The 115,343-nt window shown below is 38.0% G+C and carries 109 protein-coding genes and 3 tRNA genes (2 of these 112 only partly in view); 61 read left to right on the plus strand and 51 right to left on the minus strand.

Annotation, left to right across the window (positions count from 1 at the left end; translation table 11 throughout):
• The 12 genes from recC to ACOB80_RS06210 all read left to right on the plus strand — a co-directional run.
• A protein-coding gene (gene recC, locus ACOB80_RS06155) for an exodeoxyribonuclease V subunit gamma (protein ID WP_473164940.1) crosses the window boundary here: on the plus strand, positions 1-2,725 show its 3' portion. The gene continues 644 nt to the left of window position 1, outside the view; the window shows 2,725 of its 3,369 coding nt (coding positions 645-3,369); its start codon lies off the left edge, out of view; its stop codon occupies positions 2,723-2,725.
• Complete coding sequence (recB, locus tag ACOB80_RS06160) at positions 2,722-6,378, plus strand: exodeoxyribonuclease V subunit beta (protein ID WP_473164941.1); 3,657 nt, start codon at positions 2,722-2,724, stop codon at positions 6,376-6,378. The genes recC and recB overlap by 4 nt, the downstream gene beginning before the upstream one ends.
• A complete protein-coding gene (gene recD / locus ACOB80_RS06165; RefSeq protein ID WP_473164942.1) occupies positions 6,365-8,296 on the plus strand; it encodes an exodeoxyribonuclease V subunit alpha in 1,932 nt (643 codons plus the stop codon). The genes recB and recD overlap by 14 nt, the downstream gene beginning before the upstream one ends.
• Complete coding sequence (locus ACOB80_RS06170) at positions 8,296-8,835, plus strand: DUF3087 family protein (RefSeq protein WP_473164943.1); 540 nt, start codon at positions 8,296-8,298, stop codon at positions 8,833-8,835. Before recD ends, ACOB80_RS06170 begins: the two co-directional genes overlap by 1 nt.
• Positions 8,836-8,869: 34 nt before the next feature.
• Positions 8,870-9,256: a VOC family protein gene (locus tag ACOB80_RS06175; protein ID WP_473164944.1), complete on the plus strand. Its 387-nt coding sequence runs from the start codon at positions 8,870-8,872 to the stop codon at positions 9,254-9,256.
• Between the two features lie 70 nt (positions 9,257-9,326).
• Complete coding sequence (locus ACOB80_RS06180; protein WP_473164945.1) at positions 9,327-9,587, plus strand: DUF5062 family protein; 261 nt, start codon at positions 9,327-9,329, stop codon at positions 9,585-9,587.
• 19 nt (positions 9,588-9,606) lie between these two features.
• Complete coding sequence (locus tag ACOB80_RS06185; protein WP_473164946.1) at positions 9,607-10,644, plus strand: isoaspartyl peptidase/L-asparaginase family protein; 1,038 nt, start codon at positions 9,607-9,609, stop codon at positions 10,642-10,644.
• On the plus strand, positions 10,637-11,122 hold the full coding sequence (locus ACOB80_RS06190) for a CreA family protein (protein WP_473164947.1): 486 nt from the start codon (positions 10,637-10,639) through the stop codon (positions 11,120-11,122). Before ACOB80_RS06185 ends, ACOB80_RS06190 begins: the two co-directional genes overlap by 8 nt.
• A 21-nt stretch (positions 11,123-11,143) precedes the next feature.
• Positions 11,144-11,938 (plus strand): hypothetical protein, encoded by a 795-nt coding sequence (locus ACOB80_RS06195; RefSeq protein ID WP_473164948.1) that lies wholly within the window; start codon positions 11,144-11,146, stop codon positions 11,936-11,938.
• 122 nt (positions 11,939-12,060) lie between these two features.
• Positions 12,061-12,480 carry a CBS domain-containing protein gene (locus ACOB80_RS06200; protein WP_473164949.1) on the plus strand — a complete coding sequence of 140 codons (420 nt, stop codon included), beginning with the start codon at positions 12,061-12,063 and terminating at the stop codon, positions 12,478-12,480.
• 93 nt (positions 12,481-12,573) lie between these two features.
• The gene (gene hrpA, locus ACOB80_RS06205; protein ID WP_502321923.1) at positions 12,574-16,530 is read left to right on the plus strand and encodes an ATP-dependent RNA helicase HrpA; all 3,957 of its coding nucleotides are present in this window, start codon (positions 12,574-12,576) and stop codon (positions 16,528-16,530) included.
• Positions 16,531-16,607: 77 nt separating this feature from the next.
• Positions 16,608-16,910: a PilZ domain-containing protein gene (locus ACOB80_RS06210; RefSeq protein ID WP_473164950.1), complete on the plus strand. Its 303-nt coding sequence runs from the start codon at positions 16,608-16,610 to the stop codon at positions 16,908-16,910.
• Positions 16,911-17,006: 96 nt separating this feature from the next.
• Here the strand turns inward: ACOB80_RS06210 and ACOB80_RS06215 are convergent, their stop codons facing one another.
• Positions 17,007-18,197 carry a class I SAM-dependent methyltransferase gene (locus ACOB80_RS06215; RefSeq protein ID WP_473164951.1) on the minus strand — a complete coding sequence of 397 codons (1,191 nt, stop codon included), beginning with the start codon at positions 18,195-18,197 and terminating at the stop codon, positions 17,007-17,009.
• Positions 18,198-18,302: 105 nt separating this feature from the next.
• Here ACOB80_RS06215 and ACOB80_RS06220 point away from each other — a divergent pair, with 105 nt between their 5' ends.
• Positions 18,303-18,572, plus strand: coding sequence for an acylphosphatase (locus ACOB80_RS06220; protein ID WP_473164952.1), 270 nt, complete (start codon positions 18,303-18,305; stop codon positions 18,570-18,572).
• A gap of 74 nt (positions 18,573-18,646) precedes the next feature.
• Here the strand turns inward: ACOB80_RS06220 and ACOB80_RS06225 are convergent, their stop codons facing one another.
• Both ACOB80_RS06225 and ACOB80_RS06230 read right to left on the minus strand, forming a co-directional pair.
• Entirely contained in the window at positions 18,647-18,856 is a 210-nt protein-coding gene (locus ACOB80_RS06225) for a DUF1653 domain-containing protein (protein WP_473164953.1), read from the minus strand.
• A gap of 121 nt (positions 18,857-18,977) precedes the next feature.
• Positions 18,978-19,054: transfer RNA gene (locus tag ACOB80_RS06230), tRNA-Met, on the minus strand.
• Between the two features lie 219 nt (positions 19,055-19,273).
• Between ACOB80_RS06230 and rlmKL the strand changes: the two genes are divergently transcribed.
• The 10 genes from rlmKL (at position 19,274) to ACOB80_RS06280 (ending at position 30,744) form a co-directional block, all read left to right on the plus strand.
• A complete protein-coding gene (rlmKL, locus tag ACOB80_RS06235) occupies positions 19,274-21,442 on the plus strand; it encodes a bifunctional 23S rRNA (guanine(2069)-N(7))-methyltransferase RlmK/23S rRNA (guanine(2445)-N(2))-methyltransferase RlmL (protein ID WP_473165336.1) in 2,169 nt (722 codons plus the stop codon).
• A 1-nt stretch (position 21,443) separates the two neighbouring features.
• Positions 21,444-21,689 carry a glutaredoxin family protein gene (locus ACOB80_RS06240; protein WP_473164954.1) on the plus strand — a complete coding sequence of 82 codons (246 nt, stop codon included), beginning with the start codon at positions 21,444-21,446 and terminating at the stop codon, positions 21,687-21,689.
• Positions 21,676-23,586 (plus strand): ATP-binding cassette ATPase Uup, encoded by a 1,911-nt coding sequence (gene uup / locus ACOB80_RS06245; RefSeq protein ID WP_473164955.1) that lies wholly within the window; start codon positions 21,676-21,678, stop codon positions 23,584-23,586. The genes ACOB80_RS06240 and uup overlap by 14 nt, the downstream gene beginning before the upstream one ends.
• Positions 23,587-23,610: 24 nt before the next feature.
• Positions 23,611-25,359, plus strand: coding sequence for a DUF3466 family protein (locus ACOB80_RS06250; protein ID WP_473164956.1), 1,749 nt, complete (start codon positions 23,611-23,613; stop codon positions 25,357-25,359).
• Between the two features lie 92 nt (positions 25,360-25,451).
• Complete coding sequence (locus tag ACOB80_RS06255) at positions 25,452-25,850, plus strand: hypothetical protein (RefSeq protein WP_473164957.1); 399 nt, start codon at positions 25,452-25,454, stop codon at positions 25,848-25,850.
• 28 nt (positions 25,851-25,878) lie between these two features.
• Complete coding sequence (locus ACOB80_RS06260) at positions 25,879-26,286, plus strand: GFA family protein (protein ID WP_473165337.1); 408 nt, start codon at positions 25,879-25,881, stop codon at positions 26,284-26,286.
• 236 nt (positions 26,287-26,522) lie between these two features.
• The gene (locus ACOB80_RS06265) at positions 26,523-27,434 is read left to right on the plus strand and encodes a lipase family protein (protein WP_473164958.1); all 912 of its coding nucleotides are present in this window, start codon (positions 26,523-26,525) and stop codon (positions 27,432-27,434) included.
• Between the two features lie 128 nt (positions 27,435-27,562).
• A complete protein-coding gene (locus ACOB80_RS06270; RefSeq protein WP_473164959.1) occupies positions 27,563-29,824 on the plus strand; it encodes an alpha-N-acetylglucosaminidase in 2,262 nt (753 codons plus the stop codon).
• 80 nt (positions 29,825-29,904) lie between these two features.
• Complete coding sequence (locus ACOB80_RS06275; protein WP_473164960.1) at positions 29,905-30,159, plus strand: hypothetical protein; 255 nt, start codon at positions 29,905-29,907, stop codon at positions 30,157-30,159.
• 78 nt (positions 30,160-30,237) lie between these two features.
• Positions 30,238-30,744, plus strand: a complete 507-nt coding sequence (locus ACOB80_RS06280) for a GNAT family N-acetyltransferase (RefSeq protein ID WP_473164961.1) — start codon at positions 30,238-30,240, stop codon at positions 30,742-30,744.
• 58 nt (positions 30,745-30,802) lie between these two features.
• Here the strand turns inward: ACOB80_RS06280 and gap are convergent, their stop codons facing one another.
• Positions 30,803-31,798: a type I glyceraldehyde-3-phosphate dehydrogenase gene (gap, locus tag ACOB80_RS06285; protein ID WP_473164962.1), complete on the minus strand. Its 996-nt coding sequence runs from the start codon at positions 31,796-31,798 to the stop codon at positions 30,803-30,805.
• A 248-nt stretch (positions 31,799-32,046) separates the two neighbouring features.
• Here gap and gnd point away from each other — a divergent pair, with 248 nt between their 5' ends.
• Complete coding sequence (gene gnd, locus ACOB80_RS06290; RefSeq protein WP_473164963.1) at positions 32,047-33,567, plus strand: NADP-dependent phosphogluconate dehydrogenase; 1,521 nt, start codon at positions 32,047-32,049, stop codon at positions 33,565-33,567.
• A 1-nt stretch (position 33,568) separates the two neighbouring features.
• Entirely contained in the window at positions 33,569-33,949 is a 381-nt protein-coding gene (gene msrB / locus ACOB80_RS06295; protein WP_473164964.1) for a peptide-methionine (R)-S-oxide reductase MsrB, read from the plus strand.
• Between the two features lie 34 nt (positions 33,950-33,983).
• Here the strand turns inward: msrB and ACOB80_RS06300 are convergent, their stop codons facing one another.
• Entirely contained in the window at positions 33,984-34,808 is an 825-nt protein-coding gene (locus ACOB80_RS06300; RefSeq protein ID WP_473164965.1) for a DUF2989 domain-containing protein, read from the minus strand.
• Between the two features lie 137 nt (positions 34,809-34,945).
• On the opposite strand from ACOB80_RS06300, the gene ACOB80_RS06305 reads away from it, so the two are divergent.
• The gene (locus ACOB80_RS06305; RefSeq protein ID WP_473164966.1) at positions 34,946-36,394 is read left to right on the plus strand and encodes a glyceraldehyde-3-phosphate dehydrogenase; all 1,449 of its coding nucleotides are present in this window, start codon (positions 34,946-34,948) and stop codon (positions 36,392-36,394) included.
• Positions 36,395-36,513: 119 nt separating this feature from the next.
• Positions 36,514-36,711, plus strand: a complete 198-nt coding sequence (locus ACOB80_RS06310) for a cytoplasmic protein (RefSeq protein ID WP_473164967.1) — start codon at positions 36,514-36,516, stop codon at positions 36,709-36,711.
• A 10-nt stretch (positions 36,712-36,721) separates the two neighbouring features.
• On the opposite strand, the gene ACOB80_RS06315 is transcribed toward ACOB80_RS06310, so the two are convergent.
• The 6 genes from ACOB80_RS06315 to ACOB80_RS06340 all read right to left on the minus strand — a co-directional run bounded on the left by ACOB80_RS06315 (position 36,722) and on the right by ACOB80_RS06340 (position 39,591).
• On the minus strand, positions 36,722-37,057 hold the full coding sequence (locus ACOB80_RS06315) for a TusE/DsrC/DsvC family sulfur relay protein (RefSeq protein ID WP_473164968.1): 336 nt from the start codon (positions 37,055-37,057) through the stop codon (positions 36,722-36,724).
• Entirely contained in the window at positions 37,057-37,353 is a 297-nt protein-coding gene (locus ACOB80_RS06320; RefSeq protein ID WP_473164969.1) for a hypothetical protein, read from the minus strand. The genes ACOB80_RS06315 and ACOB80_RS06320 overlap by 1 nt, the downstream gene beginning before the upstream one ends.
• Before the next feature lie 2 nt (positions 37,354-37,355).
• On the minus strand, positions 37,356-37,715 hold the full coding sequence (gene tusC, locus ACOB80_RS06325) for a sulfurtransferase complex subunit TusC (RefSeq protein WP_473164970.1): 360 nt from the start codon (positions 37,713-37,715) through the stop codon (positions 37,356-37,358).
• On the minus strand, positions 37,712-38,080 hold the full coding sequence (tusD, locus tag ACOB80_RS06330) for a sulfurtransferase complex subunit TusD (RefSeq protein ID WP_473164971.1): 369 nt from the start codon (positions 38,078-38,080) through the stop codon (positions 37,712-37,714). The genes tusC and tusD overlap by 4 nt, the downstream gene beginning before the upstream one ends.
• Before the next feature lie 68 nt (positions 38,081-38,148).
• The gene (locus ACOB80_RS06335; protein ID WP_473164972.1) at positions 38,149-38,817 is read right to left on the minus strand and encodes a Bax inhibitor-1/YccA family protein; all 669 of its coding nucleotides are present in this window, start codon (positions 38,815-38,817) and stop codon (positions 38,149-38,151) included.
• 153 nt (positions 38,818-38,970) lie between these two features.
• Positions 38,971-39,591: a DNA-3-methyladenine glycosylase I gene (locus ACOB80_RS06340; RefSeq protein WP_473164973.1), complete on the minus strand. Its 621-nt coding sequence runs from the start codon at positions 39,589-39,591 to the stop codon at positions 38,971-38,973.
• A 190-nt stretch (positions 39,592-39,781) separates the two neighbouring features.
• Here ACOB80_RS06340 and ACOB80_RS06345 point away from each other — a divergent pair.
• The 5 genes from ACOB80_RS06345 (at position 39,782) to ACOB80_RS06365 (ending at position 46,595) form a co-directional block, all read left to right on the plus strand.
• Positions 39,782-39,872, plus strand: a tRNA-Ser gene (locus ACOB80_RS06345).
• 532 nt (positions 39,873-40,404) lie between these two features.
• Positions 40,405-43,431, plus strand: a complete 3,027-nt coding sequence (locus ACOB80_RS06350) for a YncE family protein (protein WP_473164974.1) — start codon at positions 40,405-40,407, stop codon at positions 43,429-43,431.
• A gap of 596 nt (positions 43,432-44,027) precedes the next feature.
• Complete coding sequence (locus ACOB80_RS06355; protein WP_473164975.1) at positions 44,028-44,504, plus strand: RNA polymerase sigma factor; 477 nt, start codon at positions 44,028-44,030, stop codon at positions 44,502-44,504.
• A 1-nt stretch (position 44,505) separates the two neighbouring features.
• Positions 44,506-45,105 carry a hypothetical protein gene (locus ACOB80_RS06360; protein WP_473164976.1) on the plus strand — a complete coding sequence of 200 codons (600 nt, stop codon included), beginning with the start codon at positions 44,506-44,508 and terminating at the stop codon, positions 45,103-45,105.
• A gap of 104 nt (positions 45,106-45,209) precedes the next feature.
• Complete coding sequence (locus ACOB80_RS06365; protein WP_473164977.1) at positions 45,210-46,595, plus strand: serine hydrolase; 1,386 nt, start codon at positions 45,210-45,212, stop codon at positions 46,593-46,595.
• A 161-nt stretch (positions 46,596-46,756) separates the two neighbouring features.
• Here ACOB80_RS06365 and ACOB80_RS06370 read toward each other — a convergent pair whose 3' ends face one another.
• A complete protein-coding gene (locus ACOB80_RS06370) occupies positions 46,757-47,329 on the minus strand; it encodes a type II secretion system protein (RefSeq protein ID WP_473164978.1) in 573 nt (190 codons plus the stop codon).
• 79 nt (positions 47,330-47,408) lie between these two features.
• Positions 47,409-48,911, minus strand: coding sequence for a DUF3612 domain-containing protein (locus tag ACOB80_RS06375; protein ID WP_473164979.1), 1,503 nt, complete (start codon positions 48,909-48,911; stop codon positions 47,409-47,411).
• Positions 48,912-49,080: 169 nt separating this feature from the next.
• Between ACOB80_RS06375 and ACOB80_RS06380 the strand changes: the two genes are divergently transcribed.
• From ACOB80_RS06380 to ACOB80_RS06405, 6 genes are all read left to right on the plus strand, one after another.
• Positions 49,081-49,638, plus strand: a complete 558-nt coding sequence (locus tag ACOB80_RS06380; protein WP_473164980.1) for an aldolase/citrate lyase/malate synthase family protein — start codon at positions 49,081-49,083, stop codon at positions 49,636-49,638.
• 172 nt (positions 49,639-49,810) lie between these two features.
• Entirely contained in the window at positions 49,811-50,986 is a 1,176-nt protein-coding gene (locus ACOB80_RS06385; RefSeq protein WP_473164981.1) for a tetratricopeptide repeat protein, read from the plus strand.
• 1 nt (position 50,987) lies between these two features.
• Positions 50,988-51,944, plus strand: a complete 957-nt coding sequence (locus tag ACOB80_RS06390) for a M20/M25/M40 family metallo-hydrolase (RefSeq protein ID WP_473164982.1) — start codon at positions 50,988-50,990, stop codon at positions 51,942-51,944.
• Between the two features lie 46 nt (positions 51,945-51,990).
• Positions 51,991-52,548 carry a phosphoribosyltransferase gene (locus tag ACOB80_RS06395; RefSeq protein ID WP_473164983.1) on the plus strand — a complete coding sequence of 186 codons (558 nt, stop codon included), beginning with the start codon at positions 51,991-51,993 and terminating at the stop codon, positions 52,546-52,548.
• A gap of 69 nt (positions 52,549-52,617) precedes the next feature.
• Entirely contained in the window at positions 52,618-53,817 is a 1,200-nt protein-coding gene (locus tag ACOB80_RS06400) for an alkaline phosphatase family protein (protein WP_473164984.1), read from the plus strand.
• 108 nt (positions 53,818-53,925) lie between these two features.
• Positions 53,926-55,137, plus strand: a complete 1,212-nt coding sequence (locus ACOB80_RS06405) for an EAL and HDOD domain-containing protein (RefSeq protein WP_473164985.1) — start codon at positions 53,926-53,928, stop codon at positions 55,135-55,137.
• A gap of 85 nt (positions 55,138-55,222) precedes the next feature.
• Here ACOB80_RS06405 and ACOB80_RS06410 read toward each other — a convergent pair whose 3' ends face one another.
• The 3 genes from ACOB80_RS06410 to ACOB80_RS06420 are packed head-to-tail and all read right to left on the minus strand — an operon-like array spanning position 55,223 to position 58,526.
• Entirely contained in the window at positions 55,223-55,978 is a 756-nt protein-coding gene (locus ACOB80_RS06410; RefSeq protein ID WP_473164986.1) for a substrate-binding periplasmic protein, read from the minus strand.
• A 23-nt stretch (positions 55,979-56,001) separates the two neighbouring features.
• Entirely contained in the window at positions 56,002-57,903 is a 1,902-nt protein-coding gene (locus ACOB80_RS06415; protein ID WP_473164987.1) for a monovalent cation:proton antiporter-2 (CPA2) family protein, read from the minus strand.
• Positions 57,903-58,526 carry an NAD(P)H-dependent oxidoreductase gene (locus tag ACOB80_RS06420; protein WP_473164988.1) on the minus strand — a complete coding sequence of 208 codons (624 nt, stop codon included), beginning with the start codon at positions 58,524-58,526 and terminating at the stop codon, positions 57,903-57,905. Before ACOB80_RS06420 ends, ACOB80_RS06415 begins: the two co-directional genes overlap by 1 nt.
• 148 nt (positions 58,527-58,674) lie before the next feature.
• On the opposite strand from ACOB80_RS06420, the gene ACOB80_RS06425 reads away from it, so the two are divergent.
• The 3 genes from ACOB80_RS06425 (at position 58,675) to ACOB80_RS06435 (ending at position 61,128) form a co-directional block, all read left to right on the plus strand.
• A complete protein-coding gene (locus tag ACOB80_RS06425) occupies positions 58,675-58,920 on the plus strand; it encodes an HP1242/YdcH family protein (RefSeq protein WP_473164989.1) in 246 nt (81 codons plus the stop codon).
• Positions 58,921-59,066: 146 nt separating this feature from the next.
• Positions 59,067-60,236, plus strand: a complete 1,170-nt coding sequence (locus ACOB80_RS06430) for a DUF547 domain-containing protein (RefSeq protein ID WP_473164990.1) — start codon at positions 59,067-59,069, stop codon at positions 60,234-60,236.
• A gap of 157 nt (positions 60,237-60,393) precedes the next feature.
• Positions 60,394-61,128: a hypothetical protein gene (locus tag ACOB80_RS06435; protein WP_473164991.1), complete on the plus strand. Its 735-nt coding sequence runs from the start codon at positions 60,394-60,396 to the stop codon at positions 61,126-61,128.
• Positions 61,129-61,157: 29 nt separating this feature from the next.
• On the opposite strand, the gene ACOB80_RS06440 is transcribed toward ACOB80_RS06435, so the two are convergent.
• Together ACOB80_RS06440 and ACOB80_RS06445 are read right to left on the minus strand one after the other, a co-directional pair.
• Positions 61,158-61,595, minus strand: a complete 438-nt coding sequence (locus ACOB80_RS06440; protein ID WP_473164992.1) for an anthrone oxygenase family protein — start codon at positions 61,593-61,595, stop codon at positions 61,158-61,160.
• 176 nt (positions 61,596-61,771) lie between these two features.
• On the minus strand, positions 61,772-62,734 hold the full coding sequence (locus ACOB80_RS06445; RefSeq protein ID WP_473164993.1) for an AraC family transcriptional regulator: 963 nt from the start codon (positions 62,732-62,734) through the stop codon (positions 61,772-61,774).
• Between the two features lie 212 nt (positions 62,735-62,946).
• Here ACOB80_RS06445 and ACOB80_RS06450 point away from each other — a divergent pair, with 212 nt between their 5' ends.
• Entirely contained in the window at positions 62,947-63,201 is a 255-nt protein-coding gene (locus tag ACOB80_RS06450) for a hypothetical protein (RefSeq protein WP_473164994.1), read from the plus strand.
• Positions 63,202-63,335: 134 nt separating this feature from the next.
• On the opposite strand, the gene ACOB80_RS06455 is transcribed toward ACOB80_RS06450, so the two are convergent.
• Positions 63,336-65,078, minus strand: a complete 1,743-nt coding sequence (locus ACOB80_RS06455) for a DUF885 domain-containing protein (protein ID WP_473165338.1) — start codon at positions 65,076-65,078, stop codon at positions 63,336-63,338.
• Positions 65,079-65,326: 248 nt separating this feature from the next.
• Between ACOB80_RS06455 and ACOB80_RS06460 the strand changes: the two genes are divergently transcribed.
• From ACOB80_RS06460 to ACOB80_RS06470, 3 genes are all read left to right on the plus strand, one after another.
• A complete protein-coding gene (locus tag ACOB80_RS06460) occupies positions 65,327-65,947 on the plus strand; it encodes a hypothetical protein (RefSeq protein WP_473164995.1) in 621 nt (206 codons plus the stop codon).
• A 619-nt stretch (positions 65,948-66,566) separates the two neighbouring features.
• On the plus strand, positions 66,567-67,112 hold the full coding sequence (locus tag ACOB80_RS06465) for a hypothetical protein (protein WP_473164996.1): 546 nt from the start codon (positions 66,567-66,569) through the stop codon (positions 67,110-67,112).
• A gap of 384 nt (positions 67,113-67,496) precedes the next feature.
• The gene (locus tag ACOB80_RS06470; protein ID WP_473164997.1) at positions 67,497-67,724 is read left to right on the plus strand and encodes a DUF3892 domain-containing protein; all 228 of its coding nucleotides are present in this window, start codon (positions 67,497-67,499) and stop codon (positions 67,722-67,724) included.
• Between the two features lie 16 nt (positions 67,725-67,740).
• Here the strand turns inward: ACOB80_RS06470 and ACOB80_RS06475 are convergent, their stop codons facing one another.
• Positions 67,741-68,007, minus strand: a complete 267-nt coding sequence (locus ACOB80_RS06475) for a DUF3653 domain-containing protein (RefSeq protein WP_473164998.1) — start codon at positions 68,005-68,007, stop codon at positions 67,741-67,743.
• A gap of 461 nt (positions 68,008-68,468) precedes the next feature.
• On the opposite strand from ACOB80_RS06475, the gene ACOB80_RS06480 reads away from it, so the two are divergent.
• The gene (locus ACOB80_RS06480; protein ID WP_473164999.1) at positions 68,469-69,365 is read left to right on the plus strand and encodes a tyrosine-type recombinase/integrase; all 897 of its coding nucleotides are present in this window, start codon (positions 68,469-68,471) and stop codon (positions 69,363-69,365) included.
• A 9-nt stretch (positions 69,366-69,374) separates the two neighbouring features.
• Here ACOB80_RS06480 and ACOB80_RS06485 read toward each other — a convergent pair whose 3' ends face one another.
• The 5 genes from ACOB80_RS06485 to yejK are packed head-to-tail and all read right to left on the minus strand — an operon-like array spanning position 69,375 to position 73,980.
• Positions 69,375-70,145: a substrate-binding periplasmic protein gene (locus ACOB80_RS06485; RefSeq protein WP_473165000.1), complete on the minus strand. Its 771-nt coding sequence runs from the start codon at positions 70,143-70,145 to the stop codon at positions 69,375-69,377.
• Between the two features lie 20 nt (positions 70,146-70,165).
• Positions 70,166-70,984 (minus strand): M23 family metallopeptidase, encoded by an 819-nt coding sequence (locus tag ACOB80_RS06490; RefSeq protein WP_473165001.1) that lies wholly within the window; start codon positions 70,982-70,984, stop codon positions 70,166-70,168.
• On the minus strand, positions 70,977-71,858 hold the full coding sequence (locus ACOB80_RS06495) for a 6-carboxytetrahydropterin synthase (RefSeq protein ID WP_473165002.1): 882 nt from the start codon (positions 71,856-71,858) through the stop codon (positions 70,977-70,979). Before ACOB80_RS06495 ends, ACOB80_RS06490 begins: the two co-directional genes overlap by 8 nt.
• 8 nt (positions 71,859-71,866) lie before the next feature.
• On the minus strand, positions 71,867-72,898 hold the full coding sequence (gene pyrC, locus ACOB80_RS06500) for a dihydroorotase (protein WP_473165003.1): 1,032 nt from the start codon (positions 72,896-72,898) through the stop codon (positions 71,867-71,869).
• A gap of 23 nt (positions 72,899-72,921) precedes the next feature.
• Positions 72,922-73,980, minus strand: coding sequence for a nucleoid-associated protein YejK (gene yejK, locus ACOB80_RS06505; RefSeq protein ID WP_473165004.1), 1,059 nt, complete (start codon positions 73,978-73,980; stop codon positions 72,922-72,924).
• Positions 73,981-74,058: 78 nt separating this feature from the next.
• On the opposite strand from yejK, the gene ACOB80_RS06510 reads away from it, so the two are divergent.
• The 3 genes from ACOB80_RS06510 (at position 74,059) to ACOB80_RS06520 (ending at position 76,134) form a co-directional block, all read left to right on the plus strand.
• A complete protein-coding gene (locus tag ACOB80_RS06510) occupies positions 74,059-74,274 on the plus strand; it encodes a YejL family protein (RefSeq protein ID WP_473165005.1) in 216 nt (71 codons plus the stop codon).
• Between the two features lie 36 nt (positions 74,275-74,310).
• Positions 74,311-75,981, plus strand: coding sequence for a DUF3413 domain-containing protein (locus tag ACOB80_RS06515; RefSeq protein WP_473165006.1), 1,671 nt, complete (start codon positions 74,311-74,313; stop codon positions 75,979-75,981).
• A 76-nt stretch (positions 75,982-76,057) separates the two neighbouring features.
• Positions 76,058-76,134 (plus strand) — tRNA-Pro (locus tag ACOB80_RS06520).
• On the opposite strand, the gene ACOB80_RS06525 is transcribed toward ACOB80_RS06520, so the two are convergent.
• The 4 genes from ACOB80_RS06525 to ACOB80_RS06540 form a co-directional block, all read right to left on the minus strand.
• Entirely contained in the window at positions 76,113-77,276 is a 1,164-nt protein-coding gene (locus tag ACOB80_RS06525) for an NAD(P)/FAD-dependent oxidoreductase (RefSeq protein WP_473165007.1), read from the minus strand. The genes ACOB80_RS06520 and ACOB80_RS06525 overlap by 22 nt on opposite strands.
• A gap of 88 nt (positions 77,277-77,364) precedes the next feature.
• Positions 77,365-79,440 (minus strand): LodA/GoxA family CTQ-dependent oxidase, encoded by a 2,076-nt coding sequence (locus tag ACOB80_RS06530; protein ID WP_473165008.1) that lies wholly within the window; start codon positions 79,438-79,440, stop codon positions 77,365-77,367.
• Positions 79,433-80,422, minus strand: a complete 990-nt coding sequence (locus ACOB80_RS06535) for a ferritin-like domain-containing protein (protein WP_473165009.1) — start codon at positions 80,420-80,422, stop codon at positions 79,433-79,435. Before ACOB80_RS06535 ends, ACOB80_RS06530 begins: the two co-directional genes overlap by 8 nt.
• A 189-nt stretch (positions 80,423-80,611) precedes the next feature.
• On the minus strand, positions 80,612-81,604 hold the full coding sequence (locus tag ACOB80_RS06540; RefSeq protein WP_473165010.1) for a zinc-dependent alcohol dehydrogenase family protein: 993 nt from the start codon (positions 81,602-81,604) through the stop codon (positions 80,612-80,614).
• A 100-nt stretch (positions 81,605-81,704) separates the two neighbouring features.
• Here ACOB80_RS06540 and ACOB80_RS06545 point away from each other — a divergent pair, with 100 nt between their 5' ends.
• The gene (locus ACOB80_RS06545) at positions 81,705-82,616 is read left to right on the plus strand and encodes a LysR family transcriptional regulator (RefSeq protein ID WP_473165011.1); all 912 of its coding nucleotides are present in this window, start codon (positions 81,705-81,707) and stop codon (positions 82,614-82,616) included.
• Here ACOB80_RS06545 and ACOB80_RS06550 read toward each other — a convergent pair.
• Entirely contained in the window at positions 82,613-84,493 is a 1,881-nt protein-coding gene (locus ACOB80_RS06550) for a methyl-accepting chemotaxis protein (protein WP_473165012.1), read from the minus strand. The genes ACOB80_RS06545 and ACOB80_RS06550 overlap by 4 nt on opposite strands.
• Before the next feature lie 78 nt (positions 84,494-84,571).
• Here ACOB80_RS06550 and ACOB80_RS06555 point away from each other — a divergent pair, with 78 nt between their 5' ends.
• A complete protein-coding gene (locus ACOB80_RS06555) occupies positions 84,572-85,732 on the plus strand; it encodes a porin (RefSeq protein ID WP_473165013.1) in 1,161 nt (386 codons plus the stop codon).
• Entirely contained in the window at positions 85,733-86,506 is a 774-nt protein-coding gene (locus ACOB80_RS06560; protein WP_473165014.1) for a substrate-binding periplasmic protein, read from the plus strand.
• Positions 86,507-86,528: 22 nt separating this feature from the next.
• On the opposite strand, the gene ACOB80_RS06565 is transcribed toward ACOB80_RS06560, so the two are convergent.
• Positions 86,529-88,790: a TonB-dependent receptor gene (locus ACOB80_RS06565; RefSeq protein ID WP_473165015.1), complete on the minus strand. Its 2,262-nt coding sequence runs from the start codon at positions 88,788-88,790 to the stop codon at positions 86,529-86,531.
• A 471-nt stretch (positions 88,791-89,261) separates the two neighbouring features.
• Between ACOB80_RS06565 and ACOB80_RS06570 the strand changes: the two genes are divergently transcribed.
• Positions 89,262-89,666 (plus strand): type II toxin-antitoxin system HicB family antitoxin, encoded by a 405-nt coding sequence (locus ACOB80_RS06570; protein WP_473165016.1) that lies wholly within the window; start codon positions 89,262-89,264, stop codon positions 89,664-89,666.
• Positions 89,667-89,668: 2 nt separating this feature from the next.
• Positions 89,669-90,382: a dipeptidase PepE gene (pepE, locus tag ACOB80_RS06575; RefSeq protein WP_473165017.1), complete on the plus strand. Its 714-nt coding sequence runs from the start codon at positions 89,669-89,671 to the stop codon at positions 90,380-90,382.
• A gap of 62 nt (positions 90,383-90,444) precedes the next feature.
• Here pepE and ACOB80_RS06580 read toward each other — a convergent pair whose 3' ends face one another.
• The 7 genes from ACOB80_RS06580 to bioB all read right to left on the minus strand — a co-directional run bounded on the left by ACOB80_RS06580 (position 90,445) and on the right by bioB (position 97,821).
• On the minus strand, positions 90,445-90,975 hold the full coding sequence (locus tag ACOB80_RS06580) for a GNAT family N-acetyltransferase (protein ID WP_473165018.1): 531 nt from the start codon (positions 90,973-90,975) through the stop codon (positions 90,445-90,447).
• 138 nt (positions 90,976-91,113) lie between these two features.
• Positions 91,114-91,992 carry a collagenase gene (locus ACOB80_RS06585; protein ID WP_473165019.1) on the minus strand — a complete coding sequence of 293 codons (879 nt, stop codon included), beginning with the start codon at positions 91,990-91,992 and terminating at the stop codon, positions 91,114-91,116.
• A gap of 34 nt (positions 91,993-92,026) precedes the next feature.
• A complete protein-coding gene (locus ACOB80_RS06590; protein WP_473165020.1) occupies positions 92,027-94,009 on the minus strand; it encodes a methyl-accepting chemotaxis protein in 1,983 nt (660 codons plus the stop codon).
• Positions 94,010-94,106: 97 nt separating this feature from the next.
• Positions 94,107-94,775 (minus strand): dethiobiotin synthase, encoded by a 669-nt coding sequence (gene bioD / locus ACOB80_RS06595; protein WP_473165021.1) that lies wholly within the window; start codon positions 94,773-94,775, stop codon positions 94,107-94,109.
• Positions 94,776-94,810: 35 nt separating this feature from the next.
• On the minus strand, positions 94,811-95,596 hold the full coding sequence (gene bioC, locus ACOB80_RS06600; protein ID WP_473165022.1) for a malonyl-ACP O-methyltransferase BioC: 786 nt from the start codon (positions 95,594-95,596) through the stop codon (positions 94,811-94,813).
• Positions 95,597-96,739: an aminotransferase class I/II-fold pyridoxal phosphate-dependent enzyme gene (locus ACOB80_RS06605; RefSeq protein ID WP_473165023.1), complete on the minus strand. Its 1,143-nt coding sequence runs from the start codon at positions 96,737-96,739 to the stop codon at positions 95,597-95,599.
• A gap of 5 nt (positions 96,740-96,744) precedes the next feature.
• The gene (gene bioB / locus ACOB80_RS06610; RefSeq protein ID WP_473165024.1) at positions 96,745-97,821 is read right to left on the minus strand and encodes a biotin synthase BioB; all 1,077 of its coding nucleotides are present in this window, start codon (positions 97,819-97,821) and stop codon (positions 96,745-96,747) included.
• Positions 97,822-97,921: 100 nt separating this feature from the next.
• Here bioB and bioA point away from each other — a divergent pair, with 100 nt between their 5' ends.
• Entirely contained in the window at positions 97,922-99,229 is a 1,308-nt protein-coding gene (bioA, locus tag ACOB80_RS06615) for an adenosylmethionine--8-amino-7-oxononanoate transaminase (RefSeq protein WP_473165025.1), read from the plus strand.
• Here the strand turns inward: bioA and ACOB80_RS06620 are convergent.
• Positions 99,213-99,581, minus strand: coding sequence for a hypothetical protein (locus tag ACOB80_RS06620; RefSeq protein ID WP_473165026.1), 369 nt, complete (start codon positions 99,579-99,581; stop codon positions 99,213-99,215). The two genes, bioA and ACOB80_RS06620, sit on opposite strands and share 17 nt — an antisense overlap.
• Before the next feature lie 151 nt (positions 99,582-99,732).
• Here ACOB80_RS06620 and asnS point away from each other — a divergent pair, with 151 nt between their 5' ends.
• Entirely contained in the window at positions 99,733-101,133 is a 1,401-nt protein-coding gene (gene asnS / locus ACOB80_RS06625; protein WP_473165027.1) for an asparagine--tRNA ligase, read from the plus strand.
• A 68-nt stretch (positions 101,134-101,201) separates the two neighbouring features.
• On the opposite strand, the gene ACOB80_RS06630 is transcribed toward asnS, so the two are convergent.
• Positions 101,202-101,750, minus strand: a complete 549-nt coding sequence (locus ACOB80_RS06630; RefSeq protein ID WP_473165028.1) for an NAD(P)H nitroreductase — start codon at positions 101,748-101,750, stop codon at positions 101,202-101,204.
• Positions 101,747-102,451, minus strand: a complete 705-nt coding sequence (locus tag ACOB80_RS06635) for an HvfX family Cu-binding RiPP maturation protein (RefSeq protein ID WP_473165029.1) — start codon at positions 102,449-102,451, stop codon at positions 101,747-101,749. Before ACOB80_RS06635 ends, ACOB80_RS06630 begins: the two co-directional genes overlap by 4 nt.
• 162 nt (positions 102,452-102,613) lie before the next feature.
• Between ACOB80_RS06635 and sppA the strand changes: the two genes are divergently transcribed.
• Both sppA and ansA read left to right on the plus strand, forming a co-directional pair.
• Positions 102,614-104,470, plus strand: a complete 1,857-nt coding sequence (gene sppA / locus ACOB80_RS06640) for a signal peptide peptidase SppA (RefSeq protein ID WP_473165030.1) — start codon at positions 102,614-102,616, stop codon at positions 104,468-104,470.
• Positions 104,471-104,542: 72 nt separating this feature from the next.
• Positions 104,543-105,559 (plus strand): asparaginase, encoded by a 1,017-nt coding sequence (gene ansA / locus ACOB80_RS06645; protein WP_473165031.1) that lies wholly within the window; start codon positions 104,543-104,545, stop codon positions 105,557-105,559.
• A 78-nt stretch (positions 105,560-105,637) separates the two neighbouring features.
• Here ansA and ACOB80_RS06650 read toward each other — a convergent pair whose 3' ends face one another.
• From ACOB80_RS06650 to ACOB80_RS06665, 4 genes are all read right to left on the minus strand, one after another.
• Entirely contained in the window at positions 105,638-105,970 is a 333-nt protein-coding gene (locus ACOB80_RS06650; protein WP_473165032.1) for a hypothetical protein, read from the minus strand.
• Positions 105,971-106,071: 101 nt separating this feature from the next.
• Complete coding sequence (locus ACOB80_RS06655) at positions 106,072-106,479, minus strand: SHOCT domain-containing protein (protein ID WP_473165033.1); 408 nt, start codon at positions 106,477-106,479, stop codon at positions 106,072-106,074.
• 108 nt (positions 106,480-106,587) lie between these two features.
• Entirely contained in the window at positions 106,588-106,899 is a 312-nt protein-coding gene (locus ACOB80_RS06660; protein WP_473165034.1) for a hypothetical protein, read from the minus strand.
• Positions 106,900-107,129: 230 nt separating this feature from the next.
• Positions 107,130-107,978 (minus strand): LytTR family DNA-binding domain-containing protein, encoded by an 849-nt coding sequence (locus tag ACOB80_RS06665; protein ID WP_473165035.1) that lies wholly within the window; start codon positions 107,976-107,978, stop codon positions 107,130-107,132.
• Positions 107,979-108,124: 146 nt separating this feature from the next.
• Between ACOB80_RS06665 and ACOB80_RS06670 the strand changes: the two genes are divergently transcribed.
• Together ACOB80_RS06670 and ACOB80_RS06675 are read left to right on the plus strand one after the other, a co-directional pair.
• Positions 108,125-108,544 carry a DUF2141 domain-containing protein gene (locus ACOB80_RS06670; RefSeq protein ID WP_473165036.1) on the plus strand — a complete coding sequence of 140 codons (420 nt, stop codon included), beginning with the start codon at positions 108,125-108,127 and terminating at the stop codon, positions 108,542-108,544.
• 11 nt (positions 108,545-108,555) lie between these two features.
• Complete coding sequence (locus tag ACOB80_RS06675) at positions 108,556-110,079, plus strand: carotenoid oxygenase family protein (protein WP_473165037.1); 1,524 nt, start codon at positions 108,556-108,558, stop codon at positions 110,077-110,079.
• Positions 110,080-110,205: 126 nt separating this feature from the next.
• On the opposite strand, the gene ACOB80_RS06680 is transcribed toward ACOB80_RS06675, so the two are convergent.
• Complete coding sequence (locus ACOB80_RS06680; RefSeq protein WP_473165038.1) at positions 110,206-111,117, minus strand: LysR family transcriptional regulator; 912 nt, start codon at positions 111,115-111,117, stop codon at positions 110,206-110,208.
• Positions 111,118-111,217: 100 nt separating this feature from the next.
• Between ACOB80_RS06680 and ACOB80_RS06685 the strand changes: the two genes are divergently transcribed.
• Positions 111,218-111,589, plus strand: coding sequence for a DoxX family protein (locus ACOB80_RS06685; RefSeq protein WP_473165039.1), 372 nt, complete (start codon positions 111,218-111,220; stop codon positions 111,587-111,589).
• Between the two features lie 167 nt (positions 111,590-111,756).
• On the opposite strand, the gene ACOB80_RS06690 is transcribed toward ACOB80_RS06685, so the two are convergent.
• From ACOB80_RS06690 to ACOB80_RS06710, 5 genes are all read right to left on the minus strand, one after another.
• Positions 111,757-112,041 (minus strand): YciI family protein, encoded by a 285-nt coding sequence (locus ACOB80_RS06690; protein WP_473165040.1) that lies wholly within the window; start codon positions 112,039-112,041, stop codon positions 111,757-111,759.
• A 210-nt stretch (positions 112,042-112,251) separates the two neighbouring features.
• Entirely contained in the window at positions 112,252-112,683 is a 432-nt protein-coding gene (locus tag ACOB80_RS06695) for a GNAT family N-acetyltransferase (protein WP_473165041.1), read from the minus strand.
• A 132-nt stretch (positions 112,684-112,815) separates the two neighbouring features.
• The gene (locus ACOB80_RS06700; protein WP_473165042.1) at positions 112,816-113,442 is read right to left on the minus strand and encodes a LysE family translocator; all 627 of its coding nucleotides are present in this window, start codon (positions 113,440-113,442) and stop codon (positions 112,816-112,818) included.
• Positions 113,443-113,541: 99 nt separating this feature from the next.
• The gene (locus tag ACOB80_RS06705; RefSeq protein WP_473165043.1) at positions 113,542-114,279 is read right to left on the minus strand and encodes an SDR family oxidoreductase; all 738 of its coding nucleotides are present in this window, start codon (positions 114,277-114,279) and stop codon (positions 113,542-113,544) included.
• A gap of 25 nt (positions 114,280-114,304) precedes the next feature.
• On the minus strand, positions 114,305-115,343 hold the 3' end of the coding sequence (locus ACOB80_RS06710; RefSeq protein ID WP_473165044.1) for a DUF349 domain-containing protein. The gene runs 1,748 nt beyond the window's last position; 1,039 of the gene's 2,787 nt are visible here — the last part of the coding sequence; its start codon lies beyond the right edge, outside the window — the gene reads right to left on this strand; its stop codon occupies positions 114,305-114,307.

Raw genomic sequence — 115,343 nt, forward strand, 5'->3', positions numbered from 1 at the left:
TTTTTTTGGCATTAATTCTTTAGCACCAATGTGGCTTAATTTTATTCATGAACTTAGTGAATATACCCAAGTACATTTTTTCCATTTAAATCCTTGTGCAGATTATTGGGGAGATATTCAAACAGAAAAGCAGGCAATGGCGCAATTATCAAAATGGTCTGCAGGTGACGACGATGAAATAGGCCATATAGGAAACCCTTTATTAGCTAATCTAGGCCAACAAGGTCGTGAGTTTTTATCGTTACTTCAGCAATATAGCACGATAGACATTGAAGCTTTTAGTGAAGACTTCTTTTCAAAGAACGATGAACTCTCTACATTAGGCAATATACAGCAAGATATATTGCACCTAGCAGATCGCCGACTAGAGCCTATTGAAACGAAAGATGATTCTATCGTTATTACTAGTGCTCACTCGGCGCTACGTGAAATTCAAGGATTACACGACTGGTTATTGCATCAGTTTAATCAGGATGGCGAATTAACCCCTAAAGACGTGCTGGTAATGTGTCCTCAGGTGGAAGATTATGCGCCTTATATTAATTCGGTGTTTATTCGTGGCTGGCAGGGCTTAGATAGCAACATTCCTCCTTTGCCATGTTCGATATCAGACAGAATTAGTAAAGATGCTGATCCGTTGGTAAACGCGTTTAGTGAACTTTTGTCTTTGCCAGACAGCCGATTCGAAGTGTCTAAAATAATAGGTTGGTTACAAATCCCCTTAGTTCAAAACAAATTTTCTTTTGATGTAAATGATCTAAGTAAAATTACTCTTTGGTTAGAAAGAGCAGCCGTGCATTGGGGTTTAAACAGCGATCATAAAAATCAGTTGCTTGCATCAAAAGAACAAACTGCGCTCTTTACATGGCAACATGGATTTGAGCGGTTAATGCGTGGTTTTGCGTATGGCGAACACCAAGTATTTTATCAAGAAGCATTGCTTTTACCAGATGTAGAAGGGAGCGACGCTGAGACACTCGGCAAATTAATGTTATTTATTGAGCAGTTACAGTGGCACAGCGTAGAGTTACAACAGCAAAGGTCTGCGCAAGGCTGGCATCAGTTTCTGAACGACATGGTCACTACTTTCTATGATGTTGAACAAGGTGATGTCACCACTATTACTAACGGTATCGAACAACTCGTTGAATTTACCGAGCACGCAAAGTACGACGAACAAATAGAATTAGAAGTGGTTCGAGATTTCCTTTTACATCACTTTAGCCAGCCTGAGCCAGGACGACAATTCATGATAGGACAGGTGACATTTTGTTCTATGTTACCGATGAGAAGTATTCCTTTTAAAATTATTGCTATCTTAGGTTTAAATGATGGCGACTACCCAAGAACTCGTCTAGCCTTTAACTTTGATTTAATGTCGGCAAGCCCAGCCCGAATCGGTGATCGTTCAAGGCGAGGAGATGACAGGTATTTATTCCTCGAAGCAATTCTTTCGGCTCGAAAGCACCTATATTTGAGCTATCTAGGTAAAAATATACGCAATAACAAAGATAAGCAGCCTTCCGTTGTTTTGAATGAATTATTAGAGTATTTACATTTAGGCTATGGTTGGCGCTGTTTTGGTAATGAAAGTCGTGATGTTCGACAGTTACCTATGCAGGCGTTTAGTCGACAAAATTACTCAACTGATTTAGCCAGTTTCGATACTAAATGGTTGGCGTTGTCCAACCTTTACATAAATGAGACGGAAAATATAAAAACAGTGACAGAGTTAGTCAACTCGGAAGTGGTACCTGTTGAAAAACTTGATTCTCGTGGTGAAACTACTGTACAAGATACCCCTAGAGAAGTTGAACTAGACTTGGCTACTCTAGTGTCGTTCTTTCAACATCCTAGTAGAGCATTTGGCAGAAATACGCTGTCGCTTCATTTAAATGCGCGAGAACACACACTCATTGATAGCGAGCCTTTCGCATCTGATATGGGTGATGTGTACTTCTTTAAAGAGCAATTGATCCAGTCATATATAACGGCAGACGACACGCCACTAGAAGATGTAGAGCAAATATTAAAAAGGGATGCTCTTTATGGTGGAAGTTTCCCCGTGCTACCTAATACTGAGCTTGTTTTAGATAAACTCGTTAAAGACAGCCGCGTTTTTTATGACTATATGCTTGAGCAAGGTTTATCGCTTAAAAGTATTAGCAGTAACACCAACATTCATCAGATTAAAGTTTCAACAGCTCAAAGTAAGCTCATTCAATGTAAGTGTTTTATATCGGTTCAACAAACAGACTCAGGTCTAGTACATTATAGAAGTACGCGACCCAAAGCGCGCGATTTCTTAACCATGTATTTGCAAATGTTGTCCTACCAGCTAGCTAACAGTAACATAAACTCGTTTGACTCTTGCCATGGCTTTTTCTTTGATAGCAAGAAACAACAAGTGGTGCATTACAGGTTAGGGAAAATTCCTGAACCCGATAAGGCGTTGGAAAAACTCGTTGCAACTTATTTCCAAGGTCAAGAGGAGCCATTACTCTTGAATGCAGACTTTGCCCTTAAAATTCAATCGGCAAAGAAATTTGATGAAGTTGATTGGCAAAAACATTGGCATGATTGTCAATTTGATTACTCGGTAGGAAATGATCCATATCTCCATTATTTCTGGCCGGAGTGTCCGGAATTCGAAGAAAGCAAACAATTGTTCGCTGATATGTACCAAGATATATTCAGCCTGTTTGAAGAGGTTACCGTATCGTGAATAATACCGATTCAAAACCAGCACAACCCTTAAATGTCAATACCATGCCGTTACACGGCGTTCATCTGATTGAAGCAAGCGCAGGTACGGGAAAGACCTTTAATATTACGCGTATATACTTAAGGTTATTGCTCGAGAAAAAGTTGACGGTAGATCAAATTCTCGTGATGACATTCACCAAAGATGCAACAGAAGAAATACGCGGGCGAATTGATGAGTTCCTTAGAACATCATTAAACAACTGGAGTGAATTGGTCATTTCAGATCCTTATTTTGAAGCCTTGTCAGCAAATGTACCTGAAGAAGAAGCCAAACTGTTGATCAGAAAAGCTTTGTTATTTATTGATGAGGCGTCAATTTTTACAATTCATGGTTTTTGCCAGCAAGTGCTGAGTCAACACGCTTTTGCTAGTGGTATTGCTTTTAATGCAACTTTAGAAGGTGAGCAGAGCGAACTATTATTGCAATCTTCACGGGATTGGTACCGCAAATTGGCAAAAAATTCGGTAGAAGCCTTCAATTCGATAGTTGAATTTTGGCCAACACCTGAAGTATTTAATCGCCAGTTTTATCGAGCGTTTTCCCATCAAGGAACATTGCATGTTGATTTGCCAAACAGTATTTCCGATCAGTTTAAACAGTTAGCTGCAAGTGCCAGAGCGCAATTAGACCAGGATAGATCGTTTTTATTTTCGCTATTAGTAGAAAACAAAAAAGGTGACGAAAAAGAAAAGCGTATTCAAGAATTTGAACAATTAACACTATGGTTGCAAGACATCTCAGAATCGTCAGTAGAACAGTTAACTGAACTGCACGCTAAATCAATGCCAGATAAATTCTTAGATGGTAAAAGATATTCAAGATCAAAAGAAAAAGACGCTATTAACGAATCATTTGCGCATGCAAAGAAAGTCAAAGATGAATTAAAGTATCTTGCAACAAAAATTGCGAAAGCTAGTGCCTTAGCTGTGGCTAAACAGGGCATTGAATTTATAGCAGCTGATACGGAAGATAAGAAAAGTAAACTGAATTCACTTAGTTTCGACGATCTTATCGTTAAGTTAAGTCATTGCTTGCAAGGCGAAGACAGTAATGAAGAGAGCAAGTCGCTGCTTAAACACTTGTTGCGAGAACAGTTTCCATTTGCGTTAATCGATGAGTTCCAAGATACAGATCAACATCAGTACGCTATCGTCAAAGCCTTATATGGTAAAGAACAACAAGAAGAAATGATAACCCGTCAAATTGGGTTAGTGATGATTGGTGACCCTAAGCAAGCAATTTATGGTTTTCGAGGTGGTGATATCTTTACCTATCTTCAAGCTCGTCAATCCGCTGAACATTTATGGGTAATGGACACAAACTGGCGCTCTAGTGCGAGTATGATCCAAGGGTATAACCGATTATTTTACGGTAATGATTTAACCCAAGAATCAACAAATGTATTTGGTTATGGGATTGACTATTTGCCTGTAAATCCGTCGCCCAAAGCACTAGCACAAGTAACTGAAGAGCCATACGCGCCGGCAATATCGTTAGTGCACTTTCCAACAGAAGAGAAAAAGTTAACACAATCATTTCGTGGAGAAATGGCGAAGTGGTGTGCCCATGAAATTATCTCTTTATTTCAAAGGGGCGAGGCTCAGTCGCAAGATATCGCACTTCTTGTTAGAGACGGTGTGGAAGCAGCTGAATTAAAGGCCGCATTGTTAATGGCGGGTCTAGATTCTGTCTATCTGAGTGATAGAACAAATTTATGGCATAGCGATCAGACTCAAGAATTAATCTCTGTGTTAAATGGTGTATTGTTTTTAGAAGACGATCGAAAATTTAACGCAAGCTTAGCGACTAGTCTAATGGGGTATTCTGCGAATGAGCTTTTCGACATCCAGCAAAATGACCTTCAATGGCAAGATAAAAAGCAAGCGTTTGCCGATTTACGTGCTGATTGGCATCGTAAAGGCTTTATTTCAATGGCCTTAAAATTATTACATGAACACTTTGATTTTGCTCATGATACATTTGAACGAAGCCTAACTAATCTATTGCACCTGTTTGAATTGCTGCAAGCGAAAAGCCAAAAGCTACTAAATCCACAAGAACTTGTTCATTGGTTTGAAAGCCAAGCTACGGCAGACTTTCCTGAGCAAGAAACGGAAACACGACTCGCTAGCGAAGAAAACTTAATCAAAATAATTACTCAGCATGGCTCGAAAGGCTTGGAATACCCAATTGTATTTGTTCCATTTGCCACTCGGTATAAAAACCCACTTCGATTTGGAAGTCGAAGTTTAGATTTATATGATTACCACAACGAGAGTGGCCAGCATATTATAAGTTTGTCAGGTAATATTGAAGCACTCTCTGGCGTTGAAAAAGAAGCACATGCTGAATCTATTAGGTTATTTTACGTTGCTATTACTCGAGCCGAGCAAAAGTGTTACTTATTAGTGGCACCTTTTGACAATTTTCATTTGTCACCAATGGGCCTAACGTTTAAATGGCAGAAAGATACAGATATTGGTTCATCTTTATCAGCGTTAGTATCTGAGCAAGCAAATGACTTTTCTTTAGAAACCGTAACCGAGATAGTATCGCCAGAGCGCACACAAATTGGGGAAAATAAGCTACAAGAAATAAGTGCTGCTGCATTTAACGGTAAAATAGAAAGAGATTGGTGGCTTAGCTCTTTTACCTCTTTGAGTCGTAACCTCATAAACAATGGCCGTATGTCTCGTGAAAGTGAAATTGACGATACACACTCAACGGCGTTAACTCATTTGATCTCGAGCGATGCACCTCAGCACATTCGCTATGTTATAGAAAAGGGCGCACGCACCGGTAATTTTCTGCATGATATATTCGAAAATGTCAGGTTTAAAAACCCAGATTGGCATTCAGCTAGCTTGTGGCCTTTAAAACGTTTTGGTGAACTACCAAGTCATTACTCATTTGATGATTTAGTGGCGTGGTTAAACTCTGTATTGTCAGCGAGTTTAATGACTAAGGCAAACCAAGAGATGTTAAATGAAACGGACTTATCGCTTAGTATTATTGAAGACGAACAGTGTTTAAAAGAAGTTGAGTTTTATTTTCCTATCCATGAAGTAGATACTAGTCAGTTGTCTAAAGTGCTTCTGTCTCATCGACAACGAGTAACGTCCAATAATTTGCAGCCTTATGGCTCAGTGTTACCTAGCTTTCCTAGTTTAGGTAAACTAAAAGGCATGATGCACGGTTATATAGATTTAGTGTTTGAGTATAATGGTAAATTCTATGTTGCCGATTACAAATCGAATTTCTTGGGCGATAGCGCCCTTTATTACCAGCATGAATATCTCGTGAAAGATGTTCAGTCTCACCATTACGATTTGCAATATTTAATCTATAGTTTAGCGCTTCATCGATACTTAAAAAACGTCATCCCTAATTACAATATTAAGGAGCATTTTGGCGGCGTGTTTTACTTATACCTTCGAGGAATGGGCAGTGAAAGTGAATATGAGTCTGGCGTATATTTCAGTGACATTGAGGAAAGTGAACTAGTGCAACTAGACGAACTGTTTGCTAATGCGAACCAACCAGAGCCGCTATTAACTAACACAGCTCATACAGAGAACATAAAAGGAGGCGTTAATCATGACGGCTCTTGAAAGTAGCACATTGAAAACTCCATCAATAACTCAATCAACAAAGATCGATAAAGCCTTGCCTTATCGTTATTTTCGACATGCTAGCCTACAACTAAACGATATCGCCCCCGTCGATTTCTTTCTAGCGAAAGAGTTAATTCATGTTTTTGTTGAAAGCGATAAAGAACTTGACGGACATCAAATTGAACAAGCTTTTCATGTTGTTATGAAGCTCAGTGAGTTTCTCAGACAAGGGCATAGTTGTGTACCCTTATCGCAAATAGCGAATAAGACGCTATGGGGAAATGTCGACAGTCAGGGTATCGTAACTCACCAAGGTTTTACTTTTGATAAGCTGACGCAATTGGATTCACTATTTGCTGGTAGCAAGCTAACAGAAGGAGATTCAAAGCCACTTGTCTTTAACGAGAACAAGTTATATTTGAGGCGCTACTTTTGTTTTGAGCAAGAAGTGAATTGCTATATAAAGTACACGTTAGAAGCTATGGCTGAAAAAGACCTCGAGCCAACGCAAATAACAAAAATAACCGATATTATCGACAGTCTGTTTCCTCCATCAAATGACGTACAATCACCTGACTGGCAAAAGGTTGCTGTAGCAAATGCGCTAAACAAGAATTTTAGTATTATCGCTGGTGGTCCCGGTACAGGTAAAACTTACACTGTGACTAAGTTGCTGGCAGCATTAGTGATGTTAGATGATCAAAAGCCACTCAATATCGTATTAACAGCGCCTACAGGTAAAGCTGCACAACGATTATCGGAGTCAATTCTTGCCGCAAAAAATGGTTTTAAAGGGCTTGTTTCAAAAGAAGTGCTAGATGCTATACCTGTTGAGGCCAAAACACTCCATCGTTTACTTGGTGTTATTCCAAATAGTCCTAAATTCAAGCATCATGGCGATAATCAATTAGCTTTAGATGTTTTATTAATTGATGAAGTCTCTATGGTTGATTTGCCTATGATGGCAAGGCTTTTAGATGCTTTACCACCTAAGACAAAACTTATCTTGTTAGGTGATGCGCAACAGCTTCCGTCGGTAGCAGCAGGTTCTATTTTAGCTGACTTAACACCGTTTACTGACGCGCTATATAGCGCAAACAATCGAAAATTTCTTAATACAGTCACAAAAGAAAAGTTACCTGCGTCGAAAAAGAACTTCGCAGATCACGTTACATTCCTAACGTTTAGTCGTCGATTTTCTGGCGAAGGTGGTATCGGAAAATTGGCGAGGCTTATTATTGATGGTGAGGCAAATGTCAGCTGGCAATTATTACAGCAAGCTTCTGAAGACAAAAGTGAACTAGAGTACCGTCTACCTGCAGATTATGAACGTGTACTTCAACAAGCTAGCCAGCGTTATAAAGCGGTAACAGAAGCAGCTAATGTAGTTGAAGCATTTGAACGATTATCTGAATACCGTATTTTAGTTGCCATGCGTAAGGGGGCTTTTGGTGTAGAAACCATTAATATGATTGTTGAACAGCATATTACCCATACTACACAACTTAGAGCACAGTCTTATTATCAAGGCAAACCGATAATGATCACCACGAATGACTATCAATTAGGGTTATACAATGGTGATATCGGCATAATCTGGCCAAATGAACAGGGCCAACTTTATGCTTACTTTGAAGCTGAGCATGGCGAATTTAAAGCGTTTATGCCAAGCCGTTTACCTTCACATGAAACCGTGTATGCAATGACTATTCACAAAACTCAGGGGAGTGAATTTAGCCACGTAGAGCTGTTATTACCACAGGGGGGCTCTAACCAGATGTTAACGAGAGAGCTTGTTTATACCGGAGTTACTAGGGCAAAGAAAAACCTTTCTATTATGTCTGAAAAAAGCCAATGGATTCAGGCGGTAGAAAGTAAAGTTGAAAGATTTTCAGGAATTAAGGTTGTAAATTAATGAAATTGTTAAAAATAGATAAAAGTACATATCGACAAAGACTAAAAGCAATCATCATCGCATTTATAGCAACTTTTGCTTTGTTGTCAGTTTTACTGGGCAGTTTGTTTATTAGTTGGTTTGGTGTGCCAATAGACGCTAATCAAGTAGGGGAGTCTGCACCGAGTAATTTTAGATTTAACCTGGCTGGCGTTATTGTCGCTTTGTTCATATGTGGTGGTGTATTACATCGATTAAGAGAGCATGAGCTTTTTAATGAAGTTTACTACGTGTGGCAGGTAAAACAGACCCAAAACCTTATTTACCGTAAGCTAGCAAAAGTAAAAACAGCTGCTTTCGATAATAATGACCCCGATGCTTTATTGATCTTAGATTATTATTATGCGAGCTTAGTTCAAGTATACGAGCTTGACGATAATACCCTAACCATGTCCACAGTTAATAACGACTATCAAAAAGTAAAAGATGCGATTGATAACTGCAATTTATCGACAAGAGAAGAAAAGGTATTCGAAAAACAAAGTTTAGAACGCTTTTAAACAACACAGCTAATGAAATTATTCAGGAGTTTCTATGATTGGTTATGTCACTTTAGGCACAAATAATTTAGAAAAAGCGGCCGCTTTTTATGACGAGTTACTGGCAACGCTTGGTGCTGGGCGCTTTATGGAAAATGACAACTTTATTGCTTGGGCTACTTCACCTGACCAACCAAGTGTTTGTGTGACTAAACCTTATGATGGCAATACAGCTAGTGTAGGTAATGGGGTAATGGTCGCTTTAGTTGTTGACTCAACAGATAAAGTTGACGAAGTCTACAATAAAGCTTTATCGCTAGGGGCAACTTGTGAAGGTGCTCCTGGTCCTCGTGGTGAATTTTCGGGTTTTTACGCAGGTTACTTTAGAGATTTAGATGGCAATAAGTTAAATGTTTTCTATTACGACCTAACACAAAGCTAATTGATTAACTCTATAAAGATTTTGGACAACGCTGATTAGCGTAGGCATATTAAGTACTAGGAAGACTTAAATGAAGAAACATAAGAATGAAGCAGCCTTGGTTAAAAAAGCGGTACAAATAGGTGAAAAATACGCAGTTAATCGTGGTTTCAAGGGGTTTACGACGACGATGTCGGCAAAACAAAAAGTCGAGGTGCTGTACAGGCTATTAGTACAAGACAAGTTAATTCACCCGCTACCAGTTGATGATGAGTCAGTCCTTAACATGCAACATAAATTAGCCTTATGGATTGCAAAGCAACTGCCTGAAAACCACCCCTTATTACAATAATAATATGAAGAAGAATCACATGAAAAATTTATCTTTATTAACGTTGTTTACCTTAAGTTCTACGCTAGGTTTATCTAGTTTTAACGCTAGTGCTCAGCAAGAACAGTTTGCTATTGCTATTCACGGTGGAGCCGGTGCTATTGCAAAAGCTAAAATGACGCCTGAAAAGCGAAAACAGTATGAAAGTAAATTAAAACAATCACTTAACGCTGGTTACGCGTTACTACAAAAGGGCGCAACTAGCCAGGAGGCAGTAATTGCAGCCATTAAAATCATGGAAGAATCTCCATTGTTTAATGCGGGCAAGGGGGCTGTGTATACCTATGATGCTTCTCATGAATTAGACGCATCAATTATGGACGGTAAAACGTTAAATGCTGGTGCTGTATCTGGAGTAAAAACGATTAAAAGCCCTATAGAAGCAGCTGAGTTGGTAATGGAAAAATCAGTGCATGTGATGCTTACAGGTGAAGGTGCGGAACAATTTGCGAAATTAAATGGCCTTGAACAAGTTGATAATAGTTATTTCAATACCGAACGTCGTTATAAGTCGTTGCAGCGCGCCAAGAAAAAACTCGAAAAAACGCAAAAGACAAGTAAAGACTACCAAGCAGCTCACAGCATGTTAGACACTGAATTTAAAGTGGGAACAGTTGGTGCTGTGGCTTTAGACAAATATGGTAATTTAACGGCAGGAACTTCAACTGGCGGAATGACGGCGAAACGTTACGGCCGAGTTGGTGATTCGCCAATTATTGGTGCTGGCACATATGCCAATAATAAAAGCTGTGCTGTTTCAGCAACCGGGCATGGTGAATACTTCATTCGCTACAATGTTGCAGCAGATATATGCGCGCGAGTTCAGTACAAAGGTGACTCTATTGAAAAAGCGGCAAATACCGTTATCCATGATATTCTCTTACCAGCTGGCGGCACAGGCGGTGTTATAGTTATCGATACTAATGGCAATATTGCCATGCCGTTTAACACTCAAGGCATGTACCGCGCAAGCAAACACTCTAATGGTACAACTAAGGTGGCTATTTTTGATGAATAAGAAATATTTTGTACTGGCGTTATTGGCTATCATGACAGCTGGCTGTTCAGACGATGTTGGCAAAGTAAGCTTAGGATTGTTTACCACGAAAGATGTGGTCATAGAGGCTAAAAAAGATCCTAAAATAGCTGGTGTCACTTGTCATATTAGTCACGTAGAAGCGGATCTTGATTTTGCAGATCCGTCAGATATGAGTATTGCTTGTCGATTAACTGGTGACATCTCACCAAATGAAATTGCTGCTATTGATAAGTCCAAGAATGGTGAAGTCGTATTTAAAGAGTCTAAAAGTATTCTCTTTAAAAGTTTAAAGGTACGACGAATTTATGATGCCGATAATCAAACCTTGATTTATCTTTCATACTCAACCAAAGAGTCTTCAGGAAGTCACCATCATTCAATATCTACGGTACCTTTATGGGGAACAACTGCTTGGCAAGCGCCCAATAAAGTGTCGAATACATCCAATAACGGCTAGTTTTCGTCTGGATAATAAATAATGTTTAATTTTAGCTTTTTGAAAAATACAGAATTACTAGACGCACCGACAAGAGACTGGATTTTTGACGCAGCAATCTGGGCAATTGACATTTGCGAGCCTGTGCCATTTGCAGAGCAAAAGTCTCTAATTTTACCTTCAAATGAATTTTACCCAGGTAGAGTTTCAAGTGTACATGAAATGACAGAATCGATAGTGCATAAAACAATAGCGCATGCACAAATGTCTCATTGGCCATTTCAACTGCTTGGACAAAACACTGGAAAATTTAATAGACAAGTTCAAAACCCTCAAAAATTAATTTTTAATGGATTTATGAGAGGCAAGGGGGCAGAACTCGACAAGACAGAAGTAACCCAATCTATTCCTATTTATTGCAATTTTACTCAGGTTAATCAACCAGAAGATATGATAGCGGCCACGGCGCAACAGTTGGCATATCAGCTTATCGTTCAGCGTGGTACCTTGCCCCCGGGTGGAAAAGAGTTCCTTGAACAAGGCATCGACTTTCTTGCTTGTTTTATGGGTTTTGGCGTCATGATGGCCAATACTGCCTATCAGTTTAAAGGCGGTTGTGGTTCGTGTTTTAATCCTTATGCGAATAGAAGTGCTCATTTGCCGGAGCAAGAAACGCTTTATATTTTAGCTCTATACTGTGTGATTAAAGGTTTTGACGCCAAAATAACAGCACGCCATTTAAAAGGTCATTTACGTAGCAACTTCAAAATCATGTATAAACAAATAGCAAAGAAAAAGGCTCAACAAGAGTTGCATCCTTTGTTACTCGCCAGCTAATCGTTCAATTAAATTTGTTTTAAGTGCAAGTACTTAAAAAAACACATCATTTTATGGGAAATTCTCTCAATTAGCGTCTACGCTTAATAAAGTAGACAACAATAAAATGAAAGGGCTCTGGCATGGAGAGTTTACAAGTAAAAGACTATATGAACCAATATCCGGTTACATTTACGCCGGACATGGCCGTTGAAGAGGCGTCATTACGCTTTTTAAAAACGAAAGAAATTGGTGGTCCTGTTATCGATGACAAGTATTGTTTAGTGGGCTTTTTATCGGAAAGTGATGTAATAGGTAAGATGCTAGAATCAAGTTACTACGGTGAACACTTAGCAGATGTTAAAGATTTAATGCGTACCGATGTGCTCACAGTGAAGCCTTATTCAAGTATCGTTGAACTTGCTCAGCAAATGTTGGGGAATAAACCAAAAGTTTACCCTGTTGTTGACGACGATGATAACTTACTCGGTACTATTTGCAGAAATGATGTGCTAAGAGCGATAGATATGCACCAAAGAGCAAAAGCACAAGCTGCCGGCTAAGCGCTAAATAAGGTAAAGCTATTGATAAAGACGCTTGGTATTAAAATATATCCTTGATAAAATGCGCTTTTTAAGGCGCATTTTGAGTTTATTTTGTCTAGTAATTCCTTAAACGAATCACCATCAGATAACAATCTTCCCTCGCAATCAGAACTAATGTCTTTGTTAGATGGCGTTAGACTAGCTGATAAAGCGTTGTTGAAAAGCCGTATCTTTGGTTCGAGTAAAATAAAGAACCAAACGAAACGAGAAAAAGTTATTTCCGATATCCTAAATAATATCCAACACTCTATCGATCATAAGCTCGCCAAACAGCAACAAAATATAAAGGTCGTTTACCCGCAAAATCTTCCTGTTTCACAAAGTGTTGATGTTATCAGTAAAGCGATTGAAGAAAACCAGGTGGTGATCATTGCTGGTGAAACGGGCTCAGGTAAAACAACACAAATACCTAAGATATGCTTGGAGTTAGGGCGCGGAGTCGAAGGAATTATTGGTCACACGCAGCCTAGACGTATTGCTGCTAGAACGGTTGCTAATCGCATTTCTGAAGAGCTTAACAGCGAACTAGGTAATCTAGTAGGTTACAAAGTTAGGTTTACTGATAAAGTAAGTGACAAAAGTTATATCAAATTAATGACCGACGGTATTTTGTTAGCAGAAATGCAACAAGATAGGTTACTTAGGCAATACGATACCTTGATCATTGATGAAGCTCATGAGCGAAGCTTAAACATTGATTTTATTCTTGGTTATCTGCGTCAGATACTACCTAAACGCCCAGACCTTAAAGTCATTATTACGTCTGCGACCATAGATCCCGAAAGGTTCGCTGAGCATTTTCAGCTAAGTGAACAACAACAGGTTCCAATAATTGAAGTATCAGGACGAACCTTTCCTGTAGAAATGCGTTATCGTCCACTCAATGACGATCAAGAAGGCGTCGACGTAATTTCCGGCATTATTAATGCGATTGACGAACTTGATGATCTACCTTTAGGCGACATTTTAGTTTTTCTTAATGGTGAGCGAGAAATACGTGATACGGCGTCAGCACTCGAAAAAATGGAGTATCGAGATACGCAAATATTACCCTTGTTTTCTCGTTTAAGTGTTCAAGATCAGAACAAAATATTTCAGTCTCACCGAGGGAGAAACATTGTACTGGCAACTAACGTTGCTGAAACAAGTTTAACGGTGCCAGGTATACGTTATGTTATCGATCCTGGAACAGCCCGTATTTCTAGATATAGCTATCGTACTAAAGTACAGCGTTTGCCTATAGAGCCGATTTCACAAGCCAGTGCTAACCAAAGAGCAGGTCGTTGTGGTCGTGTTGCTGAGGGTGTTTGTATTCGTTTGTATAGTGAGGAAGACTTTCTAAGTCGTCCTGAATTTACCGATCCTGAAATACTTAGAACAAACTTAGCTACCGTTATTTTGCAGATGTTAGCGTTAGATCTCGGTGACATTAAAGCATTTCCATTTGTACAAGCGCCTGACAACCGAAATATCAGTGACGGTGTAAGATTACTGGATGAGTTAGCCGCGATTGAAAAACGCGGTGAAAAATCACTACTCACTAAGCAAGGTCGACTGCTTGCCAAATTTCCGGTTGATCCTAGGTTAGCTAAAATGGTGCTCGCTTCAACTGAATTTGGCTGTCTCGAGCAGATCATGATAATCGTCAGCGCACTTAGTATCCAGGATCCAAGGGAAAGACCGCATGAAAAACAGCAAGCTGCTGATGAGAAGCATTCACGGTTTAAAAATAAGGAATCAGATTTTTTAAGCTACTTAATGTTGTGGCAACACATCGAAACTCAACAAGCGAGCCTTAGCAACAACCAATTTAGACGCTTGTGTCAAAAAGAGTACTTGTCCTATATTCGTGTTAGAGAGTGGCAAGATATTTTCAGTCAGCTAAAACTTGCAATTAAAGAGTCGAATTTACCTTATTCTTCATTAGACTTTGATCATGAAGAACAAGGCCATGCAAACTTAATTCATCAAGCCATGTTACCTGGGCTGTTAAGTCATCTTGGTCAACTCGACGAAAATAGAGAGTATAAAGGGGCTAGAAACTCGCGATTTTATATTTTCCCTGGTTCAGGTTTAGCTAAAAAGTCACCTAAGTGGTTAATGGCCGCTGAGCTTGTTGAAACTAGTCGGTTGTTTGCACGTACAGTTGCTAAAATAGACGCTAATTGGATAGAGCCTGCGGCTGAACACTTAATCAAAAGAAGTTATAGCGAACCGCATTGGGAGAAAAAGCAGGGCGCTGTAATGGCATTTGAGCAACTATCGCTCTATGGCCTTATCATTGTTGCAAAGAGAAAGATTAATTTTCATCAAATTGAGCCTAGAACCTGCCGTGAGATCTTTATTCGTGAAGCACTGGTCAATGGCGACGCCAATATCAATGAATCTTTTTTTCAGCGCAACAAAGATCTGATCAAGGAAGTTGATAAGATAGAGCAAAAAGCTCGTCGTCGTGACTTTTTGGTGGATGAGCAAATACTGTTTGATTTCTTTGATAATAAACTCCCAGATAAAGTTATTTGTCAGCGTAGCTTCTTATCATGGTGGAAAGAAGCAAAGCAAAAAACACCTAAACTTTTAAATTATTCTCGTGAGTTCTTACTTAACGAAGATAAAGAAAAAGTGTCGAAACTAGACTTTCCAGATACCTGGAAACAAGACGCACTTACTTTACCGCTAACTTATCATTTTAGTCCTGGCGATATTGACGATGGTGTTAGTGTGAACATACCTATCGGTATTTTAAATCAAGTACAGAATATCGGCTTTGATTGGCAGATACCGGCAATGCGCTACGAGCTAATGGTAGCGATAATAAAGGGTCTTCCAAAAGCCACACGTCGCAATTTTGTCCCTGCACCGAATTATGCACAAGCCTGTTTTGATGCGATTGCACCTGGAGAGTTAACTCTTGCACAAGCAATGGCAAAACAATTATTACGCATGACAGGAGTCCGCGTGGAGCCAGAGTTGTTGACCGAAACTTACAAGCAATTGCCAGTTCACTTAAAAGTAAACTTTAAGATTTTAAACGACAAAGGCAAAGTAATTGAACAAGGTCGCGACCTGGTACTTTTACAAGAAAAGCTGCAAGGTAAAGTAAAAGCGTCAATTCAGAAAGTTGCTGATAAAGGTATTGAGCAACAGGATATTACTACCTGGTCTTTTAAGCCGCTCCCTAAACAATTTGAGAAAAAAGTAGGACCGATCACCATAAAAGCGTTTCCTGCGTTGGTAGATAAGAAAACGTCTGTTTCAATAGAGCTTTTTGAGAATGAAGTTGTTGCAGAGCGAGCAATGGAGTTAGGTGTTGCTCGAATGATCTTGTTAAACATTCCTTCACCGATAAAATACTTACAGCAGAAATTGCCAAACAAAGCCAAACTTGGCTTGTATTTCAACCCGTTTGGTTCGATACAAGAGTTATTGAATGATTGTATTTTAGCAGCATGTATTTATTTAGTTAGGCAGCAAGAAAACTTACCCGTATCTGAGCAAGATTTTGAAAAGCTGAAAGATTTTGTACGAGCAGAAATCGCTGATACTGTGCTGAACTTAGCTATTCAGGTAGAAAAGGTATTGGCGTTAAGTCACGATGTAAACAAAAAGCTAAAAGGTAAAATCCCATTAAACTTAATTCAGGCGAGTGGTGATATAAAGCAACACGTTAAAAGTTTAGTTTATAAAGGGTTTGTTACAGAAGCAGGCTTTGAAAGAATGCAGGACTTAGCTCGATATTTGAATGCAGATCTAAGACGCTTAGAAAAAATTAACATTGACCCTAATCAGGATAGACTGAAACTGCTCGATATAGAAAAAGCAACGGAAATGGTAGAAGCAGCTAAATCTAAAGCGAAACAAGAGCATTTATTGCTTCAAGAGTTAGCAGAGGTTAAATGGATGATTGAAGAGTTAAGGGTTTCCTTGTTTGCCCAAAACTTGAAGACACCATACCCAATTTCTTTAAAACGGGTGCAAAATCACGTAAACCAGTTAACAAAAGGTTAAATTTGTCATTTGACATGATAGTTTTGCTTGAGTATAAAGAAACGATATAAAACTAAAAATATTGGCGTGAGGTAGTTATGGTTGTTAGCTATGATGACAAGCGAAATTTTTATCGCATGATGTTAAATAGTGACGTATCGGTAACCATTATTGACGATGAAGCAAACAGTAATATTGTGGCTACATGTCGAGACTTGAGTGCGACTGGCATTGCCATTGAAATGTCTCACCCGCTAGAGGTAAACACCAGAGTTAAAGTTAGCGTTGATTCTTCTGGTAGCGCTATTCAACCTTTAGACGTCAAAGGAAAGGTTGTACGCGTGACTGAAGAGACTCCTAATAATTATCTTATAGGAATCAATATTGCCGAAATAGACTAGATTTTGTAAAGCTAAATAAATAATTCTGTTGTCAAAAATTGACATAAAAAAGCCCTAACTTTCTTTAGGGCTTTTTTATTGGTTATTTGCTTTAGTTTAATAGACTTGGCACACAAACCCTTTTAAGTAATAACCTTCAGGGTAACTGCTAATAACAGGGTGATCGTGAGCCTGATGTAATCGCTCAACAAAATGCACTTGTTTTTTAGCATCAAGCGCAGCGTCCGCGACTACTTTTTGAAATAACCCTGCATCTAGCAAGCCTGAACATGAAAAGGTTAATAGAAGGCCGCCAGGGTTCAGTAACTGCATTGCCAGCATGTTAATATCTTTATAGCCGCGACAAGCGCTAGTTAGCTGAGCTTTTGAGTCCACAAATTTCGGTGGATCCATTATGATCATGTCGAACTTTTTACCTTCACTGCGATATTGACGTAGTAATTTAAAAACATCTTCTTTTATGTAACTGATTTTATCCGAAGCAATATTGTTTAAATCAGCATTCTCTCTTGCTTGTTCGAGTGCTAGTTCAGATACGTCTACATTGGTAACATGCTTTGCACCACCCATAGCGCAATGTAAAGCAAATGTTCCGGTATAAGAGAAACAATTTAATACTTCTTTATCTTTAGCATAATGACCACTAGCAAGGCGGGAGCTTCGTTGATCTAAATAAAATCCTGTTTTATGGCCACTAGCAACATCTAGATTTATTTTTACACCATGCTCAATGATGGTCGCTTTCGTCGACTCTTTGGGTTGAGATAACCAACCAGTTATCGGCTGCAAGCCTTCTTTTTTTCTAACATCCACGTCTGAACGTTCGTAAATACCACAGTCAGGATAAAGCTCCTGCAAAACAGCAACGATTGTATGGCGATGAAAATCAGCGCCTGCACTGAGTAACTGGCAAACGAGTAGGTTATCGTACTTGTCTATCGTAATTCCTGGTAGGTCATCAGATTCACCAGCGATGAGTCTGTATCCGGTAAGATCGCCATCTTGAATAAACCAATCACGCCTTTTTTGCGCATTTAATATTTTTTTACGAAAAAATTCCGCGTCAATTTCTTCATTTTCTAGGAAAGTCCACACGCGAATTCTTATTTGAGAATCGGGAGAATAAGCTCCTCTAGCAAGCCATTTTCCTGAATTATCAAAAACTTCTACAGTATCACCTACCATAGGTTTACCTTTGATTTTGTTAATTCCTTTTGAGAATACCCAAGGGTGGCGTCGAACCAAGGACTTTTCTCTGCCCACTTTTAAATAAATTCTTGCTGACATTTGCCTATACTTACTAGAGCGATTTGAATTGCGCGAGTTTAGTCAATCTGATGACGGTGTGCAATTTAAATTGATAAAACGAATAACATAGAAGAGAGTTGGCTTATGAATGTAAGTTACGTCGCCCATGTAAGTGGCAAAGTACAAGGTGTGTATTTTAGGGCATCAAGTCAGCAAATGGCTATAGAGTATGGACTTAGTGGCTATGCCCATAATTTGGCTGATGGCGAAGTTGAACTGTTATTGTGTGGCGATCAAGAAAATGTTGATAAAATGTTGGATTGGTTAAACGACGGACCACCACAAGCAGAAGTGACTAAGGTGTCAGCTAAAGAAGTACCTTGGCAAGATCATAATCATTTTTCTATAGGTTAAATGTTGCTTAGAGAAAGCTTGTACTTTGAGTTATACCAATTACATTAAATTGGCTTAACGACAAGCTTTTGAATTTAACTTTCAACCAAGGTAAAGCGTTTTATCTTTTTGCCTTCTCTTTCGATTGTTTCATCAAACATAGAAAGAGGGCGGATCCAGATATCTCGTTCGCCATATTCTGGTTGATAAACCACATGAAGCTCTTCTGTTTCACTGTGTTTGGCAATATATAACACCTGATAGAAATTGCCTTTAAAATGCTGGTAACGGCCAGTAGGGATCATTTCGTATTATCTTTTCGAGTAATTTCGTTGAACTATGCTTTAGTGTTAGAAAAAAGGCAAGATAACTTAATTGCTAAAACAACAATATTGTAAATAGGTATTTTTGATAATATAGGAAAATTGGTTGCGGGAGCCAGATTTGAACTGACGACCTTCGGGTTATGAGCCCGACGAGCTACCAGGCTGCTCCATCCCGCGCCCGATTGCTTCCCTGTTGAAAGCGAGGCGTATGTTAAGGATAGTTGGCTCAGAATGCAAGGCGTTTTATTAAATTTTTTTTATTCGCTGGTTAGTTGAGCAATTCGTGTTAAATCTATACAGAAAACTTAAGTTACTTGGCTTACATAGCTTGAAATCGCTATATATAAACAAATAGATTGTTTATAATCAGTGCCAAATTTTCTTATCATCACCCATATGCAAACAACTGACTCCTCAGAATTATCTACTTCTAATCTAACCGCCTTTTTAGCATTAACTTCTCCAGGGATAGAAATATTACTGGCAGATGAGCTTACAGCGTTAGGTGCGTTAGAAGTTACGCAAAAACCAGAAGGGGTTTATTTTAAAGCTGAATTAGCGACGGCGTATCATATATGTCTATGGAGTCGCTTTGCCTCTAGGATTTTATTGTCGTTAGGAGAAGGCGAAGCAACTGGTGCTAAATCGCTTTACCAAAGTGCAACGGAAATAGCTTGGTCAGATGTTTTTGAAAGCCATTCAAGTTTTGCTATCGATTTTGTTGGTAAAAGCCGAGAAATACGCAATAGTCAATTCGGTGGCTTAACGGTTAAAGATGCGATAGTTGATCACTTTAGAAACCAAGGTGATTTGAGGCCGAATATAGATAAGGTTCAACCTGATGTGAGAATTCAAGCTAGATTACTTAAAGAAAAAGTAAGCTTTTATTTAGACTTCTCTGGCAGAGGACTTTTTCAACGTGGTTATAGAGAGCAATCTGGCGCTGCTCCTCTTAAAGAAAACCTGGCCGCCGCTATTGTTCAACGTAGTGGTTGGTTAAAACGGACAGAAGAAAAGTTAGTAGACCCTATGTGTGGTTCGGGTACTTTGTTGATAGAAGCTGTTTCTATGGCATTAGGGATCGCACCGTCAATAGACAGAGAGTATTGGGGCTTTTCTAAATGGTTGGGTCACGATGAAAGTACTTGGCTAGAAAGTTTACAGCAAGCCAAAGTAACTACGAATCAACGACTTGCTACTGGAAACCTTAAAGTTATGGGGTTTGATTTAGATGGTCGTGTCATTCAAACGGCTAAGCAGAATGCTAAACTAGCCGGTTTGTCTGGTTTTATCGAATTTCAAGTGCAAGATGCTAATGAAATTAGTAATAAGTTTGGTGAGAAAGGAACGTTAGTATTTAACCCTCCATACGGTGAGCGTATTGGTGACTTGCCTGAACTAGTTGATACTTTCGTGACCTTAGGTGATATATTCAAAGCTGATTTTGAACAATGGCATCTAGCTATTTTCACTGCTAACGTAGAATTGCTCTCTTTACTTAAATTAAGTAGTTTTAAGCGTTACAAATTTAAAAATGGTCCTTTAGATTGTCAACTTGCCTTGTACATACTTGATGAAAGTCAAAAACGTAAAGATCAAGCAGTACAAGAAACTTATGAACACAAAGGTGATTCAGCGTTTGCTAATCGTTTAAAAAAGAATATCAAGGGTCTGAAAGGCTGGTTGAAGCAAAATGATGTATCTTGTTATCGAGTGTATGATGCTGATATCCCTGAATACAATGTAGCTGTTGATGTGTATAACGATCATATTGTTATTCAGGAGTATGCAGCACCTCAAAATATCCCTGCTGACAAAGTCGCTAAACGACTGCAAGAAGTTATTTATTTTGCTCCGCGCGTGTTAAATGTTGAAACCGACAAAGTTTCTTTGAAAACACGAGCCAAGCAAAAAGGTAAGAATCAGTACCAGAAACTTAGCGAGAAAAAACAATCGTTAATTGTTACCGAGCATGGTGCTAAGTTGTCTGTTAATTTATGGGACTATTTAGATACTGGCTTGTTTCTCGATCACCGTAAAACACGTCAGCTGGTAGCGAAAGCGACCAAGAATAAGTCGTTGTTAAACTTATTTGCGTATACAGGGTCAGTATCAGTTCAAGCAGCACTTCACGGTGCGTCTGCCATTACAACTGTAGATATGTCGAATACTTATTTAAACTGGGCAAAAGAAAATTTTGCCTTAAACAATTTAAATAGTGATAGTTACCAGTTTGTTCAAGCAAATTGTTTGGAGTGGCTTAAGCAAAACAAACAAGCTTATGATGTGATCTTTATCGACCCACCGACATTCTCTAACTCAAAGCGTATGGAAGATAGTTTCGACGTACAAAGAGACCATTTAGCATTGTTAACAGATGCTGAAAAAAGTTTGTCTGATGGTGGTGAAATCATTTTTACCAATAATAAGCGCAACTTTAAAATGGATCATGAAGGGTTAGCTGAGGCAGGGTTGAAAGCCAGAAACATCACAGATTCAACTAAAGATAAAGACTTTATTCGCAATAAGCATATTCATAACAGTTGGTCAGTGACTAGAGCTTAGTATGACAGTTGCATTTAATTTATTTAGTAGTGAAGGGTGTCATCTGTGCGAGATTGCACATGGCCTATGTGTTGAAGTAGGTATAGATGCACACATTCGGATAGTTGATATTGTTGATGATGAAAAGCTCGTTGAACAATATGGAATCCATATCCCAGTATTAAAACGATTGAGTAACGCTCAATGTTTATACTGGCCTTTTGATAAACAAGAACTAGAACAATTTATTGCCGATGGAACTAATTAGAATTACAGCGGGGGAACTCGCTTATGGTGACGCCAAAATTCTTGACGATGCCACTTTACGAATCAACAAAGGTGAACGCGTTTGTCTAGTAGGACGCAATGGTGCTGGTAAATCCTCTCTTTTAAAGATACTCAGTGGCAATAAGCTACTTGATGATGGTCAAATGATCATTTCTAACGATGTACGTGTTGCGATGTTAGAGCAAGATCCACCAGAATCTTGCGATGACAAAATTTTTGATTATGTTGCTCAAGGTGTAGCCGAAAACGCAGTATTAATCAGTGAATACCATGCTTTAGTTGAAAAAATTGCACATGATAGTAGTGAGAAAACTCTAGAAGCATTATCTATTGTGCAGCAAAAGCTAGAACAAGCTAATGCATGGCAAGATGAACAGAGAATCGAACAAGTACTGACTACATTAAAATTAGAGGCGAACAAAAGAGTTAGCGAACTATCAGGTGGCTGGTTAAGAAAGCTTGCGTTAGCAAAAGCCTTGGTTTCAAATCCTGATGTTTTGTTACTAGACGAGCCAACGAACCATTTAGACATCGCGAGTGTTCTTTGGTTAGAACAGTTCTTAAAAGATTATAGCGGCACCATAGTCTTTATTAGTCACGATAGGGCGTTTATTCGCTCATTAGCGAGTCGCATCGTAGATCTAGACCGTGGTAACTTAACTAGTTATCCAGGTGATTACGATAAATACGTTGAACAAAAACAACATGATCTACAAGTTGAAGCTCAACAAAATGCACTTTTTGACAAGAAATTAGCCGAAGAAGAAGCTTGGATCAGGCAAGGAATTAAAGCAAGGCGAACTAGAAATGAAGGTCGCGTCCGAGCTTTAGAGAAACTAAGAAACGAACGAAAAGAGCGAAGAGAATTAAGTCATCAAAAAGATATGAAAATATCTCAAGGTGATCGCTCTGGTAAGTTAGTGTTTGAATCTCATCAGTTAGGCGTTGCTTTTGATGATAAAAAAGTAATCAGTAACCTAGATTTACTCATCACTAGAGGCGATCGTATCGCATTGATTGGTGCTAACGGCACTGGTAAGTCGACCTTGATTAAGTGCTTGATGGATGAGCAGCAACCCACAGAAGGTAAAATGCGTGTGGGTGTTAATTTAGACGTTGCTTATTTTGATCAGCACCGCGAAGCACTTGATCCTGATAAAACAGTACAAGATACAGTTGCCGACGGTAAGCAAGATATTACGGTTAATGGTAGAACTCGACATGTTCTTGGCTATTTACAAGACTTTTTATTTAGCCCCAAAAGAGCAAGAACACCTGTACGAGCATTGTCGGGCGGAGAAAAGAACAGGCTGTTGCTAGCAAGATTATTTTTGAGGCCAAGTAATTTACTTATATTAGATGAGCCAACAAATGATCTTGATATAGAGACATTAGAATTACTTGAAGAAGTCGTTGCAAATTATGCTGGAACCGTTATTTTAGTCAGCCATGATCGCGATTTTGTTAATAATTGTGTAAACACTTGCCTTTACTTCGATGGAAGTGGTCAAATAACACAATTGGTTGGTGGTTATGATGACGTTGAAAATTATGTTCAGCGAATAGACGCTCAACGAAAAGCGCATCTTGCACAGCAGCAGGAAAAACAACAAGCAGAAGTTAAAGCGAAAACAAAACCTACTGAGACTCAGCAAAAGAAAAAACTATCATATAAAGAATCAAGAGAGCTTGAACAGTTACCAGAACTGATAGATGCGCTTGAATCTGAAATAGAGTCGATGCAGGAGCAGGTAAATGAACCTGGATTTTTTAACCAAGATTCAGAAGTTACCAAGAAAATATTGAACCAGCTGGAAGAAAGTGAGTCAAAGCTCGAAGCTGCCTTTCTTCGATGGCAGGAATTAGACGAAATATAGCAAGTTTAAGAGTAAAGTAGTTACATGAACAAACTAGTAAAATCAGTACTTTCATTAAGTATTACCGCAGCGCTTTGTGTGTCTGCATCACAAGCGGCCACATATAAAATCATCGATAAAGGTGCGGCGTCTAAATTTAAATACACTTACGCTCAACAAGAAAATAACAATGGACAGATGGCTGTGTCGGGTACAGACATGTACAACTTTCCTGTTCAGTATAGTTATCTAACAGAGGAAGATTTCGACTCTATCGTCCTAGATGCTGAGCGCAATCATGAATTTGTTCACGGTATTAACGATATTGAAGACGAGACAGCACTGCGTGCAGGCAATCCAACGGGCAATGATTTTTATTGGGTAGAGCGTTACTTTAAAACTACTCGCGCAAATAATGAGCGTTATCAACAATATGGTTCGGTAGTAGCGATGACGAACTACGGCGGAGAATCAATTGATTTCGCAGTTTATGATCAATTCTTTGAAGGAACTGAAACACTAACTCGCTCTACGGTTGATTTTGTCAATGGCATTACCAATCAAGGTTGGGTTTACGGTAATGGCTCAGCACCTTATTTACCTGAGCAATTTGTTGATGCCGACGGCGAAGAAAAAACGTTCTGGATTAGAGAATTTACTACTCGAGGATTTTTAACTCCGGATAGAGGCCAAACAATATTACCTATTCTGCCACCTGAAGCGACTTACGGTGGTGAGTCTTCAGTACTCGACGTTAGCGACAACGGTATTGCTGTAGGCTTTGCTAGTGTGGGCATGGCTGCAAGTGTATTAGAACGAATTGAAAGTGAAAGCGGTGGTTGTGCTGACCCAACTATACTTGAAAATATTCCAGTAGAAGCTTGTATACAAACATACGTTGGTGGTTTATACCATAAAGAAGCCTACAAATGGAATGTTGATGAAAGTGGGACTATTAGTTCAGAAAGGCTAGGGTATTTAATAACGCCACATGAAGATGATGAGCGTCAATTTGAAAGCGTTGCACAGGCTGTAAATAGCCATGGCGTTGTCGTTGGCTATTCTCACGGCTGGTACGATGAAACAGTTACCGAGCCAAGCGTAACTCAAAGAGCAGATATTTACGCTGTTGTCTTTAAAGATGGTCAAGTTAGAGATTTCACTGAAGATCACAGCCAACACTTCAATCAAAGAGCTTACGATATAAATGATAACGGTATCGCTGTAGGTCATACATCTTTATACAGTAATGGTTATATTAGAACACGATTTTTCCACGTAGATACTAACGAGGAAAATTCTTTGATGACATTACCTGATGGTTTTTTTGATGGTTCAGCAAGTACAGCTAGAGCAATTAATGAGCATAATATTGTCGTAGGTAATGCGGAAGTTGAGACTCATAACGATAGCACTGATAATCCGCGACGTACTCATGGCTTTATGTATGACATTGCCACTGACACTTTTTCAGACCTTAACAGCTTTTTGCCTTGTAAGTCTGAATACACGATTATCGAAGCTAACGATATCAACGATAACAACGAGATATCAGCTGTTGCTATTATCAAAGTAGATCGCAGAAATGGTTTAGGCGAGATCATGCTTGATGATGATGGCGAACCGTTAAAAGAAGATGTCGTTAGAGCGGTTAAATTGGAGCCTTTAAGTGGAGGCGAAATTGAAGACTGCTCTGCAGTTGAAGAAAAAGTTGAGCGCAAAGGCGCAGGTTTTGGCTTTTTTGGAATCGCTCTACTAGCTTTATTCGGTTTAGGTCGCAGATTTAAACAGTAAACAAACGAAATACTTGTTTTTGTAAACCCGTAAACGATACACTCGTTACGGGTTTTTTTATCTCTATAAGCTAAATTCAAAAGGGGAATTTGATGTTAAAAGCTTTTTGTGGGTTAGCTCTAGCCTGCTTCATTTCAACAGCCAGTGCGAATCAAGATGTTTTAACGGTTGATCGCCAAATTACATTACTTAACGAATTTTCATTTCCAAATGATAAAAACATTCAACCTGATATAGGGCCTTTTAAAGTGCTTAGCGTTGTTCCTATGAGCAGTGAATCGGGTGAACGATGGGCCTTATTAACGATTGAAAATACCGAAGCAGGTCAACGAACCTTAAATCAGAACCATTTAATTGCGTTGCTAGCAAACGGTGACAGAGTGTTCCCGGAAAAATTCAATCAGCATTTTAAAGGCCATGAGTCGCTTTCTTTGTCTGTAAAATTCATTAACAGTAAATTCCCTGTCATTCAGGTTTATAGTCGTTATTAACTTAATAAAGTATTTAAAAGAGGTGTCCATGTATAAAGGCAGTTGTTTATGTGGTTCGGTCCAATTGGAATTATCGGGTAGTATTACTGATATTATCCATTGTCATTGTTCGTTATGTAGAAAATCTAGTGGTACAGCGTATGCAACCAATGGATTTATCGAAAGCCACGATTTGCACATTACCGGAAAAGAATATCTGTCCTTTTATGAAGTTAAGCCAGGGAAGAAAAGGCATTTTTGTAGAGTTTGTGCTTCTCCTATTTTCAGCTCAAATGACCAAAATAAAGATAAACTTAGAATACGGTTAGGAATCTTTGATTCAGAAATAAGTGAGCGTCCTATCTCACATAACTTCGTGAGCTCTAAAGCCTGTTGGGATGACCTAGACGATACATTGCCTCGTTATAATACTCACGAACCATCTCGCCAAAAGTAACTTTCTATCAAAAATTGTTCATTGTGCTACATTAAAAGGGAAACAAAAGGACTTTGTTAGCCCAATTTTAGGTAGTATCCGTTTTATCTTAACAAGTTTTAGTCTTTTGATTTTAAAAAACTGGATAAAGTTTTATTAGTTATCAAACATTTATCTATTGCACAAACGATTGAATACAAAAGTCATGTTAGTTGATCGCAGCTTGCTGTATATGACTAATTTTTAAGGACAAAACAATGACTTCAACTGTAGATTTAAATTGTCGATTACTATGCGCTTGTGAAGTTGCTTCTTTTATACAGACTGATGGCTCTTTTACGCCTGAACAACCTTATTACGACGCGGTTGGTTTTGAAAGCTCACCAACTATTATCAGTGGTGGCCCTGACAATATCGACGCTTGTTTGGTAGGTACTTGTGCTGATTGTGTTATTGTCGCTTTTAGAGGAACATTGGCCCCAGAAGTAAATTTGCCGTCTATTTTAGATTGGCTTCAAGATCTAATGGCGTTTACTATTTCTGTTGATGGCTTGCCAGGTAAAGTACACGACGGGTTCTATAATTCAGTCAAGGCTATCTGGCAACCGTTACTCACTGCAGTACAAGAACAGTTACAAAGTGGGTTACCTTTATATATCACGGGTCATAGTAAGGGAGCTTCTATGGCGACTCTCGCTTCAATTATGTTAAATAATCTAGAAGACATAAAAGCAGAAAAAGTGGTTACTATTGCTTCACCCAATACCGGCGATGAAACGTTTATGCTGGGTTATAATAAGCTATTTTCTCAAACTCGTTATATCAATTCACAAGATCTTGTTCCTTTTATGCCACCAACTCCTGCGCTAGCTGTTGAATTTGAGAAACTTCCCGTTATAGGTGAGATTTTTAAAGGTATAGCAGACTGTAATTATCAGGCCGTTGGACAAGGGGTTTATATAGATTCTAATTATCGAACAACTTCAGAATCAGATCATCCGATAGAATATGCTGCAGCAATAGTCGCAGATCTTATTAACATCAAGGAGGATATTTCAGATGGGACCTGGCAATCAATTATTTCCGCACATACTGAAAACTGTGGTTCTGGTTACATGAATGGTGTATGCCAAGATTCTGTTTGCGGCGTATCGACTAAAAATATTTAAGGTAATGTTATGTATTGGTAGAAATTGGTTATTTTCTACCAATCATCTAAATTTTTAACTGATTATAATGTATGCAACTCGTCGAACTAAATAGGTTGTTCGACTGTTTAACTAAAGTTGCAGGTGTTATGAAAACAATAATCAAAAAGTTCATTACTGTTTTTTCTTTTTATCTCTTTAGCTTACATTCTTTGGCATTAGACTCAACTGTCTTTGAAGACGAACAGCCGACAAGGCAAGATCTTAATTCCGTCGTTGCAGCGCAACTTGTTTTAGACAGAGTGCTAGGCAAAGAGATGAGTCAACGATTTCATCTATCTGTATCTAATTTCCCTGGTTTAGAAAGCGATACATTTGACCCATTTCAAATATCAGTTAGTGATAACAAAATATTTATTAGCTCTTCTAGTGCTATAGGATTAACTCGTGGGGCCTATCATTATTTAAAGCAACATCATGATGGCTTGCTTACTTGGTCGGGGAGTTCATTTGAGCTCCCGAAAAATCTTAACTCATTAGTGACCCAACATCAGAGTCCCTATCAATACCGGTATTATTTCAATGTTGTTACTCATGGATACTCAACAGCTTATTGGGATTGGGCACGATGGAAAAAAGAAATAGATTGGATGGCTATGCACGGCATTAATATGCCGTTAATAGCAGGAGCTCATGAGGCGATATTATTTAAAACGTTTTTAAAACTTGGCTTAAGCAAAAAAGAAGCTTTAGCCTACTTTTCGGGGCCAGCTCATTTTCCTTGGAATAGAATGGGAAACTTAATTAATTGGGATGGTGGAGACACTATTCCCACTGGTTACTTTGATAAGCAAATTAAGCTAACACATCAAATGTTAGATTCAATGAGAAGCTTGGGAATGAGCCCAATCGTTCATGCTTTCGCAGGATTTGTGCCTGAAGGATTCAAGCGTTTATATCCTGATGAAAATGTTAGGCGATTATCATGGGGAGGAGGACTTCCTACTGACACATATGGATACTTATTGTCACCCACTAGCCCTATGTTCGAAAAAATAGGTAAGTTATATATAGAACTGTGGGAGCAAGAATTTGGTAAAAATGAATTTTATCTGGCTGATAGTTTCAATGAAATGGATGTACCTAAAATGGATTCAGAAGAATCACTTCTAGCTGAGTTACAAGGGTATGGTGATAAAGTTTACCGTTCTATTAAAGCGGCTAACCCCAGTGCAACCTGGGTGATGCAAGGCTGGACATTTCCATATCATAAAGATGAAAATCGAGAACGCTTTTGGACCGCGCAGCGTTTACATGCGCTTGTCAGTAAAGTGCCAGACGATAAACTCCTCATTCTAGACCTCGCAAACGAATATAATAAACTTTGGTGGAAAATAGATCCTTCATGGAAGCTTTATGACGGCTTTTTTAACAAAAAGTGGATTTATTCTTTTATCCCCAATATGGGGGGAAAAACACCACTGAACGGCGTTTTAGACATTTACGCGAGTATCCCGATTGATGCATTAACGTACAAAGATAAGGGTAACTTAGTGGGGTATGGGATAGCTCCTGAGGGCATTGAAAATAATGAAATGCTCTACGAATTAACCCTCGATATGGCATGGACAACAGAAAAAATTGATTTGGCTAAATGGCAAGAGCAATATGCAGTTGCTCGCTACGGACAAGCTCCAAAGTCGTTGTTATCAGCCTACAACTATCTAAATAATTCAGCTTATGGAAGCTTTGTCGATCATCCTATCCATCGATTTCAATTAAGGCCTTACAAAAAACCAGAGGGTGTAGAAGATCACGCCACGGTACACGAATCTCAAGATTTTGTTCATGCTACAGTTGCTTTCTTAAAAGCAAGAAAACAATTAAAAGATAATACTTATTATCGTTATGATGCTGTTGAAATAACGTCTTTGTTCTTAAGTTTAGTTATTGATGACTTACTCCATCAATTCGAAGCTTTGCCAGACGACAATCTTAATTATCAACTTATAGACGAGGCTGTATCTTTAATGTTTGCAATGGATAAACTTCTCGCTGAGCACCCGAATTTTCAGCTGGACGCATGGGTAGGTTGGGCCAGGAGTTGGGGAGACAATAAGGAAGAAAAATCCTATTACGAAAGTAATGCTAAAAGGCTGTTAACTACCTGGGGAGGGGATCCCGTTAACGATTACTCTGGTCGCGTCTGGAGCGGGTTAGTTAAAGATTATTACTTGCCTAGATGGCAGAAGTACCATGAAAATAAAAGACTTGGAAAGTCTTTTAACGTTCGTCAGTTCGAAGAGCAATGGATCAATTCTACATATGTATATAAAAAAGAAACATTTAAAGAACCTTTGAATGAAGCTGCTCGCCTTGTCGAGCGCTATAAAAACTATTTACAAAAATAATGTGGCTTAACGCAACTTTTTTTGGCTGGATCTCGTCTTTGTTATTAATACAATATTTATGCGTGTGAAAAAATAAAGTTATGTTTAATTCAACTGTATTAAAAAACAAAAATATCATCATTATCAGCCTTGGCTTTGCGATCATGATTTGTCACATTATGTGGTTAGATTCAAACAATACACGACTAGCAAAACAGGTCGACCTACTTTCAAATCAGCTCTCAATATCGCAAAAAACCAATAGTAGCCAAACGAATCGGCTTAATGAGCTAGAAAGAAAACTAGATTTACTCGAAGAGCAAGCGGAAGCTAACTTTGTATTATTGAATAAGTGATAACGTTTAAATGTTGACGACATTAAACGTCAAATGAAATACTCGACAAAATTAGGTATATCCAATAAGGAATTTTTAATGGAACTAGCGCAAACGCAACGCTTAATTATTCGTCAAGTTAGGGAAGATGATTGGTCTTTTATGCTAACTTTGCTTAACGAAAAGTGTTTTATTGATAACATTACCGATAAAAATGTGAAAACCAAAGACCAAGCAAAAGCATTTATTAGAGAAAGTGCTTTTGAAAGCTATGAAAAATATGGCTTTGGGCCATATATTGTTGAGTTAAAAGATAGCGAAACTGCAGTCGGTATTTGTGGGTTCTATCAAAGAGAGGTATTTGAATTACCTGATTTAGGTTATGCCTTTTTGTCGGCGCATCATGGGAAAGGCTATGCGAAAGAAGCAGCACTAGCAACACTTGAAATTGGCAACAGTCATTGTGGTTTGGATAAAGTGTTGGCTATTACTAAACCTGAAAACCTTTCTTCTAACAAACTGCTCAATAAAGTAGGTTTTAATCTAATTGATAAGGTTGAGCTTTACGACGTAATGAACAACTTGTATGAGATAGAACTAAATTAAGCTAATAAAAAAGCCCTCTAAGGGCTTTTTTATTTACTAGCTAAAAGTAAACGTGAATCTACTTTGAAATAAAAGCAACTAAATCCAAGACCTTATTTGAATAGCCAATTTCATTGTCATACCAAGATACAATCTTCACGAATTTATCTGTCAAAGCAATACCTGCACCAGCGTCAAACACTGAGGTACAAGTCTCACCAATAAAGTCGTTCGATACAACCTGATCTTCGGTGTAGCCTAAAACGCCAGCCAAATCATTCTGAGAAGCCTCTTTCATCGCCTGACAGATTTCTTCATAAGTTGCAGGGTTTTCGAGGTTTACCGTGAGGTCTACTACTGAAACATTCGGCGTAGGTACTCTAAATGCCATTCCCGTTAATTTACCGTTTAGCTCAGGAATTACTTTACCTACGGCTTTCGCTGCACCTGTAGAAGATGGAATGATGTTTTGACCGGCACCACGTCCACCACGCCAATCTTTTGCTGACGGACCGTCGACTGTTTTTTGTGTCGCTGTAGTTGCGTGAACTGTCGTCATTAAGCCGTCTACAATTCCCCACTTGTCATTTAATACTTTCGCTACTGGTGCTAAACAGTTTGTCGTACACGACGCATTCGAAACAATATCTTGACCAGCATAGGTGTCGTTATTTACGCCCATAACAAACATAGGGGTTGCATCTTTAGAAGGAGCAGACATGACAACTTTTTTAGCTCCTGCTGTTAAATGTTGTCTGGCACTTTCATCAGTTAGGAATAAGCCTGTAGATTCAACGACAACTTCTGCTTCAATCTCATTCCACTTTAATTGTGCTGGATTTCTTTCTGCAGTCACACGGATTACCTTGCCATTAACGACTAAGTTACCATTATCTACTTCTACAGTGCCGTTAAAGCGGCCGTGTGTTGAATCGTATTTAAGCATATACGCCATGTATTCAACATCAATTAGATCATTAATACCGACAACTTCTATGTCGCTGCGCTCACAAGCCGCGCGAAAAACAAAACGCCCGATGCGTCCAAAACCGTTAATACCTACTTTAATGGTCATATTTCTTTCCAACTAATTACGATGTAGTAAAATTACACCAAATTGTAAAAATTACAAGAAAAACTTACAAAAAGGTAATTGTTGCTCCTTTAAACACCACTTTAATTTAACAAAATAAAATATTATTACATTTTTATGAGATTTTATTATTTTTTGCATGAACTCCGTTTGCTAGCGTGATAAACTGCGCGCTATAAAATATACAACAATAATTATTTAATTATACGCAACCTCAATCAGGACTTGGCATGACTGAACAAGAACAACTTTGTGATATTGGTTTTATTGGTCTAGGTGTTATGGGAAAAAACCTAGTGCTAAATTTAGCTGATAACGGCTACAAAATCGCAGCTTTTGACCTAGATAATGAAAAAGTTAATTTAGCTATTGAACAAGATCGCCGTGAAAATAATGGACAAGAGGACAGAGTCGTTGGCTGTTTTTCATATACGGAGTTATTGTCTAAATTAAAAGCTCCACATTTAATTGTTTTATCTGTACCGGCCGGTGCACCAGTAGATCAAGTATCCGAAAGTTTGATTGGTGCAGGTATTCAGCCAGACGATATCGTTATTGATACCGGCAATAGTTTATGGGTTGATACAGTAGCTAGGGAAGAAAAGTATAAGAGTAACTTTATTCTGTTTTCTTCAGCGGTATCCGGTGGTGAAGAAGGTGCGAGATTTGGACCTTCGTTAATGCCGAGTGGTTCCCCCTATGCTTGGACAAGAATTAAACCTATTTGGGAAGCAATCGCTGCTAAAGTTGACCCTGAAAATGGTAAACCTATTGTTCGTAGCCAACCAGGACAAATAGTTGAAGGTGGCGATCCTTGTACGGCGTATATTGGCCCTGCTGGTGCAGGTCATTACGTTAAGATGGTTCACAATGGAATCGAATACGCGGATATGCAAATTATTTGTGAAGCCTATCATGTATTAAGAGCTGGCTTAGGGCTTTCTGCAGAAAGTATCGCTGATGTATTTGAAAAATGGAATCAAGGTCCACTAGAAAGTTACTTACTAGAAATTTCAGTAGAAGTGTTACGCCACAAGGTTGATGACAAACCGCTAGTAGATCTTATTTTAGATAAAGCGGGTCAAAAGGGCACTGGTTTATGGACTGCTGTAAGTAGTTTAGAAGTAGGAGCGCCTGCGCCTACTATCGCTCAAGCGGTATATGCCCGTTCTATCTCTTCGTTTAAATCGCTAAGAGAGCAAGCTGAAAGTGTGTTGTCTGGTCCAGAGAACGACACATTAACGCCACAAGAAGAAGAAACATTTATTAATCAGCTACAAGATGCTATGTACTGCGCTAAAATTTGTGCATACGCTCAAGGGTTTCAGTTAATGAAATTGGCGGAAAAAGAGCATGGCTGGAAACTTGATTTCGCCAGTATTGCTAAGATATGGCGTGCCGGTTGTATTATTCGCGCTGTTTTTCTTCAGTCTATTACGCAAGCGTATGAAAGAAATGAAGAGCTAGAAAACTTATTACTTGATAACTTTTTCGCACAGCAGCTAAATCAGTACCAATCTAACTGGCGTCAAGCTATTGCTAAAATTACCTTGATGGGAATTCCTGCTGGAGCACTTGCTTCTTCACTTTCTTATTATGATTCGATGCGCCATAGCACTTTACCTGCTAACCTTTTACAAGGGCAACGCGATTACTTTGGTGCGCATACGTTTGAAAGAGTAGATAAAGCGTCAGGCAAAAAGTATCACGTACAGTGGGGATCTGAAGAGCGTAATATCGTTAAAATCTAGAATGAGTGATCACGATAACTACAAAGATAAGTTGTCTCCAGAAGCGTATCAAGTGTGTCGTTTGGGGGCAACCGAATATCCTTTCTCAGGAAAGTACAATGACTTTTGGCTTGAAGGTCAATATGTCTGTGCGTGTTGTAGTGCATTATTGTTTCATTCTAAGCACAAATTTAATGCAGGGTGTGGTTGGCCGAGCTTTTGGGCAAGTGAACCTCAGTCGATTAAATACTTAGAAGACAATTCTCACAATATGAAAAGAACGGAAATTAAATGTGTTAAATGCGATAGCCATTTAGGGCATGTATTCGACGATGGACCACAACCCACGGGTAAAAGATATTGTGTTAACTCACTAAGTTTAGATTTTACCGAACAATCTTAATACCAGCCAATTCACGCGATTTACTGCACCTAAGTTAAAACTTAGGTGCAGTAAACGTCCCATCTTTAATTTTGTTCAGTGTTGATTGCGCCACTTGATCAAGAAAGTTATTATCCAATTGATGCTTAGTCGCGTAGTAATCTATTGTTTGGGCTGACGTATCCGTATCGGTTTCATCATAGAGATAAAGTACCTTTAACCATATATACGATTGTTTAAAATCATCTCGTTGTGCAAACACTGAGGATAGGGTTTTGAAGATTTCTTTATCAAATGGCTCTTCACCTTTGTATAGTTCTAACGCATGAAATAAAGACTTTAAGGTTTTCATTTCGTCTCTTTTCATATAATAGGTTGCTAACTCTACTTGAGATTCTGGTGTTTCTAATTCTTCCTTTCCTTCATAGGTTAAGAATTTTTGTAACGCTTCTTTGTCTAAATAACGAGTCCAATGAAAATATAAAAGGCGAGGGTGCATCGAATCTTTGGTTTGCTCAGAAATTTCTTCGATTCGAGCGCGTGCTTTCATCATATTGTTTACACGCTTCGTTTTCTTTTCTTTTAATTTTATGTGCTCAATTTTCGCAGCATGACTGACACATTTATCATAATTTTCATAAGCAATTAATTGATTAAATTGATGAATGTCTGCGGGATCATTTTTTTGAGCTAAATTAGCCTTACCTACGGCTATTCTTTCTTTTTTACACCAAGAATCTTCGTGAAATTCCTCACATATTTCTGGGTTTTCTTTGCAAATAGACGCAAAACTACCACCATTGTCGCAAGCTGTAAGCAGTCCGCCAATTAGGAATGCCAGAAAAGTTTTAACGACAGCTTTATGATGTTTAAATTTCATAGAAATAAATTTTTTGTAATTAGTGGCGAAAGCTTTCATATTCAATTACAATGCGCACCGCAAATAACTATTGTTAACTTCCTACTATAGTTAATAATAGTTCACTGTTCAATCGACTGATATATAAGGTTTATGCAATGACTTCTCATCTTGAGGAACAATATCAAACTAGCTGGCAAGAACGTCAAACATTCGCTGAAAACATGCAACCAATTATTGGTCAGCTTTTCAGAAACAAAGGAATCGAAATTTCAGTATATGGCCGACCGTTGGTAAATGCTGATGCAATTGACATTATCAAAGCTCATAAGTCTGTAGCACTTCACGAGGAAACAAAACTACGTTTACGTGAAAGCTTCCCATTCGTTGAAGCTTTAAGCAAAATGGAATTAGCACCTGCGCGTATCGATGTTGGTAAACTTGCATATCGTTACCTTTTCAAAGGCGAAGCAAACGGTTTATCAATTGAACAGTTTTTAGAAAAAGAATTAACTGAAGTTTGTCGTAACGTAGAGCAAGCAGAGCCACAAGACGTAGTGCTTTATGGTTTTGGTCGTATCGGTCGTTTATTAGCACGCCTTATGATCGAGCGCACTGGTCCAGCTTCAAACATGCGTTTGCGTGCAATTGTAATTCGCCCAGGTAAAGATGGCGATTTGGAAAAGCGTGCGAGTTTACTTCGTCGTGATTCAGTGCACGGTGCGTTTAACGGCAGCATCACAATTGATGAAGAGAACAACGTTATTAAAGCAAACGGTGCCTTCATCCAAGTCATTTATGCAAAATCTCCTTCTGATATTGATTACACTGCATACGGCATTAACAACGCATTGGTTGTAGATAACACGGGTATTTGGTCAGACGAAGAAGGTTTAGGCCAACACTTACAATCAAAAGGTGTAGCTAAAGTATTACTTACTGCTCCTGCTAAAGGCGACATCAAGAATATCGTTTACGGTGTAAACCAAGATATGATCTTGCCAGAAGACAAGATTGTTTCTGCTGCTAGTTGTACAACTAACGCAATTACTCCAGTATTAAAAGCGTTAAACGACAAATACGGTATCCGTAACGGTCACGTTGAAACTGTTCACTCGTACACAAACGATCAAAATTTAATTGATAACTACCATAAGTCACCTCGTCGTGGTCGTAGTGCACCATTAAACATGGTTATTACTTCTACTGGTGCTGCAAAAGCTGTTGCAAAAGCACTTCCTGAATTAAAGGGCTTGTTAACAGGGAATGCTATTCGTGTTCCAACGCCTAACGTTTCAATGGCTATTATGAACCTTAACCTTAAAGAAGCGACTGACACCGAATCATTGAATGATTACTTGCGTAATATCTCTTTAAATTCTGACTTAAAAGATCAAGTTGACTACACAGCGTCTACTGAAATCGTTTCAACTGACTTAGTTGGTTCTCGCTACGCAGGTGTTGTAGATTCACAAGCAACTATCGTTGATGGTGACCGTGCTGTTCTTTACGTATGGTACGACAATGAGTTTGGCTACAGCTGTCAAGTTGTTCGTGTAATGCAAGAAATGGCTGGTATTTCAGTACCTACACTACCTACTAAGTAATTGTTTTACAATGTAGATACAAAAAAGGCGCTTTTAGCGCCTTTTTTATTAAAGGATTTTCAACTACAGTCGATATAAAGAATGATAGTGAAACGCAGTACTTTTATAAGAGAGGTTTTATGTCTATCAATTTATCGTCAGCTACGGATGCTGTTCAATCAAATACTTCAACGGCTAACGGTGTTTTAACGGCCAATAAAGCTAAAGACCAAAAAGAGATTGAAGGTAAGATGGCAATGGATTTAATCCAATCTGCCAGCATCAATACTCAAACTCCTGTTGGGAATAGTGGCCACAATATCAATATAAAAGCGTAAAAGTTTTTTATTAGATACAGCGTGCTGGCTTAGGCAAACCTGCGTATTTTGTCGCTTGTTTGGCTGGGCCTTCTTTAAATAAACGATACAAATACCTGCTACTCGCTTTTTCTTCGCCAAATTCAGCCTTCATTGCTTTCGTAAGTGCTCTTATAGCGGGCGACGTATTATATTGCTCGTAAAAGTCTCTGACAAAGCGTATAACTTCCCAGTGAGCTTCTGTTAGCTCCATATCGTCAGCTTGCGCGATTAAAGGTGCTAATTCCTCGCTCCATTCTGTGTGATCTAGCAAGTAGCCTTGTTTATCAGTAGGTATTTCTTTGCCGTTAAATATTAATGCAGACATTAATTTTTCCAAGTAATTACGTTTTTATGCGTTAAAAATAGTGAGGGTAGTTGTTCGAGCGAGATCATTTTGATTTTGCTGTTATCTAGCAAATCAGCAACGTTTAAATGTCTAACGTCAGCATGCTCTTTAACTAAACAAAGCTGTTTGTTGTTAATTGTTTGCGCTAATGAGTTAACGTTGTAGCTTGAGTCGTCGAGAAACACTATTGTGTCTGCGTCATTAACTGAATCAAAAAGATTGCTCAAACCACTAGGAGTTAGGATTTCTCTTACTAGATATAAAGTATCATTCATGGTTAAAACACCAATACATTATTGTGTTGTTTAATTGAATTTTCTAACTCAACACGACTCAGCAATTTAACGCCCTCAATATGAAATTTTTCATCAACGCCGAGCTCTTTTAAGCTTTCCTGACAAACATAAATATTTTCAAGCTCGTAAAACTCGAAAGCCGAAAAGGTTTTAAGAAAATCTTTGATAAGTAATTTACTAGGGTCGTTATAGTCAACGAGTTGCAATACGCCTTGACCTTTAAAGTATAAATGAGTGTCTTGCTCGTAACTGCCAAATATTAATGACAAATCCATTGCTTCCTTAGCCGTTTCATGGCCAAAAGGGGGCTTAGTATTTACAATAGCGATAGATTTACTCATAACTGCACCAATTTGTCGGCTTGTTCATGTAAAACAACTAACTCGCCTAAACCAGACACAGTAAATTGCTCATGCAAAACATTAATAGCGTCGTCTTCTGGAAGTAATCCATACTTTTCTGCAGCAGTACTACATAAGTGAAGGTTAATACCAAAAGTGTCTGCTAGCTCGCACCATAATAAACTGACGTTTACTTCATCTGAAGGAAACTTTGCTAATTTAGAGGCGTTAGTTACTCCAGACTGATAAAAGAACACGCCCGTTACTTCTATTCCTTGCTCTAGCGTTGTTTTTACAATTTGATAGGCTGTTTTAGTGAAATGATCAACTACCGATGTGGTGACCATAAAAGCAAGTTTCTGCAATTTTTCCCCCAAATAAAAAAAGCCTCGTTAAACGAGGCTTTCTATTATACGTTAGTTTTTAACGAAGATTAATCATCACCGCCAAAAGCGCCTAATAAATGTAGAAGGCTAGTGAAGATATTGTAGATGTTTAAGTATAAAGAAACTGTCGCGCGGATGTAGTTTCTTTCGCCACCGTGAATGATACGGCTTGTATCAAACAAGATAAGGCCAGACATAATCATGATAATACCTGCGCTAATCGCTAACGACATAGCAGGGATTTGCAAGAAGATGTTCGCAATCATAGCAACAATTGCTACGATTAAACCAACCATTAAAAAGCCACCCATGAATGAGAAGTCTTTTTTGCTTGTTAATGCGTAACCTGAAAGTGCGAAGAAAATAAGTGCTGTTCCACCTAGTGCTTGCATAATTAACGAACCACCACCAGGTAGGGCTAGGTAGTAGTTAAGCATTGGCCCTAAAGCACCGCCCATTAAACCTGTAAATAAGAAGATCCAGCCAATACCGCTAGCTTTGTCAGCTTGGCGATTTACAACAAATAAAACACCAAAAGCTACTAATGTCATGACTAAACCGGCTAAGTGAGATAGACCCATTGCCATAGAAATACCAGCTGTAACTGCACTGAATGCTAAGGTCATTGATAAAAGCAGGTAAGTATTTTTCAATACCTTATTGATTTCAATTGCAGAGCTCTGGCTCGCTGTTTGAAAACCCATATTAGATTGCATAAACATTCCTCTAAGAACTTTAGTTATATTTGTAAGATAAGGCGTAATTCGAGAAGTTCAAGTATATTTACCCCGAATTTACATCTTGTGACATATTATGACACAAGGATTTTAAATTGCTATGTGTTTATTTCAGTAATTTGTGTGAAAAATTTAATTATTTGTGTCTTTCACTTCAATAGCTGAATTGTACTGCTCAATTATTTCAGTTCTACGAAAGCAATCAACAGAATGATCATTTATCATTCCACATGCTTGCATGTGAGCATAACAAATAGTTGAGCCTACAAATTTAAATCCCCGTTTTTTAAGATCTTTGCTAAATTTGTCAGAGATTTCTGAGGTAGCAGGGTAGTCTTCTAGTTTTTCCACTTTGCTAGCAATTGGCTTGTTATCGACAAATGCCCACATGTATTTACTGAAAGAATCAAATTCTTGTTGAATTTCTATAAACCGTTGTGCGTTGTTAATGGCTGCTTCTATTTTTTTTCGGTTTCGGATAATGCCTGTATCTTGCATTAGGCGTTCAACATCTTCTTCGGTCATAACCGATACTTTATTAACATCAAACTGATGAAATGCGTTACGGTAGCCCTCACGCCTTTTTAATATGGTGTACCAGCTTAGACCCGCTTGAGCTGACTCTAATGTTAAGTACTCAAATAATGTTGGATCGTCGTAAACTGGTACTCCCCATTCTTCATCATGATACTTCACATAATCAGGTTTCGAAACGTCCAGCCAAGGGCAACGACACGGTTCATTATTTGTCATAATTGCATATCCTATGTGCAAAATGATTAAAAATTTATCGAACAAACGTTAACGAGTAAATTACTGCTTTACAAGCTTTTATTAAGTGCTTAATATGCGCTTCGTCTTCAGCAAGAAGACGAATTAAAAAAGAGGTAATAGTAATATTGCTTCCCGATCACCAAATTGGTTTTCGGTTAAAAAGTTTCTAGGTGAGATGGCTGAGTGGTCGAAAGCACCGGTCTTGAAAACCGGCAAGGGTTTGTAGCCCTTCTAGGGTTCAAATCCCTATCTCACCGCCATACAAAAAGAACCCGCCTACTAGGCGGGTTTTTTGTATCTGTAGCATAAGTATTTTAACCCGTGTCAGGGTTCACAAAATTGTCTGGAACAATTTTGCATAGCGTAAGCTAGCCCGCAGGGCAAAATACAGGGAGGTATTTTGTAAATCCCTATCCCATCGCCTTATTGTTTCCTATGTTCGCATCTAGTGATAAATATCCCGACAGAAGTCTACCTTTTTCTTATATAGTTTGATGTCTTTTATCAAAGCTATTAATAAAGCTCCTGTTCAAACAATAGAGCCTTCGCGCACAATATTACTCTCAAAAGACAAAGCATAAATAGAATATCAATCTATTAAAGTTTGGAAGATGGGAAATATAGTGGTGCTATTTGATAGTCATTAAATTTCTTATGCGGTGGCTTTTTATGAGCTATCTAATTGACTTTCTAAACTTTTTTAACTGATAATTGTTCCAATTTCAATCAAAACGTTTAAATACGTATAAAGTGCGTATTCTTATGTTAAAAGCTTTTAAACGGAAGAAATAGATGGATATTAATTTATTATCGAAGCGATACTTATTTATCCTTTTGGCAACTTTTGTCATCGGTTGTGGTGGAGGTAGTGGAGGAGGAAATTCTTCACCATCTTCACCATCTTCACCATCAACGGGATTAACTCCTGTTTCTGCTTATTCACTTAAAATAACTGAAGATAATGCTAGTGTAATCGCATACGGTCCTCTATATGCAGAGGGCATTTTACAGCTTTCTGATTCAGTACTATCTATATTTTTAGACTATTACGGAAATGTTTCTTATGCTGGGAGTTGCGTGCAAGAGGTCCCTAGTGAACAAGGCGCAGTATCAATTGATCATAAAGATTCGAATAGTAACTTTGCTATTGAGGCCGGTGAAATAATTAACATTAAATACGTTTCATGCTTTGATAGGGTACTAGTTGACGACGTAACAGGAAGTGTTGAGCTAGAGATTATTGAATTTACTGTCGATGAAAATAACAGTATTGCAATGGAAGCTAATTTGTCTACTGAGAATTTTCAGATTCACTCTAAAGAAGAGGGAACATCAGGAACGATATCAGCGAGCTTCAAAATAAAATATAATCTAACCGATGATGAAATTATAACGGTTGAATCGGGTGATAATGGTTTCTTTCATTTAACACAACAAGAATTAACTGAGTCAGCCAAAAATTTCAAACTTTCTAAAACCACTTTTTTTGAGCAAGGCTCTAGTTGGTATGAAAATGAGACGAGTTTTCAGATTGAATTTGATAGCTCTAGTTTAGGCGGCACGTTTAAATGTGAAGCAGATCTTATCCATTTTCAAACTAACTTTCCAACATCTTCGGATAGTATATGTTTTGGAGATAACAGTTCGGTAAAGCTTTTTAATGACACTGTAAGTTTAGATGATAACGGTGATAACTCGTATAAAGTTTTGGGTAATATTGTCTGGGGAGAAGCATTTGAAGGTTACATATACTCAGACTCTCATAGAGTTGGAAGAAACCAAAGTCTAGCCTCTGATTTGCAAGTTGGACGTAGCACTCTGCTTGCTAAGCAAGTTTTTGAGGACAAATTAAATAATAGGCTATTAATCTTTACTACAGAACTCGATGCCACCTTTCCAAACTCCTTAGTTTCAATGGATGTCAGAACAAATGAAGTTGCTGAATTGATAAGCTTTAACAACACTAAGTTGGAAAGTATTGTGTTTTCATATGATGCCTCCCAATACTGTTCTATATTGGAAGAAAGTGATGTTTTTACTTGTTATAACTTATCTAATAATTCCGAAATATTTAGTTTAAATGTCGATCATGGATATGAATCTGGAGATCCAAATTTCGATGAAGCAGAGGTAGTGATTTGTGATGCAGTGGCAGCTAACTTAGCTACTGGTTATTATGCTTTAAGGGTTGGCAAGAAAGGTTATAAAGACTGTACCAATATTGTCTTAGTTCAAAGTGGGCAGCAATTACCTTTATCCTATCGAAATGTTCCAGATATTAATTATTCAGGGATTGATGGGCTTCAAAATTCGATAATATTTTCACCTGACGATAAATCGCTATTTTTAGATGCTGGAGGCCATACATTTATAGATTTATTTTCAGTATCAATTAATGAAAACGGTTTTGGAGAATTGTTAAATATATCTCTTTCATCAGATAGCAGTCACGACTTGTCTATTGTTGGCGGTTTATTATTCGACAAGCGTAGTATGTATGATCCAATTGATTTTACAAAACTCGGGAAATTTGAAAGAAAAGATAGTTCACACTGGAGTGAACATTACTCGGCTAAGTTTTTTGATGTAGATGAAAACAAAGCATATTTTTTGGAAAAAGATGACAAAGTTATAGTTTATTCTTACGAAAAATATTTACCTGTAGCAGAGTTTCCTCTTAAATTATGGAGTGGAAATAAAGTAACGGCAATGAACGCCACTGACTCACACCTACTAGTTTTTAGTGGTGCCGGAGTATATGCCATTCCGAAAGAAGAACTTAATGTGCAAGATAAATATAATAAAGCATGTGAGCTTAGTATGGACAATGGTGATGGATACTGGGGGAGTATGGATTGCCAGTTTTCAAATGCACTCTATGATTCAACAAGAAATCGGGTTTATGGCACGATACCTAGTGTATTTGGTATAAATGGAAATTCTGTTGCAATTATTGATTTGGAGTCTAAAGAAACAATTGAACATGTTTATGTAGGCTCTGAGCCAACTTCTATGAACCTGTCTGGAAATAAAGAAAAGTTATATGTTGGTTTTGATGAAACGGACAAAATTATTGAAATTGATTTGGAAACATTTTCAACTAAAGAAGCGCTAGTGGTAGCTGCAAAACACTTAACTCCTGAATTTCCTTTTGATATTGATATTGTCGTTGGACAAATATTTTATATGGCTGCTTCCCCTTATTCTGATGAAGAGTTTATAGTAGGCGTTGACGAAGACTCAACGTATCTTAGCTTGTATCATTCAAACCAAAGTGAAATTACCGAGTCATCGATAGAGGGAATTAATAGAAATGATCTTGGCGATGTAAAAGTTTTTTTCACTGAACATAACCGGTTTATTAGTATAAATCGATATGGGGGAGTAAAGGAGTTTGAGATAAGTGACGGTGAGATTCAGGCGGTAGAGACGAAATATCATAATGCCACAGTCGCCAATAACTCAGTTGTCTTAAAGGAAAAATTACTTTACTACACTTGGGGAGATATATTTGATATGGCCAACGGAGAAACGACTACTCCTTTTAATCTGGGTGTTGATCGGTATGATTATGGCAGCCTAACTTTAGATGAAACAGCTGGAAATATATATTTTGTAGGCCATGGTTTACATGGAAACCAAGGCGTAACTATTAGCAAATATTCATTAATAACGGGTGAGTGGCTTGGCGGGTTGAATGAAGATGTCATGAAATGGCCTCGTAAAAGTGGGGTCAGTTTTATTACAAACGAAGGGATCATTGGAGCTACGAATTCTAAAGGGAAGCTGTTTTTAATCTCAGACTCTTCACTTAAGTAGAAAGGTAATTGTACTAGAGGAAAAACTGCTTTAAGTAGTTTTTCCTCGCTGGCAAGCTTCATTCAGGTGAAATGCTGTTTTGGTACTACTTCTAGCTGTAAGTCACTAGTAATTTTATTGGGCACGTTTATTTAAGTAAAACACAATATTTTCACAAAACAATATAATTATAATAAATATCAATAAGTTAATCGAATACAAAAATCGCAGGGGTACAAGGTAGAGTATCGCTACTAAGTCCCATGCAATTAATTTAATAAAAACAAATAGATAAGCTTTATTTGGGCGGCATGATGTAGTGCGACTTGAGTCGCGTAGGTCACTAGCCTAACAGGACTCGTTTATAGTACGTGCTGTGTTTTTCACCTTTATCCTTTTCATTATTTGACTCAATAAAATTAAATGATACCCAGATATTAATCATTTGGCATTTTTTATGTCTCAAAACAGTTTGTCTTGTATCCTTTGATTAGCAGCATAATTTCAACAGGTTACGACCATTAAACCAATATTTGTAAATTTTTTATTTTTTTATGACACAAACGAGTAATTGTTCCTACTAACTAAATATCTAACTTTGAAGTGATAATAAATATATGCGTAAAGAATTTGAACAAATGATTATTAGTAACCAAGGGCGAATACGCTATATCGCTTCTAGGTATAGTCATGACAATGAATTTGACGACATATATCAAGAAATTTTACTTCAACTATGGCGAAGTTTTGATTCATTCGATGGGAATTCAAAGCTTGAAACCTGGGTTTATAAGGTATCTATAAATACTGCCTGTACTTTCGTTCGTAGTGCTGTAAAACAATCTAGAGTGAAACAGTCTGTTCTTGCTAATTTGGCTAAGGCAGAAATACCACCTCAAGAAAATTGTCAAGCTGATGTCTTAAATAGGTTCATGGATAGCTTAAATGACACAGATGCGAATTTACTTATGATGTATCTAGATGGGTTGAACTCGGAAGAAAGCGCGAAAGTGTTAGGGATAAGTTCAAACGCTGTTAGATCGAGAATAAAGCGAATTAAACAAAGTTTTGAAAATCAATTTTTAGGAGATTGAAATGAAGCTAGATGATTTAAAGCAGGACTGGCAAAAAACAATCGAAACAGAACCAGTATCAAACGATTTTGAAAAGGTCATTTCAGCTATTGAAAAAGAAACAAATAAAATAGATAAGGAAATTAAACGTCGAGACTTTCTAGAAATATCGATCGCGATTCTTCTTATCCCGTTTTGGATATATGGGTTAACAATTTCAGTAAGCACTATGCAAACTATTGGTTGTATTGTTGCGATAGGCGCAGGTTTCTATATTTCTTACAAATTGTTAGCGGCAAAGAAGGGAAACACAGAAAAAAGCGAAAATATCAAAGAGTTTTTATTGCAAGAAAAGCAAAAGTTATCTAAACAAAAAAGGCTGCTAGAAACGGTGGCGTGGTGGTATATCAGCCCAATAACACTAGCAATTTTGCTTATCACTTTAGGCAGTAATGTTAATGAAGCCGGAATTCCACAAATACCCTCAAACATGTATTGGTATTACATTTCACTTGTTCTTCTCGTGGTGGGCGTTTACGGCCTGAATAAACGAGCGGCTAAGAAAAAGTTTGGCCCTTTACTGTCAAATGTCGAAAAGCGTTTGCTAGAACTCGATAGTTAAAGTCTATTACCTAAATCAATTCAAATACACACTTAAGTTAATCTACTCAGTTCTATAAGAGGGCTGAGCAGGGTTAGTGCAACCAAAATTTAGTGAGATTAATCATGAAAATAACACAAATTTGTAAAAAAAAATCTTCAGTCAAGAGTACGATAGTTATCATTGCTACTTTTTTAATTATTGTTCTATCTGCTTGTTCAAACGCTGCAGAAAATCAACTAGAAAAAATACTTAAACACAAAATAGAGCAAGAAAGGCTCAGTGTAGGCGTTGCTATTGCCACGATAGAGGACGGCGAAGTTAGTTTCATCAATATAGGCGTATTAGACAAAAAAAGTAATAAACAAGTTGATGAAAATACGTTGTTTGAAATTGGCTCTGTATCAAAAACATTAACGTCTTTAGCGTTGGCATCATATGTAACTGAAGGAGAGCTTGAGCTTACTGATAACATTCAGCCTTATCTTCCTAAATCAGTTTCACTTCCTCTTAACAATAAGCCAATTACTTTTGAATCTTTAGCAAATCATCACTCAGGTTTACCTAGATTGCCTAGTAATATGCCTATGGGAGATCCACTAAATCCATACGCAGACTATACAACAACAATGTTATTTGATTACCTAAATACCTTTGAACCAACCCGTGAAGTTGGCGCCGCGCCAGAATATTCAAACTTGGGAACGGGGTTGCTTGGGGTTGTTCTAGCAAATATCAATAAATCAAACTTTGAACACATGTTGAAGGCTCGCGTATTAACACCTTTGAAGATGAATAACACCTATATTGATGTGCCAGATTCTCAACTCAGTAACTTTAGCAAAGGTCACAATAGTCATTTAACGGTAACCAAATATTGGCAATTACCCGCTTTAACAGGGGCGGGCGGCATAATTTCTTCAAGTAAAGATATGTCTCTTTTCTTAATGGCTAATATGCATAATAGTTCACTTAATAAATCAATAAAATTAACACACAAAACAACAGCCGATTTCGGCAACCCTTCAACTAAGATAGGATTGGCTTGGATTCGTCAATTAGGAGAGGGCAATGAAGTTCTAATGCACAACGGGCAAACAGGAGGCTTTGCTTCATTTATTGGTTTTAACCCTTCAAAGCAAAAAGGGATAGTTATCTTATCTAATACATCTATAACAATGGATGATATTGGTTATGCTTATCTTACGGATAAACTAGATACAATAAAACTTGTTAGTCCTATAGCAGTAGCCCCAGAAAGTCTTGATAAATTGCAAGGTGAGTATGAATTAATGAAAGGTTTTTCGTTAACGGTAACGCGTATTAATGAGCAGTTGTTTGTTCAAGGAACAGGTCAACCTAAACTACCGCTTACGGCTATTTCTAGCTCTGTATTTGTTAATCACTCTGTAAAAGCAAGGATCACATTTAATGTTAACGAACAGGGCGAATCCAACGCGTTAATTCTTAACCAAGGAGGCCAGGAGCTAAAAGGAATAAAAGTAGAATAGCGTTTCCTATATTCAGTTGATGTAAAAGATAAAGCTCCGCAATCGCGGGGCTTTGTTGTTTCTGACGTTGTGAAAAGTATTGAAACTCTATCTCACCGCCGTATTAAAGCAAGGTAGTACTTCAAGGCAATTGTTTAAGTGAAAATGTTTAGTGATGAAAATTAGCATCCTGAACTTATAATTTTTACCACTGGGCGTTGCTGAACTAGCAAAAAGCTGTCGTAAGAAACATAGCAATTAGTCGCAATTATTTCTGCAGCAGTTGCTCCGTCGCTTAATACTTCACTGGAAGTTACATAAAGCTCACGAGTAATTTCGCCATTCTCGTTTCCATTAATTATCTCTCCAAAAGTCCAATCGCTAATATTGATATTGGTCGCTTCTAATATTTCAGGAATATTGTCTGGATCGTTGTCTTGATTAAAAGAGCCAAAAGGTACGTCAAAATCTAATGCAACAGGGTATCCTTGATCGAATAGTATACCATCATGAATAAACCCGTTCTCTAATCCACCATTGCTTTGATTAACGCGAGCAATGGAATGCTGTAGCGAAATCGCAGACTCAATTGAGCCTGTTAATCCTTCGAGAACGGCCTTTTTTGAATTTGAAGTTAAATCGACAAATTTTGGTGCTGCTATTGCTGCTAATATGCCCAAAATTACGATTACGATAACCAATTCAATTAGGGTAAAACCGAGTGCTTTTGAAGAGACTTTATCACTAACTTTCATAAAAAACTCCATTTTAAACGCGTTGGCGAACCAAAGTTGAACTCTTTGAATATAATAGATTTTTACGTATGTTCAAGCGTTATTCATTTGGGCACATGCCCCCTTGAGAGCAAATCATTCTCGCGCCATTATCAATAGCTCTAGTGACCCAATTAATATTTAAAATTCTGGCTACACTCATCAGTTGCTTTTTCATTGAGGGTGGAATAATGGTTTGTCCGCCGTTGTTTAAGCAAAGCTGGTTTAATTCTAGCGCGAGTTCTTCACTATTATTTCCTTGAGCCTCAATCGCGGGATTTAGATCAATACCTGCACATAAGACATGAGAATTTTGTGCAATATCTTGAACATTGATAGATTCACAGCAGTATATGCGAAACTGTTGGCCAACTTTCATTATTGATAGTTGAGCGGAACTGCCTTCTATAGGGGCGCTGGCAATTCTAAATACTGCCCAATTGTGACACGGGTTTTCTACGGCTTTCATGTTACCCCAAGGTAAAGGAATACCATTACCTCGATAGACCGCTTTTAGTTTTCCTGGTGAGTAGGCATCAAAATAGTGCCAATATTTGTAATTAGAAACGGCTGTCATTCTTCGCATTGCAACTGAGGGAGATATTTCTAGTTGTTTATGTACATCAATTTCATAACCATTGCGTTCTAATAGTTGCCTGAAAGGTATTTTAGGGCACAAAAGTGCACCAGCGAAAAAACTGGATTCAAAATCTCGCCATGCCTGGACGATGTCTTGTGGATTTACCGCTTGATCGTCAACAGTTTTGGTGGTTGTTTCAGCCCGGTGACTTTGCCCACCACCAACCGAAAGGATCGATTTAGCGTCATTTTGTGCAGGCTTGTGCAAAACTTGATGACCAATATGAGCAGCTAATTCGTATTTCAATCTTGTAGGAAATTCTTTTAAATTGTTATTGATAAATAACTTATTTGGTGGCTCTAGGTAAGATGTAATCAACTCGTTTGTTCTTGCACCTGTTATATCGGTTATCGGATTTGATGGTTGATCAAACCAGTTTATCGAAATGCCTACTTTACGTGCTAAATCAATCAAATCGTTAACGGTTAAATCTAACCGTTTATTCCCTAAGCTCTCGGCAGCTTTTTCTAGATCAGGGAAGTGGTTTTGATGGTGTTCTTGATGAGCCCTGATAAGTAAATGCGCAAATTGGCGACTCGTAGTACCTGTTTGCGACAATAATTCTGGTAAGGCTATTTGTAAAATATCGTTAGAGAATAGAAAACCCGGCTCTAAGGTCATACCTTTTAAGCCACCTGAGTTACTTTTGGTGGGAGCAATGTCTTCCGTTTCGTTTGAGCTGTCTAAAAACCATGACATGTCCTTTTGAAAGACCTGACCAATAACTTCCAGCATATCGGCACTAGGTACACGTTTTCCACGTTCAATCATAGATAGATAAGAAACAGAAGGGGCATACTCTGCATTAACGTGAATGCATCTAGTAGATAAATCCTCGATGGTAAGGTTATGTTTTTTTCTCAAATTGCGGATCTTAGTTCCTAGAAAATGAGACTGTCGTATCAAGCTTTTATTGTTCTTCATTAAACGATCGCTGCTACTTATAACTGTTGCTTTATTTTTAGACTCTTTTTGTAAAATTTACAATGTAAAATTTTATTTGTGAAATTTCATCTATAAATTTACTACACTGAATTTGTATTAAAGAAAATGTTTCTGAACAAAACCACCTAGTAGTACAACGGAGTAAATTATGGCGATTGCAACTCAAACATTAAGCGAACAACAGGCTGAGTTCATAAGTTTGGACTCTTTTATTTCTCAAGAAATCCATTTATTACAGGCGCAACAGAAAGCCAAACAAGAAGCAATCGTCAGTTTTTCAAAAAGCTTTTTAGATAAAGTGTTTCCGTTAGATAGAGGGAGTCATGGTGACGTAGTAAGCTATTTAGTTTATTACAATCACCTGCTAGCGTTTTTCGAAGATGGCACACAATCTGGCTTGAAAGATTCAAAACAATTTGTTGCTTTAGCTGGCCATAAAGAAAACCCTGAATCAATTTTACTAAAAGCGGACGAGCGTCACGTTGAGCTTGTGTTTAACCGTGCAGGTGAGATAGGGAAGAGTGATAAAGCACATATTGAAGACGTGTTATTAGAAACGGAAAAACAAGAAGGTATGCCATGTTGGTATTCAATGGTTAAAGAAAGGCAGCAAAGTAAACTGAATAAAGCTGGTGAAGTGGAATATTCAAACAAAGCTTGCAATAAATCATTCACAGATAAGTCAGGTGAAGAGTATCTTGTGTAACGGTATGGACGCCTATTAATTTAGGCGTTTTACTAAAATCTTAACATTTCAAATTATATCGAATACCCATTAATAAGAGGGGCAATTTGTAACAAAACTTTAACGTGTACGACAATAATCGTAGAAATGCGCTACACTGAGAATATGGTGAAAAAATATTCAAGAGAAGTATATGGATAATATTAAACCATTTTTGGTGTTTGTTTTTATTTTCGTAGTTACAGGGTGTAGCAACACAACTTCTGAGGTTAAGCAACCGGAAGTGGATTTTTCGTATTTGTACGATGATAACACTTTTGACTACGATAAATATGAATCACTTGTTGAGTCCGAACAGGAAATATTTGCCCTCAATGATGAAATGAAGCGCTTTGTTCATCGCGAGTTATTACTTGAAAAAAGTTATCAAGCAAAGGTAAGAAAAATAGTTGATTATCTGTTTGATAATGACTACCTAGGAATGTCGTATGACTCTTCTGCGAATTTAACCGCATCGCAAACTTTCGAACAAAAATCAGCTAATTGCTTATCTTTAACTATTATGGCGTATTCGCTCGCCAAGGCAGCCAAGCTAGACGTTGCTTTTCAAGATGTAGAAATACCGGAAAATTGGTCCAAGAGCGGTAAATATACAATGTTAAACGGTCATGTAAACTTGCTTGTTAGAGATAGGTTTGATCCCCATAAGTTTGTTTATATCGGAGATAAATCTATCGAAATTGATTTTAATGCTGGTAGAAGTATTCAGGGATTTGAGCGCATTAAGTTATCTAAAAGTGAAATTTTGGGTCTGTTTTACAACAACAAAGCGGCAGATGCTATATTGGACGGCAATCACAAATTAGCTTATGCCTATTTAAAAAATGCAACATTACAAAATTCGTTAAGTTCTTTGTCGTGGGCTAACTTAGGCGTGATTTATAAATTTTCAGGCCGATTAGATTTAGCTGAAAATGCTTATAACGTTGCGATTCAATTGGATGAAAATAATTTAACTGCTAAGACTAATTTAGCAAAAATATATTTAATATATGGAAAAACCGAGCAAGCTAGAGAAATTTTTAAGCAGGTTAATTCTAAACGTAAAAGTAATCCTTTCTATCAAGCAATGCTTGGAATGGAAGCATATTATGCTGGGAATTATGAACAGTCTATAAGTTACTATAGAAAAGCGATAAAAATGAGAGCAGGCGTTCACGATTTTTATTATGGCTTAGCAAAAGCATACGTAGCATCAGGCGAACAGCAAAAAGCACAATATGCGTTAATTAAAGCAGTTAAGTACAACAACCACCCAGAAACAAATGAAGTATATACAGCGAAATTAAACGTACTTCGAGAGTATTAGATTGAACAAAGTCGTTAACGTTAGTTTATTTGTTTTATTGCTGAGTATTTTTTCAAATAATGTACATGGAAGTACAATTGTTCCTCAGGAACTGTTTTCTCATTTACAGCAGCTATCTTCTAGCGAGATGAAAGGGCGTAAAACAGGAGAGCCCGGAAACCTAAAAGCGCAGTACTATATTGTTGAAGCTCTTAAAGGTTTTTCGATAAGCCCGTTATTTTCCAGTTACGAACAACACTTTTCTTTTACTCGTCTTGGCAAAAACTATATCGGAACTAATATTGTTGGTGTTATTCCATCAGCCGCTAATTCTTCAAGTTATATTGTATTGTCAGCTCACTATGATCATCTTGGTCAAAAACGTTCAAATGTTTATTACGGAGCAGACGATAATGCCTCAGGCACAAGTGCTTTACTGAGTATTGCAAAAGCTCTTTCACATCGCCGTCTAAACCATAACATAGTGTTATTATTTACTGATGCAGAAGAATTGGGACTTAAGGGAGCTAAAAGCTTTATTGAAGAAAATAAGCATATAGTGGGGAAAACCTTGCTAAACGTTAACATGGACATGTTGAGTGGCAACAAAAGGCTTCATACACTTTATTACATCTCTAGAAATATAGATTCTATATTAGATCAAGAAAAGGTAGATAGATTTCAACGCTTAGTGAAAGAGTCAACTTTTCGTATAAAGAAAAATTTTCGTCACCACCTAAACAATAAAAATAAACGAGTAAATTGGCCATACGCTAGCGACCATGGTGCTTTTCATCGGCATAAAATACCTTTTATTTATTACGGTGTCGGTACGCACAAAAATTACCACTCCGTAAAAGATACTTATGAAAACGCTAATCTTGAACTATTCTTAAATTCTACTCAGGCAATTTATTCGCATATTATTTTTTTTGATGAAAACATTTCGTCTTTAAAAGTTGACCAATTGGTAAATTAGGTATATGTTGCAGCCGTTTTAAATTTTGTTGAATGAAGGTGCATCAATGGACAAACGTTATATCACTGCTCAAGAGTTACTCGAAGATTCATTTCGCGTAGCAGCCAAAGTTTTCGAAGATGGCTTTAGACCCGACTATATCGTTGGTATCTGGCGTGGAGGCGCACCAATAGGGATCGCCGTTCAAGAATATTTTGATTACAAAGAAGTTGAAACTGACCACATCGCAGTTCGTACATCGTCATACTATGGAATTAATCAACAAAGTAAAGAAATCAAGGTTCACGGTTTGCATTACATTATTGAAAATGCTAACGCTGGTGATAAGTTATTAATTGTTGACGATGTGTTTGATTCAGGTCGAAGTATTGATGCGCTAATTAAGCAACTGAATATCTTAATGCGTAAAAATATGCCGGAAGATGTGCGTGTAGCATGTCCTTGGTATAAACCACAAAACAGTAAAGTTGAGTTAGTTCCTGATTACTATATTCACGAATCAGATGAATGGTTAGTGTTTCCACATGAAATATCGGGATTAACGCCAGACGAAATTATTGCTGGTAAATCTGATCTTAAAAACATTAAAGACTTGTTTGTGTAACTTTACCGTCATTATAGTGAAAAGCCAGCTAACTATGCTGGCTTAATTTTATCTAGAATAAGATATTCTATGCGCCTAATTTTAACATTTTTGCTTTTTAGTGTTTTAGTCTCAAACGTATCCTCGGCTAAACAACCAACAATTTTAATATCCATTGATGGTTTTGCTCACTACTACCTTGATAAATTTGAACCTGAGTTTCTTTCTCAATTCGCAAAATCAGGTGTATCAAGCAAAGGTATGATGCCTGTATATCCTAGTAAAACCTTTCCAAATCACCTTTCAATGGTAACCGGACAAACGCCAGCAGTTCATGGCTTGGTACACAACAAATTCTATAACAGAGAAATAGGGCAGGAGTATCGCCTCGGGCAAGGCAAGAATAACAGTAAATGGGTTACGGCAAGTCCTATTTGGGCCTTGGCTAAGGAGCAGGGAGTCGAGTCGGCCATATATTTTTGGCCTGAGTCGGAAACTCAGCTTAGTGTTAATGCACCCAAATATAACAAAACTTACCACCACGATACGCCAAACCAAACGCGTTTAGATCAAGTGATAGACTGGTTAAAGTTACCGGAAAGTCAGCGACCACAGTTGGTCATTAGCTATATATCGACCATTGACTCTATGGGGCATCACTATGGTACAAATTCTGAAGAGTTAGCACAGGCAATTGCGAAATTAGACCAATTACTGCACAATTTTGTTAAGCGAATCAAAGAAGATACTCAAGTTAACCCTAATATAATCATTGTATCTGATCACGGCATGGTGGATTTAGACGCTTCTAAACGCATGATAACCAAGAAACTCAAGTCGAAGTTTCGAGATACTCGCATTATTGATGGGCAAACTCAGCTCTATATTTACGAAGAAGATAAAACAAGGCATCAGCAAATTCAAACGGAGCTTAACCGTTTGTACGACCCTAAATACTTTACCGTACATTTTAAAGGGCGTTACCCTACTCATTGGCAGTTTAATGGTGAGCATCCTGCAATACCTGACATGATAGTTGAAGCAATTGCTCCTGCTTATTTTGTCACTAATCTTAAAAAAGAATCTAAAGCGACACATGGATTTGACCCAATCACGTCAAACAAATTACAGGCTTTATTTATTGCTAGTGGACCAAGCTTTAAAAAATCAATAGAAATTGACAAGTTTGATAATACCAATGTCTTTTATTTATTAAACCATCTTCTTGATTTACAACATAAAAACAACATTGAATATACGCCTTGGTTATCTACTTTTATTGTTAAATAAACGTAAATATTTCTAAGGTGAATTCGTGCTTATTGGACGTTAATGCTTTATTTTTTTTATTAAAATGGTTAAGGTTTCATTATTCTTATAAAAAACCAGTAACTATAGATGTACAGTACCTATATTGCTCGACAAGCTATTTTAGATCGTAATTCAAGAACGATTGGTTACGAGCTATTATTTCGCGATAGTCCTGAAAATAAATTTCCAGAAATTGACCAAGATGTTGCCAGTTCAAAGTTAATTATTCAAAACCATTTACAGGGCGATATTAAAGCAATTAGCTTGGGTAAGTTAGCTTTCATAAACTTTACCGAAAAGTGCCTCATTAACAAATATCCATTAATGTTTGATAGCAACTCGATTGTTATTGAACTTGTAGGTCATTCTTCGCCGACTGACAGATTAAAAAAGATAGTAAAATATTACTGCGAAAAAGGTTATCGCATTGCGTTAACTGAGTATGACTTAGACGATAGATGGGATGACTTATTCCCATACTTATATGTTGTTAAAGTGGACATTGAGAAAAACAACCCAAAAAGGTTAATGCCAATAGTCCAACGATTAAAATCTCATAACGTCAAACTTGCCGCGGAAAAAGTAGAAACTAAGTTTCAACTTCAATCGCTAGCAGAAGTTGGCTTCAATTTTTACCAGGGTTATTTTTATCACGAACCGGAAATTGTAGAAGGCCAAACACTAGCTCCAATTAAGGCACAAATGCTGCAATTAATCGGTGAAACCTTTAATTCACCATTAAACTTTGATGTTATTGCTGAAATTATCAGTCGCGACGTTAACCTAAGCGTTGGCTTGTTAAAAATGGTAAATAACGTTGCAACAAGCACTCGAGTTGAAATTACTTCATTGAAGCAAGCAACAGCTTATTTGGGTGAAGAGAAATTAAAGCAATTTGTTACTATCTTAGCGTTGTCTAAACTTACTACCGAAAAAACAGACGAAGTTTCTAAACAAGCATTAATTACTGCTAAGTTAATGACAGCCTTAGCGAGTAAAAGTGCATTTAAAGAAATTAGCGACTTTGCCTTCATTACCGGTCTACTTAGCGCAATAGAAGTAGTGCTAAGCATGCCTATTGATGAAATTGTGAAAACCATGCCTCTAGCAACGCCAATTGAGCGTGCACTCGTCAGTCATGATGGCTTGTTAGGTGAATTACTAATGTTGACCACTAACTACATTACAGGTAAAGGCGAAAACGTCCAATCCTTGATTGATTTATATGGCTTGGATGCAGATTTCATTCATAAAGAGTTTGTCGCAGCCAGTCGTTGGTGCCAAGCATTAGGGTTGTAATAGCTGCATTATTTAAAACGGAATAACCCATTAGAAAAGCCGCTGTATAGCGGCTTTTTTGTTCTTTACAGCGAGGATAGAAGAATTACAAACAAGCTTTACCCAAATATTTACTCAGTAGCGCGTTTAATTCACCGTTTTTGATGATTATGTCCATACCTTTATCAAATTGTGCTGCAGCTTCTATCGCATGTTCATGAGACTTATTAAACGCTAAATACATATCAACATTATGCGCGCCTACATCACGTAAAAAACCATAATCTGCTAACAAAGGTGTATTATTCTGTTTCGAATAAAAACAAGCTAACTCTTTAGTTAAATACGCGGCATCTAAACGTTGGTGTTTTAGCATATTTAACAGCTGTTCTTCACTATTGGATTTAAGCCGAGTAAAGCTTCTGTCTAGATGATGTTGAGCATACATAAACCCCAACACTTCACCAACAACAAGTTCTTTATTGTCTAAATCTTTTAACTTTTTAGCTTTTAACGGAGACTTTATATTGTAAAAGTAGTGCGTGTGAACACGCATAATAGGGTGTTTAGGGAAAAGGAACTTATCTTTCGCATAGCCTTCTTTAATAATATTAAGTCCGCCGAGTGCAGCTCCCGTTTCTACCATCTTTACCAAACGCGCAAAAGGAAGAGATTTAAACGTAACCGGCGTGCCAGCGCGACTATACGCTAATTTAACTATCTCTACAGAGATCCCTTCGTTAGTGCCTGAAAAGGGAAAGTAATTGTCTTCATTTAGTATCACCAATGGTTCTTTTGCAGGAGCTTCCCAACTAGCAGCAATGAAAAAAATTAATACTAAGAAAACTCTACTTAATGCCATTCATTCTTCCTTAAATATCTTAATTAGTGATTTAGCTCTTTTTCGTAGCCCTCAGGTGGTGGTTTCCAGCCACGATCGTCTTCAGGGTGTGAACTCAGTTCGCTTTCCATAGCAACCTTTATTGCCTTCTCTAGCTGAATAAACAAATGTTGATAATGTTGATCATACTGTTCACCCTCGCTGCTATTAAGCCATTTTTCATAAAGTTCTTCAGACGCTTTGTGCTCGGCCGAACAAAATAAGTGCTTCTTTTTTTCGATGGTATATGGATGGAAGCCTATTTTTTCTAGTGCTGTTCCAGCTAAATTTAGTGCAGAAAAATAAGTTTCGTTAATCGTAAAACTTGCGCCAGCTTGTTTTAAGGCGTAACTATGGCCTTTGTCAAAAGCCCTTGCGAGAATACAAAGGTTAGGGTGGCTATGCCTAATGTGCTCTGTCAGCTCAACCGCTTGAGCTTGGTTATCAATGGCGATAATGAGCATCTTTGCTTCATCAATGCCTGCAGTGTGCAGAAGTTCTGGTCTAGTTGCATCGCCAAAATAACTCTTAATGTCAATTTTTCTCATGTTTTCAACTTGTGTTGCTTCATGATCTAACACCACGGTTTTTACGCCGTTGGCAACTAACATTCGGTTAACGATTTGCCCAAAACGCCCAATACCAGCAATGATAACTTTACCTTGCTCATCTATTTGATCGTAAGATTTATCATTTTGGCTTTGCTGATATTTCGGCACAATTACCTTATCAAAGATGATAAAAAGTAGTGGTGTTAGAAACATTGATAATGCAACAATGAGCAATAGGTTACTAGCAAGCGCTGGAGGTAACACACTATTTTGTAAGCTGAAACTTACCAATACAAAGCCAAACTCACCGGCTTGGGCCAGGCTTAAAGTAAACAACCAACCGTTACTTTCTTTTATTTTGAATATCGTCGCAAGCACAAACAAAATCGCGCCTTTGCAAATAACTAATAACAGAGTAAGGCCAACTATCATTCCAAGGTTTTCGTTTAAGATACCAAAATCTATACCTGCACCTACCGTGATAAAAAACAACCCAAGTAGTAATCCTTTAAAAGGCTCTATGTTTGATTCTAATTCATGTTTAAATTCGCTATTTGCTAAAATTAAACCCGCGAGAAAGGTACCTAACGCAGGTGACAATCCAACTAAACTCATTAATGTTGCAATGCCGACCACTAATAATAAAGCCGTAGCAACAAATACTTCTCTAAGACCAGAACTGGCAACGTAATGAAAAATTGGACGACTTAAAAAGTGACCGGCAAAAACGACAAAAGCAATACTCGCTAAGATGACTAGAGCATGTGCCCATGTTGGCAAATGCTCAACCAAGCTGTAGCTTTCATGATGTTCTCCCGCAGCACTAACTGCCGTAGATAATTCTGGTAACGCTAGCAAAGGTAAAAAGGCAAGAATTGGGATAACGGCAATATCTTGGGTAAGTAGAACCGAGAAAGCGTTGGAACCTCCTTCTGTTTTTGATAAGCCTTTTTCTTTAAATGTTTGAAGGACAATCGCCGTTGAAGATAACGAAAGTATCATGCCAATTGCCAGCGCTGTTTGCCACGCGAGTCCAAAGAGTAGAGCGATAAGCGCAAACAAACCTGTTGTCAGAACAACTTGCAAACCACCTAAACCAATAAGCCGGTTACGCATTTGCCACAGCATTTTGGGGTCTAATTCTAAACCGACTAAAAACAACATCATCACTACACCAAACTCAGCAAAATGTTGTATTGCTGTTGTTTCTGTGCCAACTAAACCAATAACTGGGCCGATAATGACACCCGCTATTAAATAGCCTAATACAGACCCTAAACCAAGTTTTTTTGCTATGGGAACAGCGATAACAGCAGCAGACAAATAAATAACTGCATGAATAAAATAGCCTGTCATTAGCTGGTCTCCGTCATTTTATCGTTGTTATCAAATAAGGTATTAATTGTAGGAAAGCTTTTTACTTGTGAAGAATCAAAAGAATGATCTACTAGGCTTGTTAATAATGATCGCCAATGAAGCAGGTGACGATCCAATCTGTCTTCTGAAACGGCAGATCGGCTTGAGTAAAGAACAAATGGTGGTAAGTAGTCCATTCCTGTTAAATTTGCTGTTTGTTCAATAGGTCTTAGTAATTCATTAATGGTAAATTGATTATGGCCACCTCTTTGATATGCATCTTTATTACCACCAGCTGAAAGCGCACACAGTAATGTTTTTCCATTAAGGGAGTTTCCCTCAGGACCATAGGCAAAGTTAAATTCAAGGACTAAATCCATCCACTCTTTAAGAATAGAAGGAGTGGAATACCAGTAAAAGGGAAATTGAAATATAACGGTAGAATGAGATAACAAGCGATTTTGTTCTAGATTTATATCGATATTAAACCTTGGGTATTCGCGATATAAATCTATCGCTGTAACACCGTCAATTGAACATGCACGTTCAAACATTTTTTGATTAACTTGTGATCTATGTTGTGCAGGGTGTGCATATAACAATAGTACGTTATTGTTGGCCATAAGTGATTCTTTAGTTTTTATTTAAATTGTTATTTATCAATTAAATGCTAGTAGCAAATTAGGGATTTTTCTAATTTTGAAAATAAACTTTTATTAAAATTATTGATTGCTATGCTTTAAGTGTTAACGACCCTATGGAGAAATTAATATGTTAGGTGAAAGCCACTCACTACTGAATGATTTTGGTGAACACGCTGAAGTCATTCAGTTATTAATAGAAAAAGATGAAGCCTTTAGAATTGCTGCGGAAAAATACAATAAACTTGATCTAGAAATTAGAGAACTTGAACTAAACAGTGCGCCAATTGACGACCAAGCAATGCATCAATTAAAGCATGATAGGGCGGAACTTAAAGATCAGTTGTTTGCGCAAATTAATGGCGCAGCCAGATAAGCTATTCTAAATAGATAAACCGATACGACTTCCTAAAACGTTAAATAGCATTTTGTTATTTAATGTTACATCTTCCTATTTGTTAAATTTTAGTTAAATCGCTATATTGTGCCCAGAATGGAATATTGTATATTTAAGGAGTTGATATGCTTATTAGGTTTAAGTCTAAAATTAAAACTTATTTCTTAGCTACGTCGCTAATTTTACTATCGTCAAGCGCTGCTGTTGCCGAAGATGAATGGGTGACACACTTTTCACAGAATACCCCAGACTCTTCTCTTAAAATGAACTTTGACCCGGTCGATATGGTGTTAAATAGCTATGTCCTGAAGATGGGGGATTCAACGAGAAGTTTTAATAAGAGGGCGCAAAAAGCTACCGGTACTAAGATGCAAACGCGTGTTGATAGAAAAACTGGTCTTGAAGGAAATCGTTTCGCGTTTGAAGTTTTAAAACAAAATCCAGATAAAAAAGCGTTTATCTCAAAAGTAAGAGCATATTTACAAGGCTTGCCAGTTAAAACGCCGCTTAAGGGTTATACAAAAGAAGAGCAGTTAGCGTATTGGCTTAATTTATACAACATTACCTTGCTAGATGAACTGGTAAAGCAATATCCAGTGCGTCGTTTAGAAAGTAGAATGACTGGTGAAGAATCTATTTTGAACACCACGGTTGTTATTGTTGATGGCTTTCAACTAACGCTTGCTGCGATTCAAAACATGATACTACCGACACTTTTTAATGATCCATTGACGCTCTATGGGATGTATCAAGGCTATATTGGTAGTCCAAGCATTCTAGATGAAGCCTACCGTGGACAAACCGTTAACAAGCAGTTAGAAGAAAACGCGAAAAACTTTATAAATTCTAATCGAGGTACTTATGTTAAAGATGAAGAAACAGTTCGCGTTTCTAGTTTTTATCAGCGCAACGCAGCTTTTTTTCCTAACTTTGAGCCTGATTTGAAAGCGCATTTAACAAAATATGCTGACGATGATATAAAGCCAAACCTTATAGCTGCATCAAGTTTACAGCCAAATATCAATAACTGGACCATTACCGATATATGGGGAACCATTAGAAATTATGCTTCTAGTTATAACACTAACCCAGCAGCCTTATTAACGTCTGAAGGTGGTGCCGATATAGTTGAAAGTTTTGTTGCTAATAATAGATCTCAAATTGGCAGTTTATCTACTCAGCAAATCGAAATGCTTCGAAAAGTATTGCGAACTAGAGCTAAAAACTTTGGTGGTGGAACGGTAACAGTAACGGATACTGAAGATATCGAAGAAACAGAAGAAGAACAAAAATAAGCCAATACCAGGTTATCAAAACCGTCATTTAAAGCGAGTAGGGAAACCTATTCGCTTTTTTATTTTACGTTACATACATGTATTACTAATTAGTTAGCCAGTGTGGCCTTTTATTTGCTTTAGTTGGGCAATATGTCAATTTATTGAACCCACTAACATGCTAAATAATATTAACGCTTACGGATCAATTTATAACTCGTCTTTGTCATCTACTAATAGCTCAGAAGTAGAGAGTGTTGAAAATGAAGACAACACAACAAGTGCGTCCTCTGAACAAAACGCAGCAGAAACCCAAGGCAGTTTATATTTATCATCAAGAGCACAAAAGATAAATGCGTTAAGTAGTGAATTTTTTAGTGCAGGGGCGTTAAATTTTGGTGATATTGAATCGTTAAAAGCACGGGCGTATGAACTTGGACTGATCTCCCAAGATGAATACGCTAAATTGACGGGCACGGATAATGGAAGCGACACAGATAGCATCTCTCTAGAAAACAATACCGTCAGCCTTACGCAATATTTAGCAGACTTAGTTAATCGCCTTGAAACTGATGAAGCAAACGATGATGATGACGAAACAAGTGAAGAACAAGAAAGCCAAGAAGAAGAAAGTGAGTTAATCACCAATTTAATCGAAGCCTTAGAGCAAGCTAAAGAGATCATTGCAAACGTAGAGCAAGCAAAAACAGAAAGCGATTTTAACGAGAAACTACAAAATTCACTGAGTACGCTAAAAGAAACTATTGAAGCCTCGCCATTCGAGACATTACCCATTGACGATAGAGTTGGTATCAGCAAAGTGTATCAAACGTTAGAAATCGTCGATAAGATTTCACCACAGCGTTTAACCAATGACAAACTAAACAAGTACCTAGATGTATCGCTAAGGTAGTAAGTTAACGGGTTAACCCTAGAGTTTTATCAGAAGCTAATAAATAAACCCGATACAATGGCGCTTACTGTTCTTACATGATTCCAAAATGTCCACTTGGCTAGATACTGTTGCCATATTTCTTTTTTGTTTGCGCCATCAAAGTCTCTAAGTTTGTTGTTTAACGGTACATTGAAAAATAATGTGATGATAAAAGTTCCTAGAAAAAATATCGCACCTGCTGCAGCTAAAAACCCTTCGGCAAATAGTGAAAAATAAGCACTCGCTACTGCTGATATGAAAAAACACATTAGAAAAGTTGGATTTAAAATTTCTTCGTTTATCGCAACCATTATGTCTGCACCAGATTCAAATTTTGCTAGTGCCCGCATAATGGTATTGCTGAAAATAAAGTACAGCCCAATCATAATCAGCATGGATAGTTGAAGTAAATATTCAACCAATGACCATATCGTATTTAATTCCACATGAATTCTCCTCGTTAATAAAGGCTATGTTTATTAGGTAAAAAAGATAAGTCCTATGACTATTTTCAATACCAAAGCTTTAAGCTGGTAAGAAGAATTATGAATTTTTGATTGTGTAAAGACTAAACAGAAAGTCCAAAATTGATGACCGAAAGTATTTTTGTAAGGAGAGGGCGTTAATTAGTCGTTTGTTTTCTTATAGCACTAGGGGATAAACCCATAGTTCGTTTAAAAGCACGAGAAAACGCGGATTCCGATTGATAACCGTAATCTAAAGCAATCGCAAGTATTGGTTGTTGTGTATTCTGTAAATCTCCATAAGCTAAAGACATGCGCCATTCTGTCAAATACTCTATTGGTGACGTACCTACCAGTCGCTTAAATTCACTTGTAAAGCTAGTGCGCGACATACCTACAGCATTGCTTAACTCTTCTAGATTCCAATGTTTAGAAGGTTGATTGTGCACTAAGTCAATCGCTTTAGATATTCTGGAATCTTCAAGCGCTTTCATCCAATCTATTTCTTCAGAATCCTGCGTTTCTAAATATTCTTTTAGGCTGGTGATAACGAGTAGATCAGCTAATCGTGCAATGGCCCCCGCGTTACTAGACATAGGTATTAAAGTTTCTTGCTCAATTAAATTAATCAACGACCTTAGCGTTTCGTAACGGTCGCTATTTTTTCCTATTAAAATGTGTGTAGGAAGTACGTTTAAAAGTCGCAAGACTAGCGGGTGTTTAAACGTGATTACGCCACACAACATAGTCGTTTGATTGCCTTGACCACCAAAGATTAAACGCTCATAGCGATCGCTTATTATTTCAATGGGCAGTTGCTCTAAAGGCACAAAAAAGTTGGTATTTCCGCAAGACAGCCTGTGTCCTTCACCTCGAGGCAACAAGATATATTCGCCTTCATTAACTACATGCTGGTCATTATCAACTGCTATTGTTGCTTGGCCGGCTAGAACCAAATGAAACATCATACAATAATCAAACGAGGGCATTTCTACACCCCAAGGGGCTGAAAAGCACGAGTGAGTACAAAATACACTCTCTAATGACACTTTGTTTAGCAAACTATCGATAGGTGATGCGCTGATTTGAGTGGCGATACGCTTACTGTAATCAAAAGTCATTTTCTATCTCCAACTTGTTAAATACCTTATTTAAAACGGCAGCCATTGAACATAGTACCAATTAAAAAAGGTGAGTCCCACAAAATGGACTTTTAGTCGTGAAATTTGGCCTTTAAGTCATGTTTTACATAGTAATTTTAGACACTATGACACTTCTTCTACAGTTGTACTGTATCTATTTTGGTACTTCTAAACCAAAAGCGGAGGTAAAAATGCTAGAAAAAAATTCTGAAAACTGGCAAAAAGTGCCTAAATGGGTAGCTTTGGGTCTACTAGGCTTTAAAGAAAGAAAACACGCAGTGCTTACTATTGTGTTGCTATTTATATTCGGGATTGGGTTTTATCTCAATAGCGGTTGGGGTGCACCGTTAGAAATTAGCTCGGTGTTATGGTTATGCCTATACATGACGGCTGTAGCTTGGTTCACTATTGCAGTTCGCTGGGTTGATAAAAAGGGGATGTGGTAGTAATGCGTAATTTAATTTAGTTTCGCGCGATACGTTTAAAACTGGAATGTATAAACGTTAACCCAATACTTATTCATTGGGCTAACGACAATAGCTACATTTAACTTTTTTTTGCTACCTTGTTTTGATTGTTGTTAAGAGCGCTTTGCTTTTTCTGATTGAATATACGCTTGAATCTTGGTTTCTAGCAAAGACAAAGGTATCGAACCGTTTTTCAATACTTGATAATGAAATTCTCGTAGATCGAATTCTTCACCTAGTTCTTTTTCAGCGACTTTTCTCAAACGTTTAATTGTTAGTTCACCCATTTTGTATGAAAGTGCTTGTCCTGGCCAAGAAATGTAACGGTCAATCTCAGTAACCACATTATGCATTGATAATGCTGTATTATTTGCTAAGAAATCGATAGCTTTTTGTCTAGACCAACCTTTTGCGTGTATACCTGTATCGACTACGAGTCTGGCTGCGCGCCACATTTCATAGGTTAAGCGACCGAATTGACTATACGGGTCTTGATAAAACCCCATCTCAACGCCTAGCCATTCAGCGTATAGTGCCCAACCTTCGCCAAACGCTGAAATGTAAGTATTACGTCTTACGTCTGGCACATTTTCCATTTCTTTTGCCAAGGCTATTTGTAAATGGTGACCAGGGACTGCTTCATGCAAAGTAAGTGCTTCAAGAACGTAAAGTGGTCTGCGATCTAATGCATACGTGTTTACCCAGTAGAAGCCAGCTTTATCATCAGATGAAGAACCTGCGTAGCGGCCAGTAGTATATTTTGGCGCAATGGCAGCGGGGACAGGCGCCACGCCATAGGGGTTTCTTGGCAGTAATTTAAAGTATTTCGGTAATTTTGCGTCTACTTTTTTGGCAATGTAAGACGCTTCTTTAAGTAGTTCTTCTGCTGTTTTTGCGTAGAACTGCGAGTCGGTACGAAGAAACGCAACAAAATCAGCAAAACTTCCTTCGAAATTAAGCTCTTCAATAATGGCATCCATTTCTGCACGGATCCTTTCCACTTCTTGCAAACCAATTTGGTGAATCTCATCTGCGGTTAGCTTGGTTGTTGTGTAATGGGTAACACGGTTTTGGTAAAAAGCTTCACCGTTTGGTAAATCGCTAGCGGCAATGCTAGTCTTGGCGTTTGGAATATAGTCGTTGACCATGAAATCATAAAACGCTTGGTATGACGGCATTACGTTTTCTCGAATTGCTTTTGTTCCCGTGTTGAGAATTTCTTGTTTTAATTCATTACTGAATGAACTGGGTAACCGACTGAATGGCTTATAAAATTCTGTTTTTGAAACATACTCGTTAATGTAGGCCGATATAGAGTGTTCAAAACCTTTTAATACCACCTGTGGTTGAGTAATTCCCTCGTTTAACCCCTTTTTCATCCAATCCATTTGTTGTTCGAAATAGCGAGGTAGGGCGTTTAGTCGAGCAATGTAATCTCGATAATCTTGTTCATTTTTAAAACGACCATATTGCACGCCTCTGGCAATACTTGAGTGAAAACCAGATTCAGCCATCAATGGTATGTAATGATCTTTATTCAAGTAGCCATCGATTTGATTTTTCAGTTTATACACTAGTACTGCGTAATTGATTTGATCAGCTTCAGATAGTTTGTCGACAGCTACCTGATTAAGTTGGTTATATAACGCTAACCTAGATTCATAACTCGATCGAAGTGCCTCTGGTGACATATCAGGAAGAAGATCATATTGAGACGAACCATCAGCCAAACTACGTTTATATGGGTTCAGTTTATTCGCTAATGATTTGTCTGCTTCGAGCAGTTGCTCAAAACTATTGTTCACCTTGTCGCTTGGTTCATTTACTGTTTGGCACGCTGCGAGATGAAGCGCCATAAACAACACTGCTACTTTTCTAATCACACATTATCCTCAGAGTTTTTATCGATTTTTCTTCTAGTTAATAAAAACACAATAACATAAGTACAGGGCGGTTTAATGTCTAGATTTTAGTTGGTTTGTTATTCGGTTAATTTATTCCTATATTTAGTGACGATATTGTGGATGTAGAATTGATTAACGGTTTGTTACTAATTTAATCAGGTCTCTGCTCACTAAATTGTTAGTATTATTTAAGGATGGATATGCTTAGCAAAGAATATTTAGAAGCCAAGAAGCTGGCACTGGAAATAAAAGATCTTAAGCGCCCATATTATCTGCGTCATGGATTTTTATCTATATTGGGGCCCATTTCGGGAGCTCTGATAGGTATGTTAACAGTTGTACTTATTAATTTTTATGATTATAAAAAGGCTGAATTGAAAAGGGAAAAAAAAGCTTTGGAGGAAAATATTGAAATTCTCCATTCAAAGCACAGCAGCTATTTAGAATATATAAAAGACTCTGAAAAACTAATATCTGATTTTCAACAAAAACTAGTTGAAGTAAAAGATAACGTTAACAATGAACTCTTTACTTTAAATAAAGAAATAATTGTCCTAGAGCAACAAGCTGAAGCTTTGTATGATGAGTCTCAAAAGTTTCCTCAAGATAAAGAGTTACAATGTCAAGCAGCTTTAGCGGTAGCGTCATATTTTGGCGCTTTTTCTGAAAAAAGTAACATTCATATTGAACGCTCTGATATGGCAATAGCGTATTCGTTAAACGAATATGTTAGAAATGTTAAAATGTTAGGCGAAAAACTTTCAAAAAGATTGTCTGAACTAGATAAATCTAACAAAGTATCGAAGCTGACATGCCCCTGAATACAGTTTTACCATGGTTAATTCCTTTAGTACTTCCTGTGGTTAAACTTCTAACATATGAAGGTTTAAGGTCACGGTTTTTGTAACAAATAGCGGCTGAACACTTTTCGGGAATCCATAACGTAACTTTCTTTAAACCTTTGTCGCGCATATTTTGTTCATAGACTGCGTTTCTTGATGGCATTTCTGACTCCTGTCACTGGTGACGTTAATAAAGCAAAGTAAACAAGGCACTTATCGCACAGCGATAAAAAGTGCGCCGTTAACTTTGATGACAATCAACCAGACAGATTGAGTAAGTTAGTCAAAGAAAAATCACTGAGTGTCTACTTGTAGAAACCGTTATTTTTATTGACGAATTTACGAATGATAGTCTTCGTCACTTATCGAACGATAAGCCGCGCGCACGGGTGAGCCGTGAGCGTGGGTGGAGTGAGAATTCCCCGTAGTGTATTACGGGGGTAGATTCCCGATTAAAATATGGCTTGCAGCCCAGAACCTTAGTCTCATGTTTTATTTTAGACTCATAGATTATTGTTTAATCATTCTAAATTCGGTTCGTAACTGTTATTTTAAAGACGTCTATAACAATAATACTAATTAATATGAGCGAGATAATATGGAACTTTTAAAAAAGATATGGAAAGACCCTGTTTTTAGCAAATTTATATATAGTGCAATAGTATTTATCAGTGCCTCATTTGCGACTTACTTCCTAGAGCTTTGGCCTAAATTTATAGAAACTTTTGAGCTATTTAAAAGTTTTATTATGAGTAATACAAGTGTTCCAAATTGGTTACTTGTAATATTATTTTTCCCTTGTTTAATTTTATTAATTCTCACAATAAGAATTATAAAGCTATCCCTAAAAAAGAACCTTACTTTTAGAGATTACGTAACAGATGAGTTCGAAGGATTGAAGTGGAAATGGAGTTATCAATTTGAAGATGTACATGGTCTTCATAGTCTTTGTCCTAAATGTTCTTACCAAATTATTCCAAAACCGATTCCGGCGAGTCACGTTATCGGGGGGTATGCATATGATTATCATTGTGAGGAATGCGGTTATAAAGCACCTACGATTGTTTCTGACAAAACTGAATTTCAGCAAAAAATAATATTAAAGATACAGCGAAAATTGCGCACTGATGAATGGCGTAAATAATACTATTATTTTTCTAATATTCTTTAATCCACATGTAAATTAAATCAAAAGCTTTCTGAGTTTGTTTTTTGCAATGTGATGCTGTAAAGGTTTACAGTTGTCAATTTTAAAGCATCAACAAGCCCCTGTATGACCATAATACAATTTGTATTATAGGTTGTAGTATATATATATATAAAGGCCTTAAAACAGCTTACAGGGGTTGAAAGGGTAGTTTCTTAGTGTTAGGATCATTTTTGAACAGACATAAAAAAGCCACCTTGCGGTGGCTCTTTAAACTGTTTACAACGAGACTTTTCGCTATAAATACAGTTTGAGTGGAATCGAAATTATAGTGTTTTTAGTGAAAAAGTCAAAATACACTATTAATTAGAGGGCTAGAAAATGCCAAGAAATGTCAAAAAGACAAGTAAAGTTGTTGTTATTAAAGAAAATAAAACTGGTAGGAATACCCATTTTAAAGACTTAAATAGTAATAATACTATGACTAGAGCTCAATTCGTTAAGAAAATAAACTCTGGTGAATATAGTCATTACTACGTTAGAGATATAAATGGCTTAAAGACTCCAGTATCAAAACCTAATGGTATTGATTCAGATAATCTTGGTTAGATAGCATAGAAGCACCTTAATTGGTGCTTCTATTATAAAAAGCTTTTAATCTTGCAATGTCTATAGCTAAGCATTCCAGATCATTAATAGAGTAGCTATAACCAGTTGGAGTTATTATTGAGTATTTATTAATTTTAAAATTCTTCCAATGCTTGTTCAGAGTTCTATCTACGTTATTTAGTTTTTCTATTGCCTGCTTTGAAGGTCTATTGTTTGAAATCCACCTCCTAATAGTTCGTTCACTTACCATCAAATATTCAGATATAGATCTGATTCCTCTCATCGACTGGTTAGTAAAGCCAGCATCCCTTTGTATCTGTTTAAATGATTTATCTAGTTTCTATACTTATTCGCCATTGTAGTTACTTCCACACACATATTAAAAATGACATTTATTTATATGATCGGGGATCTTATCTAAAACCTTATAGGCCATATCCTGTATAATACTCACTGTTATTACTTATTAAAATCACGATTTTAAAAGATTATGCGTGTGTATATCACCAAAACATGCTAGTTTTACTGTTAGAAACGTTTTTATGTCATATTTAGCTGTCTGTATAGCTTTTTGCTAATTCGTTTAAAATACACAAAAACAACCTAAGCCCCTTATATTTAAAGGCTTTATACGTTTTTATTGGTTGATTTTACGTTGCGCTACGTGAAATTTGTGGCTCATGGTAGCCAAAACATAAAAAGATTTTACGTAGCGTCACCTGTTTTTTAGGCTTAATAGAATATATGTTTGCAAATAGAACTGCGTCAGAAATTTACTTACTGTCACTTCAGTCTGAACAAAGTCGCGTGACGATGGCGTCTTTGTTAAATGTCGTTGCTTTTAAACTCCAAAAGAAAAAAACGCACCAGCAAGTTGATTGGTCACAATTAAATTACGAACAGATTTTAATGTTGCTTTCTGATTTGTCGACTCAAGGAAAATCTCCAGCAACTATCAATGTGTATTTGTCTGCACTTAAAGGTGTTGCTAAAGAAGCTTGGCGTAAAAAGTTAATCGATGTTGAAAGCTATCAACACATTAAAGAAATAAAACGAGTTAAAGGCTCGCGCAGTGTTAAAGGACGCGCACTCGATTTAAACGAACTAAATCAACTTATTGATTATTGCATGATGCAAGATGGTGTTATCGCAATGCGAGATGCTGCAGTTATCGCATTAGTGTATGGTGCCGGTTTGCGTCGTCATGAAGCTGCAAATTTACTTTTGTCAGATTTAAACCTCGAAGATGCAACGTTACGAGTTCTCGGTAAAGGTAATAAAGAACGAGTCAATGCACTTCATAATAGAATCTTAGAAATTCTCGATGTTTGGTTACTGGAACGTGGTCTTGAGCAAGGTCCTTTATTTTTAAGAGCACGTAAAGGCAATAAACTGATAAACGAGCCTATATCTGGTCAAACAGTTTACGATATTATTATTCGCCGTTATAAAGAAGCTGGCTTAAAACGACTTACACCGCATGATTTAAGGCGAACTTTCGCGACAAAGTTGTTAGAAAATGGTGAAGATGTGTTTGTTGTACAAGATCTAATGGGACATTCTTCGGTAGAAACAACGAAAAACTATGACAGACGTGCTGATATCGCTAAGCAAAAAGCAGCTAAAGCGTTACCGTTTTAAGGCCTTTAACTAGCGTGTTAGGTTCCACTGGCGATATAGGTTTTCGATAGTGCCGTCGTTCTTTAAGGTAATTATTGCACGATTGAAACGCATTAAATCATCTTCTGTCATCGATTTTTTACTAAGAATTATATAAATATTTCCGACATAGACACTAATATCTGTTTCAACAAATTCACCGTCTAATTGATACTTTTCAATAAAAGTTTTCATGGTGATTGGATCGACTAAAAGTCCATCTAACCGCCCTTTCATTAGTTCTTGAGCGTTGTGCTCTAGGTCAATGCCTTCAACGAAGCTCGCGTTAAATTCTGGCTTCTTCTTTAATTTTTCAAACTCTTTTCCATACCAATATTCACCTTCAATACCTACTTTATATTGCGAATCAATAAGCTCAGATATGTTTTTCAGCTTAAATGATTTTTCCTTTGTTTTATTGATAAAAAGTTTAACTTGTTCTTGGCGGTATGGCTCAGTGTAGAAAGCGTATGATTGACGCTCTGGCGCTAATGATGCGCCCATAGCAACATCCATTTTGCCTTCTTTTATATATTTTAAATGTCGTTTCCAGGGAAGCTCAGTATATTGCACCTGGTATTGAGCTTGTGTGGCAATTGCGTTGAAAATATCAATATCTAAGCCAACTAGCTTATTGCTTTGATTGTGATATTGGTATGGATACCAAAGTTCCCAACCCACAGAAAGCTTGGTTTTGGCTGTTGTTGGAAGTGAATAAAATAGAAAAGGAATGAACAAACAAATAACAGATCTCTTTGTCATATCATCCCTCTATAATGAATTTATTTGAATACCTTTAAGGCCAAAGCTGGGTCTAATTTAACGTGACCCCAGTTAACACGCCAGTCTAAATGTGGTCCAGTCGCCCTGCCGCTTGCGCCAATCGCAGCGACTTTGTCACCTTGATTAACTTCTTGTCCTACAGTGACATAGGAAGCGCTTAAGTGCAAGAAAGTAGAGGTCACACCATGGCCATGATCAATAATCATAGTACCTCCTGAATAAAACATATCGGGGACCCACATGGTGATTTTTCCTGATGCAGGTGCGTATACAGGTGTTCCTGTTTTTCCTGCGTAATCTATTCCGTAATGTGGACGCCCTGCTTTACCATTATAATAGCGCTGGCTACCATAAACGCCTGTTACTACTCCAGTAGCAGGCGCTTTAAAGCCTTGGACAAAGTCGTTTCTAAGACTTTCGGTATTGCGTGTCACCCAAACTTGTTCAGCATCCTTAGAAATACGTTCTTTGTCTGCTTTGCTTGGGTTCATTATCTTTTTAGGTATACCTTCTACGCGCTGAATTTTGTAATCTTGCGCTTTAGGTGTAATTACCTGTACAAATTCTTGACCATCTGGCTCTACAACTAGTAGTTGATGGTTTTCTTTGTCATCTCGTGAAAATCCAAAAACAAAATGACCCGTTTTGGTGATCGGTAATAGCTTTTCATCAAAGTAAACCTTACTTTGAGGGGTTGTTTTACCAACGATCAATCCTCCTTGCATAAACTCGCCACTAAGGTGCACGTCTGCTAGGCTTGCGGTAGACAAACCTAAGCCAATAAAACAGGCACTTAGCTTAGTTTTAAAACTACGCATTAGCGATAGCTCCTTTTCCAACACCTTCATAAGCTATTACTTTGAAAGAATCGTTAGGCTGCTGTTTCTTCAGTTGACGAGCGATAAAATCTGCTAGTAATTCTACGGTTGAATCGCAATCTACCACTTCTAATACGTTTTCATGTACCGCGATATCAAAGCGTCCTTGAGGTGCTTGATAAGCAAAAAGTTGGTGCTGTTCACTTAATGACTGCTTCGCCTCATTTGATAGTTGGATGTCGTTAATTGATACCCGATCATCTTCTGACGCAATATAGATATCTTCCCAACGTTGACACCAAAAATGCTCTAGGTCTTCGTTTCGCTTGTCGTTGCGATAAAGGGTGATCATAGATCTGTGACCGTGGGCAATACGTTGACAGTTACCGTCATGAAGCTTTAAGCCATGAGTATAATGGTAGTAATCACCAGAAATATTTTCTGGCCTTAGCGTTAACACCAGTCCTGCAACGTTATCTGGTAACTGAGATAAAATAATATCTTTTAAGTAGTCTGTTACTGAATCTATTGTGATTTTTTCAGATGGAATTTTAGCAAAAGCACAACTAGGTGATTGCAGAAAGTAACTTGCTCGGTCAGAAACAAGATCTACGTACTCATGACCTTGATTGTGCTGCGACTCAGAAACTGAGACACAGCTACTATCCATAGGTAACAGCAATTTATGGTCTACGGCGTCGTCGATAATGGCTTTGATTTGCTTTTTAACAACAGCGAAATCTAACACCATCTTCATTTCATTTAACGCGCCGTCTAGCATAACGTCGACAATCCAACTTTCGCCAACAATTCCTCGTTGCGCACAGCAATAAGAAAAATCGATAACAGTTAAATCATTTACGAATAATTGCATACTCCACCTTACTCACTTACTTGCCAAGTAACGTCTTCACCTGCTTTGATTGGTACAACAACGTCATTACCAAATGGCATAGTATCAGCGACTTTCCAAGAAGACTTAGTCAATGTAATTGTGTCTTCGTTAACAGGTAAACCGTAGAACGTTGGGCCGTTAATACTTGCAAACCCTTCTAGTTTTTCCAATGCACCTTCCGCTTCAAACACTTCAGCGTAAAGCTCAATGGCTGCATGAGCTGTGTATGCACCGGCACAACCACAAGCTGCTTCTTTTGCATGTTGTGGATGAGGAGCAGAATCTGTGCCTAAGAAGAATTTCTTGCTACCACTAGTTGCTACACGAACTAACGCATCTTGGTGAATATTGCGCTTTAAGATTGGTAAGCAATAAAAGTGAGGACGAATACCTCCAGCTAACATATGGTTACGGTTGTACATTAGGTGATGAGCGGTAATTGTCGCAGCGATATTGTCACCAGCTTGTTCAACAAATTCAGCGGCATTCTTAGTTGTAATATGCTCTAACACTATTTTAAGCGTTGGATACTCTGCAACTAATGGCTTTAAAATAGTGTCAATAAACATGGCTTCACGATCGAAGATGTCAATATCGTGGTTAGTCACTTCACCATGAATCAACAATGGCATGTTTACTTCTTCCATCGCTGCGCAAACAGCTTTGATGTTTTTTACATCTGTAACGCCCGAAGAACTATTGGTTGTAGCTCCTGCTGGGTAAAGTTTTGCCGCATATACAAGGCCGCTTTCTTTCGCCTTGTAAATATCTTCAGCTGTTGTGTTATCGGTAAGATAAAGCACCATTAAAGGCGTAAAGTGCTCAGCTGGTTTCTCAGCCATAATACGTTCGTAATATGCCGTTGCCATTTCAGCATTAGTAACCGGTGGTACTAAATTAGGCATAACAATTGCGCGACCAAAGTATCGGCTTATATCCGCAACAGTATTAGCTAACGCAGCTCCGTCGCGTAAATGCACATGCCAGTCATCTGGGCGTTTAATCGTTAATGTTGTCATAAGATTCCTTAAACTACAGGGCTTTAAAACTCTTCTGATTGTGCCGAAGATTGTTCATCTTGGAGAAGTTTTAACAGCTGATCTTTTAAATTAGGTGGTACTTTATAGATGGTTAAACTATCGTTGGCGGCATTATACACTACTTCTTGACCAAAATGACTGCGTTCGAAGCTAATACTTATACCTGCGCCATAACCTGAGTATTTCGTCACTTTGTTAATTACAGCTTGGTCATGTGGAAACGAGTCTTCAATTGGGTATTCGTTTTCTTGGCAGAAAGAATAAAAATCTTGTTCTTGAGATTCTCCACCGAGAACCTCGCCAATTTCTTTAATGGAAACTTCTTGGCCTGCTTCTTTCTGTTCTTTACAGTAAGATAATAACTCTTTACGAGCGCCCTGCTTTTCCTGGGCGTCTAGTTGATTTACCGATACAAAATCTTCTACTGCTTTAACTAGCGTTTGTGTTTGCTCTTTAACGTCTAAGCCTTCTTCACACCCTAGAAAGTCTAAGAAGAAGTCAGAAATCTTTCTGCCGGCACGTCCTTTGATAAAGGAAATATAGCGATTTCCATCTTGGTTTTGCTGATAATCGTATAAATCGACACGTGCTGCTAATTGTAATTTGGTCGTATCAAGGTGATTATTAGCCGAGATGTTCAACTCACCATCTACCGCATAGTGTTCTGAAACAGGAATAATAGCAACGAGTATGTACTGGCCGCCCATATATTGATAATGAGAAAACAATAAGTACCCGTTCTCTTCAATATCGTATTTTTGTAATTCTGCCTTCAATCGTTCTGCCGAACGTTGACTAAATTGATGAAACGCTAAGTTTTCATCAACGTAGTCGGTCATTAATTCAACAAACTTGTCTTGTTCTTCGGCATCTTCTTTATGAACGAAGTGTCCATAAGCTTTACTACCCTTGCTGTTGTAAATACAGTGAAGTGTATCGACAAAGTTCTCAATTCGAGAATCAATCTCAATGTTTTCAGGGCCATAGGTAATGGCAACTTCGCCAGATTCTTGTTGTCTTGACACTAAATGCAGTGCAATATTTGAAATTATTAAGCTCATAAGTATTGGTCAGTATGATATTGTTCAAGCTTTTGATAAACTTAACACTAATTAATTAATGTGTAAGCTATAAAATTTATGCCTATTGTATCTAAGTATTCTAACGAACGTGTAGAAAAAATTATTCAAGATTTAAGAGACACCCTAGTCGATAACGAAGTAACCCCTGATCTTGCCCTAATGTGTCTCGGCAATTTGGTTACGGATATTATTGCTAATGATGTTGATGCAAAGCAACAAAAAGCAATAGCAGAAAACTTTGCGAATGCGCTAAAGCAGTCTATAAAAGCTTAAGCCGAACAACAATAATAACAAAGAGAAAATTAGTTAATGGTATCAATTGGCTCTTCTTCTTATAGTAAACGATTGCTCCACCTAGTTAGTTGGAGCCATTGGTTTACTTTTTTTAATATGCTAGCAGCAATTTTGCTGTCGAGTTTTTATCTCTTTAATGAAACTGCTCCTGAAACGTTTTTAGGCAAAGTATATTTGTTTACTAACTGGATCGGTCATATGGGTTTCCTAACCTTTATTGGCTTTGTCCTGGTGATATTTCCATTAACACTGATTTACCCTAAAACGCGCTTTATACGAGGCGTAGCGTCTGTAGTTTTCACGTTTGGACTATTGCTACTGTTACTTGATGCGTTTATTTATAGTCGCTTAGGCTATCATCTTAATGCATCATCTTCCGACCAAATATTGTCATTAATTCAAAGCCAGATTGAATCAAACAACCGAGCGTTTTGGTTTATTAGTCTCGTTTTATTTTTTGCGATATTTAGTTTTCAATTGGTCATCTCTAACTACTCTTGGAAACATCTGCGCGAGTTACAAGATACCATTTATGCAAAATTCGTTGTGATGGGGTTAGTGGCTTCATTTATCTTTAGCCATATCGTACACATTTGGGCCGACGCAAATTTAAACTATGACATTTTGCGCCAAGATACTGTACTACCTTTATCTTATCCTTCGACAGCTAAAACCTTGTTAACCAAATATGGGCTGTTTGACAAAAACGACTACATTGAAAGAAGAACGAGTCCACTAGCCTTTACCGAAAAGTTACCAACATACCCTTCTGCAAGTGATATTTGCCCAGTAAAATCTAAAGTAAACAACGCTGCTTTTATCGTTTTATCTGATGAATTACTGACTGAGCAACAGATTGAGCATTTTAAGCAGAGAACCAGTGCAAATGCGGCTTTACTCACGAATCACATTGATAACGCGTTACCAGAAAATGCACGATTTAACTTTTTGTTCGGCCTTCCTTCTATCTATCAAGAAGGTATTTTTGCGCAACAGAAAAAACCAATACTTTTCGACGCGCTAAAAGACCGAGGCTTAACGTCAACGGTGACAATACTTGGTTCAAGTAACCAAGTTGACTTATCAAGTTATCAGTCACTTTTTGATGATATTCAGTATTTAGACAATATCTCATCATTTGTTGTTGGCGGTGGCTTTAAAGATAAAACCGAAGGCCTGCATATCGTTTATTTCAACAAAGATAATAGTTACCAGTTTGAACTCTTTGTTGACGCACTATTACTGGCTCAACGAAACAAGGAAATTAAAGATACAATTTGGATAAGTTCTCTGGGCAACCATGAGCGTGACACGCGTTTATCGTTTAAACCAGCTTTGTATATCAACCCTAATGGCAAAACACGAACCGTTAATCATGTAACGAGTCAAATGGATGTTGTGCCGAGCTTGATGAACAACTGGCTTGGGTGCCTTGGAAATGAGTCTGAATATACTGTTGGTACTAACATCAGCACATTGAAGAAAGACCGCGTTATTGCCAATACAGTGCCAGAAGGCATTATGGTGTTTAACAAAGATAAATCAGTGTTAGTGGATCAGAACGGTAATTTCCAGAGCTTTTCAGTGCAGCTAAATGCACCTATTACCGTTGCAAAAGACTTTCCGTTGATGATTGACGGGGTTCACTTTATTAAACAATTTGTTCAGAAAGAAAAGACTGATTAAATTAAAAGCAATTGCAATGTAATCGTTTTAAATTTCATTGCAATCAACAATTAAGGCTGTATTATACAGCGGAGTTCGGGATATAGCGCAGTCTGGTAGCGCGTGCGTCTGGGGGACGTGAGGTCGCAGGTTCAAGTCCTGCTATCCCGACCACTTTCCATCGTCTTTATATTTCTGCCCTGCCAGAAAGATTCATCAATCCATCTATTTTCCAAACCATACAAATGTTGGCGTGTTTGCCAATAGTCGTCATATTCTTTGTTAACTTGCATAGTGAATACAAGGCCAGAATTACCATTTTCTGGTGTATCTAAGAAATAGCGTTTTACTTTATCACCTGCATATATACCGTGCTTTAACGCTTTAAAAATACCTTGAGCAACGATAGGGTCATAACTCGCAGCGGCGTCACCTATCGCTAGCCAACTAGCACCTTCCATTTTCTGTAATCGACCTGAAGTAATTGGATAAACCAAATAATTGCTATTTATCACTGGTAATTTCTTCTTGTATTCGCCAACAAAGTGAGTTTCCTCGGCGAATTGTTCAAAGTTTGAAAAGTTTGACCGTTTAATTTGGGAAAGGTATTTTCGCTCTGTTACTACCATAGTAACGGCTTTGTTTTCAGGTAAAAGTGTATGATACCACCACCCTTTCCTTGTCGACTCTATTCGCACTTGCTTACCTTTGGGCGTGAAAGCCAGTTTACTAAAGCATACCGTGGCTACAAGCCTATCATTGATTGATTTTTCAATGTTTAAGGCTTTGGCTAGTTGGGAGCGACTACCTGTTGCATCAATGACAAATTTACATTGAACTTTTTGTACTCGTTTACTCTGTAATTCTTTGATGAATAACGCATATGACGTTTTACCTTCATTTGAATTAATCGATTGTTGTACTGATAAAAATCGAGTGTTCCATTTTACTACTACGCCATTTTCTTTCGCTTTAGTCAGTAACATAGTATCGAATTGTATTCTGTTTAAACGCCACGATTGACCATGAGGGTTAACAATAAAATCGTTATAACCAACGTTATCGTGTCCCCAAATAGAGGCATACCCAGGGCAACGTTGGTGACTTGATTCATTGAATTCTTTGGTTAACTTTAGTTGTTTTATCAAAAGTAAAAGCTCTGGAGGACAACTTTCACCAATTCTTGGATGTGATTGCTCAAGTTGGTCGATGACTAAAACTTTTAGGTCGATACTATTAGTAATTGCTATAGCTGCACTCAATCCAGCAGGTCCACCGCCGATAATAACGACATCAAAATCGCATGTTTCTCTCATTTAATACTTGCTCCCTTAATTACACGAACTAACCGCTAAAGAAAAAACAAGCTAGTTCGTGTACGTATTTATCTAAATTTAATCCCTTTTATTTATTGGGACACGAGCGTTTAGACTTTTTCGGGTTAGCATTAAATGGCCAAGCAGGAACAGGGTCTGTTGCGTCACCTGGCTGAGTTAACAGGCTTTCAACTTCCAAATACAAGTGGTTATCAAAAGTCTTATCTCCCATCTCTATATTGGTTCCTTGAATAATAAAACCAATTTTGTGCCAATCTTTCACTGACTGTACCGGGTCCTGAAAAGTTGCTGCACTGGCAGGGTTAATTGCATAGGTGCCAGGCCCTCTAATTGACCATTTTTGCTCTGGGAGTACGTTGTTATAGACTTCCTCGGCAACATAAACGGCATCGGGTCGCTGCGACGGCCACGACCAATACAAGGTAGACTCTGCACCATTACTTTTATTAACCCCTTCAGTATTAATGGCAGTTGCGTGAATAGAGCAAGAGTTGTAGTCAGTTTGCCAAGGAATTGCCATGAATTTTGAAAGATCACCAGGCTCAGCACCACCAGTCATGTTATGACAAGGGATCCAGCCGCTTGTTAAAAACGGCGTGCCTGATTTAACATTTCGGTAAGTTAATGGAGCCTGTTTTATTCTAAATGGTCCACAGCCTACTTTTTGCCAGTTTTGAATATAAATTTCTTTGTCCATTATGGTGTAGCTTACTTCTATACCTGGAACGTAGCGTCCTCCCAAACAGTTTGAAAGTGATGCAATATCAAGTAAATCGCCAGGACCATATTTTGTCGTTGGCTCTTTAGCATAATGGCCTTTACTCCACTGCTCTAACATAAAATACTGGGTTTTAGTTACGGTCAAGAAAGAGGTTCCCGCTTCTCCTAATGAGAGCGGCATTAATGGAGCACCTACATTAGTTTCTCCCTCTACATTCGGGTTTCGTATAAAATTTAAACCCGCCATTATCGTTTCATTTGGATTATCGTCGGGTGTAATACTGACGACTGAGTCATGCGCTTTTAATGCAAAAGGAGGAAGATTTGCCGTCCATTGCTGCATGTTACAAGCGATAAAAATTGGCTGTATGTCTTGCTGAAAACTTGGTTGGTAGTTGTCGTTATAACTTGCGACACTGCCATCAACACTATCGTATAAATCAGGAAGCAAATTTAAATCGCGCACAAACATGTCATACACATTGTCCCACACGGAAACAACATTTCTAATTTGCGGTGCATATGCAGGATCACAGCAGACGACCCATGCCCCATGGGCTTGCTCGAAACTACCGTCGTCAAAATAAATCGTCACGTTTATTGGACCATCGGCAGCAGAATCATACCAAGCGGCGTTGTTTAAATCGCCAGTCATTTGTACAGGAACATTATATTCATCGTATTCGCCAACAGCGTTTCCAGGGCTTGCCAGTAACAACAAGCGCCCTTGTGCATCTGTTTGCATACTACCTAGCGTATTTAAAGGCCCGCTTGGCTCATATAATTCATCAGCGCTATCTTCAGGAAAACTAATGGGGTAATTTTCTATCGGTTTTATTTCTCCATCGCCTGCAATATAAGATGCTTGAGAGCATCGACTAAAATCAGCGGTATCTTTTTCTTTGGCCGAAATGGCTCTAGGGCCAGGGTCTATCATTAACTTACTTAAGCGAGCAGGATCGTCGATATCTCCATGGACTTCAGGGTTGCGCATTTGTGGTACTTTTCCATTTTCGTAAGCCTTAATGCCTTGATTGTTTACCACGTTGTATGCTGCTGATTTTTTGTTAGCGAGATGGCTGGACCATTTTAAGTCCGTAACGGTACGACCATCTGGTATTTTAGTTCCTAAACAAACTTCAATGCCCGATTCACTTGGGTACTGACTCGCATTACTTTGATCATATGCATAGATACGAAATCGAGCGGCTTGTTTTTTTAAATTACCATCTTCGTCTCTTAAGTCTTTGCTTGTAACAGTTTCATTTTCCGTCCCCATTTTTATTGGCAATCCGCCTGTTCGTCCGTTGTTAGCATCAGGTAAACCAGCGCTGGTTTCAGGAGACAAGATAAATTCTTCACTTGTGCCAAATCTAGCGAAATTAATACTAGGATGAACGCGAAATATTGATCGACTAGACATTGTTTGTCTCCTTACATTGTTCGTTGCTTCCATACTGAGGTGTTACACCATTTTGCCAGCAGTTACGTATTGCTCCGCCAACCATCGCCATACAAGGAAAAAACTTGTCTGAGCTATTTCCTGCAAATAGTGCTTCTAAAGATTGTGTTAGTTGATAGAAACTGTCTTCAAGTATTTGTTGAAGCTGTTTATCATGTTGATCGTAACTGTCTGGAGATTTTGTTGAAAATACTTGGGGTAAATTTGCGTGTTTAATTAAATTGAATTTGTCAAAATGATCAAGTTCTGGCTTTATATCATCCGCTGTATTTTGAAACACTGAAAGTACACCTTTTGTAGATGAAATTCCTTCGCCTTGATCCGTTATTAGGTTAATTAATAACTCAACTTGCGAATAACCACTTTCACCCGACTTATCAATGACTAAATTAGGCATGTTTCGATAAAAAGGAGCAAAAAAGTCAACTTGATTCACTCCACCTACGATCTCATTTTTATGAAGTGTGATTAACTTCAACAGTGCTTGGTAAAACTCACCAATGGTGCCGTATTCACTTACGTTATCAAACAGCAAAACATCTTTATTTTGGGTCGCTAAATAGTCAGGTAGTTCTATTAAACACATCGCATTTATATGCTGTAGATCTAACGGTCCTATTTCTGCAGTGTATGGTTCATATTCCTTGACGACGTCAGGGTTATCTTTTCCAAAATCTAAATGAGGAACAGATTGGCCTACATACTGAGGGATAGAAATTTTGGGAGACATACCAAAAGCATTACAAACATTAGCTGCACATTGTAGGTGCAACATTTCTTGATTCACAACAGTTCTAATGAGTTGGTACTGCTCACACGTTTTATCTTTAATGGAGTACATTGCGGACATGTAAAACGGAATTGTCCACAGTTCTAGATCAACTGCATACTGTAAATGCTGACGCAAGTGATCTATTTTCACTTGATTTGATTGAAGTAACATTAGATTTCTTTCCTTGATTGATTAGAGTTCTTCCTAGAACTACGCACTTCTCTAGTACCTTGAAAGTAGTAGAGAGATAAAGCTACGTCAATCTTCATTTTCTAACATAAAACATACAATTTATAAGCCCTAGCGATATTCATGTGATAATTCAATGGCTAGGGCTTATACCGTCATTTTTTAATGATGTTAGTTAGCTTCAACAACAACTTTACCCATAGCTTTACCGCTGTTTAGTCTGTCGTGAGCGGCCCCTATTTGCTCAAGTGTGAACCTCTCTGAGTCAAGCACTGGCGTTAAACCACCTTCATTAATTATTTGAGCGACTGCATTTAGAATGTCTTTATGTTCTTCACGTTTATAGTTATGAAGCATAGGAATAAGCATAAACACCACATGCAAAGACAAGCCTTTGAAATGCGCTAATGTCAGGTCAATATTTACCATAGATACTGTCGAGGCTATTTGACCATTCAACGCTGCAGCTTCAAAGGAGTTCAGCATATTCTCACCTCCTACTGAGTCGTAAACTATGTCAAAACCATACCCACCAGTATGCTTTGCAACATAATCGGCGACCGTCTCGTTGGTGTAGTTAATAGGAGTTGCACCTAAGTCTTGTATTAAAGCTAACTGCTCATCTTTACTACCCGTTGCATATACATCTGCACCTAAATGCCTTGCAATTTGCAAAGCAACGTGGCCTACACCGCCTGCTCCACCATGCACCAGTACTTTTTTACCTTGTTTTATGCCTGCTCTCATTAACCCTTCATATGCAGTAATTGCGACTAAAGGTAACGCCGCGGCTTGTTTCATGGTTAAAGACTCAGGCTTTTTAGCAACTAGATTCGCGTCGGCAAGCATAAATTCAGATAATGCGCCTGCCAGTTCACCCAAGCCCCCTGCACAACCATATACTTCATCACCAACTTTTAGTTCAACGACTCCTTCACCAACAGCTTCAATGGTGCCGGCGAAGTCCATTCCTAAAACAGCGGGAAGTTTTGGCGCTAATGCTCCTAGCTCTTCGCCCATTTGGCGAATCATCGTATCTACTGTATTAACACTTGTCGCTGCGATTTTAACTAACACGTGTCCTGGCTTAACTTGTGGAGTTTCAATTTCTTGTAAGTGAAAAACGTCACTGGAGCCAAATTCATTAATAACCATTGCTTTCATCATGTATTCCTTATGTCGATTTGATGAAAACAAGTATAGTTATTTATTTTTTGTTGATAATGCTATGATTTAAACAAACTGTTTATACAAAATATTAATAATGAACATAGATCATTTGCGTTTGTTTGTTCGTATTGCCTACCTTTGCAATATTAGTTTAGCGGGTAAAGAACTTGGACTATCGCCAGCTGTAGCAAGTAATTCTATGAATAAGCTTGAACAGCACCTTGGTGTTAAGCTTATATATAGAACGACACGCAAAGTTAGTTTAACGTCAGAGGGTACTAGTTTTCTTCCTCATGCTGAAAATGTTATTCATAGCGTTGAGCAAGCAAAGTCATCTATCGGAAGTGGTAATATCACTCCTGAAGGCAAACTTCGTATTGCCGCGCCAGCTTCTTTTGCAAGAATGCATTTAGTCCCTGCTTTGGATGAGTTTTTAGTGAACTATCCGAAACTAGATATAGAACTAATGCTTAGCGATAGCATTATTGATATGGTAGAAGGCGGTTTTGATATTGCCATTAGAGATGCCGAGTTAGCTGATTCAAGTTTGATTGCGAAAAAATTGGCTGACGACAAAAGGATCATTTGCGCATCGCCTAGTTATGTCGAAAAGCACGGCCTCCCTGAATCACCAAATGACATAAATGATCATTTCAGTGTCAACTTAAAAGGATTAGCAAACTGGTACTTTAGCGATAATTCAAAAGACATTAAAGTCACACCTAAGCCCCGACTAACTACAGATAATGGTGAAGTTGTGCGAGATGCCTGTGCTCAAGGGTTAGGCTTGGCTTTACTATCTACCTGGTGCGCGTATGAAAAACTAATATCGGGCGAGCTGATCCAAGTATTAACAGATTACCCGTTAATATCTAACACTAAAATTTGGGCGGTTTACCCAAGTTCTAGACTAGTGCCAGTAAAAGTCAGAGCCTTCATCGATTATTTTCACAGGCACTTTCAGAATCCATACTGGGATGTCGAATTGGACAACCAATTGTCTTAAATAATAAATTTATCCAGTAGCTCCTGTTGCCCTCTGACGTTTGATAATAAATCTTTACTACCTTCAAACTGTTCTCCGGCATATGAATCCACCTGAACACTTATATCTTTAATACTTAGTGTATTTTTATTAATATCTTCTATAACAACACTTTGTTGCTCAATTGCCGTGGCTATTTGGATATTACGATCCATTATTTCTTTAACGGATTCTGATATTTCATCTAAAGATTTAGTCGCGATCCCTGTATTTTCTACACAGTTACTGGCATTTTCTTTGCTGTCGTTCATGGCTGATTGAACTTTTAATGAATGGCTTTGGATTTGATCTATCATGGTTTTAATTTCAGTCGTTGATTCTTGAGTTCTCGATGCCAAAGTTCTTACTTCATCAGCCACAACAGCAAACCCACGACCTTGCTCACCGGCTCTAGCGGCCTCGATAGCGGCATTGAGCGCAAGTAAATTGGTTTGATCAGCAATACCGTTAATTACGGACAGGATTTGCTCAATGTTATTACTGTATTCAGCTAGTTGATTGCTAATTTCTAACGCTTCTGAAATAGAATAAGATAACGACTCAACATCATTCGATGTTTTCTGAAATAGCTGCTTACCCGACTCTGTTGTTTCATTCACTGTGGTGACTAAACTAGCCGCTTCTTGTGCACGTTGAGCAATATCCGAAGAAGTGGTACTCATTTCATGCATTGCAGTAGCAAGGCCGTCAATAAGTTGAAATTGATTACTCAGTGCTTGGCTTGAGTTTTCTGAGATGGATTTAACATCTTCGCTTTTAATTAAAACACTGTGGGCTTTGGAAGTCACATCAGACACTAGGGTCTGCAAAGATCCTAAGAAAACATTAAAGTTATTAGCTACTTTACTGCATTCATCGCGTGTTTTTATATCTAATCGTTGAGTTAAATCTCCACCGCCACTAGCGATTTCCTCGATGGCATTGTCTAATCCAGTTAACGGTGACAACAAATGCTTTGCAAGTTTTCTGAAGATAAAAATACTTAATGAAATACAAATAATAGCAAAGATAATCACGCGAATTGAAAAAGTACTTAATGAAGCGTATACCGCGCTTTTATCAAGTAGCACACCAATGTACCAATCTACGCTGCTATTTGACGGGAGCTTTTTGAAGTAAATAAGAGACGTGTTGTCGTTATAGTCTATTTCAGTTATATCTGAAATAGACTGAGGGTTTTGGCCATAAATAGCATTTGTTGACTTGCCATTAAGAGAGGCTTCAGGGTGGGTAATAATATTACCTTTGCTATCGGTAACAAAAGCTATTCCTGTATTATTAAAATTAATGGTATTAACGCTTTTAGCTATTTCATTTAGGCTTAAATCACCACCTAAAACACCTTTAAACACTCCTTGGTTATTAATCGGTGCGACTACAGATAGGAGTAATTCTTTAGTTGCAGCATCCACATAAGGCGCTGTAAAAACGACATTATTTTCTTTTTCAGCTAATAAATACCAGGCTCGTGTTTTAAAGTCGATATTTGGTGGATTTACTCTAGAAGGGTCGTTTGATCTTAGCCCAGATTCCGTACTTAACGTACCAAACATCAATAAAAAGTCTTTCTTAAAGGCTTGATTGTTAAGATGCTGTTGAAACTTATCTGGGCTAAAATCATTGTCTAACGCACTTTTTAATATACCTATTTGTGCTTTTTTCCCTAGTAGCCAATTATTTATATTTTCAGTGAGTAAACTAGTGTTATCAATAATGTAAGCTCTCGTTTTTTCTTTAAGTGTGGCGTTTACGAGAATGTAAGTTGAAATAGCTAACATGGTGATGACGATAAAGACAACAATAGCTGAAGCAATCGAAAACTTTGTTCTAATTTTCATTCCAAGACCTTACAAGAATACTTAGATGACTTTCAATATAGTCTATACTGAGAAACATTGCTGGCAGAGAACGAGGTAATGATGAACAAGTTTACCCATTTTACTTTGATAGCGACCTTGTTCTTTTCCTTTTCGACCATGGCTTCTCAAAGTGAAGAAAAACAAGAGTTAGAATTATTAAAGCGTCAAGTAGCTAAATTGTTAGAACGCATTGAAAGTTTAGAAGAAAAGATAGAGAAGCAAGGTAAAGCGCAACCTACGCTAACGGCCACCAAAAAAACAACTACTGTTAACCAAGATTCCCCAGCAGTTCCTGATAAAACTGTAAGTAGTATGCGTGCTTACGCGACTTTACGACCTACTTATGGCTATATTGATGAAAATGGTGATACTAACTTTGATGTTAAAGATGCACTTTCTCACGCCGGTTTTAAAGCTGAAACTGAGTTTAAGAAAGACTGGACGGCGATTTTACATGGCGAATGGGGAATTGATCTTTCAAACAATGGTGATTTTGGTAAAGCCAGACAAGTATATGTAGCGGTAGATTCTCCTTATGGTCGAGTTGGTATTGGTAAACAGCGCCCTGTTCAGTATTTGTTTCTTGCCGAATACGTAGATATTTTTAATCACGGAGCCAGTCCCTTTTCCTATGATCCTGAAAGTCTATTTTTCGTTAATAACTTGATTACTTATCAGAAAAAATTTAATGACCTAACGTTTATGATCGTTGGCCAATTCGATGGCGAATCAGGCGATAACTACGAAGACTTGATTAACACTGGCGTTAGTTACGACACCGATAATTTCCATCTTGCCTTTACTTATACAGACCAAAATATAACAGACAATGGTTCTACCATTGGCGCAGATACTATCTATGGTGGTTCTATCGCTTATACGTTTGATTCAGGCTGGTATATTGCGGCAAGTTATCAAGATAAAGAATATAAACGCCACAGCCAATTAACAAGAAACGGACACACTTTTGATCTATCTATGGCTTACCCTATTGGCAGCGAACATAAAATTAAAATGGGATATTTTGACTTTAAGGACGGATTTGCCGAGTTAACTTCAAAAGATTTTGATGGCTATAACCTCACTTTTGAGTGGCTTCCCCTCGATAATTTAAGATTTCACCTAGAGTATCTAGATAAGGCTTTTGATTATCAGCCAGATTTTTCTTCGATAAGCCTAGGCTTTAGATATGATTTTAGCCAAACCTGGAATTACTAAATGACAATAAGAAGTAAGTTACTGCTATTTGTAATTTTAGCGTGTCTAAACAATGTGTGCCTTAATGCGAAACAAACAATAGCTGTAACTATAGTGGCAGATGATAACTATCCACCTTATAGCTATTACGAAAATGGTACAGCAGCTGGTGTATATATTGAATTGATAAAAAAAGCAGCAAAGCTTTTAGAACCAGATTACCAAGTCAATATTGTAGCGATGCCGTGGAAAAGAGCGCTGATGGAAGTAGAGAATGGAGAAGCTTTTGCAATATTGCCGCCTTATACGCACCTATCCGCTCGCCCATATATTTCGCCATATTCCGTAGCTTTGGCTCAAGAGTCAGTTGTTGTTTATTGCCATAAAGATATAAATCTCCAAAAAACGCTTAGTGGTTCTTCTAGAAACGTTCCGTTAATTATAGGCATTAACGCGGGCTACATTATTCTTAATGAAAAGTATGCCCAAGCAAATAAGAAAAAACGATTAGTTATCAGTGAAAACAAGAGTACGAAGGCCAACTTAACCAAGCTAGTGACTCGCAGAATCGATTGTTACGCCAATGATAAACTAACCATTGAACTAGGCCTCGAGCAATTAAGCACAACCACTCAAAATTTCTTGGTTAGCGACTTCGTTCAAAAAGACTTTATTAGCGCTCAAACTGCACATATCGGTTATACCAATAGAAACCTTGACCAATTCCCTTTCAAAAATGATTTTATCAAGCGCATGGATCAGGCACTTATACGTGTTACTCAAAGGAATCAATAATCGTCCTTAGCCTCTAGTATTGCTATTCATACACAAATTTAGCTTCTAGATACACAGTCCTAGACGGCCAAGGGTGAACGACATAAGCGAGTCTGTTAAAAACGTTATCGACGCCTAGTGATACTTTAAGACTGTCGCTAACTTGCCAATTTGCTCTGGCATTGACAAATAAGTAACTATCAATCGCACCATAAACGTTAGACTCTTTATCTTTATTATCTAATTCACTATAAGTGTCACTTGCGTACCGAATGCCTAGATTAGCATCGATAGCATTATTAAATTTATACGACATTAGTAACTTTGCACGCCAATTAGGTACGCGAGGTAGTGTATTTCCTTCAATATCAGTATTTGCAGAGTTTCTTTCTATCTTTGCATCTGTATAGCTGGCGTTGAAAGTAAGATCTAATGGGCTGTCGAATAAATTTGAGTGCGAAACACTAAACTCTGCGCCTTTAGAAATAACTTCGTCTATGCCCAAAAACGATGAAACATGAACATTTATACCATTATCGATAAAAGTACCACCTTGATAGTAGATGGTATCGTCTATAGTCTCGTGAAATAGATTTACCTGCCAGTTTCCATTATCTAACTCTTTCATCACAGATAAGTTGTGAAAAATACCACTTTCCGGTGCTAATGTTGGATCGGCTACAACAATATTAGTTGTCGCATCTTCATTACGATAGAGTTCTTCTGCAATAGGAAACCGAACCGCTTTAGCAACAGAGTATCTGAAATTTAGTGCGGAATTTGCTTGATAGCCTATAGAAAACTTAGGTGAAAAATCAGTTTCTGATCGGTCTGCAACATAGGTATCGTCATAAAAGCCATTTTCTGTTTGCCAATCTTCGAAGCGAATACCTAATGCTATATCCCACTGGTTATTGACATCCCAGCCATATTGACCGAATACAGCAAAGCTAGATGTATTTCCTTTACTCGTAGCTCGGCTTTTAATGAATTCACCCGTAAGCGCGTCTATATCACTCGGGTAGATAGCCAACTCATAAGAATCACGATCAACACCTAGGGCCAACCTGTGGTCATTACTGTTTAACAAAGATTCCGTTGCGAACTTAATGCTAAACGTTTGCCAACCGGTATCTTTGTATTCCGTTTTTCTGCCATTGCGCGAACCATAAGCAGGGTCTGTTCTATTTAGTCCAGTTCGTATTTCTTCATCTTTTTTTATTGAAAAGTCAGTTGCGTAAACATCATAAATCCAGTTGTCAGCAATATCACCTCTTAATCCAACACCCAATAACAAACTCTGCCTTTCGTGAAAACGTTCTTCAAAGTTTCTATTGCCTGCTTGCCAGTAGCTATTGCCATTTGAATCGATTAGATAGTTTCGTTTATCTTCGTCTTGTCTTTCCCTGTCTTCATAAGCGAGAGAGGCTCTTAGCTGCACAGTATCCAAATCGTATGTAAATTTTCCCTTATAAAGCGACGTTAAAGAACTCTCAGCGCCAGAGTCACCGATATAAATAACAGAGTTACCATGATCGTCTTTACCCTCAATAAAACCCGACACGCCGTTATCAATAAGTGATTGTTTATCATCAGATGATAAATAGTAATTAGACAAAGGATGACTATCATTTGCTAGTCGCATATAAGAGAGGTAAACGCCAAAGTCGCCTATAACATTTTCGTAAGAGGTAAATACTTTATTGCCATTGAACGTGTCTTTAGTGCCTAAATTATCGTAATCCTGACTCATCAGGGTTCCTTGGAAAACGAATCTTTCTTTTGTCGGGTTTCGTGTCGTTAGATTAACTACGCCCCCCATAGCGTTGCCAGCATATTCTGCTGAATAAGGACCATAAATGACTTCTGATGCGACAATTTCATCGGGCCCAACCAAAGACCACCTAGGTGCCCCACTCCAACGCGTTTGTAGCAAATAGTGTAAAGGAAGTCCGTCAGCAAAAACCAAACTTCTAGTAGTTTGAAACATTCCAGATCCACGGATACCAATCACACCATTGGGGTCGCCGACATACCTTCTCCTAACAACAAGATTTGGCTGATAAGAAACTGTATCTTCCGAAGTCAGCACATTAATTTTTTCAAAATCCTCAGATGTTAATATGGAAGTAGGACTGACTAGATTTGTATCTTTAAAAACCTTTTTTCCTACAACTTCTATTTTTTCAATTTCACTTTCTTCGGATTTTGTCTCGAATGCACCTGTTTGACTTGAGTAAGTTGAAAATGCACTGACAACACAAAATGCTAATTTAGATAAGGCTGGTTTGGTCTTTAATTTCATACTGAAGGATAGTTGTTTTTATTGCGACTAATATACGTTTTTTTATTTGTAATTAATATGGAATTTCTTGAGTATTTTCACTCCGAAAATATAAGAGATTCATATCCTTTGCTATAGATTTAATGGCTCTTTTTACCTGGCCAAATTGCCAAAAGATCCCATTTAAATAAATTTAATTCCTTCATCGCTAGACGCCTTTAATAACTCTTACAACTCTATAGGAGCTTAACTGCATTATTTACAAAACAAATATTCAAGGAACTTCCTTGGTAAATAATCTAGTAGCCAATGGGGTATGTAAACATTCACAAACACAAACCTGAGAGTTATCAGAGTTATAGTTACACCTCAATTCGGAGTTATCAGGGTTATCTTTACAAAACAAGGGAGGGTTACCGGAGTTATCATAAGGGTTGTTTTAAAGGGTTATTAGGGTTATAGTTTTTAGGCATGAAAAAACAGAGAATTTGAATGAAGTTTCCAGCATTTGTAGAAAAGAAAAATGAAGTATGGTGTTTGTCGTTTGTTGACGTACCTGGCTGTCAAGTAACGGCCTCTTCTGTCAGTGAAGTAATGGATTTGGCGAGTCAAAATCTTGCAGAGCATTTTGCTATTTTGGCTGAGTATGGAGAAACAATTCCTAACGCAAGTTCAATGGATGAAGCGTTAATAAAAATAACCAATAAAGATTTGATCTGGGGTATTATAGATTTTGATATTACGCCCTACTTAGGTAAGAGCCATAAAATAAATGTAACTCTACCCGAAATACTCATTAAGCAAATTGATGATCGGGTAAGCAAATCAGAAAACTACAAAACACGATCTGGCTTCATTGCTACAGCGTGTATTCAAGAACTTTCAAAAAAGAATTAAAGATGACTAGAAAACTATTATTATTAAGTAGCTCTAAAGTTGGAGCCACCCCCTATCTTTCTCATGCGCTAGATCTGATCAAAACAAGGTTAGGCGAAGCAAAAGAAGTACTATTTATTCCTTATGCCGGCGTTACTGTGAACTATGACCAATATACTGAGCAAGTTGCAAAAGCTCTTAAAGAAATAGACGTCACTGTAAAAGGCATACATACGGTAGAAGAACCTAAAACTGCGATAAAAAACGCTAGCGCAATTTTAGTTGGAGGCGGAAATACGTTTCGCCTTTTGGAACGTTTGTATTACTTCGACTTAATTGAAGAAATACAAAACAAAGTTAGCAATAGCTGCCCTTATATTGGCTGGAGTGCTGGTTCCAATATGACGGGGAACTCGATTAAAACCACAAATGACATGCCTATTATCGAGCCGCCAAGTTTTAACGCCTTGAATTTAGTCGATTGCCAGTTAAATCCTCATTATACTGAATACCAACCGCCAGGTTTTAACGGTGAAACACGCGAGCAACGACTACAAGAGTTTATGGTGTTAAATCCTGAAACTAATATTATTGGTTTAGTAGAAGGCACGGGGCTTATGATTGATGATGCTTCAGTAACTTTCGTTAAAGGGAAAAACATTGAAGAGTCACTTTATCTTTTCAAAGGCGGTAAAAAGCAAGTGGTTGATACCTTCCCTTCAGAGTTAAACATCTAGGGCATTTCGATAAAGTAGCTCTGATCACTTTTGTTCTGAGCTACTTATTATTTACTGATTCTTTAATTGAGATCAGATTTACACAAACCATAGATATAACAATCTTTATATTGTCCATCTATCAACACATCTTGTCTTAAACACCCTTCACGCGAAAATCCTGCTTTTTCCAACACGGTATACGATCCAATATTGTCCACAGTACAAATTGCAGCTAGTTTATTTAAAGACAGCTCATTAAAAGCATGTTCCTTTAACATCTTTAATGCTCTACTCGCTATACCTTGACCATGAAACTGGCTTTTTAACGTAAAGCCAATTTCTGCTGTTTTAGCTTTTTGATCTGTTATTCTAAGAGATGTCCACCCTGCTTGCTCGTTAACATTTTTATCGGTGATCACTAATGCTAACCAATTACTCGTTTTAGCGTCCCAAGGTTTAGAGCGAACTTCAAATACGTCTTTCGCTTCTTTTTCTGTTAGCGGATCCGAAACGTGCTGCATTAATTCTTTACTAGTAAATATGTCTAAACAAATCTGTAAATCTGTTTCTCCAAGCGGAAACAAGGAAATTCTTTCATCTGATAACTGCACTTTAACTCCTTTAAATTTCTATCAATGTGCCTATTGGAATACTATTTTTGAGCCTCTTGATCGGCTAAATATGTGAAACAATGTGAGAAATAATTACTTATTCAAATCCATGTAGTAATAAGTCATTGAGTATATGTTTTACAACGAGTCTAACCAGCGCTTGAAATCTTCGTCTTTGCTAGTGCCCCAAGATTTGATCAAGGCTTGATAACCAATCCAGTTACCCTGTCTTAGTAAGGCTATCATTTCGTCAGTGTCTTCCCTTTGTTGCTCTATCATATAGCGCACCGCAAAATAGCCCCATCCGAATATACGCGCTGGATCGTTATTACTATTGACACTTGTATTAAATATTTCACTTAAAGCATACGGGTAGTTTTTGTCAAAAAGTAGCTCATTAGCGCGTTTATTATTATTACCGTGTGTTACATACTCGGCTATTCCTTCAGTCCACCATACTAAATGTGGGTAAGGTAAGTTTGGTGAAGGACAAAACTCTGGACCCGCGTGATCATCATGTAATCCGTTACAATAGTCACCGTGTTTATTAAAGCGCCCATCTAAGTAATGTACGTATTCATGCCGTAAATTTATGACCAAATTTTCTTTTCGATACGTTACAAACTCAGCTACGTTACCTTTTCTATCAGGGTAGCCTTCCAAAAACATAGTGCCGTAACTTGTAGGCATATTAAAATGCGCTGTTGCGTATTTTTCAAAACTCTCTTTAGAATCATAAACATTGGCGCGTACAATTACACTATTGTCACCTACTAATGGCTTACCTTTAGTTCCAAATAAATGATGAAATTTTTTGTTTGTACTCGCTAGCATTCTGCAGGCGTAACCTATTTGTTTTTCTTCTAGAGCTTGAGAGCGAATAATCGTTGTTTCGTCACAATACGTTACTTGATTAAGTACTGCTGATATTTCTTGTTTTTGCGCAACTTTATTACAGCCATTCAACGATAGTGCGATAGCAATGGCTGTCCCTATTGTCGGAGTTGTTTTGTTCATCGTTAGCTTAATTTTCCCTGCATGCAAAGAGCACCTAATACTTAAATTGATTAATAATTAAGTTCACTTCTGTAAAATCTTCTTTAAGTTGATGAATGTGCTCATTAAGTTGACTTGAACTTTGCTCAGCAAACTGCGCAAAGTCTTTAATGTCGACCACTGAATTATTTAACTCTTGCGCCAGTTCATCTTGCTTTGTTGTTAATGTGGTAATTGAGTCATTAGATGATTTGGTTTGATCAATTGCCTGATCTATTTCTTGAAACACAGAAACTACTTGATTGGCGGTACCTATCGCATGTTCCATTTGCTTTTTACTATTTTCCATTTCAGATGAAACATTAGTCGCGCTGCTCTGTAAATGTTCGATAATTTGCTTAATATTTTCTGTAGATTCTTGAGTTCTAGTTGCTAAAGTCCTAACTTCATCGGCTACTACGGCAAAACCTCTCCCATGGGTTCCAGCCCTTGCCGCTTCTATCGCGGCATTTAGTGCAAGTAAATTAGTTTGTTCTGCAATACTTTCAATTACAGACAATACACTGCCGATCGATTCACTGTCCTGTTTTAATTGCGTAACTTGAATCGAGGTTTCTGCTAATTGGCTAGATAACTGCGTTAATTCTTCAACGGCAGCATGCACTTGTGATTTACCTGATGAAGCTACATCTGTAGCGTGATTAACCTGGTCGCCTGCTTGGGCAATTTGATCGTTAATATGAGTTGCCGTGGTGAAAACCTGAGAAATATGATCATTTGCTGAATTTACATTTTCTCTAGATGTGGCAACTCGGCTTAAGGATTGCTCGGCAACGGCAGACACGTTAGTTACTGTTGTTGACGCGCTATTCGACATAGTGGCCAAATCTTTTACCAATCCATGTACCTTTTCGGTATAAGCGTTAAATGCTCTTGCTAATTCACCTATATCATCGTCAGATTTAATCGCTAAACGTTGTGTTAAATCTCCGTCGCCTTTCGATAACTTCTTCATTGCTAATTGCAGCTCAGTAATAGGAAGGGTTACTGAACGACTTACAATCATCAAAATACCACTAATTAATAACAATAAAATTAAAGCGACAGCTACTGTCCAGTATTGCGCATTAGCAACTTGATCAGTAATGACGGCTTCAGGCACTATCATGCCGAAATACCATTTCATATTTAACTGCTCTACTTCTACCGCTTTAAATACGGCTAACTGTTGCTCTTCTCCTAGCTCGACTTGCACAACGCCTTGTTTTTCTATGCTAATTTGGCTCGCTAACTGGGCAAAACCGTTATTTCCATTAACCTTATCAAGTTCACTTAATGGTGCGTTAAGTTCTAGTTTTCCACCTGAACTTGGAAAGTAAACAATATTACCCGCCTCATTAACTAAAAAAGCCTTACCTAGATTTTGATAGTTAGCTCTATCAACAATTTCGGCGATAGTATTAATTAAGATGTCTGCGCCACCTACGCCAAAAAAGGTTTGGTTTTCGTCAAACATTGGTACGTGCAAAGCGATATAAATACTGCTATCTACGGGATGAACCTCAACATTAGCCACTTCCCATCTCTGCACTTTTTCAATATGTTGAAACCACTCTCGGCTTGTTGCTACGTATTCATCTGGCTTGTATGAACCATTTTCGTCCAAATACTCTCGCGTTATTTTAGAGGCAAAAAATACTGACTTTAAATAAGGATCTCGGGAAGACTCAGAGACAAAAGTATCAACAATATTATTATACGACGTTGTTCCTGGCTGAAGTGGTGGTTGTTTATGGTTAAGTAATTCTTTTACAAATAAATGATTACTGAAAAAGCTAGCCAACGCTCTTGCCTGATTGGCAAAAAACATTTCAATTTTTGCCGCTTCTAGGGCGTTTACTTGAGTAAGGTCTCGTGTTGTTTGCTCTCGAGTTTTTTCTGCTATAACACTGCTTAGCACAACGCTTAATACAACTAACGCAACAAACACACTTCCTGTTACGTAAACAAGGAACTTACTTCTAATACTCTTTTTCATTATTATTCTTTTATAACGCTCTTTGTTGCATACTGTATATTGTGCGAACGGCGCTGACAAGTATTTAGAAGTTTGCTGCGATTTTAATAGAAGTTGTTTACATTAGTGGCGAAATATCTAAATGGTCAGAAATTTCATCGGCGGTGTTTACAAAAGGTATTTTACCTAATAATGGTGCTGTAATTGTCTTAGAAAGCTCCTCTATGTTTTCATGTAAATATGGCATATCTTGAAAACAATTTGCGACCCAGCCAACACAAGTCAGCCCATCATTTAGAATTGATTGATAAGTGAGTATGGCATGATTTAAACAGCCAAGTTTCATGTTAACGACTAAAATTACTTCTTGATTTGTTGATATTGCAAAATCAGATAAATAAACACCTTGCCCTAACGGAAGTCTCCAACCGCCTGCTCCTTCGGTTAATACAACATCAGGAGATTTTTCACAAAGCGCTAGAAGCCCCTTTTCCACTTGCTCGACAGTTATATGTTGATGCTGTTTGGCTGCGGCAATATGTGGAGCTATTGGTTCTAAATAAGCAATTGGATTAACTTCTTGTAAGGTAACATCAAGGGTTGAGGCGTTAAGTAACATTTGTGCATCATGGTTAACTAACTCTCCGTTTATTAATTCACAACCGGCTGAAATAGGCTTATAGCCAATACTTTTGACACCTTTTCGCGCAAATGCGTTAAGTAAACCATACGAGATATGTGTTTTACCCGCGTCTGTATCGGTAGCGGTAACGAAAAATTTTTTCATGAGTAAACTTCTATAGAAATGTTAGTTAGTCGTGTTTAGTTGTTTAGCTTTACCATTAAACCGGAAAACACTTTATAGGTAGCAGGGTAAACATTGTCTGTACTTGCATATTTCTCGTATGCCGCCATCATCCGCTTCCATTTATCTTTACCAGCCAGACCTCTGCTTTTTCCTGACGGGACGTGATTAGCTCCTAGCCCTTTCAATTCATGGGCTAAGTGAAGCACATTTTCATATTCCAGTACGACATCTTTTACCGAATGCTCAATCAAACGGCCCTCATCATGGTTAAAGATATCCGTAAGTTCTCTAGCGCCCTTAAAATTAATAACATGCTTATCGTTATCAACTTCTGACCATGATTGCTTTAATTCAAACAAAGTACCATCGACAAGTGTTGAAAATATAAATAAACCACCAGGTTTTAACGCTCTAGATATTTCTTTTACTACTGACGGTAAATCATCACACCACTGGATCATTAAATTAGAATAAATTAGGTCTAGGCTATTGTCTTTAAAAGGCAGCTTATAAGCATCACCCTCTAACCAAGCAATATTTTCGTTTCTATTTTGTTTTGCGAAATTGAGCATATTGGTGGAAATATCAAAACCTATAACCTGCTCAAACCTGTCTGCTAATAAGTCAGTAAAGAACCCTGTACCACATCCCAAATCAACTACGGTTAAATCGTGACGATTAGGCAACCATGGCATTAAATGTTTGCCAGAAAATCGTTGAAGACGAGCTGAAACGTCATAAGAGTGACTTGCCGAACCAAATGATTTCGCAATGTTATATCTTTGCTGTAATTCTAGCATTTAGTTCATGGTCCTATTTATAGATTCTGCTAAGTCAATGATATCCTTATCTTTATGTGTAGCACATATCGTAACGCGTAACCTGGATGTTCCAACTGGAACAGTTGGAGGCCTTATGGCTGTTAACCAAAATCCATCTTGTCGTATACGTTGTGCAGCTTTTAATGCATGGCTTTCTTTTCCTAAAACCACTGCATGTATTGAAGATTGTGTAGGCATAACTTCTATTTCTGAATTAAGTGTAGCTGAAAATAACTCTGAAAGTTCTTTAATTCGATCTCTACGCCACTGTTCTTTTTGTACAATTTCGATACTTTTCTTTGTTGCCCAAGCTATCGCCGGAGACATTGCCGTTGAATAAACATAATGGCGAGCAAAATTAACAAAATAGTCATGCCAGTCTTTACTACAGGTAACAAACGCACCACTGGTCGCAATTGCTTTGCCTAATGTTGCCATGACAAAATCTATCTGGTTCGATTCAGCTAAACTTCCTCGTCCTTTATCCCCGCTAACACCTATGCTATGTGCGTCATCTAGATATAAAAGACCGTCATGCTTTTTCGTGGTCAGTTCAAGCGCTTGTATCGGAGCACTATCACCATCCATGCTAAATACTCCCTCAGATACAATAACGTGATGGTGTTTGCTATCTTTTGAAAGTAATCGCTCAAGCTGTTCTACATCATTATGTAAGAAGCGCTTAAACTTGTTGTTATCAATTGTTACACCGTCAATCAAAGATGCATGACTTAGTTTGTCTAACCAAAATTTAGTTTCTGGACCTTGCAAAGTAGATAAAACAGCTTGATTAGCGCTAAATCCACTATTAAAAAGTAAGCACCGCTCTATACCTAACCATTCACATATGTCTTGCTCAAGTGATTGATGTGCATATTGAAACCCAGTAATTAAACTAGAAGCACTAGAGCACACGCCAAACTTATCAGCACCTTCTTGTAAACTTTTGTTTATGTCTGGATGCTGATTTAACCCTAGGTAATCGTTAGAGCTAAAGTTTGTATAAGTACGGCCGTCTACTTTTATATGGCGAGCGTTTTGCCACTCGACCATATGTTTTTCTCGGTACAGTGCAGAACGCTTACGTTCTGCTAGTTGTTCCCGTGCTTGAGTTAAATTCATACTCGCTATTTAGCAGCGTCGTAGAAAAGGTCACTGTGCTGATTATTGACAATTTTTGTCTGTAATACTTGCTGTTCAGTATCTTCGTCGAGGTTATTTGAAATTGTTTCGGTATTAATGCCTAACTTTTTGAATAAAACAACGTCTGCATTTGTTTCTGGGTTACCGGCAGTTAGTAGTTTACAACCAAAGAATATAGAGTTTGCGCCAGCTAAAAAGCACATAGATTGCATTTGTTCGTTCATCGCGTCGCGACCTGCTGATAAACGAACATGACTTTGCGGCATCATAATACGAGCAACAGCAATACAGCGGATAAAGTCAAATTCATCCAGATCTGCAACATCAGATAATGGTGTGCCTTCAATTTTAACTAACATGTTAATAGGAACACTTTCTGGCTGAGGAGAAAGATTCGCTAACTGAGCCAATAAAGAGGCACGATCACGCGCTTGCTCACCTAAGCCAACAATACCACCACTACAAACTTTCATGCCCGCAGAGCGAACATTGTCTAGCGTGTCTAAACGGTCTTGGTAACTGCGCGTTGTAATAATTTGATTGTAGTGCTCTGGAGATGTATCTAAATTGTGGTTGTAATAGTCTAATCCCGCTTCTTGTAATTGAGAGGCTTGGTCAGAAGACAACATACCTAGAGTCATACAGGTTTCTAAACCCATCGCTTTTACGCCTTTTACCATTTCTAGTACATAAGGCATGTCTCTTTCTTTAGGGTTACGCCAGGCAGCGCCCATACAAAAACGCGTTGAACCTTGAGACTTAGCCGCTTGCGCAGCTTCTAATACTTTCTCAACTTCCATTAAACGTTCTTTTTCAATATCTGTTTTATAGCGAGCGCTTTGTGAACAGTATTTACAGTCTTCTGGGCAAGCACCTGTTTTAATCGACAATAAGGTACTTACTTGTACTTCATTTGGATTAAAGTTTTGACGATGTACAGTTTGTGCATAAAACATCAAATCGTTAAAAGGTAAATCGAATAATGCTTGAACTTCTTGTGAAGACCAGTTGTGTCGCGTTTCACCTAATGAAAAATTTAACGCAGATTGCGATTGAGACATGTAAAAAACCCTAATTCTTAAATTGCTTATTTGCTCTATACCCGCTAGTCTAAGCGCCTACAGCGACATGTCAACAGCAAATTATTCCCAAGGTTTACAATTGAACAATAAACAATCTTCACAAATTGCTTTCGATCGCCAACATATATGGCACCCTTATACTTCAATGAGCAACCCATTACCTTCTTATATGGTTGATTCTGCTCAAGGTGTCTATATAAATCTATCGACCGGCGAACAGTTAATTGACGGTATGTCTTCTTGGTGGTCTGTCCTCCATGGTTATAATCACCCAGAATTAAATAAAACGATTCATGACCAAACACAAAAGATGGCTCACGTTATGTTTGGTGGCTTAACCCATGAACCAGCAATAGAGCTTTCAAAAAAGCTCATTGATATCTCGCCGAGTGGTTTAGACCGTATCTTTTTGTCTGACAGTGGTTCTGTTTCGGTTGAAGTGGCACTAAAAATGTCAATTCAATATTGGCAAAGTTTAAATAAACCCGATAAATGTAAGCTACTAACGGTTCGAAATGGTTACCATGGCGATACGTTTGCTGCTATGTCAGTTTGTGATCCTGTTACGGGCATGCACCAAATATTCGATAAAGTATTGATGAAAAATCATTTTGCCCCCGCGCCAACCATAATGATGGATGATGAATGGCAAACTACCGACGTTGACGCTTTGCGTGAGTACTTTGAAAAGTATCATCAAGAGCTTGCTGCTTTTATTATTGAGCCGATTGTTCAAGGCACTGGCGGAATGCGCTTTTATCACCCCAATTACCTAAAAGCAGTACGTGATCTTTGTACCGAATTTGAGGTGTTGTTTATTGCTGATGAAATTGCAACGGGTTTAGGTAGAACAGGAAAGTTATTTGCTTGTGAATGGGCAGATGTTTCGCCTGACATTATGTGCTTGGGTAAAACACTGACAGGTGGCTATTTGTCTTTAGCTGCTACTTTATGTACTAGCGATATTGCGACCACTATAAGTAATGGCGAAGCAAGTTGCTTTATGCATGGTCCAACATATATGGGTAACCCCCTAGCCTGCGCTGTCGCTAACAAAAGTATTGAACTACTGTTAGATTGCAATTGGCAAGAAAAAGTCACGTTTATAGAAGCGTGTTTTAACAAACACCTTATCGACCTTAAAGACAAAGAACGAGTTAAAGATGTTCGCGTACTTGGTTCGATAGGCGTTGTTGAAACAACCGATTCCGTCAATGTTGCCAATATTCAAAAACGCTTCGTTGAATTGGGCGTGTGGATCAGGCCATTTGGTAAGCTTATTTATATGATGCCACCTTTAATCACTACCGAAGCGCAGATACGCCAATTGTGTAATGCCATTAAAGCAGTTATTGATGAAGAAGCGTGTTTTACCTCATCAAATTAATCGCTATATAAATAACCCAACTTAATGAGACGAAAAACAATAATGCTATATTAAAAGAAGAATTATCAGTTTTTCGTCTACTTCTATATTTGTGGAGAACTATCGTTAAATAGCTCAATAATGCACTTATCCATAAAAGCACATACAAATAGCCTGTTAACGGCGTTAGCCAGAACTTTCTAATTTCTATATCGTAATAACGCAAAATACCATAGTCGGTATCAGGCGCAGCATAATAAGAAACGACAAGGGAAATGATAAATAATAACCAGGCAACAATTGATGCATAACGCATAAACTTCACCCAACCATCTTGTTTTTGTCTTCGATCTACCAGATATTCTTCAGTCACAGGCTAAATTTCCTTCTGTTTTACGCCCTGTTATCACTTAAAACGGATTAGACTTAAGTTTTACTTGTTAAACCTAAAGATCACGGTAACATATCAGCCCCTATTTAGAATACTTTTAAGTTCATATTTAATTTAATAAGAGGTTTATTAAATGTCAGTTATTGCTATTACTGATGTCCTGGCTGGAAAATATCCTGTCGATAAAGAAATTACCGTCCATGGCTGGATTAGGACTCGCCGTGACTCTAAAGCTGGTATTTCTTTTCTTGCTATCCATGATGGCTCGTGTTTTGACGCTATTCAGGCTATTGCCCCTAATGAATTAAATAATTACCAAGAAGAAATTTTAAAACTAACAACAGGCTCTGCTGTTAAAGTTACTGGTATCTTGGTTGAATCTCCGGGTCAAGGTCAGTCTTTCGAAATTCAAGCAACAAACGTTGAAGTGTTAGGTTTAGTTGAAGACCCTGATACTTACCCTATGGCGGCAAAACGTCATTCAATTGAATTTTTGCGTGAACACGCTCATCTTCGCCCTCGCACTAACATTGGTGGCGCAGTAACTCGTGTTCGCAACACATTAGCACAAGCTATTCATCGCTTTATGCACGAACAAGGCTATATGTGGATCAGCACACCGTTAATTACTGGTAGCGACTGTGAAGGTGCTGGTGAAATGTTCCGTGTAAGTACATTAGACATGGAAAACTTACCAAGAACTGAACAAGGTAACGTTGATTACTCTGAAGATTTCTTTGGTAAAGAAACCTTCTTAACAGTATCAGGCCAGCTTAACGTTGAAACTTACTGTTGTGCGCTTTCAAAAGTGTACACTTTTGGTCCAACGTTCCGCGCGGAAAACTCGAACACAAGTCGTCACTTGTCTGAGTTTTGGATGGTAGAGCCAGAAATCGCTTTTGCTGATTTAGGCGATGCAGCTGGTTTAGCTGAAGCAATGTTAAAATACGTGTTCAAAGCACTATTAGAAGAACGTGCTGATGATATGGCATTCTTCCAACAACGTGTCGATAAAACTGTGTTAGACAGATTAAACTCTGTTATTAACAGTGAATTCGTACGTATGGATTACACAGACGCTATCGACATTCTATTAAACTGTGGTAAGAAATTCGAAAACCCTGTGTCTTGGGGCATCGACCTTAATTCAGAACACGAGCGTTACTTAGCTGAAGAGCACGTGGGCGGTCCAGTTGTTCTTCAAAACTATCCGAAGGATATTAAATCTTTCTACATGCGTTTGAATGACGATGGTAAGACAGTAGCCGCGATGGATATTTTAGCACCAGGTATTGGTGAAATCGTAGGTGGTAGCCAACGTGAAGAGCGCCTTGACGTGCTTGATGCACGAATGAAAGAAATGGATTTAGATCCAGCTGATTACAGTTGGTACCGTGACTTACGTCGCTATGGTACGGTTCCGCATTCAGGTTTTGGTTTAGGCTTTGAACGTTTAGTTGCTTATGCAACGGGTGTACAAAACGTACGTGACGTAATTCCTTTCCCAAGAACACCTAAAAACGCAGCTTACTAATTAGAAAGCTGCAATATAGAATTAAAAAACCCGCTTTTTAGCGGGTTTTTCTTTTGGCTGAATAATTTTTACAAATACTCTACCCGATCATCAAATGATTTTTGCGGCTTCTCTGGCATCTCTTTCGCTTTAGTTCCAATATATAAAAAGCCTACGATATCTTCGTTAAGTTCAATACCCAGTTCTTTTTTGACCGTATCGTTAAACGCGAGATCTCCTGTGCGCCACATTGCACCAAGCCCTAATGAATAAGCCGCCATTTGCATGGCATGTGCAGCACAACCTGCGGTAATAAGTTGTTCAGAATGTGGCACCTTTTCATGTTCTTGATATTGAGTCACTATAGTGATCACCATAGGTGCGCGGAATGGCATTTTTGCGGCTTTTTCGAGTTTAGCTTGGTCGGCACCTTTTAATGTAAGTGCTTTAACATAAGCTTGTGCTAGTTTTTCTAGTCCTTGATCTTGTGCAACGATAAATCGATAAGGTGCAAGCGCCGCATGATCAGGTACGCGTATCGCAGCTCGAAAGATAGTATCAAGCTGCTCTTTATTTGGTGCTGGAGACGTTAATTGAGGATCCGACTGACGTTTTGTTAATAATTCTATTGCGTTCATAAATACTTATTGGCGAGTAACTTAGGTTTCAGCCAATAAGTATATAAGTAATAGTCGACACTAGTAAATCTTCCTGAGCCAATAAAAAATAACGCCAACAACAGAACAAAATAAATTGAAGCAAATTCTATCCCGTTATTGAGTACGACTATATTGCCCTTTTCGTACAACCAATCAGTATTGCCATTTTCCTCTAAAATTGAACGCATTCTATCTAAACGAACACTTGTAGCATCGCTATTGTCTAAGCTTTCTTGAGCATTATCAAAGCCAAGCCATTGAAACACTTTTGCTGGGCTAATATCACTGTTGGTTGGAGTAATTGCGAACCAGCCGTTTTCTGCATGTACCGATGTCGCTGCCACAATCATAGTAAACATTAACGGAATAGTTACTAAACGAGTTAATAAACCAACGAGCAATAGCCAGCCACCGAAAAACTCAGTCCAAGCAGCAAGGTTAGCTAATAGTTCTGGAAAGGGTAAACCTAAACCCCACTCTGCGTTGCCAAACCAAGAAATAATATCTTCGCTAGCAAAAATATTAGCAATGCCTGAAATATCTGGGTTTGACAAATTTAACTTAGAATACCCTGCCATTATCATTACAGGTGCGACAATAATGCGGATTAACAACGAAGGAATACCATCAAACTTAGTTAAAGTTTCGATGGTCTTAGAATATAACGCGACAACTTTCATAATGTGCCTATCCAAAATACATTAATCTATTAGAACGATTTTAGTGAACAAATATTTCACTGTATAAGTGTAGGACGTATTTATTTACATTTTATACTATTCTCTACCGAAAGTTTTCAGTAGCATATGAAACAATTAATTTGCGTAAGTAATGAAGGATCTATGAGCGAAAAAGAAAGCGGCGTAATGTCTCGCCTATTCAAAAGTTTATTTCAGCTATTAAATATTTCTCGCAAGGTTATCGTCAACCTTGTTTTCTTTGGTGTTTTATTCTTGTTTATCATCGCGTTATCGAGCGATGAAGATAAGATCACTGTACCAGAACAGGCAGCTTTAGTGCTTAATCTACAAGGAAATGTCGTTGAGCAAAAGTTTGAAGTTGACCCAATGGAAGAATTCTTAAACGAAGCTATGGATCAAGCGCCTGAAAATCCAGAAGTATTGCTTGATGATGTGGTTACTGTGATCGAAAAAGCAAAAAACGATCCTCGCATTAAAGCTATCGTGCTAAACCTCAAAGGTATGCGACGTTCAGGTATTACTAAACTGCGCGTTATCGCTGATGCATTACAAGTATTTAAAGAAAGCGGTAAACAAGTAATAGCTATAGGTGATGGTTACACTCAAGATCAGTATTATCTTGCCTCTTTTGCCGACGAGATTTGGCTGAACCCGAACGGATGGTTACTGCTCGAAGGCTATGGTCGCTACCAAATGTATTACAAATCTGCACTTGAGAAGCTAAAAGTGTCGAAACATATCTTTCGTGTTGGTACCTATAAATCTGCTGTAGAGCCGTATATGCGCGATGATATGTCTGCTGAAGCAAAAGAAGCTAACAAGTTGTGGTTATCTGAGCTTTGGTCGCAATACAAACAAGATGTCGCTGAGCAACGAGAATTCTCAACAGACAATTTTGATGAATCGTTACCGGTGTTAATCGATAAACTTGAAAAAGCCGATGGCAAATTTGCGCAATATGCATTGGCTAACCACTGGGTTGATGCGTTAAAAAGTCGCGAACAAGTCAACAAAGATCTAATTGACATTGTTGGTGACCAAACTAACAAAACGTATAGCCACATTGGCTTTAAAGACTATTTGAAAGCCACAAAAGTTCCCTTCCCTCTAGTGAGTAACAAAGACCAAGTGGCTGTGATCGTTGCAAAAGGCACGATTTTAGATGGTACACAAAAGCCAGGAAATATCGGTGGCGACAGTACTGCTAAGTTGTTAAGAAAAGCACGTAACAATGACAAAGTAAAAGCAGTAGTGTTAAGAGTAGATAGCCCAGGCGGAAGTGCTTACGCTTCTGACATTATTCGTCAAGAAATTGAGTTGTTAAAACAAGCGGGCAAAACCGTTGTTGCTTCAATGGGAACATATGCTGCTTCTGGCGGATATTGGATTTCAGCACCTGCTGATAAAATTGTTGCTGCCCCTACTACTATTACTGGCTCAATCGGTATTTACGGTTTCTTTATGACCTTTGAAAATTCCTTATCGGAATTAGGTATTTATACTGATGGTGTCGGTACAACTGATTTGGCAGGCTTTGGCGTAACAAGACCAATTAGTGATGAAATTGGCCGTATATTCCAACTTAATATCGAACGTGGCTACCAAGATTTTCTAGAACTTGTTGCAGAGAACCGCAACATGACAGTTGAAGAAGTCGATAAAGTGGCGCAAGGTCGTGTATGGTCGGGTGTTCAAGCCAAGTCTCTTGGTTTAGTTGATGAGCTAGGTAATTTAGAGGATGCAGTAGCTCTGGCTGCTGAGTTAGCTAACCTTACCGATTACCAACAAACACTAATTGAAAAACAAAAGTCTCCACAGGATATCTTCTGGCAGGAATTTTTTGGCCAAGCCAAAACATGGTTCCCAGAATCGCAACCGGCAGTTAATAGTCAGTTAGAGTCGCTATTAATCGAAGTAAAACAGCAATGGACCATGTTAAACGAATTAAATGACCCGCAAGGCGTTTATGCTAAATGTGTCGCTTGTGAGATAAATTAGTCCACACATGGATTATTATTTTGTTATGATTGCCCCGAATTTTCGGGGCTTTTTATTTTTAGGAAAATATTAGTGAATAAAAAACGAATCTATGTCGCATATACAGGCGGTACTATTGGTATGAAGGCAAGCGAACAAGGCTACATACCTGTTGAAGGCCATTTAACCAAGTCGATTCAAGCCATGCCTGAATTTTATCGTGATGAAATGCCAGAATTCGTTATTCATGAATATTGTCCACTCATTGACTCATCAAATATGTCTCCTGACGACTGGCAACGGATCGCAGACGATATCGCAGGCAACTATCAACAATATGACGGGTTTGTCGTGTTACATGGTACAGACACCATGGCATACACCAGCTCAGCGCTTTCTTTTATGTTAGAAAACTTAAGAAAGCCTGTGATAGTTACAGGCTCACAGATCCCGTTTAGCCAGTTGCGCTCTGATGGTCAGGTAAACTTACTTAACTCTTTATTTATTGCAGCTAACTACCCTATTAATGAAGTTGGTCTTTTCTTTAACAATAGATTATTCAGAGGCAACAGAGCGATCAAAGCCTACGCCGATGGTTTCAACGCCTTCGACTCGCCTAACATGCAACCATTACTGGAAGCAGGTATCGACATAAAACTGCAAGCGGGTAAATTAAGCGAACCATCGAATGAAGAACTTAGGTTGTCGTCTATTACGCCGCAGCCAATCGGTGTTGTGCACCTCTACCCTGGTATCAGTAGTGAGCTTGTTGAAAACGTCATAAAACAACCGGTTAAAGCACTTATCATCAAAAGCTATGGTGTTGGTAATGCACCACAAGATGAAAAATTACTAGCTTGCCTAACAAAAGCCAATGAACAAGGCATAGTGATCCTAAACTGCAGCCAGTGTGTTAAAGGCCGCGTCAATATGGGCGGTTATGCAACAGGCACAGCTCTTAGTAAATGTGGTGTAATAAGTGGTCAAGATATGACTCTAGAAGCCGCGTTAACTAAACTTCACTACTTGCTAAGTAAAGGGTTTAACAAAGAAGAAATCGAAAGGCTGTTACAAGAAAACTTACGCGGTGAATTAACACCCGTTAGTTAATATATAGCTAAAGTTGACCTGTCAGATACGTTTGTTAAAAATCTAACAAGTCTGACAGTCTCATATTTTATTTCCTTGTTAGGTGTTATTTAGACAGTATGTTTCAGGAACGAAATAGCAAGTAATCCAAGACAAAGTCAAAAAAATAACACAAAACACAACGATGAGTAGTATCCTTTGTAAGCCCAATTCATAACTAAAGTTTGGATAAAAATACTCAAAGGCTAACGCTGATATAAAAGCGCTTACCGATAACAGGCTAATCAAGGCTACCTCAAATCCGTCTTGTAGGTGCTTCAAAATATTGGCCTCAGCTGTCAAATTCAATTGATAGGCTTCATAGATCCAAGCAGATACAAATATTAGAGGAAGGGCTAACAAAATTACTAAAGGGATTTTTAATTTGGCCATGTACACCTAATGCCTCAATAAACGGCAAATAATAGTTTGCTAAAATGTGAAGCGAAGCAAAACCGAGCCAAGCTTTAGCAGTCTAATGATTATTTGACTTGTTAGCTACCCCAGTCTTCGTCCAGTATATCTTGCCTCTTAGCTTCATATTCTGCCGTTGTAAGTAAACCATCATTATACAAGTTTTCTAATTTTCTTAACCTTAAAGCGTAATCTTTCTCCGGTTTTACGGTAGTAGATGAATCATTTTTGTATCCACTAAATTTTAATTCATGGTCTGAGACTTCATGATGCAAGCTCTTTTTCGAAAAAGCGGAGTTTCTACAAGATTGATAAATTTGAGCACAAACAGCTCCGATCCAGAACATCATAAATACCTTGCCAAATGTAGGCATTTCAGAAAAATCAAAAACCATTAAGGCAACTATCAACATCCCTATATTAATAAAAAGGCTTACAGTTGCATTGTATTTAGATTCTTTTGTTTTTGATGTTCCATGTAATCTCATTCAGAGCTCCAGTCACAATGGGTAGCTAACGCCGCAATATGGGCTTGGCTATACTTAGCGAAGAATTAGCGTCAGCCAGCTTTATACGTCACTTCTATAATTGCCTTATTATGTACACTCAGGCCAAGTTACTTTTAACATTACTGTACTATCATCTTTTTTCTTGTATAGGATTCTGCCGCCATCTAAATGAACAACCAACTCAAGGCGAATTAGTGATCCTCGCGCATCTGGACTAGAGTGTACAAAAACTTGAGCATAACCTTCTGGTGGTAGTAGTGAAGGAGGGAAAGCTGTCCAATCTTCTGGAGCATCACTATTTTCAAATGCAGTTATTGATTTCAGTGCTTCAAACTCGATTTCTTGTTTATCTTCACATGCTTTCTTTATTGATGGGTAATTAACTTGGTCAAACTTCATTTTTCATCCTTGTGTACATAACCATTTAGCAGTGCGCAAATCGCGCATATTTCTGATTTGTAATCGCGCACTTTTCTGAATGAGTTAGTTTTAACAAAGTTGATAACTCATTGCCAGTCTTATTAAAAATACGTATTGTTAATTTTTGGATAAAGATAAAAGTGCGTAATTTACGCACTTTGTTGAACAAGGGGGAAAATTGTAAATTCAGAGACCGCATGTGGATTGATTTAAAGATTTAAAGCCACTTTTACATGCGTTAAATAGGTTTGAGATACGGGCACTTCGGTACCATTTTGCATGACAAGGATTAGCTTTCGTCCTTCTTTTTTAGTATCTACCACAGCCTCTTTTGCTATCCACCAAGAACGGTGCGTTTGCAGGCCATCATAGTGTTCCAATTTGCTAAGCGCATCTTTAAAACGCATTAAAAGCAGGTGTTTACCTTTGTCTGTTATTACATTTAAGTAATGGTCATCCATTTGCAAACAAATTAATTTACCGCGTTTTGCCATTGGCAGTTCATTGATGAATGAGTCGACGGGCTGGCTTTGAATGCTCTCTACTTTCTCTTGATTCAGTGCTAGTTCTTCAGCATTTTGCTTAAGCTGCTGCTGTTGTTGCAACATTAACGATTTAATTGAGCTTACTCCTGCAATAATGCCGCCAATAACAGTGCAATACAAAATGGACGTGGGTAATGATTGAAGGTAGCTGTTATCAAAATAATTAAAAAATACATTGATTATAAAAGGCGCGAATAACCCCATTAATAGACTTGCCGCTAATGTTGCAAGTACAAGTCGAATGACTTTGTTGTTCATCCATTCGGGCAAATTTCTATCAAGTAATTTACATAGAAAGAACATTGTCGGCGAGTAAATGATATAACCAGCAGAGCAAATCACAAACCAGAACAAGCCCGCATAAAGCACGTCAACTTGATGCATACCAAATGGACGAAGAAAGGTTAAAAACAACACAAACACACCGATGACAACCGTGTCAGTCGCTAAATCTCTTGCGTCCAAAAACTCTCTTAATGATTGATTTTTCAGGTTAATTTCACGATTCGCCAATTGTACACCCTGCTATTTTTATTATTTCACGAAGTAATGTGTGCGCTTTACGAAGGGCTGATTGAGCTGAACCAAAACACTGCATAAAGTGATTACAACGAACAACAGAACACTGTTTAAAACAACCTAATTAAGGAACTAAAACTATGAACTTTATTAAATTATCTGCACTTTCATTAAGCTGTTTTATTTTACCTATTTCTGCACAAACGGTGCAATTTAATATTGAAGGAATTCAGCATGATAAGGGAAAGTTATATATTCAATTATTCAAAGGAGAAAACAACTTTAAAGAAGGTAAAGCACACAATGTAGCTGTTGTGAATGCAAAACAAGGGCAAATCACTGTTACCTTTAATGATGTAGAGCCTGGTGACTATGCAATTCGCTATTTTCATGATGAAAATAGTAACCAAGGCTTCGACAATAATATGTTCGGGATGCCAATTGAAGGTTACGGCTTCTCTAACAATGCCCCAGTAAATTTTGGTCCTCCAAGCTACCAGCAAATGACATTCATGGTATCGGATGTTGCCGTTAACAATTCTTCGACTGTAAATTACTAAGGAGTAATATAATGCAAAGACGTGATGCCCTAAAAAGTATGCTAGGTTTATCTGTTGCTGCAACTGCTTGTAGCCCTTTCCCTGCGTTAGCAAATTTAGCTAGCTCACATGAAGATATCATGGCGCAGTTTGCTACTAGTTTTGACAAAGCTGCACTTAGTAATCCCAATTTAATTGGCTTAAAAAGTATGTCTGGTGACATACCATGGCAAAGCTTAACCATTGAAGGGAAATTACCAAAAGCGCTTCGCGGCAATTTTTATCGAAATGGGCCAGCGGTACATCAGCGCAATGGACAACGTTACACCCACCTTTTTGAAGGTGATGGCATGATCCAACACTTTAATTTTACTGATACAGGGATTCAACATCGCGCTAAGTTTGTAAAAACCAACAAATACAAACAAGAACAGGCGGCTGATAAGTTTTTATTTTCCGGGCCTAATAGCGAGTTACCGGGCACTTTACCTGTAAACAAAACCGACATAATTAATGCTGCCAACACCAATATTATCCCAGTAAATGGTGAGTTATGGGCGCTTTGGGAAGCTGGTTCTGCAACTGCATTGGATGCGAACAGTTTGGACGCTAAAGGCCTTGTCAATCTTGGCGAAAACTCACGTTATGGTAACAGTTTAAAAGGACTCGCTTTTTCAGCGCACCCTAAAATTGAAGCAGACGGTACGATTTGGAATTTTGGCAGCACCATTAACGGCGACATTGTCCTTTACCATCTTAACGACCGCGGAATAACGCAAAAAGTAAACTTACTTAAAACGAATTACCGTGGCGGAATGTTACATGACTTTTTAATCACGCAGAATAATATTCTGATCATACTACCATCACTTGATAGAGATAAATCCGATGAGCGCCTATTCAGTGCAATTCGATTCAATAACGCCCTTCCTATGAAGGTGCTAGTTATTGATAAAAATACGTTAACACTCACACGTGAATATCAATTAGATGCAGGCTTTGCCTTTCATTTTGGTAACGCGTGGGAAGATACCGATGGTACTATTCGCTTTGATGCAAGCCTGTACCCAAATTGTGATAATTTACATCACATGAGTGACTTAATGCGCGGTGAAACTTCTGATGCAACGCCTGCAAACACCGTATTGTTCACACTTTATAAAAACGGCAATACCAATAAACAAACTATCCCAGGTATTAGTGAGTTTCCACGTGTTTATGATCACTTAACAGGAAAGAGAAATGAGTTGCTGGTTACCTTATCATCTATAAAAAGTGACGTATGGAGCGACAGCGTGCGCGTAATTAATGTTAACAATGGCAAACAAGATACCTTTGTTTATGGCGAAGACTTTTTGGTTGAGGAGCATGTTATCGTTGATTGCACACAACAAGAGGGAAATGGTTATTTAGTGGGTACAGCACTTCATGTGCCATCAAAACGCACTTGTGTGAATGTTTTTAAGGTAGGTCATGTTAGTGATGGTCCCGTGTGTCGCGCTTGGCTACCAACAGCATTACCGCTTGGCTTTCACGGTAATTTTCTGACTGTTTAGCAATGATTCATAATGCTTTGTGGTGAAGCTTTCTATAATTCATATCTTGAAACAGAGAGGTAATTATGAAGGAACCACCATAAAGCCATTGTTTTATATAGTCCTGTTATTTTGTATCAATATATCTTATTTTAAGCTTATACTGGCCTTATCAGTTCTTTCCGATTCTGCTTCAAAGGATTCAGTTAAAAAATCTATGAATGCCCTGATTCTAAAGGGCAAAAAATCAACATTCTTATACACGGCATACATTGGTAAACTAAGCTTCTCACATCCTTGAAAAACCTCTTTCAATTTATCTTTTTTTATATATGGCTCTACCATCCATTTAGGCATGGCGGCGATCCCAATTCCCAAAAGGGCCAGTTGAACAATTAACTCAGGGTTATCACTAGTAGCAATCTCTTTAACACAATATTTTTGATTGTCTAGGAGCCAAATATTGGAAGGGTTACTGAGGGAATACGTGATGCACCTGTGGCTTGATACCTCGTTCGGTAGTATAGGCTCTCCGTATTTTTTTATATAATTGGGAGAAGCAACGTAGCAAAGTTCATGCTCTAAGAGCTTTTTTGCTTTTAAGCTAGAGTCATCTAAGAAAGAGGCTCTGATAGCAATATCGATATCGTCTTTATATAGATCAACTTGTTTATCATTGACAGATAAGTTCAATGTAATTCTGGGATTCAATTCCATAAAGTTTGCCAAAGGCTTGGCTAGTCGCAAAGTTGAAAATGCTGAAGGGGCAGATATTTTCAATTCACCGATCACATCATTCAATTCCCCTTTAAGCTTCTGTTCGGTATATATCATTTCTTCAAGCACTTTATTACTGTAATCGAGATATTGCTCACCGCTATTTGTAAGCATTATTTTTCGTGACGTTCGGTGAAATAAAGTAAAACCTAAAGAGTTTTCCAACCAGGCGATCTTCTTGCTTACTGCCCCCTGAGTCATGTTCAACTCATTTGCAACTGCTGTAAAGCTCCCTAATCGAGCAACTTGAGTAAATACCCTTATACAATCCAACTTATCCATTTAAAATTCCTGTATGGAATACTAGGTATCATAAAAATAGCATTTAACCATGCTATCAGGAATGCTTAAATACGATCAATACATAAATAGGAGTCGTTATATGTTCGTAATCACAATATTATTGGTGTTATTCTTTTTATTCGCTAGCTCAATAAAGTTAATTGGTTGGCAGAAATTTATATTTGAAACCCAATTAGCGTTTTTCAGTAAGTACGGTTTAAACCGCACGCATATGTTTTGTGTCGGACTAATAGAATTTTCAGCATCGATACTATTAGTCATTTCGATAGTTCTAGATCATGATTTAATCAAAGCAATTGGCGCAATAAGCATTGCTTTCACATCACTAGGCGCAATTTATTTTCATTTAAGATTCGATACTATTAAAGATGCTATACCAGCACTAATTACTTTATCTCTTTCAGCAATATTGCTCATTTCAAACGGTTCTTTTATGGCTTTACTGGCATAAGAGATAAGCTATTACGATAATTTTGGTAATGGATATGGTATTAAAAAGTAGACGTTTAGCCCTATTCACATTTCGTGTTTAAGGCAACAATGTCTACTTTTTGTGTTTAGCGGCCTATTCCGAACTAGGTTAAAAGACCGCCCTACACCTTACAGCTAAATTAGTGTTTACAAGATCTGCTTAAACTCATTACTCGCCATCATGGGTAAGAACTCGACAATTGAGTAACTAGCGACACCACTTGTTATAAAAGGATCTTGCTTTAAAAACGTCTCTAGATCTTCCCTATTTTCATGTTTTGACAATACGATCCCTCCGGTTCTAGGCTCTTTTCTGCCACCGAACATTAACGTGTTTTTGCTGTACTCTGTTTGTAAATAATCTCGATGAGATTGTGTTAGTTCTGGCGTGATAGACGCTAAATCGTTAAATACAAAATCAATAAGAAACATACTCATAATCCTTTTATGTTGGTAAATTTATTTTAACCAGCTCATAAGCTACACATTTTGTAGCATACCATGCGCAATATTGCTACATATTTAGTAGCAAAGTACAAAAAGTGCCGTTCTAAAGGTTTGTATTAATTGAGGAGGTCGGAATCGCCCATTGTTGTTAGCGTTGGGCGTTTCTTCTATCAGGAGGTAACGACTAATCGAGGCTTATAGCGACATATGCAAAATCGGAAAAGGTTTTCCCATGTCATCTAAAGGGGAGCGAGATACCACTTTAAACCCGTGATGTAGGTAAAAACCTACGGCGTCGGGGTTTTGTTCATTAACATCTACTTTGTTAGCATTGAAGTTTTCTATTGCATGCTTTAATAGAATCGTTCCAATACCATTCCCTCTTACTTTATCTAGAACAAATAACATTTCTACTTTGGCATCATTAACACCAACGAAGCCTAGTATTTTTTTGTTATTGTTCCTAACACACTTTAACGATACTGCAGGAAAAGCGTGCTCGATGATCATAGGTTTAAAAAACGCTATATCTTCTTCTGTAATAAAGCTATGAGTAGCTCGGACTGAATTTTCCCAAACCGCTAGCAATTCTGCGTAGTCGCTGGGAAGCACATTTTCAATTACCATTTTATTTCTCTCTATTAGGTAGCTTCTGTGTGCAGCCGCGAGCGACATGATACTTATTTTGGACGATCATGCAAAGTAAAATGATAAACAACTAGAAAAGGTCACTTACTTTGCTCTTTGAAACTTAGCTGGTTATTTTTGTTTCATGAACGCGACAGCTAAGCCTGAAGAAACGAACGTTACTCCGGCGCCGGTGTTTAATCCAGAAACAAGTTTAGGCTTATTTTTAAGCCAAACAGCTAATCGAGAGGAAAATATGCCCATTAGACTAAAGCCAAAGGCAGTTAAGATAGCAAACCACACACCATAGCCAATCATCTGAATGGTAACAGAGCCTAAAGATGGGTTTACAAATTGCGGAATAAAAGCAAGAACAAACATACCTGGCTTAGGATTTAATGCCGCTGAGAAAAATCCAGTTGCAAATATCGTGTTGTATGACTGCTTTTTAGCTGGCTCTAACGAGATCAAGTTCTTCGATCTTAACACCTTGATACCAAGCCATATTAAGTAAGCAGCACCAATAAACTTAACGACGTAAAATGCGATTTCAGAGGTTTGAATTAATAAAGTTAAACCGAATGTAGCTGCAATTACGTGAAAAAGTATACCAACGCCCGATGATGCGCCTGATATTACAGCGGCAAGTTTTCCTTGGCTCAAGCCTCTGCCTATTGCCAAAAGATTATCGGGTCCAGGAGAAATAACTAAAAGTAAACAGGCAAGCGTATACGTGACTACAACTTCAATGGGAAACATGACAACCTCCTTGCTGAATTAGTATTGAATGTCAAAAGCTAAACCAGTGTATGCTTCACTTCGTTTTTGATCAATGTATATTATTTAAACTCTGTTTAACTACTTTCCACCTGCTAATTCAATAAAAGAACCGGTAACATAAGAAGCTTCATTAGAGAGTAACCAAGCGATGGCTTGCGCTACCTCTTCTGGCTGCCCTCCTCGTTTAAGTGGAATGTTAGGTGCTAGCCTATCAACACGCTCTGGCTCACCGCCATCTTTATGCATATCGGTGTAAATAAATCCGGGGCGAACAGAGTTTACGCGTATGTTTCTTTCTGCTAGCTCTAACGATAGGCCTTTTGTCATTGAATCAACGGCACCTTTTGACGCAGCGTAATCTACATACTCAAAAGGTGCACCACTGCGAGACGCAGCAGAAGATACGTTTACTATGGCTCCGCCATTAGGCGCTTGTGCCAAAAAGTACTTAGTCACATTGAAGGTACCGATAACATTGGTATCTAAAACCTGCTGAAATCGTTCGGTACTAATATCTTTAAAGCAAGACTGAGTTTTTAAAATAGAAGCGTTATTTACTAGATGGGTAATGACTCCTAAGTTGTTTGCCGCTTCAGCGATTAGCGCCTTTACCTGTTTTTCGTCACCTATGTCTGCTTGTACAGCAATAGCTTGGCCACCATGGCGCTTAATATCTGTGACAACATCTTGTGCACTAACTTCATCAACCGCGTAATTAACAACGACGCTGTATCCTTGCTCGCCAAGTAATCTAGCGGTAGCAGCACCTATCCCTCTGCCACCACCAGTAACTAAAACAACTTTATGCTGTGTCATATCTAAGCTAATTTTTCAAAATAAGTTATTTAACAAATAGCGACTTTACTCTCTCCAAAAGAGACAATTCATCATCGGTTAAACTACCGCACGCAAGCCACTCTCGAAGTAAATCTTCTAAAGACGCTTTTTCACCCGAGTTCATCTGTTCTTGCATTAATTCTACTTGTAACGACATTCGGTGCTGTTTGTCTGCTTCAGGTGATTCAACACCTGCAACAATTTCCATCGTTAACGTTAAATTGTTTCTACGCTCAGACGCTGCGGTGTTATTCGCACTTGACTGAAGACACTTTTGCCAAGTATTACCAAGCGTTTCGAAAGACTCGTGCTGTTCTACATCCGTTAACTTGGTTTCAAGCACAACATCAAACAGTATTTGCCATTGCTTACTTAAATTTGATTTTTTACGCTTTGCTATCTCTTTATTGACCTTATCCTCTTCTTTCTTTAAAGCGTTAATTACTGGTTTTACAGTATGCTCTAAAGAAGACAATTCTTCGAAAAGTGAAGATATTTGCTGCTTACTAGTCTCTAATGAAGGCAAGTCGCTAGAATAATCGATGTTCAGATTTTCTAGCTTCGCAAAAAACTCCTGTTCGATAGCCTGCTGAGCTTGCTTCTTTTGATCTATTTGTTCACTACGTTTGCCAAATAGCTGATCTTGCAAGGCTCTAAATTCTGACCACAATTCATTTTCCTGCTTACGACCACAAAAACCAATGTCAGCCCACGCTTTCTGCAATCCTTTAGCTTGCGATATTGCGTCGTTTAAATCTTCATTCGTTAATAAAGATTTCGCTTTGTTAACTAACGCTTTTTTTGCTTCTGCATTGGTTTGATGATAATCATAAATACTGGTGTTCACCGGCGCTATTGCTTGTTTAAATGACTCGTTAATTTCCTGATAGATCTTTCTATCGATCTCACCTGCACTGCGCCATTGCTGCTTTATTTTAGACAACTGAGTTTCTATCGACTTCCAATCAATTTGCTCATTATTAAGCAAAGTCGCTAGTTGTTGGGCTTTGGCTAACAACTCTTTTCGCTTGCTTAAATGCGAC

It is taken from the genome of Thalassotalea coralli, assembly GCF_055786205.1.

Bases quoted from the DNA above. Each gene is read 5' to 3' on its own strand.
- ACOB80_RS06695 (WP_473165041.1), bottom strand. From the start codon at position 112,683: ATGGTAATTGAAAATGTGCTTCCCAGCGACTACGCAGAATTGCTAGCG.
- ACOB80_RS06450 (WP_473164994.1), top strand. From the start codon at position 62,947: ATGCTAGAAAAAAATTCTGAAAACTGGCAAAAAGTGCCTAAATGGGTA.
- bioB (WP_473165024.1), bottom strand. From the start codon at position 97,821: ATGTCTCAATCGCAATCTGCGTTAAATTTTTCATTAGGTGAAACGCGA.
- ACOB80_RS06375 (WP_473164979.1), bottom strand. From the start codon at position 48,911: ATGAAGAACAATAAAAGCTTGATACGACAGTCTCATTTTCTAGGAACT.
- ACOB80_RS06215 (WP_473164951.1), bottom strand. From the start codon at position 18,197: ATGTCAGCAAGAATTTATTTAAAAGTGGGCAGAGAAAAGTCCTTGGTT.
- ACOB80_RS06265 (WP_473164958.1), top strand. From the start codon at position 26,523: ATGACTTCAACTGTAGATTTAAATTGTCGATTACTATGCGCTTGTGAA.
- sppA (WP_473165030.1), top strand. From the start codon at position 102,614: ATGAGCGAAAAAGAAAGCGGCGTAATGTCTCGCCTATTCAAAAGTTTA.
- ACOB80_RS06480 (WP_473164999.1), top strand. From the start codon at position 68,469: ATGTTTGCAAATAGAACTGCGTCAGAAATTTACTTACTGTCACTTCAG.
- ACOB80_RS06400 (WP_473164984.1), top strand. From the start codon at position 52,618: ATGCGCCTAATTTTAACATTTTTGCTTTTTAGTGTTTTAGTCTCAAAC.
- ACOB80_RS06280 (WP_473164961.1), top strand. From the start codon at position 30,238: ATGGAACTAGCGCAAACGCAACGCTTAATTATTCGTCAAGTTAGGGAA.
- ACOB80_RS06555 (WP_473165013.1), top strand. From the start codon at position 84,572: ATGATGAACAAGTTTACCCATTTTACTTTGATAGCGACCTTGTTCTTT.
- pepE (WP_473165017.1), top strand. From the start codon at position 89,669: ATGACTAGAAAACTATTATTATTAAGTAGCTCTAAAGTTGGAGCCACC.
- ACOB80_RS06405 (WP_473164985.1), top strand. From the start codon at position 53,926: ATGTACAGTACCTATATTGCTCGACAAGCTATTTTAGATCGTAATTCA.
- ACOB80_RS06585 (WP_473165019.1), bottom strand. From the start codon at position 91,992: ATGAACAAAACAACTCCGACAATAGGGACAGCCATTGCTATCGCACTA.
- ACOB80_RS06525 (WP_473165007.1), bottom strand. From the start codon at position 77,276: ATGAGAGAAACATGCGATTTTGATGTCGTTATTATCGGCGGTGGACCT.
- yejK (WP_473165004.1), bottom strand. From the start codon at position 73,980: ATGAGCTTAATAATTTCAAATATTGCACTGCATTTAGTGTCAAGACAA.
- ACOB80_RS06680 (WP_473165038.1), bottom strand. From the start codon at position 111,117: ATGGATAAGTTGGATTGTATAAGGGTATTTACTCAAGTTGCTCGATTA.
- ACOB80_RS06185 (WP_473164946.1), top strand. From the start codon at position 9,607: ATGAAAAATTTATCTTTATTAACGTTGTTTACCTTAAGTTCTACGCTA.
- ACOB80_RS06465 (WP_473164996.1), top strand. From the start codon at position 66,567: ATGGAACTTTTAAAAAAGATATGGAAAGACCCTGTTTTTAGCAAATTT.
- ACOB80_RS06425 (WP_473164989.1), top strand. From the start codon at position 58,675: ATGTTAGGTGAAAGCCACTCACTACTGAATGATTTTGGTGAACACGCT.
- ACOB80_RS06550 (WP_473165012.1), bottom strand. From the start codon at position 84,493: ATGAAAATTAGAACAAAGTTTTCGATTGCTTCAGCTATTGTTGTCTTT.
- ACOB80_RS06675 (WP_473165037.1), top strand. From the start codon at position 108,556: ATGCAAAGACGTGATGCCCTAAAAAGTATGCTAGGTTTATCTGTTGCT.
- ACOB80_RS06270 (WP_473164959.1), top strand. From the start codon at position 27,563: ATGAAAACAATAATCAAAAAGTTCATTACTGTTTTTTCTTTTTATCTC.
- ACOB80_RS06570 (WP_473165016.1), top strand. From the start codon at position 89,262: ATGAAGTTTCCAGCATTTGTAGAAAAGAAAAATGAAGTATGGTGTTTG.
- ACOB80_RS06250 (WP_473164956.1), top strand. From the start codon at position 23,611: ATGAACAAACTAGTAAAATCAGTACTTTCATTAAGTATTACCGCAGCG.
- ACOB80_RS06210 (WP_473164950.1), top strand. From the start codon at position 16,608: ATGGTTGTTAGCTATGATGACAAGCGAAATTTTTATCGCATGATGTTA.
- ACOB80_RS06635 (WP_473165029.1), bottom strand. From the start codon at position 102,451: ATGAAAGTTGTCGCGTTATATTCTAAGACCATCGAAACTTTAACTAAG.
- ACOB80_RS06655 (WP_473165033.1), bottom strand. From the start codon at position 106,479: ATGAGATTACATGGAACATCAAAAACAAAAGAATCTAAATACAATGCA.
- ACOB80_RS06435 (WP_473164991.1), top strand. From the start codon at position 60,394: ATGCTAAATAATATTAACGCTTACGGATCAATTTATAACTCGTCTTTG.
- ACOB80_RS06240 (WP_473164954.1), top strand. From the start codon at position 21,444: ATGACAGTTGCATTTAATTTATTTAGTAGTGAAGGGTGTCATCTGTGC.
- ACOB80_RS06195 (WP_473164948.1), top strand. From the start codon at position 11,144: ATGTTTAATTTTAGCTTTTTGAAAAATACAGAATTACTAGACGCACCG.
- ACOB80_RS06190 (WP_473164947.1), top strand. From the start codon at position 10,637: ATGAATAAGAAATATTTTGTACTGGCGTTATTGGCTATCATGACAGCT.
- bioC (WP_473165022.1), bottom strand. From the start codon at position 95,596: ATGCTAGAATTACAGCAAAGATATAACATTGCGAAATCATTTGGTTCG.
- recD (WP_473164942.1), top strand. From the start codon at position 6,365: ATGACGGCTCTTGAAAGTAGCACATTGAAAACTCCATCAATAACTCAA.
- ACOB80_RS06420 (WP_473164988.1), bottom strand. From the start codon at position 58,526: ATGGCCAACAATAACGTACTATTGTTATATGCACACCCTGCACAACAT.
- gnd (WP_473164963.1), top strand. From the start codon at position 32,047: ATGACTGAACAAGAACAACTTTGTGATATTGGTTTTATTGGTCTAGGT.
- ACOB80_RS06300 (WP_473164965.1), bottom strand. From the start codon at position 34,808: ATGAAATTTAAACATCATAAAGCTGTCGTTAAAACTTTTCTGGCATTC.
- ACOB80_RS06605 (WP_473165023.1), bottom strand. From the start codon at position 96,739: ATGAATTTAACTCAAGCACGGGAACAACTAGCAGAACGTAAGCGTTCT.
- ACOB80_RS06590 (WP_473165020.1), bottom strand. From the start codon at position 94,009: ATGAAAAAGAGTATTAGAAGTAAGTTCCTTGTTTACGTAACAGGAAGT.
- ACOB80_RS06535 (WP_473165009.1), bottom strand. From the start codon at position 80,422: ATGTTACTTCAATCAAATCAAGTGAAAATAGATCACTTGCGTCAGCAT.
- ACOB80_RS06690 (WP_473165040.1), bottom strand. From the start codon at position 112,041: ATGTTTCTTATTGATTTTGTATTTAACGATTTAGCGTCTATCACGCCA.
- ACOB80_RS06310 (WP_473164967.1), top strand. From the start codon at position 36,514: ATGTCTATCAATTTATCGTCAGCTACGGATGCTGTTCAATCAAATACT.
- tusC (WP_473164970.1), bottom strand. From the start codon at position 37,715: ATGAGTAAATCTATCGCTATTGTAAATACTAAGCCCCCTTTTGGCCAT.
- ACOB80_RS06220 (WP_473164952.1), top strand. From the start codon at position 18,303: ATGAATGTAAGTTACGTCGCCCATGTAAGTGGCAAAGTACAAGGTGTG.
- ACOB80_RS06365 (WP_473164977.1), top strand. From the start codon at position 45,210: ATGAAAATAACACAAATTTGTAAAAAAAAATCTTCAGTCAAGAGTACG.
- ACOB80_RS06660 (WP_473165034.1), bottom strand. From the start codon at position 106,899: ATGAAGTTTGACCAAGTTAATTACCCATCAATAAAGAAAGCATGTGAA.
- ACOB80_RS06475 (WP_473164998.1), bottom strand. From the start codon at position 68,007: ATGAGAGGAATCAGATCTATATCTGAATATTTGATGGTAAGTGAACGA.
- ACOB80_RS06510 (WP_473165005.1), top strand. From the start codon at position 74,059: ATGCCTATTGTATCTAAGTATTCTAACGAACGTGTAGAAAAAATTATT.
- asnS (WP_473165027.1), top strand. From the start codon at position 99,733: ATGTCAGTTATTGCTATTACTGATGTCCTGGCTGGAAAATATCCTGTC.
- ACOB80_RS06315 (WP_473164968.1), bottom strand. From the start codon at position 37,057: ATGTCTGCATTAATATTTAACGGCAAAGAAATACCTACTGATAAACAA.
- ACOB80_RS06445 (WP_473164993.1), bottom strand. From the start codon at position 62,734: ATGACTTTTGATTACAGTAAGCGTATCGCCACTCAAATCAGCGCATCA.
- ACOB80_RS06630 (WP_473165028.1), bottom strand. From the start codon at position 101,750: ATGAACGCAATAGAATTATTAACAAAACGTCAGTCGGATCCTCAATTA.
- ACOB80_RS06410 (WP_473164986.1), bottom strand. From the start codon at position 55,978: ATGGCATTAAGTAGAGTTTTCTTAGTATTAATTTTTTTCATTGCTGCT.
- ACOB80_RS06350 (WP_473164974.1), top strand. From the start codon at position 40,405: ATGGATATTAATTTATTATCGAAGCGATACTTATTTATCCTTTTGGCA.
- ACOB80_RS06485 (WP_473165000.1), bottom strand. From the start codon at position 70,145: ATGACAAAGAGATCTGTTATTTGTTTGTTCATTCCTTTTCTATTTTAT.
- ACOB80_RS06415 (WP_473164987.1), bottom strand. From the start codon at position 57,903: ATGACAGGCTATTTTATTCATGCAGTTATTTATTTGTCTGCTGCTGTT.
- ACOB80_RS06650 (WP_473165032.1), bottom strand. From the start codon at position 105,970: ATGGCCAAATTAAAAATCCCTTTAGTAATTTTGTTAGCCCTTCCTCTA.
- uup (WP_473164955.1), top strand. From the start codon at position 21,676: ATGGAACTAATTAGAATTACAGCGGGGGAACTCGCTTATGGTGACGCC.
- ACOB80_RS06360 (WP_473164976.1), top strand. From the start codon at position 44,506: ATGAAGCTAGATGATTTAAAGCAGGACTGGCAAAAAACAATCGAAACA.
- ACOB80_RS06515 (WP_473165006.1), top strand. From the start codon at position 74,311: ATGGTATCAATTGGCTCTTCTTCTTATAGTAAACGATTGCTCCACCTA.
- ACOB80_RS06320 (WP_473164969.1), bottom strand. From the start codon at position 37,353: ATGAATGATACTTTATATCTAGTAAGAGAAATCCTAACTCCTAGTGGT.
- ACOB80_RS06470 (WP_473164997.1), top strand. From the start codon at position 67,497: ATGCCAAGAAATGTCAAAAAGACAAGTAAAGTTGTTGTTATTAAAGAA.
- pyrC (WP_473165003.1), bottom strand. From the start codon at position 72,898: ATGACAACATTAACGATTAAACGCCCAGATGACTGGCATGTGCATTTA.
- ACOB80_RS06430 (WP_473164990.1), top strand. From the start codon at position 59,067: ATGCTTATTAGGTTTAAGTCTAAAATTAAAACTTATTTCTTAGCTACG.
- msrB (WP_473164964.1), top strand. From the start codon at position 33,569: ATGAGTGATCACGATAACTACAAAGATAAGTTGTCTCCAGAAGCGTAT.
- ACOB80_RS06670 (WP_473165036.1), top strand. From the start codon at position 108,125: ATGAACTTTATTAAATTATCTGCACTTTCATTAAGCTGTTTTATTTTA.
- ACOB80_RS06685 (WP_473165039.1), top strand. From the start codon at position 111,218: ATGTTCGTAATCACAATATTATTGGTGTTATTCTTTTTATTCGCTAGC.
- ACOB80_RS06530 (WP_473165008.1), bottom strand. From the start codon at position 79,440: ATGTCTAGTCGATCAATATTTCGCGTTCATCCTAGTATTAATTTCGCT.
- ACOB80_RS06705 (WP_473165043.1), bottom strand. From the start codon at position 114,279: ATGACACAGCATAAAGTTGTTTTAGTTACTGGTGGTGGCAGAGGGATA.
- ACOB80_RS06395 (WP_473164983.1), top strand. From the start codon at position 51,991: ATGGACAAACGTTATATCACTGCTCAAGAGTTACTCGAAGATTCATTT.
- ACOB80_RS06355 (WP_473164975.1), top strand. From the start codon at position 44,028: ATGCGTAAAGAATTTGAACAAATGATTATTAGTAACCAAGGGCGAATA.
- ACOB80_RS06565 (WP_473165015.1), bottom strand. From the start codon at position 88,790: ATGAAATTAAAGACCAAACCAGCCTTATCTAAATTAGCATTTTGTGTT.
- ACOB80_RS06305 (WP_473164966.1), top strand. From the start codon at position 34,946: ATGACTTCTCATCTTGAGGAACAATATCAAACTAGCTGGCAAGAACGT.
- ACOB80_RS06370 (WP_473164978.1), bottom strand. From the start codon at position 47,329: ATGAAAGTTAGTGATAAAGTCTCTTCAAAAGCACTCGGTTTTACCCTA.
- ACOB80_RS06385 (WP_473164981.1), top strand. From the start codon at position 49,811: ATGGATAATATTAAACCATTTTTGGTGTTTGTTTTTATTTTCGTAGTT.
- ACOB80_RS06455 (WP_473165338.1), bottom strand. From the start codon at position 65,078: ATGGCGCTTCATCTCGCAGCGTGCCAAACAGTAAATGAACCAAGCGAC.
- ACOB80_RS06460 (WP_473164995.1), top strand. From the start codon at position 65,327: ATGCTTAGCAAAGAATATTTAGAAGCCAAGAAGCTGGCACTGGAAATA.
- ACOB80_RS06175 (WP_473164944.1), top strand. From the start codon at position 8,870: ATGATTGGTTATGTCACTTTAGGCACAAATAATTTAGAAAAAGCGGCC.
- ACOB80_RS06540 (WP_473165010.1), bottom strand. From the start codon at position 81,604: ATGAAAGCAATGGTTATTAATGAATTTGGCTCCAGTGACGTTTTTCAC.
- ACOB80_RS06170 (WP_473164943.1), top strand. From the start codon at position 8,296: ATGAAATTGTTAAAAATAGATAAAAGTACATATCGACAAAGACTAAAA.
- gap (WP_473164962.1), bottom strand. From the start codon at position 31,798: ATGACCATTAAAGTAGGTATTAACGGTTTTGGACGCATCGGGCGTTTT.
- ACOB80_RS06380 (WP_473164980.1), top strand. From the start codon at position 49,081: ATGGCGATTGCAACTCAAACATTAAGCGAACAACAGGCTGAGTTCATA.
- bioD (WP_473165021.1), bottom strand. From the start codon at position 94,775: ATGAAAAAATTTTTCGTTACCGCTACCGATACAGACGCGGGTAAAACA.
- ACOB80_RS06700 (WP_473165042.1), bottom strand. From the start codon at position 113,442: ATGTTTCCCATTGAAGTTGTAGTCACGTATACGCTTGCCTGTTTACTT.
- ACOB80_RS06200 (WP_473164949.1), top strand. From the start codon at position 12,061: ATGGAGAGTTTACAAGTAAAAGACTATATGAACCAATATCCGGTTACA.
- ACOB80_RS06260 (WP_473165337.1), top strand. From the start codon at position 25,879: ATGTATAAAGGCAGTTGTTTATGTGGTTCGGTCCAATTGGAATTATCG.
- ACOB80_RS06180 (WP_473164945.1), top strand. From the start codon at position 9,327: ATGAAGAAACATAAGAATGAAGCAGCCTTGGTTAAAAAAGCGGTACAA.
- ACOB80_RS06275 (WP_473164960.1), top strand. From the start codon at position 29,905: ATGTTTAATTCAACTGTATTAAAAAACAAAAATATCATCATTATCAGC.
- ACOB80_RS06495 (WP_473165002.1), bottom strand. From the start codon at position 71,858: ATGCAATTATTCGTAAATGATTTAACTGTTATCGATTTTTCTTATTGC.
- ACOB80_RS06335 (WP_473164972.1), bottom strand. From the start codon at position 38,817: ATGCAATCTAATATGGGTTTTCAAACAGCGAGCCAGAGCTCTGCAATT.
- ACOB80_RS06545 (WP_473165011.1), top strand. From the start codon at position 81,705: ATGAACATAGATCATTTGCGTTTGTTTGTTCGTATTGCCTACCTTTGC.
- ACOB80_RS06340 (WP_473164973.1), bottom strand. From the start codon at position 39,591: ATGACAAATAATGAACCGTGTCGTTGCCCTTGGCTGGACGTTTCGAAA.
- ACOB80_RS06255 (WP_473164957.1), top strand. From the start codon at position 25,452: ATGTTAAAAGCTTTTTGTGGGTTAGCTCTAGCCTGCTTCATTTCAACA.
- ACOB80_RS06560 (WP_473165014.1), top strand. From the start codon at position 85,733: ATGACAATAAGAAGTAAGTTACTGCTATTTGTAATTTTAGCGTGTCTA.
- ACOB80_RS06490 (WP_473165001.1), bottom strand. From the start codon at position 70,984: ATGCGTAGTTTTAAAACTAAGCTAAGTGCCTGTTTTATTGGCTTAGGT.
- ACOB80_RS06225 (WP_473164953.1), bottom strand. From the start codon at position 18,856: ATGATCCCTACTGGCCGTTACCAGCATTTTAAAGGCAATTTCTATCAG.
- rlmKL (WP_473165336.1), top strand. From the start codon at position 19,274: ATGCAAACAACTGACTCCTCAGAATTATCTACTTCTAATCTAACCGCC.